The 115343-nt window shown below is 65.9% G+C and carries 92 protein-coding genes and 10 pseudogenes (1 of these 102 cut by a window edge); 67 read left to right on the top strand and 35 right to left on the bottom strand.

Translation table 11 applies throughout. From position 1 onward, the window contains the following. The 4 genes from G6N41_RS27200 to hglS form a co-directional block, all read right to left on the bottom strand. On the bottom strand, positions 1-449 hold the 5' portion of the coding sequence (locus G6N41_RS27200; protein ID WP_231608737.1) for an ATP-dependent helicase. It extends 4171 nt beyond the left edge of the window; only the first 449 of its 4620 coding nucleotides appear in the window; it begins with the start codon at positions 447-449; the stop codon falls past the left edge of the window. A gap of 32 nt (positions 450-481) precedes the next feature. Further along, positions 482-1156, bottom strand: coding sequence for a TetR/AcrR family transcriptional regulator (locus G6N41_RS27195; RefSeq protein ID WP_198966204.1), 675 nt, complete (start codon positions 1154-1156; stop codon positions 482-484). A 48-nt stretch (positions 1157-1204) separates the two neighbouring features. Beyond that, complete coding sequence (gene amaB, locus G6N41_RS27190; protein ID WP_198966203.1) at positions 1205-2719, bottom strand: L-piperidine-6-carboxylate dehydrogenase; 1515 nt, start codon at positions 2717-2719, stop codon at positions 1205-1207. A gap of 77 nt (positions 2720-2796) precedes the next feature. After that, positions 2797-4068, bottom strand: coding sequence for a 2-oxoadipate dioxygenase/decarboxylase (gene hglS / locus G6N41_RS27185; protein ID WP_198966202.1), 1272 nt, complete (start codon positions 4066-4068; stop codon positions 2797-2799). A 33-nt stretch (positions 4069-4101) separates the two neighbouring features. On the opposite strand from hglS, the gene G6N41_RS27180 reads away from it, so the two are divergent. The 4 genes from G6N41_RS27180 (at position 4102) to usfY (ending at position 6838) form a co-directional block, all read left to right on the top strand. After that, a complete protein-coding gene (locus tag G6N41_RS27180) occupies positions 4102-4554 on the top strand; it encodes an Lrp/AsnC family transcriptional regulator (protein ID WP_198966201.1) in 453 nt (150 codons plus the stop codon). 54 nt (positions 4555-4608) lie between these two features. Next, positions 4609-5949, top strand: coding sequence for an L-lysine 6-transaminase (lat, locus tag G6N41_RS27175; RefSeq protein ID WP_407663709.1), 1341 nt, complete (start codon positions 4609-4611; stop codon positions 5947-5949). A 79-nt stretch (positions 5950-6028) separates the two neighbouring features. Then, the gene (locus G6N41_RS27170) at positions 6029-6415 is read left to right on the top strand and encodes a hypothetical protein (protein WP_198966199.1); all 387 of its coding nucleotides are present in this window, start codon (positions 6029-6031) and stop codon (positions 6413-6415) included. A gap of 111 nt (positions 6416-6526) precedes the next feature. Next, positions 6527-6838, top strand: a complete 312-nt coding sequence (gene usfY / locus G6N41_RS27165) for a protein UsfY (RefSeq protein WP_012393121.1) — start codon at positions 6527-6529, stop codon at positions 6836-6838. Here the strand turns inward: usfY and G6N41_RS27160 are convergent. Beyond that, entirely contained in the window at positions 6835-6981 is a 147-nt protein-coding gene (locus G6N41_RS27160; RefSeq protein ID WP_198966198.1) for a hypothetical protein, read from the bottom strand. The two genes, usfY and G6N41_RS27160, sit on opposite strands and share 4 nt — an antisense overlap. Before the next feature lie 350 nt (positions 6982-7331). On the opposite strand from G6N41_RS27160, the gene G6N41_RS27155 reads away from it, so the two are divergent. Together G6N41_RS27155 and G6N41_RS27150 are read left to right on the top strand one after the other, a co-directional pair. After that, positions 7332-7769, top strand: a complete 438-nt coding sequence (locus G6N41_RS27155; protein ID WP_015354822.1) for an anti-sigma factor RsbW — start codon at positions 7332-7334, stop codon at positions 7767-7769. Then, positions 7766-8554 (top strand): annotated as a pseudogene (locus G6N41_RS27150) (RNA polymerase sigma factor SigF). The gene G6N41_RS27155 and the pseudogene G6N41_RS27150 overlap by 4 nt, the downstream one beginning before the upstream one ends. 61 nt (positions 8555-8615) lie before the next feature. Here G6N41_RS27150 and G6N41_RS27145 read toward each other — a convergent pair. After that, positions 8616-9185: a TetR/AcrR family transcriptional regulator gene (locus tag G6N41_RS27145; RefSeq protein ID WP_198966197.1), complete on the bottom strand. Its 570-nt coding sequence runs from the start codon at positions 9183-9185 to the stop codon at positions 8616-8618. A gap of 624 nt (positions 9186-9809) precedes the next feature. On the opposite strand from G6N41_RS27145, the pseudogene G6N41_RS27140 reads away from it, so the two are divergent. After that, positions 9810-19285: pseudogene (locus tag G6N41_RS27140) on the top strand (amino acid adenylation domain-containing protein). 21 nt (positions 19286-19306) lie between these two features. Here the strand turns inward: G6N41_RS27140 and G6N41_RS27135 are convergent. The 6 genes from G6N41_RS27135 to G6N41_RS27110 all read right to left on the bottom strand — a co-directional run bounded on the left by G6N41_RS27135 (position 19307) and on the right by G6N41_RS27110 (position 25158). Further along, positions 19307-21100: an acetyl/propionyl/methylcrotonyl-CoA carboxylase subunit alpha gene (locus G6N41_RS27135; RefSeq protein WP_198966196.1), complete on the bottom strand. Its 1794-nt coding sequence runs from the start codon at positions 21098-21100 to the stop codon at positions 19307-19309. A gap of 110 nt (positions 21101-21210) precedes the next feature. After that, a complete protein-coding gene (locus tag G6N41_RS27130; RefSeq protein WP_198966195.1) occupies positions 21211-21630 on the bottom strand; it encodes a SufE family protein in 420 nt (139 codons plus the stop codon). Further along, positions 21627-22532 carry a sulfurtransferase gene (locus G6N41_RS27125; protein WP_020732108.1) on the bottom strand — a complete coding sequence of 302 codons (906 nt, stop codon included), beginning with the start codon at positions 22530-22532 and terminating at the stop codon, positions 21627-21629. Before G6N41_RS27125 ends, G6N41_RS27130 begins: the two co-directional genes overlap by 4 nt. Positions 22533-22571: 39 nt before the next feature. After that, positions 22572-23222: a Maf family protein gene (locus tag G6N41_RS27120; protein WP_198966194.1), complete on the bottom strand. Its 651-nt coding sequence runs from the start codon at positions 23220-23222 to the stop codon at positions 22572-22574. Beyond that, positions 23219-23521, bottom strand: coding sequence for an acyl-CoA carboxylase subunit epsilon (locus G6N41_RS27115; protein WP_117407158.1), 303 nt, complete (start codon positions 23519-23521; stop codon positions 23219-23221). The genes G6N41_RS27120 and G6N41_RS27115 overlap by 4 nt, the downstream gene beginning before the upstream one ends. Then, a complete protein-coding gene (locus tag G6N41_RS27110; RefSeq protein WP_198966193.1) occupies positions 23518-25158 on the bottom strand; it encodes an acyl-CoA carboxylase subunit beta in 1641 nt (546 codons plus the stop codon). Before G6N41_RS27110 ends, G6N41_RS27115 begins: the two co-directional genes overlap by 4 nt. A 150-nt stretch (positions 25159-25308) precedes the next feature. Between G6N41_RS27110 and G6N41_RS27105 the strand changes: the two genes are divergently transcribed. Both G6N41_RS27105 and G6N41_RS27100 read left to right on the top strand, forming a co-directional pair. Next, positions 25309-26139, top strand: a complete 831-nt coding sequence (locus tag G6N41_RS27105) for a biotin--[acetyl-CoA-carboxylase] ligase (RefSeq protein WP_198966192.1) — start codon at positions 25309-25311, stop codon at positions 26137-26139. 62 nt (positions 26140-26201) lie between these two features. Next, the gene (locus G6N41_RS27100; protein WP_012393132.1) at positions 26202-26720 is read left to right on the top strand and encodes a PH domain-containing protein; all 519 of its coding nucleotides are present in this window, start codon (positions 26202-26204) and stop codon (positions 26718-26720) included. Here the strand turns inward: G6N41_RS27100 and G6N41_RS27095 are convergent. After that, entirely contained in the window at positions 26675-27358 is a 684-nt protein-coding gene (locus G6N41_RS27095; protein WP_020732112.1) for a GtrA family protein, read from the bottom strand. The two genes, G6N41_RS27100 and G6N41_RS27095, sit on opposite strands and share 46 nt — an antisense overlap. Before the next feature lie 99 nt (positions 27359-27457). Between G6N41_RS27095 and G6N41_RS27090 the strand changes: the two genes are divergently transcribed. The 5 genes and pseudogenes from G6N41_RS27090 (at position 27458) to G6N41_RS27070 (ending at position 30999) form a co-directional block, all read left to right on the top strand. Then, positions 27458-28672 (top strand): 5-(carboxyamino)imidazole ribonucleotide synthase, encoded by a 1215-nt coding sequence (locus tag G6N41_RS27090; RefSeq protein ID WP_198968045.1) that lies wholly within the window; start codon positions 27458-27460, stop codon positions 28670-28672. Continuing rightward, positions 28665-29180 carry a 5-(carboxyamino)imidazole ribonucleotide mutase gene (purE, locus tag G6N41_RS27085; RefSeq protein WP_198966191.1) on the top strand — a complete coding sequence of 172 codons (516 nt, stop codon included), beginning with the start codon at positions 28665-28667 and terminating at the stop codon, positions 29178-29180. The genes G6N41_RS27090 and purE overlap by 8 nt, the downstream gene beginning before the upstream one ends. Positions 29181-29204: 24 nt before the next feature. After that, entirely contained in the window at positions 29205-30374 is a 1170-nt protein-coding gene (locus G6N41_RS27080) for an acyl-CoA dehydrogenase (RefSeq protein WP_198966190.1), read from the top strand. Positions 30375-30458: 84 nt separating this feature from the next. Continuing rightward, positions 30459-30611: pseudogene (locus G6N41_RS27075) on the top strand (histidine kinase dimerization/phospho-acceptor domain-containing protein); the annotation flags it as partial. 5 nt (positions 30612-30616) lie between these two features. Next, a pseudogene (locus G6N41_RS27070) lies at positions 30617-30999 on the top strand (response regulator). Positions 31000-31012: 13 nt separating this feature from the next. Here the strand turns inward: G6N41_RS27070 and G6N41_RS27065 are convergent. From G6N41_RS27065 to G6N41_RS27055, 3 genes and pseudogenes are all read right to left on the bottom strand, one after another. Continuing rightward, positions 31013-33259, bottom strand: a complete 2247-nt coding sequence (locus tag G6N41_RS27065) for a SulP family inorganic anion transporter (protein ID WP_198966189.1) — start codon at positions 33257-33259, stop codon at positions 31013-31015. Between the two features lie 276 nt (positions 33260-33535). Further along, positions 33536-34723 (bottom strand): annotated as a pseudogene (locus G6N41_RS27060) (CoA transferase). Positions 34724-34899: 176 nt separating this feature from the next. After that, positions 34900-35544 (bottom strand): TetR/AcrR family transcriptional regulator, encoded by a 645-nt coding sequence (locus G6N41_RS27055; protein ID WP_020732120.1) that lies wholly within the window; start codon positions 35542-35544, stop codon positions 34900-34902. Between the two features lie 84 nt (positions 35545-35628). Between G6N41_RS27055 and G6N41_RS27050 the strand changes: the two are divergent. After that, positions 35629-37335, top strand: a pseudogene (locus tag G6N41_RS27050) (CocE/NonD family hydrolase). A 78-nt stretch (positions 37336-37413) separates the two neighbouring features. After that, positions 37414-38115: a cation diffusion facilitator family transporter gene (locus G6N41_RS27045; RefSeq protein WP_198966188.1), complete on the top strand. Its 702-nt coding sequence runs from the start codon at positions 37414-37416 to the stop codon at positions 38113-38115. 43 nt (positions 38116-38158) lie between these two features. On the opposite strand, the gene ctpC is transcribed toward G6N41_RS27045, so the two are convergent. The 4 genes from ctpC to G6N41_RS27025 form a co-directional block, all read right to left on the bottom strand. Next, positions 38159-40357 (bottom strand): manganese-exporting P-type ATPase CtpC, encoded by a 2199-nt coding sequence (gene ctpC, locus G6N41_RS27040; protein WP_407663708.1) that lies wholly within the window; start codon positions 40355-40357, stop codon positions 38159-38161. Between the two features lie 9 nt (positions 40358-40366). After that, positions 40367-40645: a DUF1490 family protein gene (locus tag G6N41_RS27035; RefSeq protein ID WP_011740561.1), complete on the bottom strand. Its 279-nt coding sequence runs from the start codon at positions 40643-40645 to the stop codon at positions 40367-40369. Positions 40646-40760: 115 nt separating this feature from the next. After that, positions 40761-41483, bottom strand: coding sequence for a TIGR03089 family protein (locus tag G6N41_RS27030; protein WP_198966187.1), 723 nt, complete (start codon positions 41481-41483; stop codon positions 40761-40763). Then, the gene (locus G6N41_RS27025) at positions 41471-42928 is read right to left on the bottom strand and encodes an LCP family protein (protein WP_198966186.1); all 1458 of its coding nucleotides are present in this window, start codon (positions 42926-42928) and stop codon (positions 41471-41473) included. Before G6N41_RS27025 ends, G6N41_RS27030 begins: the two co-directional genes overlap by 13 nt. Before the next feature lie 67 nt (positions 42929-42995). Between G6N41_RS27025 and rfbD the strand changes: the two genes are divergently transcribed. Genes rfbD through manB form a run of 3 tightly spaced genes read left to right on the top strand, consistent with a single transcriptional unit; the run spans position 42996 to position 45877 of the window. Beyond that, complete coding sequence (gene rfbD / locus G6N41_RS27020) at positions 42996-43922, top strand: dTDP-4-dehydrorhamnose reductase (RefSeq protein WP_198966185.1); 927 nt, start codon at positions 42996-42998, stop codon at positions 43920-43922. Continuing rightward, entirely contained in the window at positions 43915-44799 is an 885-nt protein-coding gene (locus tag G6N41_RS27015; protein WP_198966184.1) for a glycosyltransferase family 2 protein, read from the top strand. The genes rfbD and G6N41_RS27015 overlap by 8 nt, the downstream gene beginning before the upstream one ends. A 1-nt stretch (position 44800) precedes the next feature. Beyond that, positions 44801-45877, top strand: coding sequence for a mannose-1-phosphate guanylyltransferase (gene manB, locus G6N41_RS27010; RefSeq protein ID WP_198966183.1), 1077 nt, complete (start codon positions 44801-44803; stop codon positions 45875-45877). Between the two features lie 28 nt (positions 45878-45905). Here the strand turns inward: manB and G6N41_RS27005 are convergent, their stop codons facing one another. The 4 genes from G6N41_RS27005 to cofD are packed head-to-tail and all read right to left on the bottom strand — an operon-like array spanning position 45906 to position 50416. After that, positions 45906-46454, bottom strand: coding sequence for an NUDIX hydrolase (locus G6N41_RS27005; protein ID WP_198966182.1), 549 nt, complete (start codon positions 46452-46454; stop codon positions 45906-45908). Then, the gene (locus G6N41_RS27000; RefSeq protein WP_198966181.1) at positions 46451-48037 is read right to left on the bottom strand and encodes an Eco57I restriction-modification methylase domain-containing protein; all 1587 of its coding nucleotides are present in this window, start codon (positions 48035-48037) and stop codon (positions 46451-46453) included. Before G6N41_RS27000 ends, G6N41_RS27005 begins: the two co-directional genes overlap by 4 nt. Before the next feature lie 28 nt (positions 48038-48065). Next, a complete protein-coding gene (locus G6N41_RS26995; protein WP_198966180.1) occupies positions 48066-49430 on the bottom strand; it encodes a coenzyme F420-0:L-glutamate ligase in 1365 nt (454 codons plus the stop codon). Continuing rightward, entirely contained in the window at positions 49427-50416 is a 990-nt protein-coding gene (gene cofD / locus G6N41_RS26990; RefSeq protein ID WP_198966179.1) for a 2-phospho-L-lactate transferase, read from the bottom strand. Before cofD ends, G6N41_RS26995 begins: the two co-directional genes overlap by 4 nt. A gap of 408 nt (positions 50417-50824) precedes the next feature. On the opposite strand from cofD, the gene G6N41_RS26985 reads away from it, so the two are divergent. Further along, positions 50825-51181 carry a WhiB family transcriptional regulator gene (locus G6N41_RS26985; protein ID WP_020788379.1) on the top strand — a complete coding sequence of 119 codons (357 nt, stop codon included), beginning with the start codon at positions 50825-50827 and terminating at the stop codon, positions 51179-51181. Positions 51182-51246: 65 nt separating this feature from the next. On the opposite strand, the gene G6N41_RS26980 is transcribed toward G6N41_RS26985, so the two are convergent. After that, on the bottom strand, positions 51247-51669 hold the full coding sequence (locus tag G6N41_RS26980) for a metallopeptidase family protein (protein WP_020727278.1): 423 nt from the start codon (positions 51667-51669) through the stop codon (positions 51247-51249). A 173-nt stretch (positions 51670-51842) separates the two neighbouring features. On the opposite strand from G6N41_RS26980, the gene G6N41_RS26975 reads away from it, so the two are divergent. From G6N41_RS26975 to manA, 4 genes are all read left to right on the top strand, one after another. After that, positions 51843-52289 (top strand): DUF3499 domain-containing protein, encoded by a 447-nt coding sequence (locus G6N41_RS26975; RefSeq protein ID WP_181005660.1) that lies wholly within the window; start codon positions 51843-51845, stop codon positions 52287-52289. 146 nt (positions 52290-52435) lie between these two features. Continuing rightward, the gene (locus tag G6N41_RS26970) at positions 52436-53836 is read left to right on the top strand and encodes a phosphomannomutase/phosphoglucomutase (protein WP_198966178.1); all 1401 of its coding nucleotides are present in this window, start codon (positions 52436-52438) and stop codon (positions 53834-53836) included. Next, positions 53833-54942: a TobH protein gene (locus G6N41_RS26965; RefSeq protein WP_198966177.1), complete on the top strand. Its 1110-nt coding sequence runs from the start codon at positions 53833-53835 to the stop codon at positions 54940-54942. Before G6N41_RS26970 ends, G6N41_RS26965 begins: the two co-directional genes overlap by 4 nt. A 7-nt stretch (positions 54943-54949) precedes the next feature. Beyond that, complete coding sequence (gene manA / locus G6N41_RS26960; protein WP_012393157.1) at positions 54950-56176, top strand: mannose-6-phosphate isomerase, class I; 1227 nt, start codon at positions 54950-54952, stop codon at positions 56174-56176. Here manA and G6N41_RS26955 read toward each other — a convergent pair. Both G6N41_RS26955 and G6N41_RS26950 read right to left on the bottom strand, forming a co-directional pair. Beyond that, positions 56154-57539: pseudogene (locus tag G6N41_RS26955) on the bottom strand (FAD-dependent oxidoreductase). The gene manA and the pseudogene G6N41_RS26955 sit on opposite strands and share 23 nt — an antisense overlap. 67 nt (positions 57540-57606) lie before the next feature. Continuing rightward, a pseudogene (locus G6N41_RS26950) lies at positions 57607-59000 on the bottom strand (FAD-dependent oxidoreductase). A 56-nt stretch (positions 59001-59056) separates the two neighbouring features. Here G6N41_RS26950 and G6N41_RS26945 point away from each other — a divergent pair. From G6N41_RS26945 to G6N41_RS26850, 20 genes and pseudogenes are all read left to right on the top strand, one after another. Continuing rightward, positions 59057-60541: an APC family permease gene (locus G6N41_RS26945; protein WP_198966176.1), complete on the top strand. Its 1485-nt coding sequence runs from the start codon at positions 59057-59059 to the stop codon at positions 60539-60541. 110 nt (positions 60542-60651) lie between these two features. Then, positions 60652-61902 (top strand): alkane 1-monooxygenase, encoded by a 1251-nt coding sequence (locus tag G6N41_RS26940; RefSeq protein ID WP_198966175.1) that lies wholly within the window; start codon positions 60652-60654, stop codon positions 61900-61902. Further along, entirely contained in the window at positions 61902-62072 is a 171-nt protein-coding gene (locus tag G6N41_RS26935) for a rubredoxin (protein WP_198966174.1), read from the top strand. Before G6N41_RS26940 ends, G6N41_RS26935 begins: the two co-directional genes overlap by 1 nt. Then, positions 62073-62255: a rubredoxin gene (locus tag G6N41_RS26930; RefSeq protein ID WP_011740541.1), complete on the top strand. Its 183-nt coding sequence runs from the start codon at positions 62073-62075 to the stop codon at positions 62253-62255. It begins immediately after the preceding gene. Positions 62256-62297: 42 nt separating this feature from the next. After that, positions 62298-62903, top strand: coding sequence for a TetR family transcriptional regulator AlkX (gene alkX, locus G6N41_RS26925; protein ID WP_020732140.1), 606 nt, complete (start codon positions 62298-62300; stop codon positions 62901-62903). Positions 62904-63007: 104 nt separating this feature from the next. Continuing rightward, positions 63008-64486 (top strand): adenosylhomocysteinase, encoded by a 1479-nt coding sequence (gene ahcY / locus G6N41_RS26920; protein ID WP_012393163.1) that lies wholly within the window; start codon positions 63008-63010, stop codon positions 64484-64486. 554 nt (positions 64487-65040) lie between these two features. Further along, positions 65041-66717 (top strand): annotated as a pseudogene (locus G6N41_RS26915) (PecA family PE domain-processing aspartic protease). A 400-nt stretch (positions 66718-67117) separates the two neighbouring features. Beyond that, a complete protein-coding gene (locus G6N41_RS26910; protein WP_198966173.1) occupies positions 67118-69202 on the top strand; it encodes a PPE family protein in 2085 nt (694 codons plus the stop codon). 63 nt (positions 69203-69265) lie between these two features. Then, entirely contained in the window at positions 69266-69934 is a 669-nt protein-coding gene (locus G6N41_RS26905) for a dTMP kinase (RefSeq protein WP_198966172.1), read from the top strand. A 54-nt stretch (positions 69935-69988) separates the two neighbouring features. Further along, positions 69989-70675, top strand: coding sequence for a two-component system response regulator MtrA (gene mtrA / locus G6N41_RS26900; RefSeq protein WP_015354856.1), 687 nt, complete (start codon positions 69989-69991; stop codon positions 70673-70675). A gap of 49 nt (positions 70676-70724) precedes the next feature. After that, positions 70725-72404: an MtrAB system histidine kinase MtrB gene (gene mtrB, locus G6N41_RS26895; RefSeq protein ID WP_198968043.1), complete on the top strand. Its 1680-nt coding sequence runs from the start codon at positions 70725-70727 to the stop codon at positions 72402-72404. Between the two features lie 17 nt (positions 72405-72421). After that, positions 72422-74182 carry an MtrAB system accessory lipoprotein LpqB gene (lpqB, locus tag G6N41_RS26890; RefSeq protein WP_198966171.1) on the top strand — a complete coding sequence of 587 codons (1761 nt, stop codon included), beginning with the start codon at positions 72422-72424 and terminating at the stop codon, positions 74180-74182. A gap of 60 nt (positions 74183-74242) precedes the next feature. Beyond that, entirely contained in the window at positions 74243-75073 is an 831-nt protein-coding gene (locus tag G6N41_RS26885; protein WP_198966170.1) for a hypothetical protein, read from the top strand. A 42-nt stretch (positions 75074-75115) separates the two neighbouring features. Then, on the top strand, positions 75116-75751 hold the full coding sequence (locus tag G6N41_RS26880) for a ComF family protein (protein WP_198966169.1): 636 nt from the start codon (positions 75116-75118) through the stop codon (positions 75749-75751). A gap of 341 nt (positions 75752-76092) precedes the next feature. Then, the gene (gene hpf / locus G6N41_RS26875; protein WP_231608736.1) at positions 76093-76782 is read left to right on the top strand and encodes a ribosome hibernation-promoting factor, HPF/YfiA family; all 690 of its coding nucleotides are present in this window, start codon (positions 76093-76095) and stop codon (positions 76780-76782) included. A gap of 96 nt (positions 76783-76878) precedes the next feature. Then, positions 76879-79731 carry a preprotein translocase subunit SecA gene (gene secA, locus G6N41_RS26870; protein ID WP_198966168.1) on the top strand — a complete coding sequence of 951 codons (2853 nt, stop codon included), beginning with the start codon at positions 76879-76881 and terminating at the stop codon, positions 79729-79731. 84 nt (positions 79732-79815) lie between these two features. Next, the gene (locus G6N41_RS26865) at positions 79816-82923 is read left to right on the top strand and encodes an MFS transporter (protein WP_231608735.1); all 3108 of its coding nucleotides are present in this window, start codon (positions 79816-79818) and stop codon (positions 82921-82923) included. 56 nt (positions 82924-82979) lie between these two features. Next, entirely contained in the window at positions 82980-83534 is a 555-nt protein-coding gene (locus G6N41_RS26860; RefSeq protein WP_198966167.1) for a methyltransferase family protein, read from the top strand. Positions 83535-83643: 109 nt separating this feature from the next. After that, positions 83644-84126, top strand: a complete 483-nt coding sequence (locus G6N41_RS26855) for a cation:proton antiporter regulatory subunit (protein ID WP_198966166.1) — start codon at positions 83644-83646, stop codon at positions 84124-84126. Between the two features lie 4 nt (positions 84127-84130). Continuing rightward, a complete protein-coding gene (locus G6N41_RS26850; protein ID WP_198966165.1) occupies positions 84131-85276 on the top strand; it encodes a cation:proton antiporter in 1146 nt (381 codons plus the stop codon). Positions 85277-85293: 17 nt separating this feature from the next. Here G6N41_RS26850 and G6N41_RS26845 read toward each other — a convergent pair whose 3' ends face one another. Next, positions 85294-85833, bottom strand: coding sequence for an Rv3235 family protein (locus G6N41_RS26845; protein ID WP_198966164.1), 540 nt, complete (start codon positions 85831-85833; stop codon positions 85294-85296). A gap of 206 nt (positions 85834-86039) precedes the next feature. Here G6N41_RS26845 and G6N41_RS26840 point away from each other — a divergent pair, with 206 nt between their 5' ends. The 6 genes from G6N41_RS26840 to G6N41_RS26815 all read left to right on the top strand — a co-directional run bounded on the left by G6N41_RS26840 (position 86040) and on the right by G6N41_RS26815 (position 93126). Next, a complete protein-coding gene (locus G6N41_RS26840; protein WP_012393178.1) occupies positions 86040-87458 on the top strand; it encodes a WS/DGAT/MGAT family O-acyltransferase in 1419 nt (472 codons plus the stop codon). A gap of 42 nt (positions 87459-87500) precedes the next feature. Continuing rightward, positions 87501-88373, top strand: a complete 873-nt coding sequence (ppk2, locus tag G6N41_RS26835; RefSeq protein ID WP_198966163.1) for a polyphosphate kinase 2 — start codon at positions 87501-87503, stop codon at positions 88371-88373. Between the two features lie 65 nt (positions 88374-88438). Continuing rightward, positions 88439-88939, top strand: coding sequence for a DUF6912 family protein (locus tag G6N41_RS26830; RefSeq protein WP_012393180.1), 501 nt, complete (start codon positions 88439-88441; stop codon positions 88937-88939). A gap of 141 nt (positions 88940-89080) precedes the next feature. Further along, on the top strand, positions 89081-90235 hold the full coding sequence (locus G6N41_RS26825; protein ID WP_117425270.1) for a ferredoxin reductase: 1155 nt from the start codon (positions 89081-89083) through the stop codon (positions 90233-90235). Positions 90236-90323: 88 nt separating this feature from the next. Next, positions 90324-91610 carry a fatty acid desaturase family protein gene (locus G6N41_RS26820; RefSeq protein WP_198966162.1) on the top strand — a complete coding sequence of 429 codons (1287 nt, stop codon included), beginning with the start codon at positions 90324-90326 and terminating at the stop codon, positions 91608-91610. A 229-nt stretch (positions 91611-91839) separates the two neighbouring features. Next, a complete protein-coding gene (locus G6N41_RS26815; RefSeq protein ID WP_020732154.1) occupies positions 91840-93126 on the top strand; it encodes a fatty acid desaturase family protein in 1287 nt (428 codons plus the stop codon). Positions 93127-93163: 37 nt separating this feature from the next. On the opposite strand, the gene G6N41_RS26810 is transcribed toward G6N41_RS26815, so the two are convergent. Beyond that, positions 93164-94345, bottom strand: a complete 1182-nt coding sequence (locus G6N41_RS26810; protein ID WP_198966161.1) for a thiolase family protein — start codon at positions 94343-94345, stop codon at positions 93164-93166. Between the two features lie 87 nt (positions 94346-94432). Here G6N41_RS26810 and G6N41_RS26805 point away from each other — a divergent pair, with 87 nt between their 5' ends. Next, complete coding sequence (locus tag G6N41_RS26805; RefSeq protein WP_198968040.1) at positions 94433-94906, top strand: winged helix-turn-helix transcriptional regulator; 474 nt, start codon at positions 94433-94435, stop codon at positions 94904-94906. Here G6N41_RS26805 and rsgA read toward each other — a convergent pair. Continuing rightward, the gene (gene rsgA / locus G6N41_RS26800) at positions 94893-95885 is read right to left on the bottom strand and encodes a ribosome small subunit-dependent GTPase A (protein ID WP_198966160.1); all 993 of its coding nucleotides are present in this window, start codon (positions 95883-95885) and stop codon (positions 94893-94895) included. The genes G6N41_RS26805 and rsgA overlap by 14 nt on opposite strands. Then, on the bottom strand, positions 95882-97168 hold the full coding sequence (aroA, locus tag G6N41_RS26795) for a 3-phosphoshikimate 1-carboxyvinyltransferase (protein WP_198968039.1): 1287 nt from the start codon (positions 97166-97168) through the stop codon (positions 95882-95884). The genes rsgA and aroA overlap by 4 nt, the downstream gene beginning before the upstream one ends. 63 nt (positions 97169-97231) lie before the next feature. Between aroA and G6N41_RS26790 the strand changes: the two genes are divergently transcribed. From G6N41_RS26790 to G6N41_RS26780, 3 genes are all read left to right on the top strand, one after another. After that, entirely contained in the window at positions 97232-98005 is a 774-nt protein-coding gene (locus G6N41_RS26790; protein WP_198966159.1) for an SOS response-associated peptidase, read from the top strand. 145 nt (positions 98006-98150) lie between these two features. Then, the gene (locus tag G6N41_RS26785) at positions 98151-98987 is read left to right on the top strand and encodes a 3-hydroxyacyl-CoA dehydrogenase family protein (RefSeq protein WP_198966158.1); all 837 of its coding nucleotides are present in this window, start codon (positions 98151-98153) and stop codon (positions 98985-98987) included. Between the two features lie 64 nt (positions 98988-99051). Continuing rightward, positions 99052-100332, top strand: coding sequence for a PucR family transcriptional regulator (locus tag G6N41_RS26780; protein ID WP_198968038.1), 1281 nt, complete (start codon positions 99052-99054; stop codon positions 100330-100332). Between the two features lie 20 nt (positions 100333-100352). Here the strand turns inward: G6N41_RS26780 and G6N41_RS26775 are convergent, their stop codons facing one another. Further along, positions 100353-100529: a hypothetical protein gene (locus G6N41_RS26775; RefSeq protein ID WP_015354875.1), complete on the bottom strand. Its 177-nt coding sequence runs from the start codon at positions 100527-100529 to the stop codon at positions 100353-100355. 614 nt (positions 100530-101143) lie between these two features. Between G6N41_RS26775 and G6N41_RS26770 the strand changes: the two genes are divergently transcribed. The 10 genes and pseudogenes from G6N41_RS26770 to G6N41_RS30230 all read left to right on the top strand — a co-directional run. Beyond that, complete coding sequence (locus G6N41_RS26770) at positions 101144-103873, top strand: helix-turn-helix transcriptional regulator (protein WP_198966157.1); 2730 nt, start codon at positions 101144-101146, stop codon at positions 103871-103873. Between the two features lie 826 nt (positions 103874-104699). Further along, the gene (locus G6N41_RS26765; protein WP_231608734.1) at positions 104700-105959 is read left to right on the top strand and encodes an EspA/EspE family type VII secretion system effector; all 1260 of its coding nucleotides are present in this window, start codon (positions 104700-104702) and stop codon (positions 105957-105959) included. A 75-nt stretch (positions 105960-106034) separates the two neighbouring features. Next, positions 106035-106349 (top strand): ESX-1 secretion-associated protein, encoded by a 315-nt coding sequence (locus G6N41_RS26760; RefSeq protein ID WP_012393193.1) that lies wholly within the window; start codon positions 106035-106037, stop codon positions 106347-106349. A 24-nt stretch (positions 106350-106373) separates the two neighbouring features. Next, positions 106374-107045 carry a hypothetical protein gene (locus tag G6N41_RS26755; RefSeq protein WP_198966155.1) on the top strand — a complete coding sequence of 224 codons (672 nt, stop codon included), beginning with the start codon at positions 106374-106376 and terminating at the stop codon, positions 107043-107045. A gap of 222 nt (positions 107046-107267) precedes the next feature. After that, on the top strand, positions 107268-107864 hold the full coding sequence (locus tag G6N41_RS26750) for a hypothetical protein (protein WP_198966154.1): 597 nt from the start codon (positions 107268-107270) through the stop codon (positions 107862-107864). Positions 107865-107942: 78 nt separating this feature from the next. Further along, positions 107943-109130: a PPE domain-containing protein gene (locus G6N41_RS26745; protein ID WP_231608733.1), complete on the top strand. Its 1188-nt coding sequence runs from the start codon at positions 107943-107945 to the stop codon at positions 109128-109130. After that, on the top strand, positions 109115-109462 hold the full coding sequence (locus tag G6N41_RS29680; protein ID WP_243709906.1) for a hypothetical protein: 348 nt from the start codon (positions 109115-109117) through the stop codon (positions 109460-109462). The genes G6N41_RS26745 and G6N41_RS29680 overlap by 16 nt, the downstream gene beginning before the upstream one ends. Beyond that, positions 109459-109806, top strand: a complete 348-nt coding sequence (locus G6N41_RS26740) for a YbaB/EbfC family nucleoid-associated protein (protein ID WP_011740506.1) — start codon at positions 109459-109461, stop codon at positions 109804-109806. Before G6N41_RS29680 ends, G6N41_RS26740 begins: the two co-directional genes overlap by 4 nt. Before the next feature lie 213 nt (positions 109807-110019). Continuing rightward, positions 110020-110490, top strand: a complete 471-nt coding sequence (locus G6N41_RS30235) for a hypothetical protein (protein WP_407663707.1) — start codon at positions 110020-110022, stop codon at positions 110488-110490. Between the two features lie 562 nt (positions 110491-111052). Next, a pseudogene (locus G6N41_RS30230) lies at positions 111053-112111 on the top strand (hypothetical protein); the annotation flags it as partial. Positions 112112-112136: 25 nt separating this feature from the next. Here the strand turns inward: G6N41_RS30230 and G6N41_RS26730 are convergent. Beyond that, positions 112137-112592: a YbaK/EbsC family protein gene (locus tag G6N41_RS26730; protein WP_407663706.1), complete on the bottom strand. Its 456-nt coding sequence runs from the start codon at positions 112590-112592 to the stop codon at positions 112137-112139. An 11-nt stretch (positions 112593-112603) separates the two neighbouring features. Next, positions 112604-113452, bottom strand: a complete 849-nt coding sequence (locus G6N41_RS26725) for an SDR family oxidoreductase (RefSeq protein WP_020732169.1) — start codon at positions 113450-113452, stop codon at positions 112604-112606. 315 nt (positions 113453-113767) lie between these two features. On the opposite strand from G6N41_RS26725, the gene G6N41_RS26720 reads away from it, so the two are divergent. Next, a complete protein-coding gene (locus tag G6N41_RS26720) occupies positions 113768-114418 on the top strand; it encodes a sigma-70 family RNA polymerase sigma factor (protein ID WP_198968037.1) in 651 nt (216 codons plus the stop codon). After that, positions 114415-114720 (top strand): mycothiol system anti-sigma-R factor, encoded by a 306-nt coding sequence (gene rsrA / locus G6N41_RS26715; protein ID WP_198966152.1) that lies wholly within the window; start codon positions 114415-114417, stop codon positions 114718-114720. Before G6N41_RS26720 ends, rsrA begins: the two co-directional genes overlap by 4 nt. Before the next feature lie 96 nt (positions 114721-114816). On the opposite strand, the gene G6N41_RS30225 is transcribed toward rsrA, so the two are convergent. After that, positions 114817-114891, bottom strand: coding sequence for a 50S ribosomal protein bL37 (locus G6N41_RS30225; protein ID WP_011728008.1), 75 nt, complete (start codon positions 114889-114891; stop codon positions 114817-114819). A 190-nt stretch (positions 114892-115081) separates the two neighbouring features. On the opposite strand from G6N41_RS30225, the gene G6N41_RS26710 reads away from it, so the two are divergent. Further along, positions 115082-115297, top strand: coding sequence for a biotin/lipoyl-binding carrier protein (locus tag G6N41_RS26710; RefSeq protein ID WP_012393203.1), 216 nt, complete (start codon positions 115082-115084; stop codon positions 115295-115297). Positions 115298-115343: the final 46 nt, after the last annotated feature.

Below are 115343 nucleotides of genomic sequence, written 5' to 3'. Positions count from 1 at the left end.
GGGGTGGTGATCAGCACGTCGGGCGGTCGCGTGATGAGTTGCCGGCGCACCGCCGACGGTGTGTCACCCGAGCGGACCCCGACGCTGATCTGCGGTGGGGGCAGACCCCGGCGTTCGGCAAGCCGGGTGAGCCCGGCCAGCGGCGTGCGCAGGTTGCGCTCCACATCGACCGCCAGGGCCTTCAGCGGCGACACGTAGAGCACCCGGGTGCCGGCCGTGCGGTCGGGGCAACAGGCCAGGCTGTCCAGGGCCCACAGGAACGCGGCGAGCGTCTTACCCGAGCCGGTCGGGGCGATCACCAACGTGTTGTCGCCGGCCGCGATGGCGGCCCAGGCGCTGGCCTGTGCCGGGGTGGGCGCGGCGAAGGTGTTGGTGAACCATTCGCGAGTGATCGCGCTGAACCGCCCCAAGGCTTCGGGGCCCAGGGGTTCGGGGCGCGCGGTGCTCACCTAGCCATGGTGCCAACGGGCACCGACAAAAACTATTGCGGCGTGTGTCGGGCGGTCGCCATCGCCTCGGTGAGCTCGCCGGGAATCTCGGGCACCCGCGCGATCGAGTCCAGCAGCGTGTGCGCACAGGCATCGGCGAGGCGGTCGGCGTCGGTGCTGGGGTCCATGATCCGCTGACGGCAGATTTCGAAGGTGAACGCCAACCAGCCGTAGATGATCACCCGCAGGTCACGCTCGACATGCTGGGCCAGCGCGGTGCTGCCCGGAATGCCGCTCACGACTTGGCCGATTCGGGTCATGATGTGTTCCATCTGGCGGTTCTTGGCCTCGTCATCGATGCCCAGCAGAACCGGATCGGAGCGTCCCAGGCCCACGTAGGCGGCCCAGGCGGCCTCCGGGTTCTGTTGGTGGTAGGCCATGTAGGCCAGCACGCCGAGGCGGATCTCCTCGAACATCGTCATTCCGACGGGGGACTCGATGCTGGTGGCCTCGTAGAGCCGATCCGCCTCGTCCTTGACGACCGCCGCGAAGAACGTCCGCTTGTCCGGGAAGTAGTGATACATCAGCGCACGCGAAACCCCGGCGCGCTCCGCAATCTCATCGATGCGGACCTCGTCGTAAGGTCGCTTCCCGAAAACTTCCGCCCCCAGGGCGAGCAGTTCAGCGCGTCGATCCTCGGGGGATAACCGCCTTCTGGCTGTCGCCATGGGGAAGATACTACTCACGCGGCCAACGTCCTCCGCTAGCGCGCAGGCTCACCCAAACTGCACGCCCTGGGCCAGCGGCAGCTCGGTGGAGTAGTTGATGGTGTTGGTGGCGCGGCGCATATACGCCTTCCAAGCATCCGAACCGGACTCGCGACCGCCGCCGGTCTGCTTCTCGCCGCCGAACGCGCCGCCGATCTCCGCGCCCGATGTCCCGATGTTGACGTTGGCGATCCCGCAGTCGGATGCGGCCAGGAAGCGCTCGGCCTCACGCAGGTCGTTGGTGAAGATCGCCGACGAGAGTCCTTGCGGTACAGCATTGTTGAGCGCGATCGCGTCATCTAGATCGTCGCAGGTGAGGACGTAGAGGATGGGGGCGAAGGTTTCGGTCGCCACAATGGCGGTCTGTGCCGGCATCCGGACCACCGCCGGTGCGACGTAATAGCCGCCCGCGGGGCCGTCCCGGCGCGGGTTGGGGTCGATCACCTCGCCGCCCTCGGCGCGCGCCTGGTCCAGCGCGCCCAGCATGTCGCGGTAGGCGGTCTCATGGATCAGCGGGCCGATCAGGGTCGCCGGATCGCACGGATCGCCGACCGGCAGCGTGCGGCAGGCGGCGACGACGCGCGCCACCACATCGTCGGCCACGGAGCTGTGCACGATCAGGCGGCGCAGGCTGGTGCAGCGCTGCCCGGCGGTACCGGCGGCGGCGAACACGATGCCCCGCACCGCCAGGTCCAGGTCGGCCGATGGCGTCACAATGACCGCGTTGTTGCCGCCCAGTTCCAGCAGTACCCGGCCGAATCGCCGGGCGACCCGGGGCCCCACCTGCTGGCCCATGCGCACCGAACCCGTCGCGGACAGCAACGCGATGCGCGGGTCATCGACGAGTTGTTCACCCAGCTCGGCCCCACCCAGCACCACAGCGCCGACCGACGGCGGCGCGCCGACGTCGGCAGCGGCCCGGGTCAGCAGTGTCTGGCAGGCCAGCGCCGTCAATGGCGCCAGCTCCGAGGGCTTCCACAGCACGGTGTCGCCGCACACCAGCGCCACCGCGGTGTTCCATGCCCAAACCGCAACCGGGAAGTTGAACGCGGTGATCACGCCGACCACACCGAGTGGATGCCAGGTCTCCATGAGCCGGTGCCCGGGGCGCTCGGAGGCGATGGTGAGGCCGTAGAGCTGGCGGGACAGGCCGACCGCGAACTCGCAGATATCGATCATTTCCTGCACTTCGCCCAGCGCCTCGGAGCCGGTCTTGCCGACTTCGATCGTCACCAGCTCGGCCAGGTCGTGCTTGTGTGCGCTGATCAACTCACCGAGGCGGGCCACCAATGCGCCGCGCATCGGCGCCGGCGTGCTTCGCCATTGGGTGAACGCGGCGTGCGCGTCGGCGATGCTGCGCTCGGTCTGTTCGGCAGTGGTGGCCGTCAGGGTGAACAGCGTCTCGCAGGTGATAGGCGTGCTCGACGGCATCCCGTGTCCGCCCGGCTCATCGAGGCTGGCGGTCACGCCGACCGCCTCGAGCGCCTTGCGTACCCGGTCACGTAGCTCATCTGAGTGGGTCATTGGCCCCGCTCGCTCCTTTTCGCTGTTTGTCGCTGTCTGTGGCTGCTTGTCGCCGATTGTCGCTGCTCCGTGCACCGTCATCGCGCCCGCTCGGTGGCGAGTGCATCGTAGAGCGAGTACGGGTCGTAGATGTCGCGGTCGATGGCCCCCGCCAACCACCCCACGTGGTAATCGGGGTCGCTGTCAGCGGCGCCGGTCGCCTGCCCGGTGCGGGTATCGCCGTCCAGGTTGGAGCGGAAGATGCCGGCCGCCGAGGCGGGCAGGAAGTCCTCATAGACGATAGGCGCCGACGGATCACCGGCGCGGTAATAGGCCAGACCCTGCGCCGCCATCTCGGCATCGGTCGCCGGAAAGTGGTCGCTCCAGATCGTGGCTGGGTCGCCGGTTCCGGCGAGCCGTGCCATCGCGGCGTCGTAGCGCTCCCGTCCGCGTGGCGTCAGCGCGACGCCGCGCGCCTCGACCTCGCCGAACCGCACCCGCAGGCTGCCCTCGGTGACGGTGCCATCGGCACCGCGGAACAGTCGTGGCTCGGCCAATGCGCGAAACGACGTCTGGCGCAACAGCACCGCGGGTCCGTCGGTGCGCGGCGGACCCTGGATCGCCTCGATCATGGTGATGCCGCGCCCGGTCATCCTCGCGTAGAGGTCGTCGATGTCGAGCACGCGTGGCGTGAGGTGGTTGATGTGGGTCGAGCCGACGCCCGCGATGTCGGCCGCCACCGCCGACACCCGCGAGAGCTCGTCGTACCACGCCTTGTCGATCGGCTCGCGCGAGAGCGCGAACGCCGCCACGGCTTTGGCGACGAAGTCCGGTGCCTGTGCGGCGTCGCAGCCGCCTTCGGCGGCGACCACGCGGGCCTGGGCCAGCAGCGCGGGGTCGAACAGTTGCCGGCGGCCCAGAAATGTCAGCACCCGCGCGCGCAGCCCGGAATCGAAGAACCGGCTGTCGCCGGTGGCCAGCATCGAGGTGAACACCCGAAAGGGGTTGTTCGCCAATTCCTCGGCGTCGATTGGGCGGAATGCGGTGGATACCACGGGAATCGGCGACCGGGCCGAGCGCAGGTCGTAGAAGCCCACCGCGAACATGCCGAACGCGGCGAACAGGTCGGCGACGGCGGCAAGTTCGGCGGGGCTGCCCACCCGGATGGCGCCGTGGCGCTCGGCGGTGACCCGCTGCAGTGATCCCAGCCGTTCGGCGCCGGGGTGCGCTGCCACATAGTCACGGTTCACCTCTGCGGTGACGTCCACCAGCGTGCTGTAGGCGGGGACTTCGCCGGCATACATGGCTGACAGTCCCGCGGCGAAGCGGGCCCGCAGCTCCCAGGTAACCAGGTTGTTCGTCGAACTCATGGTGCGCCCTGGCTGCTGCGATAGTCTGCGCCCATGGGTGAGACGCTCGACGACATCGACCGGATCCTGGTGCGCCAGCTGGTCTCCGACGGGCGTGCGACCCTTGCGGAGCTGGCGGCCAGTGCCGGTCTTTCGGTCTCGGCGGTCCAATCGCGGGTGCGCAGACTGGAGGCACGCGGTGTGGTGACCGGGTACTCGGCGCGCGTCGACCCCGAGGCGGTGGGGCACTTTCTATCGGCGTTCGTGGCGATTACTCCTCTTGATCCTTCCCAACCCGATGATGTGCCCGCCCGTCTGGAACACATCCATGAGGTTGAGTCGTGTCATTCGGTGGCCGGCGAAGAGAGCTATGTCCTGCTGGTGCGGGTTGTCTCCGCGCGGGTGCTGGAGGACCTGCTGCAGCGGATCCGGGCAACCGCTAACGTGCGCACGCGAAGCACCATCATTTTGAATACTTTTTACAGTGATCGGCAGTTCATACCATAATCTTTCCGGCCTAAGGGTATTTTTTTTCGTAAATAGCACGCTAGCATGGTCGGTATGACTGCCGCCGTGAGATCCACCGTGCCTGCATGCCAGCAAATAGAAGCAGATGACGTCCAGGAGGTGCTGGGGCGCAGCATGCTGGTCGATGGTTTCGACCTGGTGCTCGATCTGTCCCAATCCGCCGGCTCGTATCTGGTCGACGCCCGAACCGGTCGGCGCTACCTGGACATGTTCACTTTCTTCGCCTCGTCGGCATTGGGGATGAACCACCCGGGATTGGCCGAGGACGAGCAGTTCCGCGCCGAACTACTTGAGGCGGCGCTGAACAAGCCCAGCAACGCCGACGTCTACTCGGTGCCGATGGCGCGCTTCGTCCAGACTTTCGTGCGGGTGCTGGGCGACCCGGCGCTGCCGCACCTGTTCTTCGTCGACGGTGGCGCGTTGGCGGTCGAAAACGCGCTTAAGGTGGCTTTTGACTGGAAGAGCCGGCACAACCAGGCACTCGGCATCGATGCGGGGCTGGGCACCAAGGTGCTGCACCTACGTGGGGCGTTTCACGGCCGCAGCGGCTACACGTTGTCGCTGACCAACACCAAGCCGGTCAATGTCGCTCGCTTCCCGACGTTCGACTGGCCGCGCATCGATGCTCCATACATTCGGCCGGATGCCGACATGGATACCGTGGAGGCGGAGTCCTTGGCTCAGGCCCGCGCCGCGTTCGAGGCGCACCCCCACGACATCGCCTGCTTTATCGCCGAACCCATTCAAGGTGAAGGTGGTGACCGGCATTTCCGGCCCGAGTTCTTCGCGGCGATGCGACGGCTCTGCGACGAACACGATGCGCTGCTGATCTTCGACGAGGTCCAGACGGGTTGCGCAATGACCGGAACTCCCTGGGCTTACCAGCAGTTCGGGGTGAAACCCGATGTCGTGGCGTTCGGCAAGAAGACCCAGGTGTGCGGGGTGATGGCCGGCGGCCGGGTCGACGAGATCGTCGACAACGTGTTTGCCGTCTCGTCGCGGCTCAACTCGACCTGGGGCGGCAATCTCACCGACATGGTGCGCGCTCGCCGCATTCTGGAAGTGATCGAGGCCGAAGGATTGGTCGATAACGCGGCCGAGCAGGGCCGCTACCTGCGTGCCCAATTCGATGAGCTGACCAAGGACTTGCCGGCGGTGGTTCTGCATCCCCGTGGGCGTGGCCTGATGTGCGCTTTCGACCTGCCGACCACCGCCGATCGCGACGAATTGATTCAGCGCCTGTGGCAGCGGGTGGTCATTGCGTTGCCGGCCGGTAAGGTCAGTGTGCGATTTCGTCCCGCGCTGACCGTCGGTCGCGACGAAATCGATCTGGCCATAGCGGCCGTGCGTAGCGCATTATCGGCGATGACCTGAGCCGCGCGCCGTTTATCCCAGCTCCCGGCGGGGTATTCGGTTTGCTGTGTATCCACAGAACGCAGGATTGGGGTTCAGGATGCAAAGGGTGCATGAGCGATCAGATGGTGATCGCCTCGGGCAGGATGACGAAGAGGTCCGAGCTGCTATCCGCTTTGCGGCCCTGGCGGCCAGCGCCGCCGTCGGCTTCCTCATCATGGCGGCGTTATGGGTCAGTACGTGCGGCGGACGCGCGGGAGTCGACACCGCGGCGTGTGGCCTGCCCGAGCGCACCTTGCTCGCGCTCGGGGAGCCGGCGATCCTGTTCGCCAGCGCGATATGGGCCTTCGTGCGCACCTATCGCGTGTGGCGTGACGGGGGCACCTGGTGGGGGTGGCACGGCGCCGGCTGGTTTTTGCTGACGCTGATGGTGGTGGCTCTTTCCCTGGGCGTTCCGTCAATTGCGGGTCCAGTACTGGCGCTTTGACAAAGAATTTGCCGAATTTGCCCTGATCACTCCACATCCTGTGCCCGGAGTTCTACCGTTGAAGGTAATGCCTGGTAATGGCATTAATCGCGGGATAGCAGAGGAGGAGCCATGGGGGACACCTATCGTGACCCCGTCGACCACTTGCGGACGACGCGGCCACTCGCAGGCGAGTCGCTGATCGACGTGCTGCACTGGCCTGGGTACCTCTTGGTCGTGGCGGGCGTAATCGGCGGCGTCGGGTCGCTGGCGGCCTTCGGTACCGGGCATCACTCCGAGGGCATGGCTTCCGGCGTGGTCGCGCTCACTGTCGCCGTGGTCGGTTTGATCTGGCTGGCGTTCGAGCATAGACGGGTTCGCAGGATTGCCGATCGCTGGTACAGCGAACACCCCGAAGTCCGCCGACAGCGGCTGGCCAGCTAGACGCCATTGGTGAGCACCCCGCCGTCGCTTGGCGGCTGCGACGAGTCCGCCCCCGCCGCATCGGTGCTTGTTGGTGCGTGTTGGTGTTTGTCGCGGCTGCGGGGTGGGGCCATCTCGGCGGTACCCGGTACGCGAAGAATCACGCAATCGAAAATCGATTCGCGGTTTTACCGGCGGTAGCGACTGGGTATCAGGTCTAAACCATGATGAGTACCGGCATTGTTGCGTCCGCGTTGTCACCCCATCATGGGGGACAAAATCGCCAAAGCACCGACCTAGATTTCCACTGCGACCACGATCACGACGACCGACGTCATCCCGGCAAACATCGCGATTTGCTCGAGCCGGCGCGTCCGGACTGTGTCGGTCCCGCCCGCCTCGCCGGTAGCTGGTTGAATACCCGGTGGCGATCATGACCAACCGGCTGCAACGCTGGGCCCAAAGCGGGACTCAAAGCGAGAGTACTGTCGGTGCAAAATTGCCGGGAGGCCAGATGACCGATGCGGATCCGCGCATCAACAAGCGCGAACGCGGCCACCGTGCCGTCGAACTCAACGTTGCTGCGCGCTTGGAGAACCTGTCGATGCTGCGCACCCTGGTTGGTGCCATCGGCACGTTTGAAGACTTGGATTTCGACGCTGTGGCAGACCTGCGGCTGGCGGTCGACGAGGTGTGTACTCGGCTGATCCGTTCGGCCACACCGGACGCCACGCTGACCCTGGTGGTGGACCCGCGCGACGACGAACTTGTGGTCCAGGCCTCTGCCGCGTGCGGTACGCACGACGTGGTGGCGCCGGGAAGTTTCAGCTGGCATGTGCTGACATCGCTGGCCGACGATGTTCAGACATTTCACGATGGTCGCCCACCTGAGGCAGCCGGCAGCGTGTTCGGCATCATGTTGACGGCTCGAAGGGTGGCCTCCGGCAGGTGACCTCCCGAACTGCCGGCGGTTCCTCTTCACGACCCAACGAATACGCCGATGTCCCGGAGATGTTTCGTGAGTTGGCCACCTTCGATGCCGACTCACCGAATTTCCAGCGCCACCGCGACACGATCGTCGAGCGCTGCTTGCCGTTGGCCGATCACATCGCCCGGCGGTTCGAGGGACGTGGCGAACCACGCGGTGACCTGGTTCAGGTCGCGAGGGTCGGGCTGGTCAACGCGGTGGTCCGCTTCGATGTCGAGACGGGTTCGGATTTCGTCTCGTTCGCGGTGCCCACCATCATGGGCGAGGTCCGGCGGCATTTCCGCGACAACAGTTGGTCGGTCAAGGTTCCGCGGCGGCTGAAGGAACTGCATCTGCGGTTGGGCGCGGCCACCGCCGACCTGTCGCAGCGGCTGGGCAGGGCGCCCACCGCGACCGAACTCGCCGCCGAGCTCGAGATGGACCGAGCCGAGGTAGTCGAGGGCTTGGTAGCGGGCAGCTCCTACAACACCTTGTCCATTGACAGCGGTAGCGGTAGCTAGGACGACGACGCCCGCGCCATCGCGGACACGTTGGGTGACATGGACGCCGGTTTGGATCGGATCGAAGATCGCGAGTCGCTTCGTCCCTTGCTCGAGGCGCTGCCCGAGCGGGAGCGAACGGTGCTGGTGCTGAGGTTTCTCGACTCGATGACACAAACGCAGATCGCCGAACGGGTGGGCATCTCACAGATGCACGTCTCGCGGCTGCTGGCCAAATCCCTGGCGCGGCTGCGCGATCAGCTCGAGTAAGCGCGACCGCGCGTCCCGTTCGCGGCCGGTTTTCGCGTGCCCTAGTGTCCGTTGACCGATGTCACGTCTCGAACAGCATGAGCGCGACCCGCTCCGCAGTTGCGATCGGATCCGTGCATTCGCCCGGATCCGACGGCAGCACGCCGTTGAGCCACAGCATCGAGAAGCCATGGATGAGCGACCACGCCGCGAGCTCGGCGCCGTGGCGATCCGCCACGGCCTTTGGATCTTGGAGCAGTGAGGCGCCCCGGGCGAGCTCCATCGAGGCGGCCGCATGCGCGGCGGCCAGATCGCTATCGGTGCGGTCGATCAGGGACCAGTCGAACATCACCGCGTAGTGGCCCGGATGCTCGATCGCAAAGCGGACGTAGGCGCGGGCGCCGTCGAGGAAGTTTCCGCGGGCCTCACGCAGTGCCTCCGCAAGCAACGTGAAGCCTTGCGCCGCTAGTGCGGTGAACAATCCGCGCCGGTCGGTGAAGTGGTGGCCATAGGCATTGTGCGACACGCCAGCGCGGCGGGCCAGCTCACGCACCGACACGGCGCCAACTCCGCGCTCGGCGACCAGGGTGGCCGCTTCGGTCAGGATCGCGTCGCGCAGACCGCCATGGTGATACTGCGAGCGTTCACTCATTCGAGCATCGTACGAGTTGGCCTTGAGCCGCCACGCGTTAGCTCATGGTAAGCCAACGGGGCGGGTCCGGCCCTTCGATCGACGGGTAGGCCAACCCGTGGCGGGAGATTCGGCCCAGCTTATCGACGTTGGCGTGCCGCAGTTCCGCAGCGTCGGGACGCCGTTCGGCTACTGATACCGGTGGCTCATCAAAGTTTGCTGGCTAACGCCTGATTGTCGCGGTCTCGCGTGCTGATCGTGACTCTTGCCGGAAGATTCGCTGTGTTACGGACGTCACAGGCTAACTAAGTTTTCCGATCGGCGACGTTGCGTCGAATCCTCTATTGAATGCCGGCGCCGCGAGCAAAAAGTTATGAACTGCTAGTGATTGGTCGTCCCGGCTCTGTGTCGCGGCAGCCCGCCGTCTGCCGCCTCGTCAATCGGAACATTCAGCTAACTTCACACTGAGGCGCGTGGTCAATGACAAGTTGCCAATGTCAATATTTCATGTTGACAATGACAACATAGCCGTGTACCTAAAGGGCGTGGCCGCATCGCGCGGTCTGTAGTCCCCCGGGCAGGGAATGCGCGCCGCCCTTGTGTCGCGCGGCAGGTAGCCGTTGCGAATGAGCTGAGGAGTTTCATATGACGGCTGGTACCCCGACGGTCTCGCAATGCCCTGGTGAGGACGACGGGGACCAGGCAGCCCAGTGGGTAGCGGCTTCGGCATCGTTGACCCTTGATCGGTCGTTGCATGAACTCGCCGACGCGGGACACTTCGGACACATCAGTGCCGGAGCCGGCGGATCCGCGGTCGACCTCGCCGAGCTCAGTGCGATCGTGGAGCGCGTCGGTGGCATCGATGTCGGCCATGCGGCCCTGCTCGCGGTACATCACGGTGCGATGCAGACTGTCTTGCTGCATGGCAGCAGCCAAGCCCGTCAGCGATTCATCGATCCGATGCGCACCGCCCGGCTGCTGGGTTCCCTGGCGATCACCGAGCCCAGCGTGTCCGGTTCCAACCTGCGTGAACTGGTCAGCACAGCGATCCCCGACGGCTCCGACTGGGTGATCAGCGCCGCGAAATCCTGCATTACCGGTGCGGGATGCACCGGCGTGTTCGTGACTCTGGTGCCGTTCGCCGTCGACGGTGGCACCGCGTTGACCGCGGTGGCGATCCCGGCTGACAGTCCGGGGGTCAGCATGCTGCCCCCTGAGAGAACCTTCGGATTGCGGTCCGTTCCGGTGTCGGGCATCCGCTTCGATGGGGTGCGGGTAGCGCCCTGGCAGATCCTCGGCGGGATTGGCGATGGGCTCGAGGTGATCGACGAGGGCCTGCGGATCGGCCGCGCTAGCGCCGGCGCGATTGGCCTGGGCGTGATGAAGCGATGCGCGCAGTTGATCTACCGCTTCGCGTCACAACGGGAGGTGAGCACCGGCCTGGCTCATCACCGACCCGGTCGTCCAGCGCCGCACGGCGCGCATCGCCGCAGAGATCGAATCGATCGGGGCCCTGCTCGGCGTCGTCGCGACCGAGCCCGATACCCCGCAAGAGATCTTCCTGACGCTCAAGGTCGCCGCCTCCGAGTTCGCCTATCACGCCACCGACAACGCGATGCAGACGCTGGGATGGCGCGGCTACGTGGAGCGCAACCGGGTCGCCGCATTGATGCGAGACGTCCGGTTCCTGCGGATCGGGGAGGGGCCTTCGGAAGCCCTGCTGACCGAACTGGGCGCTCGCTTGGCCGCGCGATCGGACACCGTCTATGACTGGATGGCCAGCCGCGGCTCAGGCCGCGATGCGGCAAACCGGCTGCGGGAAATCGTGGACGAACTCGCTGCCCATACCTCGGTCAACAATTTTCACGACCTGGGCCGGCTTGGGGGCTGGGCGATCCTTGCGGCGGTGGCACCGCAAGGGTCGGCGGCGCAGGCGCTCATCGAGCGGGGTTGGCGTTTCGAACGGACCAAGGTGGGCGGGCGAAACGAGCACGCCAGCGGCTACGAACAGGCGCTACCTGCCTACGCCGATGCGGTCGGCACGCTTGATGAATTTCTCGCCGGCGACGCCGAGGTTGACCCGACCCTGCATCCGCTTCGCCGGCGGGAGGCTGAACCGATCGTCGGTCCCCGGCGGCCGGGCGGGGATCACAGCATTCACGAACTCGTTGCCGCCCAGATCGAGCGCACCCCCCAGGCCATCGCCATTGAAGACGCGGGCGGGGCCACGGTCACCTATGCCGAGCTAGGCGAGCGGGTCGACGCGTTCGCCGAACACCTAGCCGCGGCGGGGGTCCGACCCGGTGATGCCATCGGCGTCTTCCTCGGGCGCAGCGTTCACCTGGCCGTAGCGGCGCTGGCGATCGCGCGATCCGGGGCGGTGGTGGTGGTGCTGAACCCAACCCATCCGAGCGCGCGGGTCGCGGACATGATCACCGATGCCGGTGTCAGTCGCGTTGTCGTCGATGATCAGACCCGGCCATTGGTTCCGGTCAACGCACCCGAGCTGATCGCGGCCGACCGCGCCGGCGCAGCGGTCGCGTCGATGCCGCCGCCCCAGCTCGATCCTGCTGAGCCGGCCTACCTCAACTTCACATCGGGTTCTACCGGCCGCCCCAAAGCGGTGACCAGTTCACACCGTGCATTCTGCAATCAGCTGCTGTGGCGGCGCGACGAATTCGGTCTTGGCGGCGATGATGCGTTGCTGCAGACGGCCGCACCCACATTCGACATCTTCATGTGGGAGATCTTCGGCCCGTTGGTGGCCGGTGCCCGGCTGGTGTTCAACCCGGGGGAGTGGGATCCGCACTCGATCGTCCAACGCGTCAGGCAGTCGAGCATCACGATGCTGCAGATCGTTCCCTCACAGCTGGATGTGCTGCTCGAGGAGCCCGATCTTGGCCAGTGCATGACCTTGCGCTACGTGTTCTGCGGTGGTGAACCGTTGTCGCTGGCGCTGTGCCGGCGGTTTGCCGCCGTGTTGCCCCACGCCGAGCTGGTGAATCTGTACGGACCGACCGAGACGACCATCGATGCGACCTTCTGGCGTGTCGAAGTCGCCGACGAGGCATCCTGGGCGTCTATCGGACGTCCGATCGCCAACGTGTGCCTCTACGTTGTCGATCCGGAGGGCGCGCTGGCCGCCCCGGGGGGGCGAAGGCGAGCTGTGGATCGGCGGTGCCGGCGTCACGATGGGCTACCTCGGCTCCCCGGCCATCACCGCGCAGCGTTTCCGCCGCGACGTCCGCTGCGCGCATCCCGGTGCCCGGGTCTATCGCACCGGTGATCGGGTACGCCAAAGACCCGACGGGACGCTGGAGTTCCTCGGTCGGATGGACCGGCAGCTCAAGGTGCATGGCGTGCGGATAGAACCGGCAGAGATCGAGCGAACCCTGTGTGAGCACCCGGGTGTGCAGCATGCGGTGGTCACCGTCAAAGAGCGCGCGCCCGGCGACAAGGCCCTGGCCGCCTACCTCATTTCCGACGCCCCGAATATCGAGCTGGATCTGGAGGCCGTGCTCAAGACCTGCCGCACCAAGTTGCCCGCCACGATGGTTCCGGCCGCGGTGATGGTGCTGGACTCGCTTCCCCGCACCTCGACCGGCAAGGTGGATATGGCCGCGCTACCAGACGTTTCCTTTGCCGGTGCTGCCGGTGCTGCCGATGCTGACGCCGATGTGCGCGATGTGCCGCAGCGACTGATCGGACTGGCCAGAATCTGGGAGGAGATCCTCGGCCGGCCCGTCCTCGATCCCGATGCGGACTTCTTCCGCATCGGTGGGCATTCCCTTGCTGCGTTGCGGGTGATCATGCGGGTGCGTGAACGGATGGGCGTGGTCCTGCAGATGCGCGACTTCGTTTCGGCCGGGACCCTGACCGGCCTGCAAGACCTCATCGAGCACAAACTGCGACAGGTCGCCACCGCCGCCGAGGTCGAGATGCTTGAACCGGCGCCCGTGGACCGGCAGGCGCCCCTGCCGCTGGCACCCATGCAGGCCAATCTGTGGTACCTGCAGCAGCTGGCACCGACGATGTCGGCCTACAACATCGTCGAGGCCGTGCACATTCGTGGCCGGGTGGACACTCGACGCTTGGAAGCCGCGTTCGCCGCGGTGATCGAGCGGCACGAGGCGCTGCGGACGATCTTCCCCTATCAGCAGGGGCAGCCGGTCCAGATTGTGCTGGCACCCGGGGGCGCCGCGCCGATAGAACATGCCGATCTTTGCGGCGGCGGCCAAGACGACGGTGATGCCCGCGCCCACGAGCTCATCGCCGAACTGGGGGCGCGCCCATTCGACCTGCAAAAGGATCTACCCATCCGAGTGCTGCTCATCGCGCTCGGCGCCGATGACCACTACCTGGCCTGGAGCGTGCACCACATCGCCGCCGACGGGTGGTCGGCCGCCGGACTGCTCAACGCCGAGCTGAGCAAGGCCTACGCGGCGCTGGGTAGGGCAGCGCGGCTGCCCCAGCTAAGCCTGCAACCAATCGACTACCACCACTGGGTGGCCGGGCAAATCACCTCCGGCGACCGCGCGGCGCTCGAGGGCTATTGGAGTGAGCATCTGCGCGATGCGCCGCCGGCGATCGATCTGCCCAGGGATTTCCCGCGTCCGCTGCGGGGTAGCTTCCGCGGGGCGCGAGTGCCGATCGTGATTGACGACGACGACCGGGCGGCGGTGCGAGCACTGGCTCGCGAGCATGGCGCGACCCCGTACAGCGTGCTGGTCGCGGCCTTCATGGCGTAGATCGCCAGCCGTGGCCGCCAGCGCGACATCGTGATCGGCGGCGTGACCGCCGGGCGTGAGCATTCCGGCATCGAGAACGTGATCGGCAACTTCGCCAGCACCCTGCCGTTGCGCTGCCGGCTGCGCGACAACCCCACGTTCGCCGACCTGGTCGTCCGCGCCCGCGATGAGGTCCAAGCCATGGTCGACCACAGTGCTTTGGCATTCCCCGACATCGTCAATGTGGTCCGCGCGGAGCGCGCGGGTACCCGCAACCCGATCTTCCAGGCCGTGGTCACGTTGTTCGACGGCGATATCGCCCCGGTGCGCATCGAGGGTGCCGAGGTCAGTCACGTGGCGGTCGACCCGGGGTCGGCAAAATTCGACTTGGTGGCGTCGTTTGCCGACGACGGGAAAACGCTGGGCGGTTTCCTGGAATACGACCGCGAGCTGTTCAAAGCGGCCACTGCCGAACGGCTGGCGGCCGAGTTGGTCGCGACCATCGGTTCGCTCACCCGAACACCCGAATGCCGCATCGAGGACTACGCCGTGGGCGGTGGGGCCTTCGTTGCGGTCACCCCAGCCCCGCTGACCCATGCCCAGCTGCGGATCTGGCTGCTCGACCGGAGGAACGCGGGCGGCCCGGAACTGTGTGCGCAGCGGTATTTCGACCTGCGCGGCAACGTTGACGTCGAGCGGTTGCACGACGCCCTGGAGCTCCTTGCACAGCGCCACCCCATGCTGCGGACCAGATTCCCCGAACGCGCGACCGGGCCGGTCCAGGTAATCGGGGATGCCGAGCCGGTGCAAGTCCGCGATCTGCGCGGCCATGACCCAAGCGATCGGGAATCGCTACTGCGAGAGCTGGTCTGTGCGGATGCCGCCAGACCGATCGACATCACCACCGACTCTCCGCTGCGTGCGCTCATTCTTCGGCTGGCCGACGACCGGGTGGTGCTCGGACTCAACTACCACCAAATCGTTGCCGATGATTGGGCCGGGGCGACGATCTTGGCCGAACTGTCCCGGCTCTATGGCGCCCTGGGCGACGGGCCGCTCGATGATGAACCCCCCGCCGCGCCGACCATGGGGCAGCTGGCCCTGGCCGAGTCCGCCCAACCCCGCCATCGGCTGGCGGAAACCGACCTGCCGTTCTGGGACGAGATGCTCTCCGGCCTCCCGGGTCGCCTGGAGCTTCCCACTGATTTGCCGGCGCCGTCGGTGGCGTCGTTTTCCGGGGCCAGGTTCGAATCGCCGCTGCCCGATGATGTGCTCGAGCGGCTGGACCGGTTCGCGGCGCAGATCCAGGTGCAGCGGTCCACGGTGGTGCTGGCGATGTGGCAGTACCTGCTGCACCGCTACACCCAGCAAGACGCGCTGCTGGTTGGGCTGCCGTTCCCGGCCCGCCCCGCCGGGGTACCCGAGGCCGCGATCGGATATTTCGCAAACCTCCTGCCGGTGCGCGCGGATTTCTCGCCGGCGCTCACCTTGCGGTCGCTGACGACCGCCACGGCCGAGCGGCTGGCCGCGACGACGGCCCACGCCGACGTGCCCTTCGAAGAGCTGCGGGAGCGGTTCGCGGCGCGGGACAAGGCGTCGTCGTTGATCGAGGCGGCGTTCGTTCCGGAGGTCCCCGGCTCCTATCGGCCGACGCTGGACGGGCTCGACGTCACCCCGGTGCCACACGACCCCGGCCGTTCGCTGTTCTGGCTTTCGCTGTCCTTGCAGTCCGACGGGACCGCATTGCAGCTGGTGTTCGAATACCGCGATGCGCTGTGGGACGCACCGAGCATCGCGCGGATGGCCGCTCATCTGGTGACGCTGCTGGCCGCGGGTCTCACCCAACCCGATGCCACGTTGGCCGAGTTCTCCATGCTCACCCAGGGCGAGACCGACCAGTTGCGGGCTCTGGATGTACGCCGCGAGATTCGGCCCGCACACTCTGCGCTGCACCGATGGTTCGAGGACCGGGCACGAGTTGATCCGGACGCCGAAGCCGTCCGGTTCCTGGGGCGTGGGCTGACCTATGCCCAGCTAGACGCCGAGTCGAACCGGCTGGCCAGGTTCCTGATCGCCGGTGGCGTGCGTCCCGGCGACAAGGTCGCGATGCTGCTCGAACGCACCCCGCTGATACCCATTGCGGTACTGGCCATCATCAAGACCGGCGCCGCCTATGTGCCGCTGGACCCCAGCTGGCCACCGCAACGAGCCGAACTCGTGCTGTGCGACTGCGCCCCGTCGGCAATCCTCACCGAGACCGCGCTTCAACACGTGGTGGCCGACCATGACGCGCCGATTCTGCAGCTGGATGCGCTGGACTTCTCCGACCAGCCCGGGACCGGGGTCGACATCGAGGTGAACGGCGACGACGTCGCCTATGTCATCTACACTTCGGGCTCGACCGGCCGCCCCAAGGGTGTCGAGGTTACCCACGCCAATGTGATGCGGCTGTTCAGCGCGACCGAGGGCCTCTTCGAGTTCACCAGCGCGGACCGTTGGACGATGTTCCACTCCATCGCCTTCGACTTCTCGGTTTGGGAGCTGTGGGGACCGCTTCTGTACGGCGGATGCGTGGTGATGGTGCCCTATCTGGAGACCCGGACCCCGCGCGCGTTTCGCGAATTGCTGTCACGCGAGCGGATCACCGTACTCAACCAGACCCCGTCCGCGTTTCGACTGCTGCGCGACGCTGACGCCGAGGCCGACACACCGCTTTATCTGCGCTATGTGATCTTTGGCGGCGAAAGGCTGACGTCCTCGGACCTGATCCCCTGGATCGAGGCACACGGCGATTCCCATCCCGACCTGATCAACATGTACGGCATCACCGAGACGACGGTGCATGTGACGTTTCGTCGATTGCGCCGCGAGGATGTGCTGGGCGGGCGGGGTTCGCGGATCGGACGCCCGATACCCGACCTCGAGTGCCTGCTCACCGACGCTGCCGGCAACCTGGTCCCGCTCGGTGTGCGCGGCGAGATCTGCGTGGCCGGTCCCGGGCTGGCAAAGGGCTACCTGGGGCAGCCGGAACTGACCGGTCAACGCTTTGTCCCACACCCGTTTCGCCCTCGGGAGCGGCTGTACCGCAGCGGCGACTTCGGACGGCGACTGCCGTCGGGGGAGATCGAGTACTTCGGCCGCCTCGATCACCAAGTCCAATTGCACGGTTTTCGGATCGAGCTCGGAGAGGTCGAAAACGCCGTCTCGGGGCTGGAAGAGGTGGTGGCCTGTCATGCGATGGTGCGCCACGACGACGCCAAACCCCGGTTGGTGGCCTACGTGGTGACCTCGACCGGCGAGCAACTGCCGATCAGTTCCAGCCGGCAGAAGTTGGCCGCCCGCCTTCCCGGCTACATGCTCCCGTCAGCGATCGTCACCGTCGAATCCCTGCCGCTGACCGCGAACGGCAAGATCGATCAGCGGGCGTTGCCGGCACCGATGGCGGCGGCCGGGGCGCCCGGCGCAACGCCGAGTGAGACCACCGACTCCACCCGGAATCTCGCCGCCTCGACGGTTGACCAGATCCGGCAGGTGTTCGCCGAGGTCCTGGGACTTCCCTCGGTCGGTGCTGACGACAACTTCTTCGATATCGGCGGCGACTCGATGCACGCGGTGCAGCTCTCGGCGAAGGCCAGAGCGTTGGGGCTGGCGGTGGAGGTTCAAGATCTCTTCCAGTGCCAGACGCCCGAGCAACTCGCGGCCGGCCTGATCCGCACCGGTTCGGCCGGTGCCGCCGGTGCGGCGCTGCAATCGCAGCCGCGAACGCCGATGGTCGAGGGGCCGCAACCCAGCGATCTGCCGCCCGGTGTGGCGGATGCCTACCCCCTGGCCGCCCTACAGGCCGGGATGCTGCTGCACAGCCGAGTCGATGGGCCGTGCATCTATCACGACGTGTTCAGCTATCTGGTAGACGCCCCGTGGGACGAGATCGCGTTCCGCGCCGCCGTCGACGTGGTCACCGCCCGGCACCCGATCCTGCGGACGACCTTTGATCTGTCCGGCTATTCGCGACCGCTACAGGTGGTGCATGAAGAGGTTTGCACCCCACTGACGGTCGTCGACCTGTCAGGGCGCAGGGCCGCCGAACAGGAGGCCACCGTGGCGGCCTGGATGGAAGCCGAATCGAGTGCGGCCATGCAGTGGCAAACCCAGACTCCGTTCGGGGTGGTGATCCACGTGCGCGATGGCGAACGCTTCGAACTGGGGCTGACGGTCCACCATGCGCTTCTCGATGGGTGGAGCGTGGCCGAACTTCAGCGTGACCTGCTCGTCAGCTACGACGCATTGCGGACCACCGGCGCGCCCTCGGCCCGACCGCGGCTGCAGAACCATTTTCGGGAATTTGTCATGCTCGAGAGCGAAGCCGAGGCCAGCCCGTCGAGGGCCTTTTGGCTCGATCGGCTACAAGGCTTCCAGACGCTGCGCTTTGCGGGCGACCGCCTGCAGCACGTCCGCCCCAAGTTCCGGTGGATCGAGCTGCCCGAGCGCATAGAGGCGGGCCTGGTGCGGATGGCTCGCAGTCGACACGTACCGCTGAAAAGCACGCTGCTGGCCGCCCACCTGGCGGTCAACGGCCGTCTCGGCGCCACCGACGACGTCCTCAGCGGGGTTGTCGTCAACGGCAGGCCCGAAACCGACGACTCGGCCAGCGCCCTGGGGATGTTCTTGAACACGGTCCCGTTGCGGATCAAGATGACGGCACCGGACTACGCCGGGCTGGTCGACCAGGCGTTCGCCGCCGAGCGCGACCTGCTGCCACATCGTCGGGTGCCGTTGCGGGCAATTCAGCGTGACATCGGCATCGGCGGATTGTTCGAGACGGCGTTTAACTTCGTCAGCTTCGACAAGGCCGGTGCCAGTGAGCGCACACCGGTTTCCGCGGGTGCCAGGGATTCGAGAACCTTGCGGCGCAAGATGATCGCCCACACCAATCTGCCGTTGGTCACCATATTCGCCCGCGAGCACGGTGCCCTCGGCATCGGCATCGAATACGATCCGCGGCTGGTTTCCGACGAACAGTTCGACGCGGTTGTCGCCGCCTATCTGGATGCCATCGAAGCCATCGCCGATGGTGGATCAGCTCGACTTCCGGTGTTTCGGCACGAGACGGAGTTGAACTTCCTTCGCCCGACGGGTCTGGTGGCGCCACACGTGGCGGCCAACCCCCAGGAAGTCACCCGCAGGCAGCTGGAGCGGATCTGGGAGCGGGTTCTGGGCCGCCCCGTGGTCGGTACGGATTCGGTGCGCGATTGCGGCGGCGACTCCATCGACGCTTTGGTCATCGGTGAGCACATCGCCACCGAATTCAAGTGCGATCCGCCCCTTGCCGAACTCCTCGACGGTGCCACCTTGCAGTCGCTGGCGTCGACGCTGACGCCGGCGGGCACCGGGTGAAATCTGTGGCCGGGGGCGGCCCTACTTGATCTCGGCGAGCACCGTTCCCTGGGTGATGGCCGCGCCGGCCTCGACCGCAAGCCCGGTGATGACACCGTCTTTGTGAGCGGTGACCGGGTTCTCCATCTTCATCGCCTCGAGGACCACGACGAGCTCGCCGACGACGACCTCCTGCCCTTCTTCGACCGCCACCTTCACCACGGTGCCCTGCATCGGCGCGGTCACGGCGTCGCCGGAGGCGGCGGCACCGGTGTGGGCACCGCGCTTGCGCGGCTTGGGCTTGCGCCGGATGACACCCGCATCGGCGCCGGACCCGTTGGACATCGCCAGATCGGCGGACAGCGAGACCTCGACCCGGCGACCATCGATTTCGACGACCACGGTTTGGCGTGGGCGGAAGTCTTCGTCGTCGAGCGGTTCACCGGCGGTGAACGGTTCGATCGTGTTGTTCCATTCCGTCTCGATCCAGCGCGTGTGCACCGAGAAACCGTGCTCGTCGCCGATGAATGCCGGGTCGGAGACCACCGCACGGTGGAACGGGATGATGGTGGCCAGGCCCTCGACCTGGAACTCGGCCATAGCGCGTCGAGCTCGCTCCAGCGCCTCGGTGCGGTTGGCGCCGTACACGATCAGCTTGGCCAGCATCGAGTCGAATTGGCCGCCGATCACCGAGCCGGTCTCCACACCGGAGTCCATCCGCACGCCAGGACCGGCCGGCGGGTGGAACTTGGTGACCGGACCGGGAGCCGGCAGGAAGCCGCGGCCGGCGTCCTCGCCGTTGATCCGGAACTCGATTGCGTGTCCCCGCGGGGTGGGGTCTTCGGTCAGGTCCAGCTTCTCGCCGTTAGCGATGCGGAACTGCTCGCGGACCAGGTCGATCCCAGCGGTCTCCTCGGTGACCGGGTGTTCGACCTGAAGACGGGTGTTGACCTCCAGGAAGGAGATCAGGCCGTCCTGGCCGACCAGGTACTCGACCGTGCCGGCGCCGTAGTAGTGGGCCTCTTTGCAGATCCGCTTGGCCGACTCGTGGATCTCCTTGCGCTGGGCGTCGGAGAGGAACGGCGCCGGAGCCTCTTCGACCAGCTTCTGGTAGCGGCGCTGCAGCGAGCAGTCGCGGGTACCCGCGACCACGACGTTGCCATGCTGGTCGGCGATCACCTGCGCCTCAACGTGGCGCGGCTTGTCCAGGTAGCGCTCGACAAAGCACTCGCCGCGGCCGAATGCCGCGGTGGCCTCGCGCACCGCCGACTCGTAGAGCTCGGGAATCTCTTCCATGGTGCGGGCGACCTTCATGCCGCGCCCGCCGCCACCGAAGGCCGCCTTGATGGCGATCGGCAGCCCATACTCCTGGGCGAAGGCGACCACTTCTTCGGCGTTCTTGACCGGGTCGGGAGTGCCGGGTACCAGGGGCGCCTTGGCGCGGGCGGCGATGTGGCGGGCGGTGACTTTGTCGCCGAGGTCGCGGATGGACTGCGGGCTGGGACCGATCCAGATCAGGCCGGCGTCGATCACGGCCTGGGCGAAGTCGGCGTTCTCCGACAGGAAGCCGTAGCCGGGGTGGATCGCGTTGGCGCCGGACTTCGCGGCCGCGTCGAGGAGCTTCTCAAAGTCCAGGTAGGACTCGGCGGAAGTCTGGCCGCCCAGGGCGAACGCCTCGTCAGCCAGGCTGACGTGCGGGGCCTCGGCGTCGGGTTCGGCGTAGACCGCCACGCTGGCCAGGCCCGCGTCCCGGGCCGCCCGGATCACTCGGACTGCGATCTCGCCGCGATTGGCCACGAGAACCTTGGAGATCCTGGAGCTGGCGTGACTGGCCACTGCGCCTCCTGTAGGGCTGGAAGTCTCTTCGTCTTTAAGAGAATTTCTTACAAGTCTTGTCCGGGGAAGTTTAAGCGGCGCGCCGGAAGCTCGGTCACGCGGTTCCCCTTTCACACGGTCTCGCGCAGCCGCCGCTTGATTCGGGCGAGCATCGCCGACATCCCGCGCAGCCGTAACGGGCTGATCAGATCCGCCAGGCCCAGTTCGCTGTAGAAGTCCTCAGGCACGGCCAAGATCTCGGATGCGGGTTGCTGGTCGAGGCCGGCGGCCAGGATCGCGGCAAAGCCACGGGTGGTCGGCGCCTGCTCCGGGGCACTGAAGTACAGCCGCACCCGGTCTGGGTCTTGCGCGTCGACATGCAGGAACAGCGGGGACTGGCACTCGGGCACGGGCTCCATGGCGGCCTCGGCGAGATCGGACGGCAGCGGCGGTAGCTCGTTGGCGAATTCCAACAGCAAGGCGAGCTTGTCCTGGCCCTGGACTTCGCCAAAGTCGGACACCACCTCCGCCAGCGGAGCGGGCATGCTCATCGCCGCGACGCAAGTCCATCGGCGGATCCGGGGCTCTCGCCCCCGACGATCGGCACCCGCACGGTATTGCCCCACTCGGTCCAGGATCCGTCGTAGTTACGCACCCCGGGCTTGCCCAACAGATGGGTGAGCACGAACCAGGTGTGGCTGGAGCGCTCGCCGATGCGGCAGTACACGATGGTCTTGTCATCGGGGTCCAGGAAGCCGTAAAGCTCGTCGAGCTCGGTGCGGCTGCGGAACCGCCCACTCTCGTCGACCGCCTTGGCCCACGGGATGGACTGCGCCGTGGGGATGTGGCCGCCCCGCAACACGCCTTCCTCCGGGTAGTCGGGCATATGCGTGCGCTTGCCGGTGTACTCGTCGGGGGAGCGCACGTCGATCAGCGGCTGAGTGCCCAATGTGGTCAGCACGTCGTCCTTGTAGGCCCGGATGGGGGCGTCGTTTCGCTCCACGATCGGATAACCCGCGGAGGTCTTGGCGGGCACGCTCAGCGAGGTGTCCCGGCCCTCTGCGATCCACAGGTCGCGGCCCCCGTTGAGCAAGCGCACGTCGGGGTGGCCGAACAGGGTGAACACCCACAGGGCGTAGGCCGCCCACCAGTTGCTCTTGTCGCCGTAGATCACCACGGTGTCATCGCGGCTGATGCCCTTGCGGTCCATCAACTCGGCAAATTGCGCACCGTTGATGTAGTCGCGCACGCGCGGATCGTTGAGGTCGGTATGCCAGTCGATCTTGACGGCGCCCGGGATGTGGCCGATGTCGTAGAGCAGGACATCTTCGTCGGATTCCACGATTGCCAGGCCGGGAACGCCCATGTGGGCGGACAGCCAGTCGGCGGTCACCAGGCGTTCGGGGTGGGCGTAGGCCGACAGGGTGGGATTTGGGTCTGGGGGCAACGGCACGGTGTCAGCCTACCCATCGCACTATCAGGTCAAGCAGCATCAGGGGAGCGGATTCGATGCCCAAAGTGCGGCTATGGATATACCGGCGCGGCTGATCAGGTCCCGCGTCAGCGGCAGCCCAATTCCCACCACGGCGGACGGATCGCCCTCGACGCCGGTGATGAACCAGCCGCCCAAGCCGTCCAGGGTGAACCCGCCGGCCACCTTCAACGACTCCCCGGTGGCCAGATAGGCCTCCAGGTCGTCGTCCGAGGGGGCCGCGAAGTGGACCGTGGTGGTCGAGGTCTCGTCGTCGCGGTGCGTGACGCGTTGCTCGGTCAACCGGACGACGCTGTGCCCGGTGTACAGGTGCCCGCAGCGACCGGCCATCGAGCGCCACAATTGCCGGGCGTCATCGACGGTCTCGGGCTTTCCGCACAGCCGGCCGTCGATGTAGAGCATCGAGTCGCAGCCGATGACAAGGCAGTCCGCGGCGACGGAAGCCTGCTGGCCGATCAGGGTGGTCGCTACCTGTTCGGCCTTTGCGCGCGCCAGCACACGCACCACATCCGCCGGTGTTGCGGCCGGACCCAGCCCGGCCATGATGGCGTCCTCGTCGACTCCGGAGACCACCACCAGCGGATCAACGCCAGCCTGCTGAAGCACCTTGAGCCGACCCGATGAGGCCGAGCCCAGTACCAGTCGGGTCATCGCCGCATGTGCGTCATTTCCTGCAACGTGATGCGCTGCCAACTGAAGACGGGGTAGCGCAATCTGTCTACCGGCAACCCCCACCGGGATGGCTCGGGCGCTGCGGCCGGGGCTGCGCTGCGCAGGCTGCCCAGCACCGCGACCAGCGCCGCGAGCTCCTGTTCGGTCGGCGCTCCCTTGAGCACGTGGATGTGCGGTTCCAGCGGGTCATGCGCCGGCGCGGTCACCGTACCCTCGCCGCCCTCGCTGGCCTCGGGCTTCTGCTCGATCGGCTGGTTGCCGTTGTTCACGTCGCTCACAGGGGGATGTTCCCATGCTTCTTGGGGGGCTGCTGGGCGATCTTGCGTTCCAGCAGACGCAACGCGGTTCCGATGTACCCGCGGGTGTACGACGGCGGGATCACCGCGTCGACGTACCCGCGTTCGGCGGCGATGTAGGGATTGACCAGGGTGTCTTCGTACTCCTGCTGCAGCTGCAGCCGCAGCGCATCGACATCCTTGCCGGCCTCGGCCGCTTCCTTGAGCTGCTGGCGATACACGAAGCCGACCGCCCCGGACGCGCCCATCACCGCGATCTGCGCTGTCGGCCAGGCCAGGTTGACGTCGCAGCCCATGTCTTTGGAACCCATCACGCAGTACGCGCCGCCGTAGGCCTTGCGGGTGATGACGGTGACCTTCGGGACGGTGGCCTCGCCGTAGGCGTAGAGCAGCTTGGCGCCGCGGCGGATGATGCCGTTGTACTCCTGGCCGGTTCCGGGCAGGAAGCCCGGAACGTCCACCAGCATCACGATCGGGATGTTGAAGCAGTCGCAGGTCCGCACGAAGCGGGCCGCTTTCTCGGAGGCATCGATGTCCAGGCAGCCGGCGAAGTGGGTCGGCTGGTTGGCGACGATGCCCACCGGCCGGCCCTCGATGCGCCCGAACCCGACCACGATGTTCTGCGCATAGCCGGCCTGGATCTCGAGGAACTCGTCCTCATCTAGGATCCGGGTGATGACCTCATGCATGTCGTAGGGCTGGTTGGGCGAGTCCGGGATCAGCGTGTCCAGCTCCAGGTCCTCGTCGGTGAGGTTCTCCTCGATGGGCCCCTCGGGGGCGGGAGCGGGGTAGCGCGGTGCGTCGGTGGCGTTGTTGGGCGGCAGATAGCTCAGCAGCTCGCGCACATATTCGAAGGCGTCCTGCTCGCCGGACGCGACATAGTGGGCGGTACCCGACTTGACCATGTGGGTGTGGGCACCGCCGAGCTCCTCCATGGTGACGTCCTCGCCGGTGACGGTCTTGATGACGTCGGGTCCGGTGATGAACATCTGACTGGTCTGGTCGACCATGACCACGAAGTCGGTCAGTGCCGGGGAGTAGACGTGCCCGCCCGCGGCGGCTCCCATGATCAGCGAGATCTGCGGGATGACGCCCGAGGCCAGGATGTTGTTGCGGAAGATCCGGCTGTACAGGCCCAGGGAGACGACACCTTCCTGGATGCGCGCGCCGGCGCCGTCATTGATGCCGATCAACGGTCGTCCGGTCTTGACCGCCAATTCCTGAACCTTGACGATCTTCTCGCCGTACACCTCACCCAGGCTGCCGCCGAACACGGTGGCGTCCTGGCTGAAGATGCACACGTCGCGGCCGTCGATGGTGCCGTAGCCGGTGACCACACCGTCGCCGACCGGGCGGTTGCTCTCCAGGCCGAAGTTGGTGCTGCGGTGTTTTGCCAGCGCGTCCAGCTCCACGAACGAGTCCTCGTCGAGCAGCGCATAGATCCGTTCGCGTGCGGTCAGCTTGCCTTTGGCGTGCACCTTCTCGATGGCGCCCTCGCCGACCGGATGCAGCGACTCGGCGCGGCGCTTGTGTAGCTCTGCGAGCTTGCCCGAGGTGGTGTGGATATCGATGGTGTGCTCGGCAGCGGGCTCAGCAGTGTGGTCGGTAACGCTGGTCATGGGAGTTGATGGTATCGGCCGCACCCGCATCGGTTGGTCCGGGCGTACCTGAGCACCCGACGGTCGCGCGGGGATTGCCGATGTGCGCCGCGGCGAACCGTCCGACAGTTGATCTCCCACGGCCGGCCCGGCGTTCTCTAGGCTTGTGCCGTGACGGACCGCGATCAGCTCAGGTTGCCGTTGGACGCCAGCAAGCTGCGTAGTGAGGCGATCGACTCGGGATGGCGCCAGCTCGACGTCGTCGATGAGACCGGCTCCACCAACGCCGATCTGCTGGCCCGGGCCGCTGCCGGGGCCGATATCGAAGGGGCGGTGCTGATCGCCGAACACCAGACGGCCGGACGGGGGCGGCTGGGGCGCGGCTGGTCGGCCACGGCGCGAGCGCAGATCACCATGTCGGTCGGGGTGCGGGTGGACGGCGTCCCCACCGCCACCTGGGGCTGGCTGTCGCTGGCCACCGGGTTGGCCGTGGTGGACACGGTGACCCCGTTGCTTGACGGCACCGCGGCGCAAGCGGGTTTGAAGTGGCCCAACGATGTGCTGGCCGGTCCGCCCGGATCGTTGGGCAAACTGGCGGGCATTCTCGCCGAGGTGGCGATGCCCTACGCGGTGATCGGCATCGGGCTCAATGTCACCCAGGCGCCCGACGAAATTGCCGGGCCCACAGCGACCTCGCTGCTGGACCTCGGGGTGCCGGCACCGGATCGCAACGAACTGGCTGCCCGGCTGTTGCGCGAGCTTGCGGTGCGGATCGATGAGTTCAGACGCGCCCACTCGCGGCTATCGGCCGACTACCGGGCCCGCAGTCTGACCATCGGCTCGCGCGTGCGTGCGCAACTTCCCGGCGGGCGCGAGATCGTCGGGATCGCCCGCGACATTGATGAGCAGGGGCGATTGCGCCTGCAGACTACGCCCGACGAGGCGGGCAAGTCCGGTGAGACGGTCGTGGTGGCCGCGGGTGACGTGGTGCATCTGCGCTAGTGCGGCGCGGCTATCCGTCCAACTTCAGCAAACAGCAGCCAACGGGGGATAAGGTCGCCACCATGGGCTATCCGGACAATGCCATGGCCGCAGGCGAGCAGGTCGTCCTGCATCGTCACCCGCACTGGACCCGGCTGGTCTGGCCGGTCGTGGTGTTGATCCTGATCACCGGGCTGGCCGCGCTGGGCTCGGGGTTCGTCAACTCGACGCAATGGCAGCAGCTTGCCAAGAACATCATCCATGGCGTCATCTGGGGGATCTGGTTGGTGATTGTCGGCTGGCTCACACTATGGCCGTTCCTGAGCTGGCTGACCACACATTTCGTGGTCACCAACCGCCGGGTGATGTATCGCCAGGGCGTGCTGACCCGCAGCGGGATCGACATCCCGTTGGCCCGGATCAACAGCGTGGAATTCCGGGACCGGATATTCGAGCGAATGCTTCGCACCGGGACGCTGATTATCGAATCGGCGTCACAGGATCCGTTGGAGTTCTACAACATTCCGCGCCTGCGAGAAGTGCACGCGCTGCTCTATCACGAGGTTTTCGACACCCTGGGCTCCGAGGAAGCCCCCAGCTGAGCGGCCGATCGCGCATCTGAGCGGTTGGCCCTGGCGGACTTGTTGCGCCAGGAACGCAACAGGGTGACGTTGCCGCCCTCGATCTCGTCTTCGAAGACTTCGGCGATGCCGCCCGCGGTCAGCGCCGACTCCAGCGCCTTGTCCGGGTTGCGTGCGAACGCGTCGGGGAACACCCAGCGGCGGAACGCCCAGAAGCGGAACGCCATCTGCAGCAGATTTCCGATGATGTAGGCCGAGACAAAGTCGGCCAGGTTCTCCACGGTCAGCGACACCATCGGCACCCGCAACTGCAAGACGTAGCTGGAGAACCACAGCGGGGCCATGCTCAGCAGCACACCCACGCCGCTGAACGCGAAGAACAGCAGCGCCTCGTGGTGGCGCTCCCGGCCGCCACGGTCGCGGAAGCTCCATTCCCGGTTGAGCACATAGGACGCGATGACCGCGACGATTCCGGCGATCACCTTGGCCGTCACCGGCTTGGGCTCCAGAATCGTCAACTTCAGCGTGTAGAAAATTGCCGAGTCGATGATAAAAGTAGTGCCGCCGACGATGGCAAATTTGATCAGTTCATGATGACGCTGCGCAAAGGGCTGAACCACCCTGGGAAGGCGCGCGATTGTGGCATCGGCAAAGGACACAACAAGTCAGTGTACGGATTGACACGAAATAGACGTAAAATGATACATAACGATTTGGTGTTGCAGCCGCCAAACACGCCGGTCATGGGCCATGACACCATGATGGCCGTGCCAAGTTCTCGCACCCCCCAGGTTGCCATGGTCGGTGGTGGCCAGCTCGCCCGGATGACCCATCAGGCCGCCATCGCCCTGGGTCAGGACCTGCGTGTGCTGGTTAACTCCGCCGATGACCCGGCGGCGCAGGTGACACCCAATGTGGTGATCGGATCGCACACCGATTTGGACGACCTGCGCCGCATCGCGGCCGGCGCCGACGTGGTGACCTTCGACCACGAGCACGTTCCCGCCGAGCTGCTGGACAAGCTGGTGGCCGAGGGAGTCGTGCTGGCGCCGCCGCCACAGGCTTTGGTGCACGCGCAGGACAAGCTGGTGATGCGCCGGCGGCTGCAGGCACTCGACGTCCCGGTGCCGCGCTACCTGGGCATCCACCAGCTCGACGAGCTCGGTGAGCTGGACGCGTTTGCCCGCGAGCTGGACGCGCCGCTGGTGGTCAAGGCGGTCCGGGGCGGCTACGACGGCCGCGGTGTACAGATGGCGCGCGATCTGGCCGATGCCCGCGACATCGCCAGCGGCTACCTGGCCGGGGGTGTTCCGGTGCTGGTGGAGGAGCGGGTCCAGTTGCGTCGAGAGCTCTCGGCGCTGGTGGCGCGCTCGCCGTTCGGCCAGGGGGCGGCGTGGCCGGTGGTCGAGACGGTGCAGCAGGACGGCATCTGCGTCGCGGTGATCGCGCCAGCGCCGGCGCTGTCCGCGCAAGCTGGCGCCGATGCGCAACAGCTGGCGCTGCGGTTGGCCGCCGAACTGGGTGTGGTCGGGGTGCTCGCCGTGGAGCTCTTCGAGACCACCGACGGCGCTTTGGTGGTCAACGAGCTTGCGATGCGGCCGCACAACTCCGGGCACTGGACCATGGACGGATCGCGCACCAGCCAGTTCGAGCAGCACTTACGCGCGGTGTTGGACTACCCGCTCGGCGATACCGAGGCGATCGCGCCGGTGACCGTGATGACCAACGTGTTGGGGGCGGCCGCGCAACCGGCGATGAGCCTGGACGAGCGGCTGCACAACCTGTTCGCCCGGATGCCCGATGCCCGGGTGCACCTCTACGGTAAGGACGAGCGTCCCGGCCGCAAGGTGGGACATATCAATTTCCTCGGTTTCGACCCGGCGGCCGTTGCCGGGCTGCGAGAGCAGGCCGAGCTGGCGGCACACTGGTTGTCACACGGACAGTGGACGGACGGATGGGATCCCCATGGCTGAACAGCCCCGGGTCGCGGTGATCATGGGCAGCGACAGTGACTGGTCGGTAATGGCTGACGCCGCCAAGGCGCTGGCCGAATTCGACATCGCGATGGAGGTGCGCGTGGTCTCGGCGCATCGCACCCCGCAGGTGATGTTCGACTACGCGCGCGAGGCGGCCTGTCGTGGCATCGAGGTGATCATCGCCGGCGCCGGCGGAGCCGCGCACCTACCCGGAATGGTGGCCTCGGCCACCCCGCTGCCGGTGATCGGGGTGCCGGTGCCGCTGGCCCGCCTCGACGGACTGGACTCGCTGTTGTCGATCGTTCAGATGCCGGCCGGGGTGCCGGTGGCTACCGTGTCCATCGGAGGCGCCCGCAATGCCGGCCTGCTGGCTGTGCGGATGCTGGGATCATCCGATCCGGCGCTGCGCGCGCGGATCGCCGCTTTCCAAGACCAGCTGGCGCAGACCGTGCAGGCCAAGGATGCGGAACTTCAGAAACTTGCGGGTAAGTTAACCCGCGACTAGAAGCCGACTAGGAGGGCTCGCAAGATGGCTGGTTGGGCCGGAAACCCGTCTTTTGATTTGTTCCAGCTTCCGGAGGAACACCAGGAGTTGCGGGCGGCGATACGCGCGCTGGCGGAAAAGGAGATCGCGCCGCACGCCGCGGACGTGGATGAGAATTCCCGGTTTCCGGAGGAGGCCCTTGATGCGCTCAACGCTTCCGGGTTCAATGCGGTGCACGTCCCCGAGGAGTACGGCGGCCAGGGGGCCGACTCGGTGGCAGCCTGCATCGTCATCGAGGAGGTCGCTCGCGTCGACGCCTCAGCCTCGTTGATCCCGGCGGTCAACAAGTTGGGCACCATGGGCCTGATCCTGCGCGGTTCCGACGATCTGAAAAAGCAGGTGTTGCCGTCGCTCGCCGACGGCGCCGCGATGGCCTCCTACGCGCTCAGTGAGCGCGAGGCCGGTTCGGACGCCGGAGCGATGCGCACCCGGGCCAAGGCCGACGGTGACGACTGGATTCTCAACGGCACCAAGTGCTGGATCACCAACGGCGGCAAGTCCTCCTGGTACACGGTGATGGCCGTGACCGACCCCGAAAAAGGTGCCAACGGCATATCGGCGTTCATGGTGCACAAGGACGACGAAGGCTTCGTCGTGGGACCCAAGGAGCGCAAGCTGGGGATCAAGGGCTCACCGACCACGGAGTTGTACTTCGAGAACTGTCGGGTTCCCGGTGACCGGATGATCGGGGACCCCGGCACCGGCTTCAAGACCGCCCTGGCGACGCTGGACCACACCCGCCCGACCATCGGTGCCCAAGCGGTGGGCATCGCTCAGGGCGCCCTTGATGCCGCAATCGCCTACACCAAGGACCGCAAGCAGTTTGGGAAGTCGATCAGCGATTTTCAGGCGGTGCAGTTCATGCTCGCCGATATGGCGATGAAGGTGGAGTCCGCGCGGTTGATGGTTTACTCCGCCGCCGCGCGCGCCGAGCGTGGCGAATCCAACCTCGGATTCATCTCCGCGGCGTCGAAGTGCCTGGCCTCCGACGTGGCCATGGAGGTCACCACCGACGCGGTGCAGCTGTTCGGTGGTGCCGGATACACGGTTGATTTCCCGGTCGAGCGGATGATGCGCGACGCCAAGATCACCCAGATCTACGAGGGCACCAACCAGATTCAGCGCGTCGTGATGTCGCGGGCATTGCTGCGCTGAGGTACCGAACCGCAGATTCGCTTCATCGCATCCGATCCGCCAGTACAGTCAAAGTCACGGCACCGCCAAACAATCGGGTGGGCACCGCTGCGCAAAGTCGCCGCGTTCTGCCAGTTGCTGGAGCGGCGTCATGCGGATCAGCTCGACGAACGCGGCATCGAATACATCGGCTTCGCGGTCGACGGGGCCAAACGCATGCAGTTCCTGATCAACGACCTGCTCAGTTTCTCCCGGGTCGACCCATAGACATCCTGCTCGTCGAAGACGATCCCGGGGACGAACTCATCACCCGGGAGGCGTTCGAGCACAACGAGGAGGGGCTGGATTACCTCTATCAGCGGGGCAATTACCAGCGGCGCGCCGGCCTGATCTGATCCTGCTCGACTTGAACCTACCGAAGTATGACGGTCGGCAGTTGCTGGAGAAGATCATGTCCGAATCCGAGCTTTGTCGTATCCAGGTGGTGGTGCTGACCACGTCCTCGGCCGAGGAGGACATTCTGCGCAGCTACAATCTTCATGCGAACGCCTATGTCACCAAGCCGGTCGATCTTGACTAATTCATGACCGCCGTCCGGCAGATCGATGAGTTCTTTCTTCAGGTGGTTAGGCTTCCGCAAAGCTGAGTAGCGGCGCGGCTCAACGTTTTCTTGCGGGCTGGTTGGACGCCACGATCCCGTGTTGATCGACCTCGCGTACGTGGACGGTCGAGAAATCGAAGAACATGCCTACGATCTGTATCGTACCGGAGGCTATCGCGGGAGCCAAGACCTGGTTGTGCGCAAGCCTTTCCAGCTGAATCGCCACATTGACCACAGCTAGCTGGTCGAGTTCGCCGAAGCCGATGGACGCCGCGCTCGCCCGTGCCGGATGACAGTCTCGGAACGCGGCCAAACTATCGTGTGCGTGTTCAAGCCAGTGGTTCATCGGGCGGTCGACGTCACTTGCGCCGTTGTCCAACAACGACTGCATTGCCCGGCATGCCGAGTGTCCGCATACGACAACCGAACTCACACCAAATTGGTTGACCGCGAAGTCCAGGGCGGCATCCACCGAGCGTTCGGTTGGATCGATCGGTACCAGGTTGCCGACGTTGCGGACGATATACAGGTCGCCCGGTTTGCTGGCCGTGATGACGTCGGGCAGGATCCGGGAATCGGCACAGGTGAGAAAGACCGTGTCGGGGTTGGCCGGATCCATCAGCTCCCGCACATGGTGGTGCAGCGATCCCACACCGTTGCGGTGGTACTCGTCAACGCCATCGAGGATTGAGGCGTCGGTATCCTGCTGATTGTCGCGGCGGGAAGTCCATGGTTCTCGTAGCGCCCTAGACATGAAGTGGCGTTTCGGCGGACTGCTGTGTGCGCTGATCATGTTCGCGGGTGAGGTCTCGATAATGGTTACCGTCCCGCCCGCCGCTTCGTGGGAAATCTTCCAGTCGGAGATGGTTTCGGACACCGAGTGATCGATGTAGTCCGCGTTCAGGGTCAACGTCACATCCGATCCATCCGGCAGGGTGGAGAGCACCTTGGTCAGGCGCGGTAGCAGCAAGAAGCTCAGCGTGCCGTCGATATCCACCCGCCAATGCTTAGCTTGTCCACCTACCGGCCTGGCTTCGATAGGTGCGCGCATGACCCGGATCAACAAGAAGGCGATCGCAACACCGAGTCCAATGACCACGCCCTCGAGCAGGTTGAGGAATATGACGCCCAGGATGGTGATGACATAGATCATAAAGTTGCCGGTCCGCCACGCAATCTGGATGTGTGCCAGCTGGATGAGCTGGGTGCCGACCACAATCAGGAGCCCGGCGAGCGCCGCCTTGGGGATCAGTTCCACCAGGCCGGTGAACAGCGAGGCGAACAGCAAGATCCACACCCCGTGCAGCACCGCTGAGGTGCGGGTGCGGGCTCCGGCCGCCACATTGGCCGAACTGCGCACGATGACGCCGGTGACGGGAAGCCCGCCGAGCAGTCCGGAGAGCACGTTGGCGCTGCCCTGGCCGAGCATTTCCCTGTTGAAGTTGGTCCGCGGGCCTTGGTGCAACTTGTCCACACCGACCGCACACAGCAGCGATTCGACGCTGGCGATCAGGGCGATGGTCAGGATGCCGACGGCGATGCTGCTGATGTCGTTGCTCCAGGGCTGGCCATCGGGGGTCAGCGCGGGCAGCCGGGGCAGCGAGATGGCCTCGAAGAAGTTGCCCGAAAGGTCGATGCGCTCCACATCTAGATTCACCATCAGCGACAGTGCGGTGGCTCCGGCGATGGCCACCAGGGGGCCCGGAACCATCCGCACCATGGCGGGCAGCCGTGACCACATCAACAATATTGCGATCATGGTTCCGCCGACGATCACTTTGTGTAGCTCGTGATGGAGGATGCCGTTGGGCAACGCCGTGATGTTGCGCCACGCCGAGCTGTGCGATGAGCCGCCCATCAGGACATGGATCTGTTGCAGCACGATGGTCACGCCGATGCCGGCCAGCATGGCGTGCACCACCACCGGTGCAATGGCCAGCGCGGCGCGTGCCATCCGGCTCAGCCCGAAAATGATCTGCAGGACGCCCGCGCCGAGGGTCATCAGGCACAACATCTGCCAACCGACCTGTTCGATCAATCCGGCGACCACCACGGTGAGGCCGGCGGCCGGGCCGCTCACCTGAACCGACGACCCGCCGAGCAGTCCGGCGACAATGCCACCCACCACCGCGGCGATCAAACCGGCCATCAACGGAGCCCCGGAGGCAATGGCGATCCCCAGTGACAGGGGCAGCGCTACCAGGAAGACGACGATCGAAGCGGGGAAGTCATGGCGCAAGTTGGCCAGGATCCACTGGGATCGAGATTCGGGTGCCCCGGCGGAGTTCTTGACTGCGGTGCTCATTTGTTGACTCCTCAAAGCCGGTCAAAGAGGCCATCCCGGGCTGGCCGGCAATCGAGACCTGACACCCCTTCGACACCGGCTTGAATGTGATCTGTCAAATCAAGTGTCCGCCGAGCGTCGTAGGTGCGTGTGAGGCAGTTCATATTTGTGCGCAGCAAATCTATGAGTCTGCAGGTTTATATCCAAAATCCTCCACGCTTCACCGGCCCATGCGGCAAACCCCGGCACTGATTCATTGACAACTCACAAGAAAGTTTCCGGTGCTGACCGCGAAACTTAGGATTCGCCCAGAAGTGTTTTGTTGTGCTCGCCGGTGGCCGGCGGGGGATCGGCGAGCACCGCGCTGAAGCTCGAGTAGCGCGCGGGCGTCCGGATCACCGTGACGGCGTCATCGCCACTGCCGACCTCCAATGCCAGCTCGTTCTCGGCGAACAACGGCGTCGTGACGACCTGTTTCCAGGTGTAGGCCAGGCAGGCCATCAAACCGCCTTCGTGTAGCAGTTCGACCCACTGCGCGGCGGTCTTGGCGGGCAGGGCCGATTCCAGTTCTTCGGTCAATTCCGCGCAGTTGATCGCCCGCGCGCGTTGGTCGATGAAGCGCTCGTCGTCGAGGAGATCGGGCCGGCCGATGATCTCGCACAGCCGCTGTCAGTGCTTGGGCACGTAGGCGCTGATGAGCAGGTAGCCGTCGGCGGCGCGGAAGGCATCCGATGGCTGGGTCGCAAAGGCAACCCGCTTGCGGCGCGCGCCTGTGGGTGTCTGCTCGGGCTTGGTGGGCGCGTCCGAACTGGGGCGATTGAGGTGCATGGTGAGCTGGTTGGCCTGCAGCCCGACCGCGACGTCGTACATCGCCACCCGGACGGTGTCGGCCACCCCGTGCCGCTCGCGGTTGAGCAGCGCGGCCAGGACCGCCTGGGCTAGCACGTGCCCGCTGGCATTATCGACCAACTGAAACGGGATGATCTGTGGCTTGCCGTCGGGGGTGGGCATTCCGGTGGTCATTCCCGCCTCGGCGGCGACCATCAGATCGACGCCCGGTCGAGTGCCGTGCGGGCCGTTGCCACCGAATGCCGACAACCGGGCATAGATCAGTTTGGGGTTGCGGGCGCGCAGGGCCTCAGGGCCAAGGCCCATTCGCTCCATGACGCCGGGCCGAAACCCCTCCAGCACCACGTCGGCGGTGTCGGCGAGCCGCAGGATCTGCCGGCGAGCCGTGTCGGTGGACAGATCCACCGACACCGACTTCTTGCCCCTGTTGTTCGGCAGGAAATAGGTCGCTAGCGGCGGGCGGTGCGGCAGCACGGCGGTGATGTGCCGCGCCGCCTCACCGCCGGGGGCCTCAACCTTGATCACCTCGGCGCCCAGGTCGGCCAGGACCTGTCCGGCCAGTGGCCCGGCAACGTTCTGCGTGAAATCGAGCACCCGAAACCCATCGAGTGGTTTGGCGGGGTTGCCCTCGGGCATCGGCAAATCCTTCCCTGCTGCGCGTGTCACCAGGCGACCGGCTCGGCGCGCTCGGTGGGACGAGTCGCGACATCGTGACGTTCGCCCCGAAAACTCGAGCTGTCAAGTGGGATATCAAGATCGGCCACTGCTCAGCCCGGTTGACGAGCCGCCGGGGCGGCGCAGCGCACCGTGGCTCAATCGCTGCTGTCCGGATTGCGCAGGACGGCGTTTTGCAGGGTGGTGGTGAGCCAGGCTTCAAAGCGCTGCAAGCTGAACCCGCCGTGGGTAACCATGATCTCGTGGCTAGCTGGACTGGTGAGGGCCCAGGCGGTATCCACCGCGTCTTGGCGCGGCAATCGCAGGGCATCGTCGGGGATGGCCACCAGCAGTGCCCGCATCGTTTCCCGGCGCAGCATCTGGATCTGATGCCACTCCGCTGCGATGGCGCTGTCGACGCCGGATCCGTCGCGGTAGGCGCGCCACGCTATTGCCGAGCGCCGTGCCGCATCGCAGACCAATGCGGAAACCTGGGCCAGGGTCCCGGCGGGGCTATCGGGTTGAAGTTGGGCGGCAAAGTGCTGTCCCGACGGCGCGGCGTCGGGGGCGAGGGTGCTCTCGAGATAGCCGCGGAGCAGCGCGCGTTTGCTGCCCCAGGCGAGGTAGAGCGTTTGCACGGTCACCCCGGCTCCCTCGGCGATCCGGCTGACCGTCGAGGCGACGTATCCGACACGAGCGAATTCTTCGGCGGCGGCCGCGAGCAACAGGTGACGGGTCTGCGCGCGCGACGCGGCCCCCGCTTCGCGCACCCGGGTCGTGTTTCGCTGCCGCTTTCTTTCCATCGAAGTTAGCATACTTCAGCGTGCTAGATTGTAACTCAATCAGGATTGAGTGCCACTCAAGTATGAATTTGAACAGGAGTTATCGTGCCGACGCGAAATCCAATCTACGACCGTCCATGGCGGCGGGCCGGGGTTGTCCGCTACGCGGCGACTCGGGTACGGGCAATCCTGCGGCCGCCGGTGAGGGTGTCGGCGGCGCCGCCGGACCTGGTGGTGGACCGCGACGTTTCCGTTCGGATGCGCGATGGTGTGGTGCTCCGGGTCAACGTCTACCGTCCCCCCGGTTCGGGCCCGTTTCCCGTCATCCTGGCGGCTCATCCGTACGGCAAGGACCGGCTGCCCAAGCGCAGATGGTGGGGCTGGGGCATCAATCCGCAGTTCAGGATCCTGCGCCAGCCCGGCCAGGTGGAGATCTCGAGCGAGACCAGCTGGGAGGCGCCCGATCCGGTCTGGTGGCTGGCCCATGGCTATGCCGTCGTCAACGCCGACATCCGCGGCGCCGGGACATCCGATGGCGCCGGGGCCTTGATGTCCGACCAAGAAGCCGAGGACGTCTACGACCTGATCGAGTGTGCCGGCGCCGCGCCCTGGTCCAGTGGCAGCGTCGGCATGGCGGGCGTGTCCTACCTGGCGATGGCACAGTTCAAGGCCGCCGCGTTAGGACCGCCGAGCCTCAAGGCGATTTGCCCCTGGGAGGGGTTCACCGATGCGTACCGGGACATGTTCAACCCCGGGGGAGTGGCGGAAAAGGGCTTCTCGCGAGTCTGGCAGACCGGCACCAAGCATGTGATGCGGGTGACCGAGGACATCGGCGCGCAGCGCCGGGTGCACCCGCTGCGTGATCAGTGGTGGCAGTCCCTGGTGCCCGACCTCGGCCGGATCGAGGTCCCGATGCTGGTCTGCGCCAGCTTTTCGGATAACAACCTGCATGGGCGCGGTTCTTTCCGGGCATTCGAAAAGGTCGGTGCCGAAGACAAGTTCGCCTACACCCACCGGGGCGGCAAGTGGACGACCTTCTACAGCCCCTAGGCCCGCCAGGCCCAGCTCGCCTTCTTCGACCTCTATCTCAACCACCTTGATGTGCCCAAACCGCCCCGGGTTCGGCTCGAGGTGCGCGAGCGGGGCGACGTCATCGCGGAGACTCGCGCCGAGCGGCAATGGCCACTGGAAAACACTGACTGGCGCGACCTCTACCTGGCCGACGACGGTGTGTTGGACCATGAGCTCCCGGCGGCCGAGGGATCGGTCAGCTTCCACACTCGCAGGCGCGCAGCGGCATTCACCCTTCCGGTGGTGGCAGATCTCGAGCTCACCGGTCCGATGAGTTTGGCGCTGTGGGTGTCAGTCGAGGGTGCCGACGATGTCGCGTTGTTTGCCGGCGTTGAGAAATGGGTTGGCAACAAATGGGTTTCGTTTGAAGGGTCCTACGGTTCCGGTCGGGACCGGATCACCACCGGGTGGCAACGCGTATCGCTGCGAGAACTCGATGTCGAGTAGTCGACGCCATACGAGCCGGTGCACACTTTCGCACACTCCCAGCCGCTGTCGCCGGGTGAGGTTGTTCCCGTCGAACTCGCATTGGGCCCATCAGCAACCGCCTTTCGCCACGGCGATCGCATCCGGCTGGTCATCGCCGGTCGCCAGCTTGCCCCGCGCAATCCGCTCTACGGAAGTTTTCCCGCCCTGTACGCGCCCAGCCCGCCGGCGCGCTGCACCCTGCACTGGGGAGCGGACCGGCCGGCACGGTTACGGGTCCCGGTGATCGGCTCCGGCGACAACGCCCCAGCCTGAGAATTACTACCGCCCAGCTCAACCGCGCCGCGCGCCAACCTGTCCGAGGGTCACAGAAACTTGACCTACCATCGCCTGATGAACACTTCCGGTTCGGTCGGCAAGGTAGGTGACTTGGCCGGCGACGCCTGCTGCGATGTGTCCACGGCACCGGCGCATACCGGGCACTCCGGCGATGCGGCCTGGCGGCAGGGCGTTCGATGGGCGCGCCGGCTGGCCTGGATCAGCTTGGCCGTATTGGTCACCGAGGGTGCTGTCGGGGTGTGGGAGGGCGTTGCCGTCGGGTCCGTCGCATTGACCGGATGGGCCCTCGGTGGCGCATCCGAAGGGCTGGCCAGCGCAATGGTGTTGTGGCGGTTCACCGGTTCACGCACGTTGTCGGAGACCGCCGAGCGCCGCGCCCAACGTGGTGTCGCCGTGTCTTTCTGGTTGGTTGCCCCGCTGGTTGCCGCGGAATCCATTCGCCACCTCACCGACAAGCACGAGTTTGGCACCTCGGTGATCGGAATCGGGTTGACGGCCTTCGCTTTGGTCGTCATGCCCATCCTCGGCCGGGCCAATCACAAGCTGGGTGTGCTCTTGCAGTCCGGGGCCACCGAAGGTGAAGGCACCCAGAACCATCTGTGCGCGGGCCAAGCCGCCGGGGTGTTGCTTGGGCTTGCGATCACCGCGGCCTGGCCCGGCGGCTGGTGGATCGACCCGGGGATCGGGCTCGTCATCGCCGGCATAGCCGTCTGGCAGGGTGTCAGAGCCTGGCGCGGCCAGGACTGCGGCTGCTGAGTAAGGCCTCGCCGATCCGAGGCCTTACCCGAGCATCGAGGCCTCACTCCAGGCGGTACCGGATCAGCCGGGAGCTGTTGGCTACCACCGCCACTGAGGACGCGTTGTGCAGGATCGCGGCCAGCACCGGTGAGAGCGCTCCGCCCGCACCGATCAGCAGTCCGGCGGCATTGACGGCGATCGACATACCGTAGTTCTGCCGGATCACGTCGACTGCCCGCCAACCGAGATCGCGGACGTCGAGCAGCCGATGCAGATCGTCGTTGGCCAGCGCCACATCGGCGGTCTCCACGGCGACGTCGGTTCCGGCCAGGCCCATCGCGATTCCGATATCGGCGGCGGCCAGTGCCGGGGCATCGTTGATGCCGTCACCGACCATGCCGACCACGTAGCCCTCGTCCTGTAGGTCCCGCACCACTTCGAGCTTGTCCTCGGGCATCACCTCGGCGCGCCATTCGTCGATCCGCAGCTCTTCGGCGACGACTTTGGCGATGTCGGGGTGATCCCCGGTGAGCATGACGATCCGGCGAACTCCATTGTCCCGCAACTTGGTCAGCACCTCGGGGGCCTCGGGCCGCACTTCGTCGCGCAGGCTGATCAGCCCGACCAGCGTGCCGTCCACGGCGAGCAGCAGCGGTGTTTCGGCCTGTTGCCGCAGCTTGCCGACCCATTCCGATGCCTTCTTGGATACCTTGACCTGCTCCGACTCGAGCAGCGATGGGCTGCCGAGCAGCAGGGTCCGGCCGTCGGCCCAGGTTCGCATGCCCAGCCCCACCAGGACCTCGCACTCCTCGTGCGGCGGGATGCTGATGCGGCGTTCCTCGGTCGAACGGATCACCGCCGCGGCCAGTGGGTGACGGGAGTGGATTTCCGAGCTGGCGGCGTAGGCCAGAACCTGCTCGGGCTCCCAATCCTTGTGCATCGCAATAATGTTGGTGACCACCGGACGTCCCACGGTGAGGGTTCCGGTCTTGTCGAACACGATTGCGTCGACCCGGCCGGCCTGTTCGAGGTGCGATCCGCCCTTGATCAGGATGCCGCGCCGGGCGCCGTTGCCGATGGCGGCGCTGATCGCGGTCGGGGTGGACAGGCCTACCGCGCATGGGCACGCGATCAACAGCATCGTCATCGCGCGCCGGACATCCCCGGTGACCAACAAGGTGATGGCCGAGACGATGAACGAGGTGGGCACGAAGCGGCGAGAGAAGTTCTCGCCCACCGTTTGAATCGGTGCCCGGTCGTTCTGGGCTTCTTCGACCCTGGTGATGATCCGCCCGATCGTGGTCTGGTTGCCGACCGCCTGCGCACGCACCACCAGGCGCCCGCGTACCACGACGGATCCGGCGTGCACGGTCGCGCCGGCCACGACGCTGACCGGCAGGTTTTCCCCGGTGATCGCCGACTGGTTGACGATGGCCTCACCGTCGACCACTTCACCGTCGACCGGGATGGCAACGTGATCGTGCACGACGACCTCGTCGCCGATCTGCACACTGTCGATCGGTACCTGGACCTCGGTTCCTGCCTCGGGGCCGTCGGTCAGCCGGATCCAGGCGGTGTCCTGGTTGCCGCGCAGTAGCTCCGAGATGGCGCGCCGGGTCCGGCGCAGGGTTAGATCCTGCAGGTACTCACCGATATTGAGCAGCCACAGCACGGTGAGCGCGACGACGTTTTCCCGCAGGATGAGGCTGGCGATCGTGGCCGCCGAGACCAGCGCGTCGGTGCCGGCCTTGCCGGAGCGCAAGGAGCGCAGGGCGCCGCGCAGGAAGGGATAGCCGGTGAAGATGGTGACGCCGGTGGCCACCATCCTCCCGCTCGGCCCCAGCAGTGGTGGGCGCGCGAACACATACCGGCGAACGCCCAGCAGCGCCAGTGCCGCTCCACCGATCACCATGCGCAGCACATCGGTGTTGCGGATCTCGGTCGAGTGGGGTGCGCGCGCCGGGATCAGTTCGGCGGCAACGTGCTTGGCGCCGCCGATCGCTTCCAGTACCGCGGCGCGGTCACAACGTCGCGGTGAGTACCACACCACGACCGACCCGGTGCGCGGGTAGGCGTGGACGACCCGTACCCCGTCCTGCTTGGCGACGGCCTCTTCGACGGCTACCGCGCGCCGGGAATTGCCGCGTACCCAGTCCGCCCGGACGCGCATGCGTCCGGCCGCGTCGGAAAGTACGACCAGGCCGGTGGTGTCGTCACCGTCCGCACCTGCTGGGACCTCTTTAACGACCGCTAGGGTCATGTCGCCGGATCAGTGGTCGTGGTCGTGCGCGCCGACGGCGGGGGTGGGCGCCTCTTCACCAATGCGTTCGCGGGCCTCGGACATCACGTCGGAAATCTTGAGCCGGGCCGACTCCGCGGCCTCTTCGGCCTTGCGGGTTCCGCGCAAGCTCAGCTCCGCTGCCGACACCGCGGTCTGGCGCAGTGGTGCCTTCTTCGCGGCCTTGCGGACCACGTCATAGGCCGCCGCCCCGACCACACCGTGGACCACGAGTGTGCCTAGCTTCGCGAACAATCCGTACGCCACCATTACCTGAACCTACCTTCCGTCGTGTTCTCGCCTTGGACCCTCGACGCTAACATCTAAATATCGCGATATCAACATGTATTGGGCGTGCCGGGTGCGGCGCTGATCACGCGCCGGATCACAAGACGCGCGACACCTTTTCCATCTCGATCCGGCGCTGCATGGCCTCCGGATCGGGGTTGGCTACCTGCACCAACGACGCGCCCACGGACAGAATTGCCAACAGGTGATCCACCAACTCACCGGGGCTGGTCCAGGTACCGGTGGACAGCACCCGGTCGGCCGCCGTCAGGTGCCGCGCCGTCGCCGACTCGGCGCACTCGCGCAGCACTTGCTCGACCGATCGGCCGGCCAGCGCCGGTCCGGGCAGCCGTTCGGGACTGATCTGGTCGCCGTGCACCCGCACCGAGGTCGCGTAGTCGGTGACGCCCACCGGTAGGTCGGGAGCGGGGCGGCCGAACGGGTCCAGTGACAGCACCGCCACCTCGCCGGCTGCGTCCTGCACGGCACTGTCGGCTTCATCGAGGCGCCCCGCGGTGCACAGCGCGACGTCGGCCGCACTGTCGAGCACCACTTCGGCCCCGATCCACCACACCCCGAACAGCACCGCAGCGGTCTGCCAATGGGCCGGCAGCAGAATCGCGACCCGGCTTTGCGGTCCGGCGGCCAGTTCGTCGCGCAGCAGGTTGGCGGTCTTGGCGGCCCAGTTGGCCAGTGTCACCGCCGACAGTTCGATGCGCTCGCCGGTGGCATCGTCGTAATAGGTGATTCGGGGGCCGACGGGATCGGCCCGCAGCATCGGGTCGAGGATCGCCGCGCTGAGCGTGCTCAGTTGATGCACTCCGGCTGATCTGATCCGGCGGTCAGGATCGGCGACGGCGGGGGAGCGGTGTCGGAGTACCCGGGGTTGGAGGCATGCGCGGGAGCCATCGCGCCGCCCAGTCCGGAGCCCGGGCCGCTGTAGTCGTTGGACAGCACCACCCGAACGGATCCGCTCGTTATCGACGTGTCGGCGACCACCGGTAGGCCGCCCAATTCCTTGGCGACCTCCTGTGCTCCCAGATCGTCGGTGGTGGCGGCGCGAACCTGGCTGAGCTTGACATGGCCGGCCTCGTTGTTGCCGACCGAACCGGTGGTAAACCCTTTTGCGCTCAACACATCTGACACCGCCGCCGCCAGTCCGTTGATGTCGGTGTCGTTGACCACGTCGGCGGTGGTCTTGGCGGGCGCGTACGCGAGTTCCGCGGTCTTGCCTTCGTTCTGCTCGTTGAGCAGGCTGCCGACCCAGTCGGCAACCTGGTGCGGGTCGACGCGGACCACGCTTTGCATGCCGTCGTCGCTCCAGCCGGACCCGTCGAGCACCGGGATGGTGGCGAAGGCGACGTTGCCGCCGGTCAGCTGTTGTAGCTGTTGGACGAAGTCAATGATGTTCCAGCCGGAAGACAGCACCACCGAGCGCTGCACGGCTTGCTCCAGGCGCCGCACCGTCGTCGGGCTGGACAGTGTCTTGCCGGAGATGACCCGGTGGGCCAGTGAGGCCATCACCGCTTGCTGACGCACCACCCGGTCCAGGTCGCCTCGGGGCAGCTCGTGGCGCTGACGCACGAAGGCCAGTGCCTGCGGGCCGGTGAGTTTCTGTCGCCCGGCCGGAAAATCCGCTCCCGAAAGCGGTTCGTAGACGGGCCCGTTGAGGCAGACATCGACGCCACCGAGCGCATCGGTGATCAACGCGAAACCCAGCAGGCCGATCTCGGCGTAGTGATCGACGGTGACACCGGTGAGGTCGGCAACGGTCTTGATCAGCGCCTCGCGACCGGCCTCGGTACCGGCGGCCTCGGCTTCCGCCGCCGAGGCGCCGGCCTGGACCAGGCCGGCCCGCTTGGTCTCCCTGGTCTGGCCGTAGATGCCGTTGATCTTGGTCTTGCCCAGGCCGGGGGCCTGGACATAGGAATCGCGCGGGATCGATATCGCGGTGGCCGACCTCCCGTTGTTGGGGATCCGGACCAGGATGATCGTGTCGGTGTTGGTGGCCTCCTCGTCGCCGGCCCGCAGGGTCGCCAATTCCTCGGGCGTCAGCGGATTGCCGTGGGCATCGGTACGGCTGTCGAGGCCGACCAACAGAATGTCGATCGCTCCGTCGTCGGCGCCGTGTCCCAGCGAGGGTGCGGACATGTGGAAGATGCCGCCTTCGAAGGACCGGACGTTGGTCCACGCCAAACCGGTGCCCAGGACGACCACGACGGCCAATGCGGTAGCGGCCGCACGAACCACACGTTGCACAGGCATCACTGTAGGTTACTTGTGTAACAGCCGCTTTCCTGTTAGCCCGCTCCGGCGTGCCAGACTCGAACGCATGGTTGGCAGGTCAGAGAGGCTGGTTATCACCGGCGCAGCGGGGCAGCTCGGCGGTGTTTTGGCTGCCCAGGCGGTGCGTGCGGGCCGTGATGTGTTGGCAAAAACGTCATCGGAATGGGACATCACCGACGCCGCGGCCACCGGGGAGATCATCGGAACCGGTGATGTCGTGATCAACTGCGCTGCCTACACCGACGTCGACAGCGCGGAAAGTGATGAGGCTCGCGCCTACGCCGTCAACGCCACCGGCCCGGAAAATCTCGCCAAGGCCTGTGCGCGCGCCGGTGCGGCGTTGGTTCACGTCTCCACCGACTACGTATTCGATGGTGATCACGCTGATCTGCCCGACGGGGCGCAGCCGCAACCCTACGAGCCCGGCGACAAAACGGCGCCACAGGGCGTGTACGCGCGCAGCAAGTTCGCCGGTGAGCAGGCGGTGCTGGCGGCCCTGCCCGATGCCGTCGTGGTGCGGTCGGCCTGGGTCTATACCGGCGGGACGGGCAGTGATTTCGTCGCCATCATGCGCCGACTGGCCGCTGGAGAGGGTCCGGTGGATGTGGTGGACGACCAAACCGGGTCACCGACCTATGTGGCCGACTTGGCGGCCGCGCTGCTGGAAGTGGCCGATGCCGGCGTGCGCGGGCGCCTGCTGCACGCCGCCAACGGGGGCGCGGTCTCGCGGTTCGGGTTGGCCCGCGCGGTGTTCGAGGAATGCGGCACCGATCCGCAGCGGGTGCGCCCGGTCAGCACCGCACAGTTCCCCCGGCCGGCGGTGCGGCCGGGCTACTCCGCGCTGGGCGGGCGGCAGTGGGCCGCAGCAGGCCTGACTCCGCTGCGTCCGTGGCGCAGTGCCCTGGTCGCCGCGTTGGCCGCGGCTTCGGACCGGGCTTTGGCCGGTCGACCGGTACCCTCGACGAGTGACTGACGTCCTGCCGGTCGTGGCGGTGACCTACTCGCCGGGCCCCCACTTGGAGCGCTTCTTGGCGTCTTTGTCGCTGGCCACCGACCGTCCGGTAAGTGTGCTGCTGGCCGACAACGGCTCCACCGACGGAACACCTCAGGCGGCCGTCGAGCGCTACCCCAACGTGCGGATCTTCCACACCGGGGCCAACCTCGGGTACGGCACCGCGGTGAACCGGGCCGTCGCCCAACTCACCGAACAACCGGAGCCAGACGACTGGCTGATCGTGGCCAACCCGGACGTGCAGTGGGGGCCGGGCAGCATCGACGCGCTGCTCGAGGCCGTCGAGCGCTGGCCCCAGGCCGGGGCGTTGGGCCCGCTGATCCGCGATCCCGATGGATCGGTGTACCCGTCGGCGCGCCATCTGCCCAGCCTGGTCCGCGGCGGTATGCACGCGGTGCTCGGGTCGGTATGGCCCCGCAATCCCTGGACCAAGGCCTATCGCCAGGAACACCTCGAGCCCAGCGAACGGCCGGTGGGCTGGCTATCGGGTTCGTGCCTATTGGTGCGCCGCTCCGCGTTCCGCCAGATCGGCGGTTTCGACGAGCGCTACTTCATGTATATGGAAGACGTGGACCTCGGCGACCGGCTGGGCCAGGCTGGCTGGCTCAGCGTCTATGTGCCGTCGGCGGAAGTGCTGCACCACAAAGGCCACTCCACCGGACGCGATCCGGCGAATCACCTGGCGGCACACCACCGAAGCACCTACATTTTCCTGGCGGATCGCCATGCCGGCTGGTGGCGGGCCCCATTGCGCTGGACTTTGCGAGGATCGCTGGCGGTACGCTCCCGTCTGATGGTGCGCAGTTCGCGCCGAAAGCTGGTAGAAGGGCGGCACTGACTTGGCAACCAACGGCGTCGACGCGGTGGTCCTGGTTGGTGGTAAGGGCACGAGGCTGCGCCCGCTCACCCTGTCCGCACCCAAGCCCATGCTGCCCACGGCTGGGCTGCCGTTTCTCACCCACCTGCTCTCGCGCATCGCCGCGGCGGGGATCGAACACGTGGTGTTGAGCACGTCGTATCAGGCCGGGGTGTTCGAGGCCGAGTTCGGCGACGGATCCAAGCTGGGCCTGCAGATCGACTACGTCACCGAAGACAAGCCGTTGGGGACCGGTGGCGGCATCGTCAACGTCGCCGGCAAGCTGCACCACGACACCGTGATGGTGTTCAACGGCGATGTGCTCTCCGGTGCGGATTTGGACCAGCTGCTCGACTATCACCACCAGAATCAGGCCGACGTCACCCTGCACCTGGTGCGGGTGGGCGACCCCCGGGCATTCGGCTGCGTGCCCACCGAGGACGGCCGGGTCACGGCGTTCTTGGAAAAGACGCAGGATCCGCCCACCGACCAGATCAACGCCGGCTGCTATGTCTTCAAGCGCGAGATCATCGACCGGATTCCCCGGGGCCGTGAGGTATCGGTGGAACGCGAGGTTTTCCCCTCGTTGCTGGCCGACCCCGACATCAAGATCTACGGCTACGTCGATGCCACCTACTGGCGGGACATGGGCACGCCGGAGGACTTCGTGCGCGGCTCGGCGGATCTGGTGCGCGGGATCGCGCCTTCCCCGGCGCTACAGGGCCAGCGTGGCGAACAACTGGTACACGACAGCGCGGCGATTGCTCCCGGCGCGGTGCTGATCGGCGGCACCGTGGTGGGCCGAGGCGCCGAGATCGGACCCGGTGTCCGGCTGGACGGCGCCGTCATCTTCGATGGCGTCAAAGTCGAGGCGGGCAGTGTGATCGAACGATCGATCATCGGCTTCGGCGCGCGCATCGGCCCGCGTGCACTGGTCCGCGACGGCGTGATCGGCGATGGCGCCGACATCGGCGCGCGCTGCGAGTTGCTGCGCGGCGCCCGCGTCTGGCCGGGCGTCTCCATTCCCGACGGCGGCATCCGCTACTCGTCGGACGTGTGATCGCCGGCCGCCCAGGCTGCGGTCGGTGTCAGGCCCTCTCCGCCGCGCGGTCGACCAGGTACCGCACCGCGTGATCGGTGCCTGGCGGCAACGCATCCGGCGGCCACCACTGCAGATCGTCGGATTCCTCGCTTACCGTTATTTTCGCCCCGGCCGGCGCACGCGCCACGAACTGCAGGTCGAGATGACGTGTCGGCACTCCCAGTGAGCAGGTCACCGGGTGGACATGCACGGCCACCAATTCGGGGTCGATGAGCAGGTCGTCGATGCCGGATTCTTCGGTCGCTTCCCGCAATGCCGCGGCGACGATGTCATCGTCGTCCTCGCAGTGCCCGCCCAGCTGCACCCAACGGCCCAGCCGCGGATGCAAGGTGAGCAGCACGTGGCCACGCTCGTCGAGCACCAGCGTCGACGCGCTGATATGACCGGCTTCGCACTCGCGCAGACACGCATCGGCGCGGGCGTGCAGGAAGGCCAGCACGGCATGACGTAGCGAGTCCTGGGCCGGGTCCGGGGCCCGCCACTGCGACAGCATCGCGATCGCGGACTCTCGAACACCGACGGGGGCAACCTTCATCGTGATCCCCGTTTGATCCGGCGATCACGCAGCGTCATCCAGGCCGAGCGGCATCGCGCCAAGGCGTCTGGACCCATGTCCAGTTCGCCGATCAGCACATGTCGGTCCACCAGGTCCAGCGCCTTGTCGATCTCATCGGCCTTGAGCAGCAGGTCCAGATCGGTGGCCAGCTCGGCACCGGCATGGGTAGGCGGGGGAATCGGAAGTAGGTCGGCCTCACGGGGTTCCAGTTCCAAGATGCCTCCTCCGTAGCTGCGGCCCATGATCTCGGCGAAGGCGAATGTCACGCTGTTGTGGAACGCCACGGCCAGGGCCGTCGGGTCGACTCGGGGCCCTGCCGTCTTGATCCGGACTCGATGCACCGTGTCGGTGCTGGTTGCCGCCGCGGAATTGACGCTCAGACGCGGCGTCCGATGGATTTGGCGCAGCATGAACAAATCTGGGACCCACAGCGACGGTGTGCTCCACCACGGCTTGCGGATCGAGCACTTGTAGCCCAGGTGGACACCAGCCGCCTCGCCGGCGTCGATGTGCGCGATCAGCGCTGGGTCGGCCGGATCGGCGGGAGCGTCGAGCAACCAGGTCCGATGATCGGCGGCGATATCGCTTGCCCGGCAGTTCGGGTCGTAGACCAGACCACGCAACTGCGCGCTACGGGAAACCAGCGGCACGCAATGTGCCGCCAGCCCCAATTGGTGCGCCACGGTGTCGGTGAAAGTGAAGAAGCTGTTGCGGCCCGTCACGATGCCCACATTCACATCGGCCACCGCGCCCAGCCGGATCAGCGCATCGCATTGTTTGAGCGCGCGCATTGTCTGAATTTGACGGGGGTCAAGAAAGTATTTTGTCCACTTCTCATTTTCGTGCAGCAGCGCGGCCGCGGGCTCGACGTCAAGATCAGCGGTCGCAAGCGCGTCGGCGTCGCCGAGGTTGACCGTGCGGATCTGCGCGGCGTCACTGCCTACGACACCACAGAACAAAACAACTTCCTGCAAGACTCCATCGAATATCAACCGGTCGAAGGTCACCAAGGTGATTTCCCGGAACCGGTCCAGCAAGAATTCGCGTAATTGACCGGCGTAGCCGACCTGAAGCAGTTCGGCGGGTAGCACCAGACCCACTCGTCCGCCGTCGCGCACCAGGATGGTGCTCGCCACAACGAACGGTACCCATGCGTTGGTCAATCTGGTGGGGTTCAGTCCGACCTGTCGCATGAGTTCCAAAGCCGGGTCTCGTTGGTCGGCCGGCCAGTTTCCGAACCTGATGTAGGGCGGGTTGCCGGCCACCCCGTCCCAGCGGCCGGTCGCTGACTCGTCCAGCCAGGTGAACAGGTTCGTATTGTCGACGGGCGCGAACCGTCGAGCCTTGGCCGCTTCGTCCGCGATGAGCTCCACACCCCGGGCGCTGCCACTGGCCGCGGCCAGCTCGGCCAGGATCCGGCCGTCGCCGCACGATGGCTCCAGGATCTTCGCCCCGGCCCGGCCGACCCAGCGCGCCAGAAATCGGGCTACCGGCGCCGGGGTGTAGTAGCCGCCGCGGACCTTTTCAGCAGACGCGGCGGTCTTGCCCGCGAACGTCTTCATTGCGCCAAGTATCGTCGCAGTCGTCGGCTCACTTGCGGATCACCAGGTCCCGGGGGTGCACCGGGTCGCGTAACTCGGCCGGCTGCTGCGCGTAGCCGATCGCGATGGCGCCCAATGGCTCCCAGTCGGCGGGCAGCTGCAACTGTGCGCGCACCAGGTCGGCGGCAAAGATCGTGGAGCCGATCCAGCAACTGCCCAGCCCGCGCACCGCCAAAGCCACCAGCAGGGCCTGCACGGCCGCTCCCACCGCGACGGTGAACATGGTGTGCTCGGCTTGGGTGCGGGCCCCGTCGGGGTAGGTGTGCGCGCCGTCGGGGACCAGCATCGGAATCACGACCTCGGGCGCATCGTAGAGAATCTGACCGCGCGCGACTCGGCGTTCGATCGAATCAGCCGACCTGCCGTCGCCGGCGAGGTCGTGGCGCCACTTGTCTTTCATGGCGTCGAGCAACGCAATTCGGGTGGCATGGGATTGCAGCCAGACGAACCGCACCGGGCGGGTGTGGTGTGGCGCCGGAGCGGTGAGCGCTTCTGCGACGGCGGCCTCCAGCAGCTGCGGGGGGACCGGCTCGTCAGCGAACTGCCGGATCGACCGGCGCATCAGTTGGGCTTGTTGGTGGCCCAGCTCGATGGCTTCGGCGGTGCCCAGCCAGAACAAGTCTTCCTCGCCCGGACGTACCAGATTCCGGGCGGTTGAGCCGTCGTCGCGCACCGGCAGCCCGCGCACCACGGCCACTGGCATCGCGGTCAGTTTGCCCTTGACCAGATCCGCCGCGGCGGCGATTTCGTCGGCGACCGCGATCTCGGTGACGATCAACTCGTTGCCATGCCGGTCGGTGGCGCCGGAATAGTTGTGCAGTACCGAGACGCCGGCGGCGCCGACCGCGGCGTCGATCTGGCCGTTGCGCCAGGCGCGGCCCATGGTGTCGGTAATGACCACGGCGACGGTGACACCGAGCCGCTCCCGCAGGCCGGTACGCAGAGCCGCCGCACTGGCGTCGGGATCGACTGGCAGCAATGCCAATTCAGATCGATCCACGTTGGAGCCGTCCACGCCGGCGGCAGCCTGGACCAGTCCGAGCCGGCTCTCGGTGATCAGGGTGCGGCCCTTGCGCGCGAGTACCCGCACCGCTTCGTCGTCGACCAACTTGCGGCGCAGCTGATCTCGGGCTTCTTCATCGGCAGGTGCGGTCACCAACCGGCCCTCGCACTTGGACACCACTTTGCTGGTGACCACGACTACGTCGCCGTCGCGCAACCACGGTGCGGCCGTGGCGATGGCCGTGCTGAGCTCATCACCGGGGCGGAATTCGGGCAGGCCCTCGACCGGCAAGATCTCGATAGCCGATGCCGTGCCGTGTTCGCCCGTCGGCGGTAGCGCAGGACCGCTCACACCGTCACGCCTGCAAGCTCGAGACCGGCCCGCACCATCTGTGCCGTCGCTTCCGGGTCACTCATCAGCAGCGGTATCGATCGCACCGTGACTGAGTCGATTTCGGCCTGATCGCCCTCGGCGACCAGCCAGTAGTCGAGTACACCGGTGACGGCGCGGGCGCCGTAGTGCCGGCCGACCGCCTCCGCGGTGGTGTCCACACCGATCACCGAAAGGCAGGCATCGGCCATGCCGCGCACCGGCTTTCCGGCGATGATGGGGGAGTAGCCGATGATCGGGGCGCGGGTGGCCCGCAGCGCGGCGCGGATGCCGGGAACCGCAAGGATGGCCCCGATGCTGACCACCGGGTTCGACGGCGCCAGCATGACGACATCTGCATCGGCAACCGCTGCCGTGACTTCTGTTGTGGTGCTAGCTGTTTCGGTGCCGATGAAGGCAAAGCTGTGCGTTGGCAGTTCAGCGCGATAGCGCACCCACCATTCCTGGAAATGGATCGCGCGCTGCGCCTGGTCGGCCGGATCGGTGACCACAACGTGTGTCTCGCAACGATCGTTGCTCACCGGTAGCAACGTCGCGCCCGGTTGCCAGCGATCGCACAGTGCCGTGGTGATCTGTGCCAGCGGGTAGCCGGCCCGCAGCATCTGGGTGCGCACCAAATGGGTTGCCAGGTCTCGATCACCCAGCTGGAACCAGTCGGGCTGGACGCCGTAACGTGCGAGTTCCTCTTTGGCATGCCAGGTTTCGTCTCGATGGCCCCAGCCGCGCTGGGGGTCCACGCCGCCGCCGAGGGTGTACATGCAGGTGTCCAGGTCTGGGCAGATGCGCAGCCCGTGGATCCAGGCGTCATCGCCGATGTTGACCACTGCGGTCAGTTCGTGGCGCGCGTTGTCGTCGGGTGTGGCAAACTGGCCCAGGCGGAGCAGACGCTGCGCCCCGAGTAGGAAGCGGGCGCCGCCCACTCCGCCGACGAGAACGGTGAGCTTCACAACGCAGGACAGTACCTGTTGGCTAAGGCAGGGTCGGGCGGGGTCAGGCACGCGGGGTTAGTCGGGAGGGTAGTCTGTCGCCGCACATCGTGACCGAGCCAGGAAGGACTTTCGGCAAGTACTGTGACGAGTTCCATTCGACACGCCGGGACCGCAACTGAAACAGAAACGCCGAATTTTCATCACGAGATGGTATGGAAATGCGCCGTAGTGCTTGACCAGGCTGCCCAACCCGTGTCTAATCACATCAGTGTCATTTCCCGGTTGGCCGGCCGGTTTCGGTGTCGCAGACCGAGATTCGATCACTAGTTCGAATTGGGTTGTCTGTACATCAAAACAGTGGGAAACCATTCATTATCTATTAGGTGAGGAGGCGGAGGCATGCCCTATGAGCACCTTCGGGGCGTAATGGGAGGCACACCGCACACCACGGCCGGTTCGGTGACGGTGTCGCCGATGGAAATTGCCCGGCCGCATTTGAGTTTGGTTCCCGATGCGTCTGCCGCATTCGAGCCTGAACCGCTGCCGGAGCCGGTAGACCCGCCCGCCGACCAGTGGCAGGACCGCGCCCTTTGCGCGCAAACCGATCCCGAGGCTTTCTTCCCGGAGAAGGGTGGCTCCACCCGGGAGGCCAAGAAGATTTGTCTGGGCTGCGAGGTGCGGCACGAGTGCCTGGAGTACGCACTGGCCCACGACGAACGCTTCGGCATCTGGGGCGGCCTGTCCGAGCGCGAACGCCGCCGCCTCAAGCGCGGCATCATCTGATCAGAGCTGAGTCGGATGGGGTCCAGACCTGATCCACTGCGGATGCGACTGGGCCAACCGTCGATCTAGTCGTCACCGATGGTCGGATCGATGACCGAGGGTTCAACGTCCAAATGAATGGCCACCTGGGCCACCAAGATCTCATGCAGTAGTTCGCCGAGCTCGATGGTGTCTTTAGCCCGTCGCTCTATTGGCTTGCGGAACAAGACAATTCGCGCCCGCGTGGAGTTGCCGCGGACGTCCACTCCTGCCGGAATCAGCCGGGCAAGCGCAATGGGGCCGTCGGCGATCACTTCGGGCGGCCACTGCACACTGTGCGGATCCTTGGCCGCGATGCGGGGGATCTCGTCGACCGCGATGTCCAGTTCGGACAACCGATCTTGCCAACGACGCTCGATGGGTTCGTATGCCTCCAGCACCGCCATGTCGAAGCGCTCGGCGCGGCTGCGCCAGCCGGGCACCGTGGGCGGCAGCAGCGGGCCGCGCAAATCGCGACCCCGGCGTCTGGCTCGGCGCGACGCGGGCCTGCCGCTGGGCCGACCGCTTCGCTCGAAGCCGCGGTAATCGCTCACGCGCCGATGGTAACGGTTGGACATCGTGGCTAGAGCGGATGCGCGTGTCCGCCCCTTCGGCGGCGTTTCCGCACGATAGCCTTTGCCTCGTGAACGTACCCCGTCGCTGCTGCCGGCCCGGGTGTCCGCACTATGCAGTGGCCACGTTGACGTTCGTCTACTCGGACTCGACTGCGGTAATAGGTCCGCTCGCTACCGCGCGGGAACCACACTCCTGGGACTTGTGTGTTGGTCACGCTGGCCGAATTACCGCCCCGCGCGGGTGGGAGCTCGTGCGCCATGCGGGCCCACTGCCTACCCACCCGGATGAGGATGACCTGGTCGCGCTCGCCGACGCCGTGCGCGAACAGGGCCCAACCGCGGATGCATCCTGCGCGGGTGCAACAGGTGCGGCACACAACGGATTCTCTGACCAGGTGATGCGTCATGCCGGAGCGCATGCCACCGCGCCGAGCGGTGGCGTGCTGGCTTCACCCGAACATCGCTCCGGCCGGCGCCGTGGACACCTGAGGGTGTTGCCCGACCCCTCCGATTAGTTCTGGGCCCGACTTCGGCCCAGCCCCGGTCGGTCGCTGTCGGCGGCCCCGGCAACTCGACACCGTTCGGGTCCCCGGCTGATTCGGCGGGCCGATAGGCTGGCGGCCAAGAGTCCAACCAATCTAGGTCGTCAGGAGCCCCCGCCATGTCTTGGCCCGCCGCGGTTATCAATCGTGTCATCAAGGCTTATGACGTCCGAGGGCTGGTAGGCGAAGAGATCACCGAAGCCCTGTGCGCCGATATCGGCGCCGCGTTCGCGCGGTTGATGCGCGGCGAGGGGGCGCGGCAGGTGGTGATTGGCTACGACATGCGCGACAGCTCGCCGGCGCTGGCCGCGGCCTTCGCCAGTGGGGTGGTCGCGCAAGGCCTCGACGTGGTGAGCATCGGTCTGGCATCCACCGACCAGCTGTATTTCGCCGCCGGGCAGCTCGATTGTCCGGGCGCGATGTTCACTGCCAGCCACAACCCGGCGGCCTACAACGGCATCAAGCTGTGCCGGGCCGGCGCCAAGCCGGTCGGTGCGGACACCGGGCTCAACGCCATTCGCGAGGACCTGGTCAATCCGGTGGCGATCGCCGTGGCCGAGACCGCCGGAACAATCGCCGACAAGGATGTGATCGGGGACTACGGGGTGTTTCTGCGCTCGCTGGTCAACACCGCGGATCTGCGACCGCTGCGGGTGGCCGTGGACGCCGGTAACGGGATGGCCGGGCACACCGCGCCGGCCGTACTCGGTGCGATCGATTCGGTCACGCTGTTGCCGTTGTATTTTGAGCTCGACGGCACCTTCCCCAACCATGAAGCCAACCCGCTGGACCCGGCGAATCTGCTGGACCTGCAGAAGTTCGTGGTGGCAACCGGTGCCGACATCGGGCTGGCCTTCGACGGGGATGCCGACCGCTGCTTCGTGGTGGACGAGCGTGGGGAGCCGGTCTCGCCGTCGACGGTGACCAGCCTGGTGGCGGCGCGCGAGCTCAGTCGGGAGATCGGCGCCACCGTGATCCACAACGTGATCACCTCGCGCGCGGTGCCCGAGCTGGTCGTCGAGCGCGGCGGCACGCCGCTGCGTTCGCGGGTCGGCCACTCCTATATCAAGGCCCTTATGGCCGACACCGGCGCGATATTCGGCGGGGAGCATTCGGCGCACTACTACTTCCGCGACTTCTGGGGCGCCGACTCGGGAATGCTGGCCGCGCTGTACGTGCTGGCGGCCCTCGGTGAGCAGAGCCGACCATTGTCGGAGTTGACCGCCGACTATCAGCGCTATGCATCCTCGGGCGAGATCAATTTCACCGTGGCTGACGCGCCGGCGTGTGTCGAGGGCGTCTTGAAGTCATTTGGTAGCAGGATTGTATCCATCGACCACCTGGATGGGGTGACGGTGGATTTGGGTGACGACAGCTGGTTCAACCTGCGCAGCTCTAACACCGAGCCGCTGCTGCGGCTCAATGTGGAAGCCCGCAGCGCCGAGGATGTCGACGCGGTGGTCCAACAGGTCAGCGCGGAAATCGTTGCCCAGTCACCCCGGGGAGAGGCGGGACCGTGAAGGCCACCCAGGCGATCGATCTGGAAGATGCCGATGGCCTGATTGCTGCTGATCGAGACGGCCTGTTGCGGGCCGCATCGACGGCCGGCGCGCAGGTGCGCGCCATCGCTGCCGCGTCCGACGAAGGCGAACTGGACTCACTGAACATCGATGACCGACCACGTACGGTTATCTGGGTGGCCGGCCGGGGCACCGCCCAGGCCGCCGGGGACGTGCTCGCCGCAACGCTGGGGGCGACGGTTGGTGCGCCGATCACGATCGCCACTAAGGCGCCGCCGTGGGTGGGCCCGCTCGACGTGATGGTCGTCGCCGGCGACGACCCCGGAGATCCCGCGCTGGTGGGGGCGGCCGCGATGGGAGTGCGTCGAGGTGCGCGGGTTGTGGTCGCGGCCCCCAACGAGGGGCCACTGCGCGATTGCGCGGCGGGTCGGGCCGCGGTGCTGGCACCGCGGTTGTCGGTCCCCGACGAATTCGGGCTGTGCCGCTACCTGGCCGCGGGGCTGGCCGTGCTGCGCACCGTGGATCCCAAGCTGCGCATCGACCTGGCGGCGCTGGCCGACGACCTGGACGCCGAGACGTTGTGCAACAGCGCCGGTCGCGAGGTATTCACCAACCCGGCCAAGGCACTTGCCGCGCGCATCTCCGGTCGCCGGATTGTGCTGGCCGCCGATGGTGCCGCGACATTGGCCCTGGCCCGCCACGGCAGTTCCGTGCTGCTGAGGATCGCGCACCAGGTCACCGCTGCCACCTGGCTGGCCGACGCGGTTGTCGCGCTGCGTGCCGGGGCGGCTTCCGGGTACGACGCCGGTGTGGACGCGTTGTTCCACGACGAGGAGATAGACGGCCCGCGGTCGGAGCAGATGCGAGTGCTGGCACTGACGCTGGCCGCCGAGCGCACAGTGGTCGGCGCGCGGGTCGCCGGGATCGACAACATCGACCTGATTGCGGCCGAGGATGCGGCGCAGATTCCAGGGGGACCCGGCGGGCCCGCCGGCTCGGACCGTGCGCCGGCTCCGACCGCCGCACCCCGCGCCGAACAACAACTGGCAGTATTGGCCGTTCGCCTGGAGATGGCTGCGGTGTATTTGCGACTCGTGCGGGGATAGGTAGAAGGTGGAACTACTACGCGGAGCGTTACGGACATACGCGTGGGGATCGCGCACCGCCATCGCCGAGTTCACCGGTCGGCCGGTACCCGCCGCTCATCCTGAGGCCGAACTCTGGTTCGGCGCGCACCCCGGCGACCCGGCCTGGCTGGAGACCGATGGCGGCGAGAGCTCGCTGCTCGAGACGCTGTCCGCAGATCCGGAGGGACAGCTTGGGCCCGGCGCACGAGCCCGGTTCGGTGACGTGCTCCCGTTTCTGGTCAAGGTGCTGGCCGCCGACGAACCGCTGTCGCTGCAGGCCCACCCGAGTGCCGAGCAAGCTGTCGAGGGATATCTGCGTGAGGAACGAATGGGCATCCCGGTGTCCTCACCCGTGCGCAACTACCGCGACACCAGCCACAAGCCGGAACTGCTGGTGGCGTTGCAGCCCTTTGAGGCGTTGGCCGGATTCCGTCAGGCGGCCCGTACCCGCGAACTCCTGCAGGCGCTGGCGGTGTCGGATCTCGACCCGTTTATCGACTTGCTCTTTGACCAGTCCGACGCCGATGGCCTGCGTGCCCTGTTCACCACTTGGATCACCGCTCCCCAGCCCGACATCGACGTGCTGGTGCCGGCCGTGCTCGACGGCGCCATCCACTACGTCAGCTCCGGTGCGACAGAATTCGTTGCCGAAGCCAAGACGGTGCTCGAACTCGGTGAGCGTTATCCCGGTGACGCCGGAGTGCTGGCGGCGTTGCTGCTCAACCGCATCAGCCTGGCCCCCGGGGAGGCCATCTTCTTGCCGGCCGGCAATCTGCATGCGTACCTTCGCGGTTTTGCGCTTGAGGTAATGGCCAACTCCGACAACGTATTACGCGGCGGACTGACTCCGAAGCACGTGGATGTCCCCGAACTGCTGCGGGTGCTCGACTTCGCTCCGACTGCCGCTTCCGACCTGCGGCCGCCGGTTCGCCGGGAAGGCCCGGAACTGGTGTATGAAACCCCGACCGACGAGTTCGCGGTCGCGCTGCTGGTGCTCGACGGCGACTATCTCGGCCATGAGATCGACGCATCCTCGAGCCACGAGGGACCGCAGATCTTGTTGTGCACCGAGGGTTCCACGGTGGTGCATGGGAAGTCTCAGTCGCTGACGCTCGAACACGGTAATGCCGCTTGGGTGGCGGCTGACGACGGCCCGATCCGGTTGCTTGCCCAGGAGCCCACCAAGCTGTTCAGGGCGACCGTGGGGCTGTGAGGGTTCGGCCTCGGCTGCTGGCCGATTGCCGCCGTTCGCGCAACCACAGTCCTACATTGTGGGCGATGGTGCGACCGATCAGCCGCGGTGGCGGGACGATGTAGAGGCTGTCCAGCAGTGAGAACCTGCGCAGAAACCATTCGGCGAGAACGAGATCGGTTTCGGCGGCCCCGAGGAACTGATCGAACAGGGCCCCGGCCGGTCGCCACCAGGCCGGTGGCGACTGCGTGAGGCCATGGTGGAAGCTGATGTCGCCGATAGCGTTCATCGTCCACACCGGGTAGGTCGTTTTGGCGGTGGCCCGATTCAGTTGGGTGGCCAGGTCACCGTGCGGGGATTGCAGCGCACGGCGCAGATGACCGGCTTGTAGCGATGTCATCGTCATGCCCTGCCCGAAGGTGGGATTGAAACTGGCCACCGCGTCACCGAACGGCACTATCCCGGCTGGGAAGCGGCCCAGTTTGTCGTAGCGGCGCCACTTGCTGGCGGGGAAGGCGTGAAACATCGGAGCCCCGATGGGTTCGGACTGTGCCAGCGCGGCGTTGAATCGGGCCGGGAGCAGCCGCTCGGCGAGCGCGCGCATCTCTCCGAAGGTCGGCGGTGGCTTGGCGCCGGTGACTCCGAAGGTGGTCATGACCCAGGTGCCGTCCTCGTAGCACAGCATCCCAAGCCCAAGCGAGCGGTCATGTGCGACACCGGCTACCAACACTTTTTCCTGGATCAGGCCGTCGGGGATGCGTAGCTGTTGACTCGCGTAGTTGATGCCGATGTCCATGCTTTGTTCGGCGGGGCGCTGATACCCCCACTTGCTCAACCAAACCGGTAGGCGGGTACCCCGGCCTGCCGCGTCGACCACGAGGTCGGCGGCCAGAAACTGTGGCTCAGCACCATCGTCGTCGGGGGGGTGCGACCAGCACCCCGCTCACTGTCTGGGTCGTCGGTTCGAAACGGGGCTCGATGACAAGCCCCCGCACGATTTCGACGTTGTCGAGTTCGAGCACTCGCCGGCGCAGCTGCCACTCCAGATGTGGCCGACTGGGTACGTAGGCGGTGAATTCTTTGCGTAGGGTGTGACCCGTGCCCAGGGCGTGGCCCGCGGCGGCGAAGTAGATGCAGTCCGGCCGGTTCTCCAACATGGGCACGCCCGCGGCCACCATGTCGGTCAGCAGGCCGGGGAACAGGTTCTCGAATTCGTTTGCCCCACGGGCCATCAACATGTGCAGGTGGCGGTCCTGCGGAACGGTCGCACGACCGTGTGGCGCGCTGGGCAACTCGTCGCGCTCGATGAGAGTCACTCGGTGGAAAAAAAATCCGAGAGCACCCGTGCCGCGCAGAGCCCCGCGATGCTTGCCCCGATGACCAGCGCATGGTTATTCGAAGTGCTCAAGGTCCCCCCTCATCTGCGCAGGGTACCCATTGCCATGCCGTAACTACCGTGATGTGGCCGATGGTTTCGGCCGGCGCTGCCGAAGCCACATCGCGCGTTGTGTGCGACGGCGCGGCCGATGATCAGTGGCGACGGCACCATGTAGAGACTGTCGAGCAGCGAGATCCGGCGCAAGAACCATTCGGCGAGAACGGGATCGGTTTCGGCGGCACCGAGGAATTGGTCGTAGAGCCCCCCGACCGGCCGGTACCACCGCGGCAGCCGCCCCTCGGCGTGTTGGAAGCAAAGGTCGGTGAGTGCGTTCATCGTCCACACCGGTCGGATGGTCTTGGCGGTCGTCCGGTTGAATTCGTTCGCCGGTTCGGCGGGGTGGGATTGCAGGGCCCGGCGCAGATGACCGGCTTGCAGCGACGCCATGGTCATGCCCTGTCCGAAGGTGGGGTTGAAGCTGGCCACCGCATCCCCCAACGCCACGATTCCGGCCGGGAAGCGGCTCAGCTTGTCGTAGCGGCGCCATCTGCTGGCCGGAAATGCGTGAAACACCGGTTCGCCGATGGGTCCGGCCGCCGCCAGCGCGGCAGCGAATCTGCTGGGGAGCAGCCGGTAGGCGAGTTCGCGCATCTCGCCGAACGTCGAGGGCGGCTTGGCCTTGGCCACCCCGAAGGTCGTCAAGATCCAGCTGCCGTCCTCGTTGCACAACATGCCCAACCCCAGTGATTGTCCTGGGCCGACACCGGTGACCAAGATCTTTTCCCGCATCAGGCCGTCCGGGATACGGAGCCGCTGGCTGGCGTAGTTGATGCCGATGTCCACGGTTTCCTCCGGTGGGCGCTGATATCCCCATTGGGTCAACCACACCGGCAACCGGGTGCCGCGTCCGGCCGCGTCGACTACCAGGCCGCTGGCGATCAGTTCTGGACCGCCGTCGTGGTCATCGAGCAGCAGTCCGGTAACCCGCTGGCGTACCGGATCGAAGTGCGGCTCGCGAACCTTGCGCTGCCGGATTTCGACGTTGCCGAGCGCAAGCACCCGTCGTCGCAGCTGCCATTCCAGGTGCGGCCGGCTCGGCAGATAGGCGGTGTATTGCTTGCGCAGCTTTGCTCCGGTGCCCAGGACATGGCCCGCGGCACCGAGATAGATGCAATCCGGACGGTTGTCGAGCATGGGCACCCCCGCGGCCACCAGGCGGGTCAGCAGGCCCGGAAACAGGGTGTCCAACTCCGCCGCGCCGCGGGCCATCATCAGGTGTAGGTGCTGGTCCTGAGGAACCGTGCCGCGCCCGGATGGCGTGCTCGGTAAGTCGTCGCGTTCGCAGACAATGACCTTGGAATAGAAATCGGACAGCACCCGCGCGGCGCACAAACCACCGATACTGGCGCCGATTACGGTCGCGTGTTCGGCGGGATTTACGGCGCGCTTCTCTACGCTCGCGCCCATCCCGGAAGCGTACCCAGTACAGTGCGTTCACATCCGTTGATGAGAGGGACAAATTGATGGCCGGTCGTTTGCGCACGAAGTCGGTAGAACAGTCAATCGCCGACACCGACGAGCCGGAGACACGGCTGCGCAAGGACCTCACCTGGCGTGATTTGGTGGTCTTTGGTGTCTCGGTGGCGATCGGGGCGGGTATTTTCACGGTTACGGCGTCGACCGCGGGTGACATCACCGGCCCGGCCATCTGGATATCGTTTCTGATCGCCGCGTGCACCTGCGCGCTGGCGGCCCTGTGCTATGCCGAATTCGCCTCGACGCTGCCGGTGGCGGGGAGCGCTTATACGTTCTCCTACGCCACTTTCGGTGAGTTTTTGGCGTGGGTGATCGGCTGGAACCTGGTGCTGGAATTGGCCATCGGTGCGGCGGTGGTCGCCAAGGGCTGGTCCAGCTACCTCGGCACTGTATTCGGATTCTCCGGTGGCACCGCCGATTTCGGATCGATACGCCTCGACTGGGGTGCGTTGCTGATCGTTTCCATCGTGTCGCTGCTGGTTGCCTACGGCACCAAATTGTCCTCGAGGTTTTCCGCCGTGGTCACCACCATCAAGGTGGCGGTCGTGATCTTGGTCGTGGTGTTCGGGGCGTTCTACGTCAAGGCCGCCAACTATTCGCCGTTCATTCCTGAACCCGAAGCCGGGCCACAGGGCAGAGGCGCCGATCAGTCTTTGCTGTCACTGCTGACCGGTGCTCCGGGCAGTCATTACGGCTGGTATGGCGTGTTGGCCGGGGCCTCGATCGTCTTCTTCGCGTTCATCGGTTTCGACATCGTGGCCACCATGGCAGAGGAGACCAAACATCCCCAACGCGATGTCCCGCGCGGAATTCTGGTGTCGCTCGGTGTTGTCACCCTGCTGTACGTGGCCGTTTCGATCGTATTGTCCGGAATGGTCTCCTATACGCAGCTACGCACGGTCTCCGGCGGCGGACACGCGAACTTGGCCACGGCATTCAAGGCCAACGGTGTGTATTGGGCCAGCGGCATCATCTCGGTGGGTGCGCTGGCCGGATTGACCACCGTGGTGATGGTGCTGATGTTGGGGCAGTGCCGGGTGTTGTTCGCGATGGCGCGCGACGGACTGTTGCCGCGCCAGTTGGCCAAGACCGGGGCACGCGGCACCCCGGTTCGGATCACCGTGCTGGTGGCGGTGGTGGTGGGTGCGACGGCATCGGTGTTCCCGATCACCAAGCTTGAAGAGATGGTCAACGTCGGCACATTGTTTGCGTTCGTCCTCGTTTCGGCCGGCGTGATCGTATTGCGCAAGAAACGGCCTGACCTGGAGCGTGGGTTCCGCGCGCCCTGGGTGCCAGTGCTGCCCATCGCCTCGCTCTGCGCGTGCCTTTGGTTGATGCTGAACCTGACGGCGCTGACATGGATCCGATTCGGCGTCTGGTTGTTGGTGGGCACCGCGATCTACGTCGGGTACGGGCGCAAGCACTCGATGGTGGGTCGTCGGCAGCTGGCCGAAGCCTCGATGGACAAATAATGATCATTTGATAATTAACTGGACAAATTAGGCAGCTGTGTCTAGACAGCTGACGAATAGGTGCGTATTGTCCAAGCCTACGTGGTGTGACTCACGAGGAGGTTTGGCATATGACCACACAGTTCAGGTCCGACGTACCTGATGCGCCGGAAACCGAATGGCGAGACAAGAAGCGCTATCTCTGGCTCATGGGGCTCATCGCCCCCACCGCGCTGTTCGTGGTCTTGCCGATCGTCTGGGGGCTGAATCACTTTGGCTGGCACCTCGCCGCTCAGGTGCCCCTGTGGGTGGGCCCCATGCTCGTCTACATCCTGCTGCCGCTGCTCGACCTGGGGTTCGGGCCCGACGGGCAGAACCCGCCGGACGAGGTGATGGAGCGGCTGGAAAACGACAAGTACTACCGCTACTGCACCTACATCTACATCCCGTTCCAGTACCTCAGCGTGGTGCTGGGGGCCTACCTGTTCACCGCCTCGGACCTCGGCTGGCTTGGTTTTGACGGCGGCTTGAACTGGTTGGGGAAGATCGGTGTGGCGTTGTCGGTCGGGGTTCTCGGCGGCGTCGGCATCAACACCGCCCACGAGATGGGGCACAAGAAGGATTCGCTGGAACGCTGGCTGTCCAAGATCACCCTGGCGCAGACCGGCTACGGCCACTTCTACATCGAGCACAACCGGGGCCACCACGTGCGCGTCTCCACACCGGAAGACCCGGCATCGGCGCGCTTCGGGGAGACCTTCTGGGAATTTCTGCCCCGCACCGTTTTCGGCAGCCTCCGTTCGGCGATCGGGCTGGAGGCACAACGGCTGCGCCGGCAGGGGCGCAGCCCCTGGAACCCCAAGACCTATCCGTCCAACGACGTGCTCAACGCCTGGGCGATGTCAGTGCTGCTGTGGGGCGTGCTGATCGCGGTCTTCGGGCTGGGGCTGATTCCCTTCGTGATCATCCAGGCGGTGTTCGGCTTCTGCCTGCTGGAAGCGGTCAACTACCTCGAGCACTACGGGCTGTTGCGGCAGCCGACCTCCAACGGCCGTTATGAGCGTTGCGCGCCGGTGCACAGCTGGAACTCCGACCACATCGTCACCAACCTGTTTCTCTACCACCTGCAGCGACACAGCGACCACCACGCCAACCCCACCCGTCGGTACCAAACGCTGCGCAGCATGGACGGCGCTCCCAACCTGCCCAGCGGGTACGCGTCGATGATCTCGCTCACCTACTTCCCGCCGCTGTGGCGCAAAGTGATGGACCACCGTGTGCTCGAGCACTACGGCGGTGACATCACCAAGGTCAACCTGCACCCCCGGGTGCGGGACAAGATGCTGGCCCGCTACGGGGCTTCGGACCAAGGCATCGGGTGATGACCGCCTACCGGTGTCCCGTCTGCGATTACACCTATGACGAGGGCAAAGGCGATCCGCGGGAAGGTTTTCCGGCCGGCACCCGGTGGGAGCAGATTCCCGACGACTGGTGCTGTCCGGACTGCTCAGTGCGCGAGAAAGTTGATATCGAAAGGATGGGAGGCAAGTAAGTGAGTGACTACAAGTTGTATCAGTGCGTCCAATGCGGCTTCGAGTACGACGAAGCGTTGGGCTGGCCGGAAGACGGTATCGCGCCCGGCACCAGATGGGACGACATCCCGGAGGACTGGAGTTGCCCCGACTGCGGCGCAGCAAAGGCGGACTTCGTGATGGTGGAGGTGGCTCGACCGTGATCGACACCAACTCCTTCGCCCAAAAGAGATATCGTCGGCCCTGTGAAGCGCGTTCCCTACGCCGAAGCCTCCCGCGTCTTGCTGCGTGATTCGGTCCTGGATGCCATGCGTGATCTGCTGTTGACCCGCGACTGGTCGGCGATCACCTTGTCCGACGTTGCCCGGTCCGCGGGCATCAGCCGCCAGACCATCTACAACGAGTTCGGCTCGCGGCAAGGCCTTGCCCAGGGCTACGCATTGCGTCTGGCCGACCGGCTGGTCGACAAGGTGCATGCCGCCCTGGATGCCAACGTCGGCAACATCTACGAGGCGTTCCTGCAGGGCTTTCGGTCATTCTTCGGGGAGTCGGCGGCCGACCCGCTGGTGATCTCGCTGCTGACCGGGGTGGCCAAGCCCGACCTGCTGCAGCTCATCACCACCGACAGCGCGCCGATCATCACGCGTGCCTCGGCTCGACTGGCGACGGCCTTCACCCAGACCTGGGTGGCGACCAGCGACGACGACGCCAATGTGCTGGCGCGGGCGATCGTACGTCTGTCGTTGAGCTATGTGTCGATGCCGCCGGAGGCCGACCACAATGTGGCGGCGGATCTGGCTAGGCTGATGACCCCGTTCGCCGAGCGTCATGGTGTGATTAACGTCCCCTGACCTGCGCGGCTTGGGGGCCGAGGGATACAGTGGCGCGAGAGCATTTATAGCCAAAGTAGTCTGCTCGGTTTTTCATAGGTCCCCTAAGTAAGGATGTAACCCGTATGACGACTACCGAAACTTCGCTATCTGCCGACACGAAGAACGGCATCGATTTCAAGATTGCCGATTTGTCGCTAGCGGATTTCGGGCGCAAAGAACTGCGGATCGCTGAGCACGAGATGCCCGGCCTGATGTCGCTGCGCCGCGAGTACGCCGAGGTGCAACCTCTCAAAGGTGCCCGTATCTCGGGTTCGCTGCACATGACCGTCCAGACCGCGGTGTTGATTGAAACCCTCACCGCGCTAGGCGCCGAAGTTCGTTGGGCGTCATGCAACATCTTCTCGACCCAAGACCATGCTGCGGCCGCCGTTGTCGTCGGCCCGCATGGCACCCCCGAGGAGCCCAAGGGCGTCCCGGTGTTCGCCTGGAAGGGCGAATCGCTTGAAGAGTACTGGTGGTGCGCCGAGCAGATGCTGACGTGGCCCGACTCGGACAAGCCGGCGAACATGATCCTCGACGACGGTGGCGATGCCACCATGCTGGTGCTGCGCGGGATGCAGTACGAGAAGGCCGGTGTCGTTCCTCCGGCCGAGGAAGACGACTCGGCCGAGTGGAAGGTCTTCCTGGGCCTGCTGCGCAGCCGCTTCGAGACCGACAAGGGCAAGTGGACCAAGATCGCCGAGTCGGTCAAGGGCGTCACCGAGGAGACCACCACCGGTGTGCTGCGGCTTTACCAATTCGCCGCGGCCGGGGATCTGGCCTTCCCGGCGATCAACGTCAACGACTCGGTCACCAAGTCCAAGTTCGACAACAAGTACGGCACCCGGCACTCGTTGATCGACGGCATCAACCGCGGCACCGATGCGCTGATCGGTGGCAAGAAGGTGTTGATCTGTGGTTACGGTGACGTCGGCAAGGGTTGTGCGGAGGCGATGAAGGGCCAGGGTGCCCGCGTCTCGGTCACCGAGATCGACCCGATCAACGCGTTGCAGGCCATGATGGAGGGCTTCGACGTGGTTACCGTCGAGGACGCCATCGGCGACGCCGATATCGTCGTCACATCGACCGGTAACAAAGACATCATCATGCTCGAGCACATCAAGGCGATGAAGGATCATTCGATCCTGGGCAACATCGGCCACTTCGACAACGAGATCGACATGGCCGGCCTGGAGCGTTCCGGAGCCACGCGTACCAACATCAAGCCGCAGGTCGATCTGTGGACCTTCGGCGACACCGGTCGCTCGATCATCGTGTTGTCCGAGGGCCGTCTGCTGAACCTGGGCAACGCCACCGGGCACCCCTCCTTCGTGATGAGCAACAGCTTCGCCAACCAGACGATCGCCCAGATCGAGCTGTGGACCAAGAACGACGAATATGACAACGAGGTCTACCGGCTGCCCAAGCACCTCGACGAGAAGGTGGCGCGCATCCACGTCGAAGCCCTTGGTGGTCGCCTGACCAAGCTCACCAAGGACCAGGCCGAATACCTCGGCGTGGACGTCGAAGGCCCCTACAAGCCCGACCACTACCGCTACTGACGCTCAACGGAAGCCACGCTGGTAGCTGCACCGCTGCCCGCGTGGCTTCCGCTTTTGGCGGGTACGGCAGGTGCCCGCTGCAATCGCGCTGTTGTGGCTTCGACCGTTAGGCGGTCGTGAGCGGACGCACGACCCAAGTGTCGGTAGCGGCGATCGCCATGACGGCCACAGCGGGACTGCCCGTTCCCCCAAAGCCCCCATAGACGGCCGTTGATTTGGCCGAGTGGCGACATCATCGAAGACCGCAACCCCAGGACACCCGAGTGCATGAGTTGGGGTGTGGTGGGTGTTTCCTGGGTGCGGGTGATGGTTGGGGTGTTTGTGGATTTGTCTCGGTGTTGAGACGGGTTTGGTGGTTGCCGGTGGTTGTTTGTGCAGTTCGGGTTGGGGTGGCTAAGACGCTGGTGGGCGGCGTGCGGGAGCGGTGCTACTCAACTTTTGACGATCTGATTTTTCTACGGATGCATCGCTGAACTGCGGATATAGCGTGTTTGGACCGGTTGGGTCCGGGTCGGGTCTTTTGTTGGCCTTTGGGTGGATGGGCGGTGGGTGTTGTGTCGTTTGTGAGTGTGGTTCCGGAGTGGGTGGCGGCCGCGGCAACCGATGCGGCCCGGATTGGGTCGGTGGTGGGTGCGGCTAATGCGGCGGCGGCGGGGCCGACGACGTCGGTGACGGCGGCTGCCGGTGATGAGGTGTCGGTGGCGATTGCGGCGGTGTTTGGGGGGTTTGGTCGCGAGTATCAGGCGGTGTGTGGGCAGTGGGCGGAGTTTGAGCAACGGTTCGCGCGGGCGTTAGGGGCCGGGGCGGGGGCGTATGCGTAGGCTGAGGCGGCCGCGGTCGGCTATGTCCGGGACTATCAGGCGATCAGCGCGCAGGTGGATGCCGCGCCGCTGCAGACCGTCGAGCAAGACCTGTTGGGCGTGATCAATGCGCCGACTCGAGCCCTCTTGGGGCGCCCGCTGATCGGCAATGGAACAAATGGGACGGCCGCCGATCCCAACGGTGGGGCGGGCGGGCTGCTGATCGGCGACGGTGGAACTGGTTATTCGCAGACGACGGCAGGGGCCGGCGGCGCGGCGGGACTGATCGGCAACGGGGGCGACGGTGGTGCCGGCGGTGCTGGCGCAAATGGCGGGGCCGGCGGTCGCGGCGGCTGGCTGATCGGTGACGGCGGGCACGGTGGGCAGGCGGGAGCCGCAGGAAGCGGGCCCGCTACCGTCGGCGGGCCGGGAGGCAGGGCGGTCCTGATCGGCAATGGCGGCGACGGGGGTGCCGGCGGCACCAACGCGGCCGGTGGGGCAGGAGGCCTCGGCGGCTGGTTGTTTGGGCAGAACGGGGCCGCTGGTGTTGGTTCACCGGTGAACGTCACCGTCCCGTTGGACGTCGCCGAAGGTTACGGTCTGACTTCGCCGAACGTCAACGTCTCGGTGAACGGGGGACCGAGCGTGCCCGTGCTGGTTGACACCGGATCCAGGGGCCTTGTCATCCCGTTCTGGGCGGTCGGGTTCCAGAACCTGGGCTGGCCCACCGGCATTGGCATCGCTAGCTACGCCTCGGGTCTGGACTTCGTCACCATCAGGTTCAACACGACGGTGGATTTCGGCAACGGCGCCGTTAGCGCGCCGACGCCGGTTGAGGTCGCCGTCCTACCCTTCCCGACGACTCTGAACAGCCTACTGATCATTGCCCTGAGCCCAGTCCTACAACCCGTTTTCGGCGTGGGCATGTTCGGTTTGGCACATGGCACGCTGGGCGTTGGGCCCAACGCTGGGGGCCCGGGGATCAGCAGTCCTACTACGGCGTTGCCGGGCCAACTCGACGAGGGCGTGCTCGTCAACGCGCCCCAGGGTGAGCTGCAGTTCGGCCCCAATTCACTACCCTCGGGCATCTCGGTTCCGGGTGCGCCGATTACCCCGCTGCTGGTGCAGGTCAATGGCGGTCCGCTGCAACCCATTACCGCGGTCATCGACTCCGGTGGTGTGGACGGGACTATTCCGTCATCGGTGCTCGGAACCGGTCAGGTCTCTGGAACCGTGCCAGCCGGGACAACCATTTCGGTGTATACCAGTGACGGCTCCACACCGCTGTACTCGTACACGACGACGGCGACCAACGGCTCAACGGTGACCTCGGGAACCTCGATGAATACCGGATATCTCCCCTTCGGGCAGCAGGCGATATACATCTCGAACAGCCCCAGCGGCGTCGGGACCACCATCTTTCATGACTGACACGCAGGTTGCCGAGCGCCCACCCGATTTCCGCTGATGTCGACCGGGCGGACTGTCGCGATCGTGTCGTGTGCATGTCCAGCTCGAAGTGACCACCGGCGTCGCCGGTGCGCCGCCTTGGCAATCGGTAGCGTCCGCACCTTGTGCATATTTCAACGCACCGTGAATTATCAAGAACTCCGGTTAATTTCACCAAATAGAGTGTTGGCGACATTTCATCGCGTTATGAAATAATCGAAGCGACAATCTATTTCGCTTCTAGCAGGTCGTTGAATATCTCATCCAACTATGAATTATCAAGTCGCTCAAAGTTATTCCCGATAATCGACATCTATGTAGACTCCGTCGCAATAACTGGGCGGGCGGTCGCCGATGGTTGCGACCGGAAGGGGATGTTGTGATGAATTTTTCGGTCATGCCACCTGAGATCAATTCGGTGTTGATGTTCGCCGGTGCGGGCTCCGAGCCGATGCTGCTGGCGGCTCGAGGGTGGAGCGAGTTGTCCGCGGAACTGCAGTCGGCGGCGGCCGGCTTTGCTTCGCTGACCTCGGGGCTCACGGGTCAGTTCTGGCAGGGCGCGGCGGCGCAGGCGATGACGGGTGTGGCGCAGGCGTACGCGGCGCATCTATCCGCGACGGCCGCACAAGCTGGGCAGGTGTCGGCGCAAGCCAATGGTGTTGCCGCGGTGTTCGATGCGGCGCGGGCTGCGATCGTGCATCCGCTGCAGGTGGCGGCCAACCGCACCCAGCTGGTGTCGTTGGTGGTATCGAATCTGTTCGGTCAGAACGCACCGGCGATTGCCGCGGTCGAGGCCAACTACGAGGAGATGTTGGCCCAGGACGTGTCCGCGATGTCTGGCTACTACACCGGCGCCTCGGCGGCGGTCGCGCAGTTGACCCCCTGGGAGCTGACGTCGGAGGGCATCGTCATACCGTTGCCCGACCATATTGGCGTCCTCAACTTCACCCCGGGCAACATCGGCTCCCTCAACCTGGGTATCGGTAACGTCGGCGACCTCAACCTGGGCAGCGGCAACACGGGCGCGGGCAATCTGGGTCTGGGCAACTTCGGCGAGCTCAACCTGGGCAGCGGGAACGGCAACTCGGGTAACGGAGACTCGACGACCCCGCTTTCGGCCAGCTTCAACCTGGGCAGCGGAAACCTCGGTGACGCCAACCTGGGTAGCGGCAATCTGGGCATGCTCAACCTGGGCAGTGGGAACAAGGGCGACACAAACTTCGGCTTCGGCAACATCGGCGACCTGAACCTGGGCAGCGGGAACATCGGCAGCCACAACTTCGGCTCCGGGAACAGCGGCAGCGCCAACCTCGGCAGCGGGAACACGGGATCGGCAAACTTCGGCAGCGGCAACCTCGGTGACGCCAACGTCGGCTGGGGGAACCTGGGTAGCCATAACCTCGGCTTCGGAAACAACGGCAGCAACAACATTGGTATAGGGCTGACCGGCGACAACCAGATCGGCATCAACTTCGGTGCGCTCAACAGTGGCCACGGAAATATCGGCCTGTTCAACTCCGGCAACGACAATGTCGGTTTCTTCAACTCCGGCGACAAGAACATCGGCATCGCGAACTCGGGCTTGGGAGTTGGGCCGCTGAGCACGGAATTTTTCATCTCGGGGGAGTTCAATTCGGGTGTCGGGAGCTCGGGGACACTCAACACCGGCTGGGGAAACTCGGGTTCCACCAACACCGGCTGCTTCAACGCGGGTCACACCAACACGGGCCTGTTCAACTCCGGTGACACCAGCACCGGCTTGTTCAACTCCGGTGACACCAACACGGGCCTGTTCAACTCCGGTGACACCAGCACCGGCTTGTTCAACTCCGGTGACACCAACACGGGCCTGTTCAACTCCGGTGACACCAACACCGGCTTCTTCAACGCCGGCATCGCCAACTTCGGTAGCTTCAACGGCGGCAGCACCAACACCGGCGACTGGAACTCGGGCAGCATCAATACGGGCTACGCAAACTCCGGCGGCACGAATATCGGCATCCTCAATGCGGGCAACCTCAATACCGGCGCGTTCAGTCCCTTTGATCAGCCGGTGGTGAACTCGGGCTTCTCCAATGATTTCGATGGCCCATTCGGTAAAGGGGGCGTCAACCAATCGGGCGCCTTTAACCAGGGTGTCGGCAACTCGGGCTTCGATTCCGGCGACAACATAAAGGGCGGCACCGTGAGCTCTTCGGGCTTCGAGAACCACGGAAACTTCGGATCCGGTTTCTTGAATGCCGGCTCGTTTAGTTCGGGCTTTCGCAACACCGGCCCCGAGGGCATCAACCCCGGCTTCATGTCGGGCTTCGTCAACAGTTCCGGAACGTTCATCTCCGGCTTCTTCAATGCGGGCACCTTAACCCCGGGGTTGTTGGAGACCTTCAATTCGGGGTTCGGGAACCTGGGTAACCAGGTATCGGGCTTGTTCAACGCCCAGAACGTCAAGTCCGGGCCGATTCACTGACCTCGGCGATGGGCGCCGACATGCTCCGCAGAAGTACCGCACGGCGCGCAATAGGCTGATGCCGTGCTGATCGCGATCGAAGGCGTTGACGGCGCGGGCAAGCGAACTTTGTCCGAGGGTCTGCGCAAGGAGTTCGAAGCCGCCGGAAGATCGGTGGCCACGCTGGCTTTCCCGTGCTACGGAAACTCGGTCACGGCCGATATCGCGGCCGAGGCGCTACACGGCGAGCACGGCGATCTCGCGTCCTCGGTGTTCGCGATGGCGACGCTGTTCGCGCTGGACCGCGCCGCCGCGGTCGACGAGATCCACGGCTTGTGTCTGGCCTACGAGGTGGTGATTCTGGACCGCTACGTGGCGTCCAACGCCGCCTACAGTGCGGCGCGCCTGCATCAGGACTCGGCGGGGGAAGCTGTGGCCTGGGTGGGACGGATGGAGTATGAGCGGTTCGGGCTGCCCGAACCGGACTGGCAGGTACTGCTCGCGGTGCCCGTCGAGCTGGCCGGCGAGAGGTCGCGTGGGCGGGCCCGCAGCGACCCGGGCCGGCCCCGCGACAGCTACGAACGCGACGATGGGCTGCAGCAGCGCACCGGCTCTGTGTACGCCGAGCTAGCCGCCGCGGGCTGGGGTGGTCGGTGGCTGGTTGTCGACGCGGACGTCGATCCGGGGGCTCTGGCGGCGACATTGATGTCGCCGACGGCCCCAGAGGGGGAAATTGAGGGGTATTTGCCCTAATCAAGCGCGAAACGCCCGTGTGGTGCGCCAGTTTTGTCCCAATCTGGTGCCACCATGGACACCATGAGGCAAAGGATTCTGGTTGTCGACGACGACGCTTCGTTGGCGGAGATGCTCACCATTGTGTTGCGTGGGGAGGGTTTCGATACCGCGGTCATCGGCGACGGTACTCAGGCCCTGACTGCGGTGCGCGAGTTGCGCCCGGACTTGGTGCTGTTGGATTTGATGTTGCCCGGGATGAACGGGATCGACGTGTGCCGGGTGCTGCGCGCCGATTCCGGGGTGCCGATCGTGATGCTGACCGCCAAGACCGACACCGTCGATGTGGTTCTCGGCCTGGAGTCTGGCGCTGACGACTACATCATGAAGCCGTTCAAGCCCAAGGAGCTGGTGGCCCGGGTGCGGGCGCGGCTGCGCCGCAACGACGACGAGCCCGCCGAGATGCTGTCCATCGCCGACGTCGACATCGACGTGCCGGCGCACAAGGTCACCCGCAACGGCGAGCAGATCTCGCTCACGCCGCTGGAGTTCGACCTGCTCGTTGCGTTGGCACGCAAACCGCGCCAGGTGTTTACTCGTGATGTGCTGCTCGAACAGGTGTGGGGGTACCGGCACCCGGCGGATACCCGCCTGGTGAACGTGCATGTCCAGCGTCTGCGGGCCAAGGTTGAGAAAGACCCTGAGAACCCGACCGTGGTATTGACCGTTCGAGGAGTGGGTTACAAGGCCGGACCTCCGTGATCTGCACCGGCGACGATGCAGAGCGCGGCGATGCTGAGGATCGGTGCCAGTGATCTGGGGCTCGCGACGGCGCATGCGGGGTCGCTGGGGGCGTTCCGGTCCGATGACGCGCGGGTTGAGCGCGTTGAGCCGAGCCGTTGGCGTTGCGTGGCGTCGGTCGCTGCAACTGCGCGTGGTGGCGCTGACGCTGGGGCTTTCGCTGGCTGTCGTCATGGCGCTGGGCTTCGTGCTGACCAGTCAGGTCACCAACCGCGTGCTCGATATCAAGGTCAAAGCCGCCATCGACCAGATCGAGCGGGCCCGCAACACCGTTAGCGGAATAGTCAACGGCGAGGAGACCCGCTCGCTGGACAGCAGTCTTCAGCTTGCCCGCAACACTTTGACCTCGAAGACCGATCCGGCCTCGGGTGCCGGTCAGGCCGGTGCGTTTGATGCGGTGCTGATGGTGCCGGGTGACGGTCCGCGCGCTGCCTCCGCGGCCGGCCCTGTCGACCAGGTGCCCAGCGCATTGCGCGGCTTCGTCAAGGCGGGGCAGGCCGCATATCAGTACGCCACCGTGCATACCGATGGCTTCTCCGGGCCGGCGCTCATCGTCGGCACCCCGACGTCGTCGCGGGTGGCCAATCTCGAGCTGTACCTGATCTTTCCGCTGGCCAATGAGCAGGCCACGATCACGCTGGTGCGCGGCACGATGGCCACCGGCAGCCTGGTACTGCTGGTCCTGCTGGCCGGTATCGCGTTGCTGGTCTCGCGCCAAGTCGTGGTCCCGGTCCGGTCCGCATCGCGGATCGCCGAGCGCTTCGCCGAGGGGCACCTGTCCGAACGGATGCCGGTGCGTGGTGAGGATGACATGGCGCGGTTGGCGCTGTCGTTCAATGACATGGCCGAAAGCCTGTCTCGTCAGATCACCCAGCTCGAGGAGTTCGGCAACCTGCAGCGTCGGTTCACCTCCGATGTCAGTCATGAGCTGCGCACCCCGCTGACCACGGTCCGGATGGCCGCCGACCTGATCTATGACCACAGCGCCGACCTGGATCCGACGCTGCGGCGCTCCACCGAGTTGATGGTCAACGAACTGGACCGGTTCGAGTCCTTGCTCAACGACCTCCTCGAGATCTCGCGCCACGACGCCGGTGTGGCCGAGCTGTCGGTTGAGGCGGTCGACTTGCGCACCACCGTCAACAGCGCGCTCGGCAACGTGGGTCACCTGGCCGAGGAGGCCGGCATCGAGTTGTTGGTGGAGATGCCGGACAGCGAGGTGATCGCCGAGGTCGATGCGCGCCGGGTGGAACGGATGCTGCGCAATCTGATTGCCAACGCCATCGATCACGCCGAGCACAAGCCGGTGCGGATCCGGATGGGCGCCGACGAAGATACCGTCGCGGTCACCGTCCGCGACTACGGCGTGGGACTGCGGCCCGGCGAGGAGAAGTTGGTGTTCAGCCGCTTCTGGCGGGCGGATCCGTCCCGGGTGCGCCGGTCCGGCGGCACCGGGCTGGGTCTGGCCATCAGCGTCGAGGACGCGCGGCTGCACCAGGGCAGGCTGGAAGCCTGGGGCGAACCCGGCCAGGGTGCCTGCTTCCGGCTGACCTTGCCGCTGGTTCGGGGCCACAAGGTCACGACCAGCCCGCTGCCCATGAAGCCGATCCCGCAACCGGCGGCGCAACCGAATGCGCTGGAGCACACCGACCGCCTGCGCCCCCGTGAGCACGCGGAGTGGAGCGGCTGATGCGGGAGTTTCCGACGATGGTTCGGTCGGTATTTGCCCTGGTGTTCGCGGCTGTGCTGCTCGGTGGCTGCGCGAGCGTGCCGAGTTCATCAGCTCCACAAGCCATCGGCACCGTCGAGCGTCCGGCGCCGTCGAATCTGCCCAAGCCGATCCCGGGCATGGATCCCGACGTGCTGCTGCGGGAATTCCTCAAAGCCACGGCCGATCCGGCCAACCGGCATCTGGCGGCGCGGCAGTTCCTCACCCAGTCGGCCTCCAACGCGTGGGACGATGCCGGTAGCGCCCTGCTGATCGACCACGTGGTCTTTCTGGAAACCCGCGGCGCCGAACGGGTTTCGGCGACCATGCGGGCAGAAATCCTGGGCTCACTATCCGATATGGGAGTCTTCGAGACCGCCGAAGGCGAGTTGCCCGACCCGGGGCCGATCGAGCTGGTCAAGACCTCCGGCGGCTGGCGCATCGATCGGCTGCCCAACGGAGTCTTCCTGGACTGGCAGCAATTCCAATCGACCTACAAGCGCAACACGCTGTATTTCGCGGACCCGACCGGCAAGACGGTGGTTCCCGACCCGCGCTATGTTGCCGTGTCCGACCATGACCAGCTGGCCACCGAGCTGGTGTCCAAGCTGCTGGCCGGCCCACGTCCGGAGATGGCGCATTCGGTGCGCAACCTGCTGGCGCCGCCGTTGCGGCTGCGCGGTCCGGTGACGCGGGCCGATGGCGGCAAGAGTGGCATCGGCAAGGGATACGGTGGCGCGCGCATCGACCTGGAGAAACTGTCCACCACCGATCCGCACAGCCCGCAATTGCTGGCCGCGCAGATCATTTGGACGTTGGCCCGAGCGGACATCCGAGGGCCCTATGTGATCAACGCCGACGGTGCCCCGCTGGATGACCGGTTCGCCGAAGGGTGGACCACCTCCGATGTCGCCGCCACCGACCCGGGGGTAGCCGACGGTGCCGGGGCGGGACTGCACGCCCTGGTGGGGGGGTCACTCGTGGCGCTGGATGGACAGCGGATCACCACCGTCGGGGGAGCCTTCGGTCGGATGGGGGACCAGACCGGTGCGGCGTTGTCACGCACCGGTCGCCGGGCGGCCTCGGTGGTGACGCTGCGGCGCGGCGCCCCCGACGTGGCCGCCTCACTGTGGATCGGTGAGCTCGGCGCCGAGGCGGTGCAAGCCGCCGACGGCCACAATCTGTCGCGGCCCAGCTGGTCGCTCGACGACGCGGTCTGGGTGGTGGTCGACACCAACAATGTGCTGCGCGCGATCCAAGAACCCGCGTCCGGACAGCCGGCCCGGATTCCCGTCGACTCCACCGCGGTGTCCAGTCGCTTCCCCGGGGCGATCACCGATCTGCAGCTCTCCCGGGACGGCACCCGCGCGGCGATGGTGATTGACGGGCGGGTGATTCTGTCCAGCGTCGAGCAGACCCAGGCCGGCCAGTTCGCCCTGACCTACCCGCGGCGGCTGGGTTTTGGGCTTGGTACCTCGGTGGTCTCGTTGTCCTGGCGAACCGGCGATGACATCGTGGTGACCCGTAACGACGTCGGTCATCCGGTGTCGTATGTGAACCTGGACGGAGTGAATTCCGACGCGCCGGCGCGCGGTCTGCAGATTCCGCTGTTCGCCATCGCGGCCAACCCCTCGACGGTGTACGTCGCCGGACCACAAGGGGTGATGATGTACTCGGCCTCATCCGCCGAAGGCCAACAGAGCTGGGCGGAAGTGCCCGGCCTGATGGTGGCCGGGGCGGCGCCGGTGTTGCCGGGATAACCGCTGGGCTGCGCCGGGCCGGGCGGGCCAACTACCCTCGCAGTGAGGAGTCGCTTTCCGATGTCGCCCAAAGTTCCTTTCCTGCGTTGGGATGATCCGTTCCGCGCGCTGGAAATGCTGGGCTCGCTATGGTCATCAACCGGTTTGCAGTCGGTGAGCGCGGGATCCGCCCAGGCCGTCGCCATGCCATACCGGACGCTGTTCATGACGCTGCAGCAACTGCTTGTCGGCAAGGAAGTCACCGTGCGCATGGGCGACCAGGACGTGGTGCTCACCGTCACCGAGTTGGACTCCGCGCTGGACCCGCAGGGCCTTGCCGTCGGGCAGCTTGGCGAGGTCCGGGTGGCCGCCCGGGATGTCAGCTGGGATGAGCAGCGGCTGCAGAGCGCGGTCGCGGTCCTGTGCAACGTGCACATCCGCCCGGGGGTACCACCGATGGTGGTGGCGGCACCGGTCGAGTTGTCCTCGGTGCTGCCGGCGGCGATCTTCGACGAGGTGCTGCAGCAGGTGGCTCCGCGGCTGCGCAGCGAGCTGTCCGAGGATGGGACCGCCCGACTGCGCTGGTCGCGCCGGCCCGAGTGGGGCGGACTGGAGGTGGACGCCGACGTGGTGGGGACGACGCTGTGGCTGCGACCCCGCGCCGTGATGACCGGACGCCGACGCTGGTCTTTGCCGGCCCGGATGTCCGCCTACCAGGTACCGCTGCCGCCACTGCCGCACGGATTGCTGATCACCCACGTCAACCTCGGACTGGATGCACTGCAGCTGTCTGCGCTGCTGCCCGAGTGGCGCATGGAGTTGCCGCTGCGGCACCTAGAGGACCTGATCACCCGGCTGAGCCAGGGAGCGCTCAGCTTCAGTTGGCCCTCCCTGTTGCGCGGCTCGGACTGAACGCCGGCCTCGGATGTCACCCCGAGCGGCGACACTTCTTTCGTGCTCGACCTCGTCTTGCCGCTGGAATGCGGCGGCTGCGGAGCCCCGTCGACGCGGTGGTGCGCTGCCTGCACCACCGAGCTCGCGGTGGCCGCCACCCACCCGCATGTGGTCAGCCCCCGGGCCGACCCGCAGGTGCCGGTGTTCGCGTTGGGGCGCTACGCGGGTGCGCGGCGCCACGCGATCCTGGCTCTGAAGGAACGCGGTCGCGGCGACCTCGTGGCGCCGTTGGCCCAGGCGCTGGCCGTCGGTGTCCATCGGCTGCTGTGCTGGGGCATCGTCGGCGCCCCGCTGACGCTGGTGCCCGCACCGACCAGGCGTGCCGCGGCGCGGCGCCGGGGCGGGGACCCCATCACCCGGATCGCGGACGCGGCGGTGGCGGCTCACCCCGACATCGCCGTAGTCCAGGCCCTGCGGATGAGACCGCTGGCTCGCGACTCGGTGGGCCTGGGTAGCTCGGCCCGGGAACGCAACGCCGCGGGCCGCGTGCTGATGCTGAAGGGACGGCGACTGGGCACCGAAGTCGTCGTCGTCGACGACGTCGTGACCACCGGGGCGACGGTGCGGGAGTCGGTTCGGGTGCTGCGGGCCGCCGGGGTTCGGGTGGCCGCCGTGCTGACCATCGCGGCGGCGTGATGGGGCGAATCGAAAGCCGTGAATGTCAACGCATCCGCGCAACCCGATGAATCTGCCAAGAGACGGTGAAGAACACACAACACGTGTGCCAATTAGGTGGCACGGTAGGGCAAACACCAGCTAACGTCGAGAGCAGATTTCAGACTCAATGAGAAGACTCACGGTCGATTCTCCTAGGTTCCAGCAATACCCGCGGTAGGAGGTGAGCTACTCGACATCTTGCTCCGGCGGGCAGCCTGCGGCGGTGCTTGCTCCAAACCGCTCCAACCCCCGTCGGTGCGTATCAGAAAGCCGGGCACGCAGGGCGCGTGCGACGTGAAAAGAGAAACGAGTTGTCACGAATGACAAGGCTAACTGTGGATTCCGACCAGGTTCTGGATCAGGCGCCGGCACAATCCGGTCAACCGGAGGAATCGCAAGCGACCGCCGAGATCGTCTTCAAAGGCCGTAACGTCGAGATTCCCGACCACTTCCGTACCTACGTTTCGCAGAAACTCTCTCGCTTGGAGCGGTTCGACCGAACCATCTACCTGTTCGACGTCGAACTCGACCACGAACGCAACCGTCGCCAGCGCAAGTCTTGTCAGCGGGTGGAGATCACCGCGCGCGGCCGGGGGCCGGTTGTGCGCGGCGAGGCCTGCGCCGACAGCTTCTACGCCGCCCTGGAATCTGCGGTGGTCAAGGTTGAGAGCCGGCTGCGGCGCACCAAGGACCGGCGCAAGGTTCACTACGGCGACAAGACCCCGGTTTCGGTAGCCGAGGCGACCGCGACGGTGACAGCGCCCGAAATGGCTTTCGCCGCGGAGCCGGCCGAGCCGCACGAACACGACGGGGCGGTGTTGGACCACCAGCCCGGGCGGGTCGTGCGCACCAAGGAACACCCGGCCAAGCCGATGTCGGTCGATGATGCGCTCTACGAGATGGAACTCGTCGGACACGACTTCTTCTTGTTCTTCGACCAGGAGACCGAGCGGCCAACCGTGGTGTACCGCCGGCACGGCTATGACTACGGGTTGATCCGATTGTCGTGACCGGGCTCGACTGACGATCACCGGCCATTACCGCGTCGTCACCTACGATGGGAGCCGCCTAACCGAAGAAGACTCCTACCCACAAGGGACATTGCTGTGCTGTCGAAGTTGCTGCGCGTTGGTGAAGGTCGCATGGTCAAGCGCCTCAAAAAGGTCGCTGACTATGTCGAATCATTGTCCGGAGACGTCGAGAAGCTCACCGACGCCGAACTGAGGGCCAAGACCGACGAATTCAAGAAGCGGCACGCCGAAGGCGAGAGCCTCGACGAGTTGCTGCCTGAAGCCTTCGCGGTGGCTCGCGAAGCCGCATGGCGAGTGCTCGACCAGCGCCCGTTCGAGGTCCAGGTGATGGGTGCGGCCGCGTTGCACCTGGGCAACGTCGCCGAGATGAAGACCGGTGAAGGCAAGACCCTGACCTCGGTGTTGCCGGCCTACCTCAACGGCATCGGCGGCAAGGGCGTGCACATCGTCACCGTCAACGACTATCTGGCCAAACGTGACAGCGAGTGGATGGGCCGGGTGCACCGCTTCCTGGGGCTGGACGTGGGCGTGATTCTGGCCCAGATGACGCCGGAGGAGCGTCGTGTCGCCTACAACGCCGGCATCACCTATGGGACCAACAACGAGTTCGGCTTCGACTATCTGCGCGACAACATGGCCCACACGCTCGACGACTGCGTCCAGCGCGGGCACAACTTCGCCATTGTCGACGAGGTCGACTCCATCCTGATCGACGAGGCCCGCACCCCGCTGATCATCTCCGGTCCCGCCGACGGCAGCTCGAACTGGTACACCGAGTTCGCCCGGCTCGCACCGCTGATGGAAAAAGACACCCATTACGAGGTCGACCTGCGCAAACGCACCGTCGGGGTGCATGAGCTCGGGGTGGAGTTCGTCGAAGACCAGCTCGGCATCGACAACCTCTACGAGGCCGCCAACTCGCCGTTGGTCAGCTACCTCAACAACGCCCTGAAGGCCAAGGAGCTGTTCAACCGCGACAAGGACTACATCGTCCGCAACGGTGAAGTGCTCATCGTCGACGAGTTCACCGGCCGGGTGCTGATCGGCCGGCGCTACAACGAAGGCATGCACCAGGCGATCGAGGCCAAGGAGCACGTCGAGATCAAGGCCGAGAACCAGACGCTGGCGACCATCACGCTGCAGAACTACTTCCGCCTCTACAACAAGCTTGCCGGCATGACCGGTACCGCCCAGACCGAAGCGGCCGAGCTGCACGAGATCTACAAGCTGGGTGTGGTCCCCATCCCGACCAACAGGCCGATGGTCCGCGAAGACCAGTCGGACCTCATCTACAAGACCGAGGAAGCCAAGTACATCGCGGTGGTCGACGATGTCGCCGAGCGCTACGAAAAGGGCCAACCGGTGCTGATCGGCACCACCAGCGTGGAGCGCTCGGAGTACCTGTCCCGGCAGTTCACCAAACGGCGCATCCCGCACAACGTGCTCAACGCCAAGTACCACGAGCAGGAGGCCGGCATCATCGCCGAGGCGGGCCGGCGCGGAGCGATCACCGTCGCCACCAACATGGCCGGCCGCGGTACCGACATCGTGCTGGGCGGAAACGTCGACTTTCTGACCGACAAGCGGCTGCGCGACAACGGTCTGGATCCGGTGGAGACCCCCGACGAGTACGAGCAGGCCTGGCACCAAGAACTGCCCAAGGTCAAGGAGGAGGCCGGCGACGAGGCCACCGAGGTGATCGAGGCCGGCGGCCTGTACGTGCTGGGCACCGAACGTCACGAGTCGCGGCGCATCGACAACCAGCTGCGCGGTCGTTCCGGCCGCCAGGGTGACCCCGGCGAGTCGCGCTTCTACTTGTCGTTGGGCGACGAGCTCATGCGCCGGTTCAACGGCGCCGCGCTGGAGTCGCTGCTGACCCGGCTGAACCTGCCCGACGATGTCCCGATCGAAGCTAAGATGGTCACCCGGGCCATCAAGAGCGCCCAGACCCAGGTCGAGCAGCAGAACTTCGAGGTGCGCAAGAACGTCCTCAAGTACGACGAGGTGATGAACCAGCAGCGTAAGGTCATCTACGCCGAGCGCCGCCGCATTCTCGAGGGCGAGAATTTGCAGCAGCAGGCCAAGGACATGCTCACCGACGTCATCACCGCCTACGTTGACGGTGCGACCGTCGAAGGCTACGCCGAGGACTGGGACCTCGACGCGCTGTGGACGGCGCTGAAGACGCTGTACCCGGTGGGCATCAAGACCGACACGTTGATGCGGCGCGACCAAGACTCGGATCGCGACGACCTGACTCGTGATGAATTGCTCGAAGCCCTGCTTCAAGACGCGGACCAGGCCTATGCGACACGAGAAGCCGAGCTCGAGGAGCTGGCCGGCGAGGGCGCGATGCGCCAGCTGGAACGCAACGTGTTGCTCAATGTCATCGACCGCAAGTGGCGTGAGCACCTCTACGAGATGGACTACCTCAAGGAGGGCATCGGCCTGCGCGCGATGGCGCAGCGCGATCCGCTGGTCGAGTACCAGCGCGAAGGCTACGACATGTTCATGGCCATGCTCGACGGCATGAAAGAGGAATCGGTCGGATTCCTGTTCAACGTCAGCGTCGAGGCGGTCCCGGCCCCGCAGGTTGAGGTCGCTCCCGTCGCCGAGCCCGAAGACCTGGCCGAATTTGCCACCGCGGCCGCGGCCGCGGCCCAGGAGGGGGGCGCTGGCCCCAAGACTGCGGCGGCGCGCGAAGAAGCGCCGAGTAGGTTGCGCGCCAAGGGGATTGAGGACGAGTCGCCCGCTCTGACATATTCCGGTCCGTCCGAGGACGGCTCGGCGCAGGTGCAGCGCAATGGTGGTGGCGCGGCCAAGACCCCGGCGGGAGTACCCGCGGGTGGCAGCCGGCGTGAGCGACGTGAGGCCGCGCGCCGGCAGGGCCGCGGCGCCAAGCCGCCGAAGTCGGTCAAAAAGCGCTGATGTGCTAGCTACCCGCGGCATTGGTGATCGGCTACAGTAGGCACCCTCACCAGCTGCGCAGTGTCGCCAACAGGAGCTTGCACGATGAGCGGTGTGTCGATTTCTTCGTTCGAGAAGGTCACCTCCCGTCACAGCAAACGCCCCGGTGCGACGCCCGCGCGAACCCATCTGGCCGGTCATGCGCGCAAGGGGTTCGCCAATCTCACCCACCGCCGGCAGCCGTCGTCGGCGGCGGTTCTGCTGGTGGCCGCATTTGGCGCCTTCCTAGCCTTCCTGGACTCGACGATCGTGAACATCGAGTTCCCCGATATCCAGAAATCGTTCCCCTCCTATGACCTCGGCGGCCTGTCCTGGATCCTCAACGCCTACAACATCGTCTTCGCCGCTTTCCTGGTCGCTGCGGGCCGGATGGCCGATTTGCTGGGCCGCAGAAGAACATTCACGTTCGGAGTGGTGATATTCACCATCGCCTCCGGGCTGTGCGCGGTGGCCGGCAGTGTCGAGTGGTTGGTGGCCTTCCGGGTGCTGCAGGGCATCGGGGCGGCGGTGCTGGTCCCGGCATCCCTGGCCCTGGTCGTCGAGGGTTTCGAGCCGGCGCGCCGAGCACACGCGGTGGGTCTGTGGGGCGCGGCCGCGGCCATCGCGTCCGGTTTGGGCCCGCCCATCGGCGGCATGCTGGTCGACTGGGCAAGCTGGCGATGGGTGTTCCTGGTCAACATTCCCCTGGGCGTCGTCGCGGTGCTGGCAACCAGTCGGGCGCTGGTCGAAAGCCGCGCCGCGGGGCGCCGGCGCAAACCCGACCTGCGTGGTGCGACGCTGCTGGCCGGGGCGCTGGGGCTGCTTACCCTGGAACTGGTCAAGGGCCCGGATTGGGGCTGGGTGAGCGTGCCCACCCTGGCCGTGTTCGCGGCCAGCGCGATCACCCTGGTCGGCTTCGTGCTGAGTTCGATGGCCGCGCCGGTGCCGCTGGTCGAGCCGGCGTATCTGCGCAGCCGGCCGTTCGTGGTGGGCAACCTGCTCACGCTGGTCGCCGCGCTGCTCGGCCGGGTCGCCGACCGCCACGGGCACCGGGTCATCGTCACCCTCGGTGCTCTCGTCTGGGCCGGGAGCCTGTTCTGGTACCTGCAGCGGGTCGGTGCCGAACCGGATTTTCTGCGCAGGTGGTTGCCGGGCCAACTGCTGCAAGGTATCGGTGTCGGTGCGACGTTGCCGGTGCTCAGCAGCGCCGCCCTCACCGGGGTGGCCAAGGGCGGCAGCTATGCCACCACATCGGCGGTGGTCAGCACGACGCGTCAGCTCGGCGCGGTGATCGGCGTGGCGGCCCTGGTGATCCTGATCGGCAAGCCCGAGCATGGCGCCGCCGCAGACGCGCTGCGGCGGGGATGGGCGATGGCCGCGATCTGCTTTGTCGTAGTGGCGATCGCCGCGGTGTTGTTGGGCCGTACCAAGAGCAAGCCCGGTCAGGAGCTCGAACCCGAGCCGGCGGCCGCGCCGCGCGCGGCGCCCACCACGACGGAGCCGGTGGCGGCACTGATCGCAAACCGGGCCACCGATGAGGTGGACCTGCTGGGAAATCTGCCGCTGTTCGCCGGGCTGGATGCGGCCGCCCTCGCCGAACTCGCCGATCGAGTCGAAGAAGTTGAACTGCAGGCGGGTTCGTATCTGTTTCTTGCCGGCGACGCTTCCGACTCGCTCTACGTGATCCGCAGGGGCCGCGTGCAGGTGCTACACGGTAACATTGTGATCAAGGAGCTGGGCCGCGGCGAGGTCCTCGGGGAGCTTGGGCTGCTGATCGACGCGCCCCGCTCCGCATCGGTGCGGGCGTTGCGTGACTCCAGGCTGGTTCGGCTCACCAAGGCCCAGTTCGATCAGATCGCCGACCGTGGCGTGCTGGCGGCGCTGGTCAGGGTGCTGGCCACCCGGCTGCGTGAGGCGCCACCGCCCGCCGTTCACACCACCTCGCCCGGGGTGGTGGTGTCGGTCGTCGGGGTAGGGGCCGACGCCCCCGTGCAGTCGGTCGCGGCTGGACTGCTGACGGCCTTGTCGAAGCAGCTGCGGGTGGTGGATCCCGGCCGGGTCGACATCGACGGTCTGGACCGCGCCGAGCGTGGTGCCGACAAGGTGCTCCTGCACGCTGGCGCCCAGGATGCGGACTGGCGCGACTTCTGCCTGCGGGTCGCGGATCGGATCGTGCTGGTGACCGGGGATCCGGACCCAGGCGCGGCCGCACTGCCGGCACGAGCCCAGGGTGCGGACCTCGTCCTGGCCGGGCCGACCGCCAGCCGCGAACAACGGCGCAGCTGGGAGCAGCTGATCACGCCGCGATCGGTGCACGCGGTGCACTACCGGCGCGTGGTTCAGGACCTGCGGCCACTTGCCGCGCGCCTGGCCGGGCGATCGATCGGGCTGGTCCTCGGCGGCGGCGGTGCGCGGGGCTTTGCCCACCTCGGAATACTCGAAGAGCTGGAGCAGGCCGGGGTCGCGATCGACCGCTTCGCTGGTACCAGCATGGGAGCGGTCATCGCGTCGCTGGGAGCCAGCGGCTTGGACGCCGCCACCGCGGACGCGTACGCCTACGAGTATTTCATTCGGAACAATCCGCTGCGCGACTACGCGGTACCGATCAAGGGGCTGGTTCGTGGCCGGCGGACCCTGACGCTGCTCGAAGCTGCGCTCGGAGATCGGCTGGTGGAAGAGCTTCCGAAGGAATTCCGTTGTGTCAGCGTGGATCTGATTGCTCGGCAACCCGTCGTGCACCGCCGGGGCAGGCTCGTTGATGTCGTTGGATGTTCGCTGCGGTTGCCTGGAATCTATCCGCCGCAGGTCTACCAGGGTCGGTTGCATGTGGATGGTGGCGTGTTGGACAACCTGCCCGTTTCCACCCTGGCAACGTCGGACGGCCCGTTGATCGCGGTGAGTCTGGCCTCAGGCGAGGTGCCTGGCGCCCCGCTGCAGCCCGACGGCCCGCCCCGGGTGCCCGGAATCGGCGACACCTTGATCCGCACCATGACGATCGGCAGCCAGCGCGGGGCCGATGTCGCGTTGGGCCTCGCGCAGGTCGTGATCCGTCCCGACACTTCCGCCGTTGGGCTGCTGGAATTCCACCAGATCGACGCCGCTCGCGAAGCGGGACGCGCTGCCGCCCGAGAGTCGATGCCGCAGATCATGGCGCTGCTGAATCAGCAGCGTTAGGCGGCGACACCGGAAATTGTGGGTGCAATTGCTGCTGCGGGGAGCACAATCGAGTAATGAAGCGTTATCTGATCATCGGGTATGGAGCGGCGGGCTACCTGTTGTTCTTGATTGCCACTTTGTACGCTATCGGCTTCGTCGGTGCAATTGTGGTGCCGCGCAACATCGATCACGGAATCGACGGGCCCATATGGTTGGCGGTGCTGGTCAACGTGGCGCTGCTGGGCCTGTTCGGGCTGGGGTGGGTGGTCGTGTTTGCCTCGTCGTTCATGGTCAGCCATTTCGACCTGCTCGGTCTGCGTCAGGTGTATCTGGCCTGGCGTGAAAAGCCCTATACCGAAATAAAGTTTCGCGTCAATTTCTTCTATCGGGTGGTGCGCCATCCGCTCATGCTGGGCTTTATCATCGCGTTCTGGGCAACGCCCACAATGACGGCGGGACATTTGCTGTTTGCCATTGTTACGACGGCCTACGTATTGGTCGCCGTGCCCCTGGAAGAGCGCGACTTGGTGGCCGCGCTGGGGGATCAGTACCGCGATTACCAGCGCTCGGTACCGATGTTGCTGCCGGTACCGCACCGCGGCTCGGGTAAAACGGTTGGTCAGCACTGATTTTCGGCCACCCGGCCGGTGCCGCGCGGGCGGCCCGAAGCCCGGCCGCCGGCTATGAGTTTGGTCGTTGCCACTATGATCTTGACGGCATTTCGTTAAGTATTGGGGTATGGATGTCAAGGAGGTGCTGCTGCCTGGCGTCGGTCTCCGCTACGAGTTCACTAGCCAGAAAGGCGAGCGGATCGGCATTATTGTCCGGCGCACCGGTGATTTCGAGGTCGTCGTATACGCCGCCAACGACCCGGATGCGGCGCGGCCGGTCTTCTGCCTGACCGATGAAGAGGCTGATGCGTTGGCTCAGATCCTGGGTGCACCACGGATCGCCGAGCGGTTCACCGAGCTGACCCGTGAGGTGCCCGGGCTCGAGGCGGGCCACATCATCATCGCGCCACAGAGCCCGTTCGTTGACCGGCCGCTCGGGGAGACCCATGCCCGCACCCGCACCGGCGCGTCGATCGTGGCAATCGTGCGTGGCCAAGAGGTGGTCGCATCGCCGAACCCGGCGGAGCTGTTGCGCGAGCGCGACGTTCTTATCGTGATCGGTACCGAAGAGGGCATTGCCGGATTCGAGCAGATCGTCGACAAGGGCTGAATCGGTGGAGGTTTCGAGGGCGCTGCTTTTTGAGGTCGGCGCACTCCTGACAACGCTTGCCCTGCTTGGTGCCATCGCGCGCAGATTCGCGTTGTCCCCGATCCCGGTTTATCTGCTGGCCGGCCTCTCGTTGGGCAAGGGCGGCGTCCTGCCGGTGGCCGCCGCCGACGATTTCGTCGCCACCGGCGCGCCCATCGGCATTGTGCTGCTGCTGCTGACGTTGGGTCTCGAGTTCTCCGCGACCGAATTTGCCAGCAGTCTGCGCCACCACATGCCCTCGGCCATGGTCGATATCGTCCTCAATGCCACGCCAGGGGCGGTGGCCGGCTGGCTGCTGGGGTTGGACGGTGTCGCGATCCTCGCGCTGGCCGGGGTCACCTACATCTCGTCGTCGGGCGTGGTGGCGCGGCTGCTGGAAGACCTGCGCCGGCTCGGTAACCGCGAAACACCGGCGGTGTTGTCGGTGCTGGTGTTCGAAGACTTCGCCATGGCCGGCTATCTGCCCTTGTTCACGGTGCTGGCCCTGCACGGCGATTGGCTCCATGCGCTCGGTGGAACGCTGGCCGCGATCGCAGCCCTGCTCGGGGCCTTCGCGGCGTCCTTCTACTGGGGCCATCACTTCGGCCGGCTGTTCGCGCACCCCGATTCGGAGCAGTTGTTGCTGCGGGTATTGGGCATCACCCTGATGGTTGCGGCGCTGGCCGAGACGTTGCATGCCTCGGCGGCGGTGGGCGCATTCCTGGTGGGCCTGACCCTCACCGGCGAGACCGCTGAGCGGGCCCGCAGGGTGCTGGGGCCGCTGCGCGATCTGTTCGCGGCGATCTTCTTCCTGGGCATCGGCCTGTCGGTCGCCCCCAAAGAGTTGATTCCGGCGCTCCCGGTGGCCATGGTGCTGGCCGTCGTCACCGCGGCAACCAAGGTGCTCACCGGAATGTTCGCCGCTCGACGCGACGGAGTGGCCCGCCGCGGACATTTGCGTGCGGGTACCGCGCTGATCGCCAGAGGCGAGTTCTCACTGATCATCATCGGACTGGTCGGCGCGTCGATCCCTGCCGTAGCGGCGTTGGCGACCGCGTATGTCTTCATCATGGCGGTCGCCGGACCGGTGCTGGCCCGCTATACCGGCGGGCCGGTGGCAACCACCGCCTGACCGGTCTCGGGTGGCACTCAACCGATATGCAGGGCGACGACCACCCAGCGCGGTGTGCCCAACGCGGCGACCCGCTCCACCCGGCAGGCGATCGCGTGAATCCGGTCTGCGCGGCTGTAGGTTCCAAAAACCTCGGCCGCGGTGTCACGGCCATCGCACCCGACGGGCTGAAGTCCGAGCCGGCGCAGCGCGGCGGCGCCGTTGCGCCCGGCCATCGATTGACTGGCCGACAGCACCGAATCGACCAGGCCGGGCGTCAGCAGCGACCGAAGCTGCCCCGCCGGACGGCGGCGGTCGATGACCTCCAGAACGCGGCGCAGCGCCGCGTCGGTGAACGCGGCCGCCTGGCGCATCGGCGCGGACATGGCATCGGTCGCTGTGGCGGCGGGCTGTTCGCCGCGGGCGGGACCGCCGGTGCGGGCCAGGCGTGGCCGCGCCGGTGCGTGCGACGAGGGCCGGCGCCGCCCGACGGTGCGGCTCGCAGGTTCGTATTCGACTACCGGGATGACGGCGAAGGCCGCCCGACGGGGCGCGGCGGCATCAGGACCAATACTCAAGTGGCACTCTCCAACTCGTAATGGCGCAAACCAACAACCGACCCAAAGATTGGGTGCGAGTGCCCGCTGGAGAGTGGCAGACAAACTGCGGGCCATCATCGCACAAATGACGGCGGCGCGTACCCGCGCCCGTAGGTGGCCACACCAGCGGTTACGGTGACCCACATCGGTTGAGGCAACCAGTCGACAAGGAGGACAGGGCCGTAATGGTGACCCGGCTGTCCAACACCGATGCGTCTTTCTATCGGTTGGAGAACACCGCTACCCCGATGTACGTCGGGTCGCTGATGATCCTGCGCCGTCCGCGTGCCGGGTTGAGCTATGAGGCGCTGCTGGCCACGGTCGAGCAGCGGTTGGCTCAGATCCCGCGCTACCGGCAGAAGGTCCGTGAGGTGCGGATCGGCATGGCCCGGCCGGTGTGGATCGACGATCCGGACTTCGACATCACCTATCACGTCAGGCGGTCGGCACTGCCGTCGCCGGGCAGTGACGAGCAACTGCACGAGTTGATTGCGCGGCTGGCCGCGCGGCCCTTGGACAAGTCGCGCCCGCTGTGGGAGATGTATCTCATCGAGGGGCTGGAAAAAGGTCGCGTCGCCCTCTACACCAAGACGCACCAGGCCTTGATAAATGGGGTGACAGCGCTGTCACTCGGACACGTCATCGCTGACCGGACCCAGCGCCCACCGCCGTTCCCGGAAGACATCTGGATTCCTGAGCGCGACCCGGGCAACACCAGGTTGGTGATGGGGGCCATCGGCGATTGGGTGGTGGGACCCGGCGCGCAGTTGCAGGCGGTCGGATCGGCGATCGCCGGGTTGGCGACCAATCAGAGTCAGCTCGTCAACGCCGGCCGCCGGATCCTCGATGTCGCGCGTAACGTCGCGCGCGGCACCGCCCCCAGCAGTCCGCTAAATGCGCCCGTTTCGCGGAATCGAAGGTTGACGGTTGCCAGCGGACGCCTGGAGGACTACCGGACGGTGCGGGCCCGCTACGACTGCGACGTCCACGACGTGGTGCTGGCCGTGATAGCCGGCGCCCTGGGCAACTGGCTGATGTCGCGCGGTGAGACGGTTTCCCAAACGGCAACGGTGCGTGCGATGGCGCCGCTGTCGGTCTATGTGGAGGACCAACTCGACTCGTCCGGGCCCGGTCAGCAGATCAGCCAGGTGACGCCGTTCCTGATCGACCTGCCGGTGGGGGAGCGCAATGCCGTGGTGCGGCTGTCGCAAGTCGCTCACGCCACCGAATCGAACCCGACGGCGGCCAGCCTGGTCGATGCCCGCACCATCGTCACGCTGTCCGGCTTTGCGCCGCCCACCCTGCACGCGATGGGTATCCGGGTCGCCACCAGTTTTCCCAGCTTTTCCAAGCGGACGTTCAACTTGTTGATCACCAATGCCCCCGGAGCCCAGTCGCAGATGTATGTGGCCGGCGCCAAGTTGTTGGAGGCCTACGCGGTGCCGCCGCTACTGCACAATCAGGCCCTGGCCATCAGCGTGACCTCCTACAACGGCATGCTCTACTTCGGCATCAACGCCGACCGCGACGCGATGAGCGACGTCGAGCTGCTGCCGGCGCTGCTGGCTCAATCACTCGAGGAGCTGCTGGAAGCTTCTCGGTAGTCGCCGGGGCAAAGGTGCTGCTTAGAGATAGCATTCGTTGATGTGAGCACCGCGACGAATGACGGCGCGCCGGCGAAGGCGAAGAAAAAGAAGAAGAAGTCAGCCGGGGCCGGCAGACACAAGATTTCCAAAGGCGTCTACGAAGCCGAATTATTCCGGCTACAAACCGAATTCGTGAGGCTGCAGGAGTGGGTCCGGCACGCGGGCGCGCGTGTGGTGGTCATCTTCGAAGGTCGAGATGCCGCCGGCAAGGGTGGCGCGATCAAACGGATCACCGAGTACCTCAGCCCACGACACGCCTACGTTGCCGCGTTGCCGGTGCCCAACGATCGGGAACGCGGGCAGTGGTACTACCAGCGCTATATCGCCCATCTGCCCGCGAAAGGGGAAATCGTTTTCTTCGATCGGTCCTGGTACAACCGCGCCGGTATCGAGAAGGTGATGGGATTCTGTACGCCCCAAGAACATGCGCTGTTCCTGCGGCAGACGCCGATCTTCGAACAGATGCTCATCGATGATGGGATCTTGCTGCGCAAGTACTGGTTCTCGGTCTCCGATGAGGAACAGTTGCACCGGTTCAAGGCGCGCCAGACCGACCCGGTCCGGCAGTGGAAACTCAGCCCCATGGACCTGGAATCGGTCTATCGGTGGGAGGACTATTCGCGTGCCAAGGACGAGATGATGGTCCACACCGATACCCCGGTGAGCCCGTGGTACGTCGTCGAATCCGATATCAAGAAGCATGCGCGGCTGAACATGATGGCGCATCTGTTGTCGACGATCGACTACCGCCCGGTGGAGATGCCCAAGGTCAATCTGCCCGACCAGCCGATCGTCACCGGTAACTACAAGCGCCCACCACGCGAATTGTCCGAGTATGTCGAGGACTACGCGTCGACGTTGATCGGGCGCTGAATGACGATCCCAAATGCGGTGGGCCGGTGCTGGTGCAGACAGCCGTGCCAACAGGTGGTCGGCCGATGATCCAGGTTTATGTGCCCGCGACGCTGGCCATGTTGCAGCAACTGGTGGCTGACGGCTCGTTGTGGCCGGTCAATGGCACGGTGTTCGCGGTGACTCCGACGTTGCGTGAGGCCTACGCGCAAGGCGACGACGATGAGCTGGCCGAAGTGGCACTTCAAGAGGCCGCGCTGGCGTCGCTGCGGCTGCTGGCAAACGATGAGGACGAGAAGCTGCCGCCGCGGCGGGCGGTGCTTACCGCGGAGGTGGACGACGCCATCTACCGACCGGATCTCGACGATGCCGTCGTCCGGCTGAGTGCTCCGATTGCCATGGATCAGGTGGTCGCCGCCTACGTCGACAACGTTGCCGCCGAACCGGCCGTCAGCGCGGCCATCGCCGTCATAGATGCCGCCGACCTCGGTGACGAGGACGCCGACTTAGTCGTCGGCGACGCGCAGGATCACGACCTGGCGTGGTACGCGAACCAGGAATTGCCGTTCCTGCTCGACCTGCTGTAAATCCGGCGGATGTGACGTAATCAGCACAGCCGGGGTCTAGCTACACAACCGTAACCTACGTTACCGTAGCTTCATCGTAAGGGCGTGCTGCCGCCCAAACCCGGGCGGCTACCGACTCCACGCCGCGAGCAGGAGCTTTTTATGGTCAAGAAAAACGCGGCACTAAGCGCCCAGATCATCGATACCAAGCGGCCGACCATCGTCGGTGCGGACAGGCACCCGGGCTGGCACGCGCTGCGCAAGATCGCCTCACGTATCACCACACCGCTGTTGCCCGATGACTATCTTCAGCTGGCCAACCCATTGTGGTCGGCACGCGAATTGCGCGGCCGCATTCTCGAGGTTCGCCGGGAGACCGAGGATTCCGCCACGCTGGTCATCAAACCCGGCTGGGGCTTTAGCTTCGACTATCAGCCGGGCCAGTACATCGGGATCGGGCTGCTGGTGGATGGGCGTTGGCGGTGGCGATCGTATTCACTGACGTCGAGCCCGGTTGGCGGGAAGTCCGGGCCGGGGTCGGCGCGAACGGTGACGATCACTGTCAAGGCGATGCCCGAAGGCTTCCTGTCCACGCATTTGGTGGCCGGTGTCGCGCCGGGGACCATCGTGCGACTGGTCGCACCCCAGGGCAATTTCGTTTTGCCCGACCCCGCCCCGCCGTCGATTCTGTTTCTCACCGCCGGGTCGGGGATCACGCCGGTGATGTCGATGCTGCGAACGCTGCTGCGCCGCAACCAGATCACTGACATCACCCACCTGCATTCGGTGCCTACCGACGCGGACGTGATGTTTGGTGATGAGCTTGCCGGGGTGGCCGCCCAGCACCGGGGCTACCGGCTTTCGGTGCGCGCGACGCGCTCCCAGGGCCGTCTCGATCTTTCCCGGATCGGCGAGCAGGTGCCGGATTGGCGTGAGCGACAGACCTGGGCGTGTGGGCCCGAGAGCATGCTCAACCAGGCGGAAAAGGTGTGGTCCGCGGCCGGGATCGGCGACCGACTGCACTTGGAGCGGTTCGCGGTGTCCAAGGCGGCCCCCGCGGGCGCCGGTGGGACGGTCACGTTCGCCCGCAGTGGGCGCAGTGTCGACGTCGACGCGGCGACCTCGGTGATGGATGCCGGCGAGCGCGCCGGTGTGCAAATGCCGTTCGGTTGCCGGATGGGTATCTGCCAGTCGTGTGTGGTCGATCTGGTGCAGGGGCACGTCCGCGACCTGCGCACGGGCCAGGAGCACGATCCCGGGAGCCGGGTGCAGACCTGTGTCACGGCAGCGTCCGGCGACTGTGTGATCGACGTCTGAAGCTACCGACTAGTAACTTACGCATTCGTAGGTTACGATTGCGTAGGTTCGTAGCCGATTTGGGACCGTACGACGCAGGGAGAAGATGATGGCGATTACCGACGTCGACGTATTCGCGCATTTGACGGACGCCGATATCGAGAATCTGGCGATTGAACTCGATGCCATACGACAAGACATTGAAGACTCTCGCGGTGAGCGCGACGCCCGCTACATTCGCCGCACCATCGCGGCGCAGCGCGCGTTGGAGGTCAGTGGCCGGCTGATGCTGGCCGCCAGCTCGCGCCGTTCGGCGTGGTGGGCGGGGGTATTGACCCTCGGGGTGGCCAAGATCGTCGAGAACATGGAGATTGGCCACAATGTCATGCACGGCCAATGGGACTGGATGAACGATCCGGAGATTCACTCCTCGTCGTGGGAGTGGGACATCAACGGCGCGTCCAAGCATTGGCGCTACACCCACAACTTCGTGCACCACAAGTTCACCAACATCTTGGGCATGGACGACGATGTCGGCTACGGCATGCTTCGCGTCACCCGCGATCAGCGCTGGAAGCGCTACAACATTTTCAACCTGGTGTGGAACACCCTGCTGGCGCTCGGCTTCGAATGGGGAGTCGCGTTGCAGCACTTGGAGATCTGCAAGATCCTCAGGGGGCGGCTGGACCGCGACACCGCCAAGACCCGGGTGCGCGAGTTTTCCCGCAAGGCCGCTCGCCAGGTGTTCAAGGACTACGTGGCGTTCCCGGCGTTGACGTCGGTGTCGCCCGGCGCGACATACCGGTCCACCCTGACCGCCAACGTCACGGCCAACGTGATCCGCAACGTGTGGACCAACGCGGTCATCTTCTGTGGGCACTTCCCGGATGGCGCAGAGAAATTCACCAAGACTGACATGGTGGGCGAGACCAAGGGGCAGTGGTACCTGCGGCAGATGCTGGGTAGCGCCAACTTCGAAGCCGGGCCCGCGCTGCGGTTCATGAGTGGCAACCTGTGTCATCAAATCGAGCACCACCTCTATCCAGATTTGCCGAGCAACCGGCTGGCCGAGGTTTCGGTGCGGGTGCGCGAGATCTGCGACAAGTACGACTTGCCCTACACCACAGGCTCGTTCCTGGTGCAGTACGGCAAGACTTGGCGGACCCTGGCCAAGCTGTCGCTGCCGAACAAGTACCTGCGTGACAACGCCGACAATGCTCCGGAGACCCGCAGTGAGCGGATGTTCGCGGACCTGGAGCCGGGCTTCGCGGGAGCCGATCCGCGGACCGGCCGGCGCCGTGGCCTCAAGAGTGCGATTGCCGCCGTGCGGGGCCGTCGGCGCGGCAAGCGTGTCCCGGAGGTAAGGGACAGTGGCACAAACGATCTGGCGGCCTAGCTGATAGCACCCCGCTGCGGGGGGCAGCCAGTTCGTTGCTGACGCGAGAGTGGTGTCGCGGCGGGGATGGCCACCGCGGCCATGCCGCAAAGCGGTCGGTAACCGGGCCCCGCGCCCGGATCGCATCAGGTGCTCGCGGGCGAGACATGATTCAGTTACCCGTAGGTAACCTACGGGGTCGAAGATTAGCATTGTCGTGGCTGATGGCTACGGGGCAGGAAGGTGAGAGGTGGCGATAACCGACGTCGACGTGTTCGCGCATCTGACGGACGGCGATATCGAAAACCTGAGCACTGAACTCGATGACATCCGCCGCGACATTGAAGAATCGCGCGGTGAACGCGATGCCCGCTACATCTACCGAACCATCGCCGCACAGCGGGCGCTGGAGGTCGGTGGCCGGTTGGTGCTGGCGGCCAGCTCGCGTCGCTCGGCGTGGTGGGTAGGTGCGGTGACGCTCAGCGTGGCCAAGATCATCGAGAACATGGAGATCGGTCACAACGTCATGCATGGCCAATGGGATTGGATGAATGATCCCGAGGTGCACTCCTCGACGTGGGAGTGGGACATGGCCTCGACGTCGAAGCACTGGCGGTATACCCACAACGTGGTGCACCACAAGTACACCAACATTCTCGACATGGATCACGATGTCGGCTACGGCATGCTGCGGGTTACCCGGGACCAAGGGTGGCGGCGGCGAGACGCCTTCAACCTGGCCATCAATACCCTGCTTGCGATCGGGTTCGAATGGGGAATCGCGTTGCGGCACTTGGAGGCTCGCGACCTCTTCAAAGATGGACCAGAGCGCGAAGCTGCCAAATTCAGGCTACGGGAGTTCTCAGGTAAGGCCGGTCGTCAGGCGGTCAAAGACTATGTGGCCTTCCCGGCGTTGACGTCGGTGTCGCCTGCCGCAACGTACCGGTCTACCTTGACCGCCAACGCGTTTGCCAATGTGATCCGCAACGTCTGGTCCAACGCCGTTATTTTCTGTGGGCATTTCCCGGATGGCGCAGAGAAATTCACCAAGACTGATTTGGTAGACGAGACCCAGGGCCAGTGGTACCTGCGGCAGATGTTGGGAAGCGCCAATTTCAATGCTGGACCGGCGATGCGCTTCATGAGCGGCAGCCTCAGTCATCAAATCGAGCACCACCTCTATCCGGACTTGCCGAGCAATCGGCTGGCCGAGGTTTCGGTGCGGGTGCGCGAGATCTGCGATAAGTACGACTTGCCTTACACCACAGGCTCATTCCCGCTGCAGTACGCCAAGACATGGCGCACGCTCGCCAAGCTCTCGCTGCCGAACAAGTACCTGCGCGACAACGCCGACGACGCTCCGGAGACCCGCAGCGAGCGCATGTTCGCCGGTCTGGAGCCGGGCTTCGCGGGAACCGATCCGATGACCGGCCGTCGTCGGGGCCTCAAGGCTGCGATAACCGCCGTACGTGGCTGGCGGCGCGCCAAGCCCGGCAAGGCCAAGAAGGCCGGCGGCACCGACGGTCTGGCGGCCTAGCCTCGGCGGTGGCGGCAGCCGTCGGCGCGCGCTGCGGCTACCCCAGTCGCGCGATGATGGTCGCGTTGGCCATGCCGCCGCCCTCGCACATGGTCTGCAGGCCGTAGCGGCCACCGTGCTGCTCCAAAGTGTTGACCAGCGTGGTCATGATGCGCGCACCGCTGGCGCCCAACGGGTGGCCGATGGCGATTGCGCCGCCGTTGACATTGGTCTTGGCCAGATCCGCCCCGGTGTCCTTCGCCCAGGCCAGCACGACCGGGGCGAAGGCCTCGTTGACCTCGAACAGGTCGATGTCGCGCAGGGCCAACCCGGCGCGGCGTAGCGCCCTTTCGGTGGCCGCGATGACCCCGGTCAGCATGTAGAGCGGATCCGAACCCACCACCGTGGTGGTGTGAATGCGCGCCAACGGGCGCAGGCCCAGCTTTCGGGCGACGTCGCTGCTGGTGATCATGACCGCGGCGCTGCCGTCGGACAACGGTGACGAGTTACCCGGGGTGATCGACCAGTTGATCTGCGGGAAGCGCTCTTTGATCGCAGCGCTGTGGAACGCCGGCCGCAGCGCGGCGAGCGTATCGACGGTGGTGCCGGGGCGGATGATCTCGTCGTGGGTGAGCCCGGCGATCGGGATCAGCTCGTTGTCGAAGAGTCCGTCCTTGGTGGCGCGGGCGGCCTTGTCATGGCTGGCCGCGGAGAACTCGTCGAGTTGGGTGCGCGACAAGCCCCACCGTGCTGCAATCAGCTCGGCGCTGATGCCCTGGGGCACCAGCCCGTCGGGGTAGCGGTTGTTCATGTCCGCGCCGAACGGGTTGCTTCCGGGCAGCACCGAGGTGCCCATCGGGACGCGGCTCATCGATTCAACGCCACCGGCGATCACCAGATCGTAAGCGCCGGCCAGCACGCCCTGGGCGGCAAAGCTGATGGCCTGCTGGCTGCTGCCGCATTGCCGGTCGATGGTGACCCCGGGAACCGATTCCGGGAATCCGGCACCCAGCAGCGCACTGCGCGCGATGTTGACCGCCTGATCGCCGACCTGGGTCACCGCGCCGGCAATCACATCGTCGACCTGTACCGGGTCGACGCCGGTTCGTGCCGCCAGTTGGCGCAGGCTGTGCGCCAGCAGGTCGGCGGGTAGGACCTGGTGCAGTGCGCCGTTGGCCTTGCCCTTGCCGATGGGGGTGCGGACGGCGCCGACGATGACGGCGTCGCGACTCTGGGACATGGCCCTCCTTGAGCTAAGTATTGATAACTATACTCAGCTATAACAGCTAATTATACTCAGCGCAACCTGGAGTGGAGGGTGATCTTCGTGACAATGCTTGAGGGCCCACTGGCCGACCGTGATGGCTGGTCGGCGGTGGGCGAGTGTCCGATTGAGAAGACCATGGCCGTCGTCGGTACCAAATCCGCGATGTTGATCATGCGGGAGGCCTACTATGGCACTACCCGTTTTGATGGCTTCGCCCGCCGGGTGGGTATCACCAAGGCCGCGACCTCGGCGCGGCTGGCCGAATTGGTCAGCCTCAAACTGCTGGCGCGGCGGCCGTATCGCGAGCCGGGGCAGCGCAGCCGCGATGAGTATGTGCTCACCGAGGCCGGGCTTGATTTCATGCCGGTGGTCTTTTCCCTGTTTCAGTGGGGCAAGCGCCACCTGCCCGTCGGCGATCGCCTGCAACTGACCCACCTGGGCTGTGGGGCGCCGGCGCAGGTTGAAATTCGATGTGCCAAAGGGCACTTGGTGCCCGCCGACGAACTCGGTATGCGGTTGGTCAGGTCTCCCTGAGGGCGGTCAGCAGCCGGCGGGCCGCTGCCACGCGGCGCACCGCGGTTCCGGACAAACTGTCCAGTACGCATTCGGGATCGGCCGGCGGCCCCATGTGCCCGCAGCCGCGCGGGCAATCGCTGATCGCCTCGGCCAGGTCGGTAAAGGCCAGCAGCACGTCGTCTGGCTGGATGTGGGCTAAGCCGAACGAGCGGATTCCGGGAGTGTCGATCACCCACCCGCCGCCCTGCCCGTCCGTCTCGAGAGGCAGCGCGACCGACTGCGTCGACGTGTGCCGGCCCCTGCCGATCTCGGTGACCTCGCCGACGGCCCGATCGGCCTCGGGGACCAGGCGATTCACCAGAGTCGACTTGCCGACGCCGGAATGCCCGAGCAGTACGGTCGTCTTGCCGTCGAGCAGGTCGGCCACCGCGAGGAGCGGATCGTCGCGGCCCGCCGCAACCACCTGAAGGTCCAGTTCGAGGAACTGCTCGGCGAAAGGTTCGGGCGGGGCCAGGTCGGTCTTGGTCAGGCAGAGTATGGGGGTCAGCCCGCCCGTGTAGGCGGCGATCAAGGCCCGGTCCACCAATCCGCTGCGCGGTAGCGGGTCGGCCAGCGCCACCACCATCAACAACTGATCCGCGTTGGCGACCACGACCCGTTCGGTGGGGTCGGTGTCATCGGCGGTGCGACGCAGCACCGTTCGGCGTGGCCCCCTGCGCACGATGCGGGCCAGGGTGTCGGGGCGTCCGGACAGATCCCCGACCAGGTCGACGTCGTCGCCGACCACGATCGGGGTGCGTCCGAGCTCGCGGGCCCGCATCGCGGTGACCCGACGCAGCGGGTCCCCGCCGAGCACGCATCCCCAGCGGCCGCGGTCAACGGCGACCACCATGGCGGCTTCGGCGTCAGCGTGTTCCGGACGGGTCTTGGTTCGCGGACGTGAGCCGCGACCCGAACGGATCTTGACGTCGGATTCGTCGTAGTCGCCTGGCCTCAACCGCTGGACCCCTCGACCATCTCGGTCCACAGCTGTGGGAACTTCGGCAACGTCTTGCTGGTGGCCCCAATGTCGTCCACCTCGACCCCGGCCACCCGGAGCCCGACGATCGCGCCGGCCATCGCCATCCGATGATCGGCATAGGCGCGCCAGCTGCCCGGACGCAGCGGCGTAGCGGTGATCACCAGACCGTCGGAGGTTTGTTCGCAGTTGCCGCCGAGGCGGTTAATCTCGGTGCTCAAGGCGGCCAGCCGATCGGTCTCGTGGCCGCGCAGATGAGCGATGCCGGCCAGCCGGGACACCGATCCGGGGCTGGCCAGCGCCGCCAGCGCCGCCACCGATGGGGTGAGTTCGCCGACATCGCGCAGGTCGACGTCGAATCCGCGGTAGGTCTGCGGACCCTGCACCTGAAGGCATGAATCAATATGTCGGACAGTGGAATTCAGTGTCTGCAGAATGTCGAGAATGTTCTTGGCGGGTTGCACGCTGTCCGCCGGCCAGCCGGTGATGGTCACCGCCCCGCCGGTGACCACGGCCGCCGCCAGAAATGCGACCGCATTGGTCAGATCCGGCTCGACGTCCCAATGCCGAGGCCTGAGGGCGCCGGGCCTGACCAGCCAGCGGTTGGGTATCGAGTCGTCGACATCGATGCCGGCTTGGCGCAGCATCTGCACCGTCATCGCGATGTGCGGTGCGGACGGCAGCTCCGAACCGGTGTGTTGCACCGTTAGGCCGTCGGTGAACGACGCCCCGGACAGCAGTAGGCCGGAGACGAACTGGGACGACGCGGACGCATCGATGGCCACCGTGCCGCCCGCGACCGACCCGGTGCCTTGAACCCGGAACGGAAGGCCGGCACCATCGACGGGCACACCCAGGCCGCGCAGCGCATCCAGCAGCGGTGCGATGGGGCGGGCCCGGGCCTGCTCATCCCCGTCGAAGGTGATCGGGGCGGCGCTCAGCGCCGCCAGCGGGGGAACGAACCGCAACACCGTGCCGGCCAGGCCGCAGTCGACCCGGGCCTCGGGGCCGGGCCGGATGCGGCCACTGACCGTCAGCTCGGAACCAGTCCCGTCGACCCGCAAGCCCAACGTCTGCAACGCCTCGATCATCAGATCGGTATCGCGGCTGCGCAGCGCGCCGGTGATGGTCGAGGAGCCTTGGCCCTGTGCCGCCGCCAGCGCCGCAAGCACCAGCGTCCGGTTGGTCTGCGACTTCGAGCCCGGGACGGTCACGGTCGCGTTCACGGGTGTCGGTGCGAATGGGGCTGGCCATGGCTCGATGCTGCTCACCGCTTCATCCTGCCGTGTCGGCGGGTGTCGTGGATACCAGGCACCATGGGAGTCATGTGTGGACGGTTTGCGGTCACCACCGATCCGGCGTTGCTGGCCGAGAAGATCAACGCCATCGACGAAGCCAGCGGCGCGGCCTCCGATGGCTTCGCCCCCAACTACAACGTGGCCGCAACCGACATGATCGCCACCGTCGTGACCCGCCACAGCGAGCCCGATGACGAGCCGACTCGCCGCGTCCGGATGATGCGCTGGGGATTTGTGCCGTCGTGGGCCAAACCGGGGCCTCAGGGCGCACCGGAGGGCAAGGGGCCGCTGCTGATCAACGCCCGCGCGGAGACGGTCGCCACGTCGCCGGCGTTTCGTGGCGCTGCGCAGCACAAGCGTTGTCTGGTGCCGATGGACGGCTGGTACGAATGGCGGGCCAACCCCGACGTTCTCATCGGCGCAGGGAGCAAGAAGGTTGCCAAGACGCCCTTCTTCATCCATCGCGCTGACGGCGACATGGTGTGCATGGCCGGGCTGTGGTCGGTGTGGAAGCCGAACAACGCGGCCGCCCCGTTGTTGAGCGCCACGATCATCACCACCGATGCCGCGGGCGAACTGGCCGGGATCCACGACCGGATGCCGCTGATGCTGTCCGAAGGCGACTGGGACGCCTGGCTCAACCCGGATGCACCGCTGGACCCGGCGCTGTTGTCCCATCCGCCCGATGTGCGCGACATGGCGTTTCGTGAGGTGTCCACGCTGGTCAACAGCGTGCGCAATAACGGGCCGGAACTGCTGGAGCCGGCCGAGCCGCAGCCCGAACAGATCACGCTGCTCTAGCGTGCTGGCACGGGCTGTCTCGGCAAGACAACAAGCTGTCGATCTTTGTGCTTTCGCGACACTGCCCGAGCACCCCGCGCGGACCTAGCATGCGGGTGCGACTGGCGCATACACGTACACCTTTGCAGACATCCGTAACCGCCCGGTGGCGGTGATCGGCGCGGGCACTCTGGGGCGCCGTATCGCGTTGATGTTCGCCAGCCGTGGCGGGACCGTGCGAATCTATGCGCGCCGCGCCGAACAGCGGGCCCAGGCAGCGCAGTATGTCGCAGATAATCTGCCGAAGCTGCTGCAGGACAGAGGTTTCGGTGAAGTCGGTAGTGTCACGGCCACGGATTGCCTGGCGACCGCACTAGAGGGTGCATGGCTGGCGGTCGAGTCCGTTCCCGAGAAGCTGGAGATCAAGACTGCGCTGTGGGGCCAGATCGATCAGGCGGCTCCGCCGGACACCATCTTCGCGACCAACTCGTCGTCCTTCCCGTCCCGGCTGATGGCCGACAACGTGCGCGACAAGACCCGGTTGTGCAACACGCATTTCTACATGCCGCCTCAGTTCAATGCGCTGGACCTGATGTCCGACGGCGAGACCGATCGCGGTCTCCTGGACACCTTGTTGGCCGTTCTGCCCGAATTCGGCGTGCATCCTTTCGAGGCGCGTCGGGAGTGCACCGGCTTCATCTTCAATCGGGTCTGGGCCGCCATCAAACGTGAGTCGCTGGCCGTGGTCGCCGAGGGAGTGGCCCGCCCAGAGGACGTCGACGGGATGTTCAAGGTCAATTGGCGGGTACCGGCCGGGCCGTTCCAGCTGATGGACCAGGTCGGTCTGGACGTCGTGCTCGACATCGAAAACCACTATGCCGACGAGTTTCCGTACCTGCCGACAAACGTGCGGGCTTTGCTGCGGTCCTACGTGGACGCGGGCAAGCTCGGTGTCAAGACCGGCGAAGGCTTCTACACCTACCCGAATTCCTCGGATAGGTAGCTGCGCGAATCCGGGACCGTCTTGCTGGCACCGAAACGTGACGGCAAGGGCTAACGTCGAGCACGTGGAGAATCCGCACCTCGATGGTGAGGTCGGGGTGAGCCGTTACGTCGCCGCTGTCGCCGTGCGACTGCACGACCGGTTGGGCGAGGTGGCTTCCCACATTCGGCGCTCGTTGGAGCGCACCATTCCCGAACTCGGCGGCGACCTTCGCATCGAGGAATTGCTGGGCACCAGCATCGAGGCCAACGTGGACACGATGCTGCATGCGCTGCGCTACGACATCGCCGTCGAGCGAGTCGAGGCGCCCACCACGGTATTGGAGTACGCGCGCCGACTGGCGCAGCATGGCGTGCCGGTCAACGCGTTGGTGCGGGCGTATCGGCTGGGCCAGCGCCTGATGAACGAGCTGATCTTCGACGAGTTGCGGGCCACCGACATCCCGGAGTCGATGCGGGTGCCGGTTATCGAAGCGATCAGTGTCGCGATGTTCGAGTACATCGATTGGATGTCGCAGCAGGTGGTCGTCGTTTACGAGGACGAGCGCGAACGCTGGCTGGAAAACCAGAACAGTCTTCGTGGCGTGCGGGTGCGCGAGATCCTGGCCGCAGACAAGGAGATCGACGCCGACGCGGCGATCACTTCGGTGCGCCATCCGCTGCGATGGCACCATCTCGCCCTTGTCATGTGGTATCCCGACCAAGGCTGGGAAGTCGACGAACTGCCCAGGCTGCAACGCTTCCTGCGGGAACTGGGCGAAGCCGCCGGAGTCGACGCCAGCCCGTTGTTCGTGGCCGCCGACCCGAGCTGCGGATGGGGGTGGCTGCCGTACCGGGCGGCGCCGGAGCGCGCCGTGGCGGCGGTCGCTGACTTCGTACGGTCTCACCCGGATTCACCGAACGTGGCGATCGGAACACCGGCCAGCGGGGTGGACGGCTTTCGCCGATCGCACCGGGAGGCGGCCGAAGCTCGCAGCGTTGGGATCCTGTGCGATCGCCGCCCACCGCTGATGATCAGCGCCGGTGAACCCGGGTTGTCGGTGGTGGCGCGTTTTGGTGGCGACCTGGCCGGCACCCGAGAGTGGGTGGCCCAAGTCCTGGGCGAGCTGGCGCGCGACGGAGATAGCGACGCGCGGCTGCGCGATACCCTGCGCGTCTACCTGGCGTGCGGGTCGAGCTACAAGCTCGCCGCGCAGCGGCTCAACATGCATTTCAACACGGTGAAGTATCGCGTCGGCCGCGCCGTCGCCCGGCGTGGCCGGGCGATCGGTAGCGACCGCCTTGATGTCGAACTCGCGCTGCTGGTGTGTCACTGGTACGGCGGCTCGGTCTTGCAGTCGAAATAGGCCAGGACGGCCGGGCCGCGCTATCCGGCCTCGGGAACGGCCAGCCCCTGAGACCGGGTGCGACGCAGGTACCGGGCTGCCCGCGAGCCCGGGTCGGTGACGGTGTGCACCAGCGTGATCAAAGCCGGCACGATCAGCGGGAACAAGACAAGAGCAAGCATTCCGGCGATGGTCAGGTACGGCAGGATGACGGTCATGATCTACTCACATTTCTCCGCACCACCGATCTAGGATGCAGTGGGGCGGAATTAGTTTGTGGCTGTGGCTTATTCGAATGCGCACCGTTGCGCTCGGTACGTAAGTTAATTGCAGTCCGAGCGCGCTGCGATGTCGTCAAGCGACCAACTTTGGGTCCAGACTTGTTGTCTGGAGACGAACCCAAACCCATCGGCGGCACCACCATGGTCAGCGCGCCCGGCCAATCCTGAAAAGGGCCCGTGCCCGCCCTGAGCGCCAACCTCGTCGCATCAATAGATCGCCATCCGGAGCGTATTACCTTGCGCTGTAATGACTTACAATCGATCTTTGCCGAATTCGGTGCCGGTCCGGGTGATCGGGTAGCGGCCCTACCCGGTGATCGAACGCGACGCAGAGTTTGCGGACCTGCCTGTGAACTCTCCGGCGGCCGCTTTCGGCCATCCGCCCCGGCCGCAGTCCTGTCCAGGACCGACGGAAGCTGCCAGTCCTGGGCAGTCACGCGGGACGCTCCACCTGGCCCGATGCGCGCGCTTGCTGGCAGGTAACTGTCAGTTCACTGGCAAGTCGCTGCCGTACTCGCGGATCATCGGTCTTTGGTTGCTGAAATGAATTTGTGGACTTGGGTGGTTGTCGTCTTATCGAAAGGGTCGATGAACTAGCCGCGCTGGAGTCGTTTGTTAACGGTGGGACCGCTGACGGTTGCCTGGCGTTGCGAGGCGACTCCGGTGTCGGCAAGTCCATGCTGGTCCAAGCATTGTCGGAGCGGGCTGCGGTACCGGGCAGGCGGGTGCTGCGGTGCAGCGGGGTAGAAGCCGAGGCGACCTTCGTGCTGGCCGGGCTGAGCCAGCTCGTTTACCCGCTGCGGGAGTTCATCGCCCAACTGGGCGCCGATGATCAGCGCACCTTGGCGGCGGTGCTGGGTGCGGTACCCGACCGGGTGCCGACAGTTACCGCGCTGACCTTTGCCTTGCTCAACCTGTTGGCGTTGGCGAGTGAGGTGACGCCGCTGCTGGTGGTTATCGATGACGCACATTGGTTCGACGACGTCAGCGCACGGGTGATCGCGATGGCCGGACGGCGGCTCGACGGTGCGGCGGTGCGGTTTCTGGCTGCGTGCCGTGATGAGGTCCCTAATGCGTTGGCGGACGGGGGATGGCCGCAGATGGTGCTGGCTCCGCTCGGCCCGGAGCAGGCCGAGCGGTTTCTGGATCAACTCGCCGTCGACCTGCCGCACTACGCGCGCGTTGGGGTGCTCGAGCAGGCCGCCGGAAATCCGTTGGCGCTGGCCGAGCTGTCGCGGTGCGCGTTGGAGAACACCTGGGCGCCTGACGCGCGGTTGCCGCTGACTCAGCGACTGGTGGCCATCTTCGGTGATCGGCTGAAAAAACTCGACGAGTCGGTCAAGGCGCAACTGCTGCGCGGCGCACTGGATGGGGCCGCGACGGGTGGCGTGGCATCGGCGCCGCCGCGAACGCGGTATGTGATGCAGGGAGTCGACGCCGCCATCGAACACGGCGTGCTGGTGGTCGACCGCGGTGAGCTGGTCTTCCGGCATCCATTGGTCCGTGCGGCGGTGATCCAGACCTCAACCGCCGGGCAGCGGCGCCATGCCTACGCCCAGTTGGCCGACCTGTATCCCGATGACGTGGTGCGCCGGGCCGCCTATCTCGCTCATGCCACCGTCGATCCCGATCCGGCGGTTGTCAATACCCTCGCCGCGGCGGCCGAGCTGACGATCCGGCGCGGCGATGCCTGTCAGGCGATCGAGTTGCTGCGGCGCGCGGGTGAATTGAGCGACCGACCACGGCGTCGCGAACAGTTGCTGGCCAGCGCGGCCTTTGTTGCGTTGCAGGCGGCGAAACTCGACGAGGCCGAGCGACTTCTGGCCGATGCGGGTTTGGGTGGCGGCGCGTCGGCAAGTGCGCTATTGATCTCGTCTTTCATTTCGCTATACCGCTATGGAGATGTCACCGCGACACATCGTCGCCTGGTTGAGCGGCTGCAATCGGCCGATGACCTCGACGGCGAAACCCTGACCCGGATGGTCAACCTGTTGCTCGCGGTCAGCATGTTTGCCGCGGACCCCGCGCTGTGGCAGATCACCGATGGCCTGGTCGGCTCGCTAGCCGACCGGCTGGGCGAGCTGAGCGTCATCTACCGCGACGCCTGGGCCGATGCGGCCCGCCGCGGCCGCACCGTGACGCAGCGGCTGAAGGAGCAACTGGATCGGTTGGCGGAGCTGGAGCCATGGGATGTGATGCGCGTTGCCCTGGCCGGCTATTACGTGGACCTGATCGACGACTTTCGTTCGGTACTGGTTCCGCTGGCTGATCGCGAAATCGAGGGCGGCGCGGCCACCATTGCGCTTGCGACGCTCGCGTTGGTCACGGCCTATCAGCTGGCCAGTGGTCAGTGGGCCGAGGCGGTCGATACCAGTCAGCGCGGCGTGGCGTTGTGTAGTCAGCACCACTACGAGCTGTTTGGCTATCAGCTCAGAGGTTATTTGGGTGTCATATCGGCCTGCCGCGGCGATGTGGTGCGGGCCCGTGAGCTCGCCGCCCAAGTGCGGGTATGGGCCGAGCCGCGGCGGGTCGGCTTCCTCACCGGGGCCGTCGCGCAGATCGCGATCCTGTGCAGCTTTGCCGAAGGCGACTACGAATCGGCCTACCTGCAGGCCACCGCGATCACGGCGCCGGGGGAGTTCCCGCCGTTCGCGTTGCACGCCACCCGCACCCTGTTCGATCTCGTCGAGGCCGCGGTTCATACGGATCGACTCAACGAGGCGCGCCGGCACGTTCGGGCGGCGAAGCGCCTGCAATTCGCCGACGCCCCGCCGCGACTGGCCATCGCAACCGGCGCTGCGGAGGCCTTGTGTGCTTCGGACGAGCGGGCTCCAGCGTTGTTCGAGAAGGTACTTGGCCATCCGGCGGTCGCTTCATTTCCATTCGAGCACGCCCGTATTCGGCTGGCGTACGGAATGCGCCTCCGCCGGCTGCGCCGCTATCGCAACGCCCGCGTTGTGCTTCGTGCAGCCGCGGAGATCTTTGCCGGTCTGGGCGCCGAACCGTGGACCCAGCGGGCGCGCAATGAACTGCGTGCCGCGGGTACCGCGGTACGCCACTCGGCCGCGGTGGGTCCCGCTCCGCTCACCGCGCAGGAACGTCTGGTGGCCGAATTGGCCGCCAAAGGCCTGTCGAACAAGGAGATAGCCGCACGGCTATGCCTGTCGCCGCGCACCGTCGGTGCACATCTGTATCGGTTGTTCCCCAAATTGGGGGTCACAAACCGGGCCGGATTGCATGACGCCCTCGACGCCATCCATGCGGCACCCGATCAAATCTGATTGATTCCATCCGCTGGCCAGCGCAACCACCGACGTCTCCAAGCGGCCCGAACGCGGTGCGGTTGCCGACCATGACGGGCCGCACTTGTGGCAAAACGCCTGACAAACGAGTAGATCGGTGCAAAGCTGCGTCTATCGCAACGCACCGTTGGTGCGCAGCCGTATCGGCTGATTCCGATTACCTCACGCAATTGAGTCATCTGACCGATGCTGCCCGGTTCGCCAGGTGCAACCCTTGGCATGTCACCGCCATGAAGCGGGACTAGGGCAAGGAGCAGCGAATGCCGTGTACGTGGACACCGGTGGTGTTCATCCATGGGCTTTGGCCAGCCGTGTCCGCGTCCCGGCGAGGTTGCCCCGATGATGCCTGGCGCCCTCGTGTTGTTGCCGGACCGCGCGGTGCTCGGACACTGGAATATCAATCCCAGCAGTGATGTCCGCGCCGAATCCCAACCGGTCGCCCGGTATTCACCCATGCCGCAGCCAGCTGCGCCCAGTGGCATGCGGTCGGGGGAGCCTGCCGACGTCTGGTGCGACAACGTACGTTGCCCGGACACCTCGCACTGGATTTGCCGTCTCGAGCCACGTTCGGTTCGTGTGTGAACCGTTCCTGGCGAGGGCAATTGGATCACCAGCCGCGTCGGCCGGCGGGCCGCGCGTATGGCGGCGCGTGCGAAGCCAATTCAGTTCGCCGCGTTGCCTCACGACGATCTGATGGAAGTGGGTCGCCCCGCGGGGGCACCCGTACGGCGCCGAATCGCCAAGAACGAACAGTAAGGACGTCTCTATGCCTGCAGGACTAATCGCCGCTGCGGTTAGGACCATCGTGAACCTCGGCAGTTTTGGTCAACAATTCGTCGGAGTTAATGATCCAAAGTTCACTAACCCTGAATATCTCGCGGCGAGTGCCACCGGCATGGCCTCGGACGGGCTGACCGCTGTTTTCGGACAAACTTGGGTGCCGCAGGCGCTGGCGAAGCGCGTAGGTCACTCTCAGTTGACCAGTCTTGCCAGTTCAAAAGCGGCGCAAGGGGCCAGTGCCATCCTCTGGACGATCAACATCGTCGAAGTGCTGGAGACGTTGATGGGGTTCGGGCCGCCAGCCGACGGAGATGAACTCCTGGTCGGCTCGACGCAGTTCGCCAAGGCTCAGGCACAGTTGGGGTCGGCCCTTCCGGATAACAGTTGGCAGGGCTCGGCATCCTATGCCTATGCCAGCCAGAACACGGCACTGCAGAATCGCGGACAAGCGCTCGCCGAGCTCGACGTCAAGTTCGCAGCCCTGGTACAAGATCAGGCCGAATGGGTGACCCATGGGCGCCTGGGGATTGCGATCCTCAAGAACCTACTTCTGGCGGCTTTCGCGGTCGAGATGGCCTTGATGTTTGCGGTACCGGCCGGCCCAGCCATGGCCCGGTCTTTCGGATTCACGGTGAGTGGGCTTGGCATCGCCATCGCCATGGGCCTGCTTTCCACCGTGCTCGCCTATTCGGTTGAGAACTCCAAGAAGGCGGACGTTTTGACCGCCAATTACCAAGATTTGGCTCCGGATCCGTACCAAGGAGCGGACCCGGGTATGCCGGTGGCGGCCAATATGCCCGCGTCGGCCGAGTCGACGATCTCGAGCTTTGCGGCGTCGGGCACGGCGTTCACAGCTGAGGCGGCCGGGTCGCTCGGCCGCGCCGGCGGCGCCGCGGACGAATCCGCGTTCTACAGCGCTGCCGCCGATGAGGCTGTGCCGCTCGAGGATGCGCCGTCGGCGACGTCGGCGTTCACCATGCCCACCCTGGCCCAACTGATGGCGATTTCGGGGCAAGGCGCAAAGTTCTCGGGGCATGTCTCTCAGCACGCGAACCTGGCCAACCAGGCGATGGGACAGGTCCAGCAGGTCGCATCGATGGCCCAACAGGGCAAGGGGACTGCTCCCGCCGAGGACACCGCGCAGGCCGAGGCCACCACTGTTGAAGATGTCGAGGGCGCCGGGGCGGACTCGGCCGGCGCAGCTGCCGGGCGTGCACCGATCGAAGCGGCCGCTGCTGACACCCCACCGGCGCAGCAGCCGATCTTTGCGCAGCAGGTCGTGTGACGCTCGCCGTCGAGTCGAAGCCACTGCAGGCCGATGCGATAGCGCACAGAAGCGATATGACGAGGAGATAGATCCATGGCGAACTTGGTTGTCACACCGCAATACCTACAGACACTGGCCGCCACACAGACCCAAGCGGCGGCCACGGCAGCATCTGCGGGTGCCGCGTCCACGAATCTCAAGAATGAGGTCTGGGTGTCTCACGGTGTGATCAGTGGAGCCTCCAACACCTCATTTGCCAATGCCGAGGCTGCCCGCCGCGCGGCGGCCAACAGCATGAACACGACTTCTAGCAAGCTCGCCGCCAAGCTACGCACCGCCAGCAGCGCATACCAGGGAGTCGACGAGCAGGCCGGCGAAAGCCTCGACAAACAGATCATTGAGCGCTGATCGGGTCGGAACCCGCTGGTGGGCATGGCTACCGCGCCGGGGTCGACCATTAGCGCTTCAGATGCAGAAAGAAGGGACACCACGTCGCTCTACCACGACCACGATGATCTCGACGCCCTGGATTTCTTTGTCGCCGAGGAGGTTTCCGAAGACGGCGCGGAGTCGGATGCCCTGGATGGCTTTGCCGCCGATGACCCGACACACCCAGTACCGGACATCGATGCGATGGATCAGTTCATGCCTGGCGAGGTCGAAGACGAAGACACCGAGCCCGACACCGCCCCATTGCAGATCGAAGAGCCCCACGGTGCCGCCGAGACGGCGGGTGCCGAGGAAGGCGTCGACTCGAATGGCGCCCCGCTGTTCACGGTCGTCAACCCCCCTGGGACGGTGTCGGTGTCGGCGCTGATGGACGGCCGGATCCATCGAGTCACTCTGTCGGCAAAGGTGACCAGCATGAGTGAAGCCGAGCTCGCCGAGGAGGTACTGGTCATCGCGGCCCTGGCTCGACAAAACGGGTTGGCGGCCCAGCACAGCTACATGTTGGGAAGCTATTCCGAGTGGGAACCCGTGGCGGAGATGGGCACTGACGAGCGCGAGGTATTGCGTGACTTCATGGAGAACACCATGGGTTTGATGTCCGAAGAACAGGCCACCGCAAAACAAGCAGAGGTTTTCTCCACCCTATACCGATAGCTGAGGGACTGCTGCAGATTTCGACGCCTCGGCCGCGTAGCGGATGCAACCCGAGCCGACGATCGCGAGATTCGTAACTCTGACCGGATCGACGGTGATCCCAGGGCCTCAACGCCTGCGCTAGGTGCGGATTCAGGCGTTTTGTGGCCCACCCCACGAAGACAGGCGCGGCGGCCGCGGGCCGCTTTAGCTCAAATAGCAACACGTGTAAGGGGATTGGACATGACTAAGGAGCTGGTCATCGATTCTTCCCGCCTGAAGATTGCTGGAATCGATTTGGCGGAGCTGACTTTGCCGACGCCCCCGCCGCCGATCGTTGCGACCGGACTGGATTCTGCGTCGGCAGCCATCAACGCAATCTTGCCGATTATCGAGTCGCCGGTGGCCGACTCGTTGCCCGTCGTCAACTCCGCCCTGACGAAGACGGGGTCCAATTTCGTCGCCGCCGCCGCGATCTATGCGGAAGCTGACCAGTCGCTCGGAGAACAATTGGGACAGGTCCAATTCCACTCCGCCGCAACGACGTCCGAGTATGCTGTTCACGGCAACGCCTTGATGGCGGGCAGTGCAGCCCTCGGATATGGCTTGGCAGCTGAACCCGAGATACCGATCGCATCGAGGTTCACCTTGCCCACCATGGCCCAGATGGGTTCTCTGCCGGGGCAGGCCGCGACGCTATCGGGACACGCTTCTCAGTACGCGAACCTGGTCAACCAGACCATGGGGCAGCTGCAGGGGGTTGCGTCGATGGCCCAGCAGGGCCCGGGGACTGCGCCAGAACCCGCCGAAGACGGACCCGTTCTGCAGCTCGAACACTGAATTCATTGTCTATCAGCGTCTATCAGCCACTGACGGTGAATTTCACGATTTTCAATAGCCCCTAGGAGGAGGATTCGCGTGACGCTAGCACAGGTGCTCGCCGTGGAAGGCGAGGAGCTCTTGGCCAGAGCGGCCCGGCTGGAGGCTCCGATACCCGGGCTGCCGACGGAAGATCCCCAGCCCCCGTGCGACTTTGCACCGGCTAACGAAGCTGCCGCAGAGCTTGCGCGCTCCGCCGGTGAAATGCGCAAGTATCTGGGCTATTTCGACACGGAGCGGGCGCGGCTGGCGCAGTCGTTGAGGAACGCGGCCAAGGCCTATGAGGAAGTCGACGAGCACGCTGCGGCCGACCTCGACACGGGCAGCGCCTCGGTGTCGGCGGCGACCCCCGGCCCCGCAGGTGCGGAGCCGGAAACAGAGGCATTCGACGACGCCGGGGTCTCCACAATGGCAGCTGATCACCGCCTTGGCGGCTACGCAGATCTCAAGGTCAGGGCATTGACCATCGAGTGGGCCGACAACGGCAATTCATTCGAAAACTTCGCGAGGACGTGGCTGGACTATCGGCTGAAGTTGCTGGAGGCCACCGACCGCTTCGGACCCTTTCAGCGTTGGGACGGTGAGGCGGCAGCGGCCGTCGAGGACCATTTTGACAGGCAGATCGCGTGGCTGCGGCAGATGGCGGACTTGTGTAGCACCATGGCGAGCCAGGCCCAAACGGTTGCGGCCGCGCAACGACAGCTTCATGCCAGCCATATCCAGTTCCAGGGAAAGACGGTTCGCTTCGCAGATCTGAGAGACCTCGACGACCTGTACTGCAGCGTCCCCAAGGCTGATGTCACGAATATGCGGAACCAGATCCTTGCGATCTATGCGGTGCTGCAGCAAACATCGGATGAGGAGCTGGCGGAATACGAACGGGCGGCGAATTTTCCATTGCCGCCCGTGCATCCAACCAAGCCTCCCAAAGCCAATGAGGTCAAAATCGATCCGCCCACGCAGGCCAAGCCGCCCGAGCAGATCGTGGTGCCGCCCGGGCCCGATCCGGTGCCCGCCCCGGCTGATGACTGGCCAGTGGACGAGGCCCTGCCCAACCCCACCGACATGCCCGTCGTACCGTTCGCCGGCAGCCCCCAGCTGCCGCGCAACACCCTGGCGACTCCTTTGCCGGTCGCGGCGGCGGGACGGGTCTTTCGGCGGGGGCGTCGAAACTCAAACCGGCCTCATTCGGAGGAGCTGGCGCTGCGTCGATGCGGCCTCCCATAGGACCGGACTCCATCTCATCGCAGCTCGGTGGCCGCGATCTGTTGGGGGCTGGCGCCGCGCCGGGGGCCGCGATGGGGTCGGGCGGTGCGGGCATGGCGCCCATGGGAGCCCCCGGCGCCGGACAGGCCCCGGGGCAGACCGGTAAGGGCAAGCGCGCGGAGCCGGGGGACGAGTTGCTCTACACCGAAGAGCGGCCGTGGACCGAGGGCCTCATCGGCAAACGCCCACGTAAATCCGCCGCCGAGGTCGCCGGCCCGGACGCGAGTGCCGCCCCCGATAGCAAAGCCGGGCCCGACAGCGTGGCCGGCTCCAACAGTAAGGACTCCAAATGAGCACCCAGATGCACCCGCAGGTGGCTGAGGCATTGCGCCAGGCGCAGCAGTTCCAGTCCGCGTTTGAAGACCAGATGCACCGGACCAACAGCGGATCCTTCGCCGGAACCGACGAAGCCAAGACCGTCGACGTGACCCTGAACGGACGCCAGTGGCTCACCGACCTGCATATCGAAGAAGGTCTGCTACGGCTGGGTGCTGAAGCCGTCGAGCAGCGAATCAACGAGGCGCTCCAAGATGCGGATGCCGTCGCGTCCGCGGGCATCGAGGCCCGCCAGCAGCAGTTCCTCGAGTCGCTTGCCGGAATTTCCAGTGAGCTCCAGAAGGGGCTGGGCATCACGTAACGAGCAACGTCTGTTCGGGTGTCGGCGTGTGTCATCCGGCAAATCGCTGATTTGCCGCAAGGTCCACCCAAGAGTCGATCACCGGGTCAGGGCTGACGATGCCAGCGACCGCGGCGAAGTTGCCGGCAGGTACGGATTGATATGTCGTGTCGAATATTGCGGCGAATAACGATGAGCATGCTAAGGCCGACGGGTGGGTATTTCGACCAGCTATTGGAGCCGGGCGGATGGCCAGAGGTCGATGAGGACGCCTTTTATGAAAGGGCGCAGGAATTTACGCAGGTTTTGCGGCAAGTCACCGAAGTGCTGGAGAGTTGCCAACAGCGTCGGACTCAAGTTTTCGACGACGGTGTCTGGTCGGGTGGTGCCGCCGATGCCGCCAACGGCGAACTCGGCACCAATATCGGTCATCTGATGACCCTGCAGAACGACCTTGCCACCGCGATTACGTGGCACAAATATGTTGCCGGTTTGGTTGTGCAAGCCAAGTTGGCCATTGATACAAACGCGGAGTTCGCACACCAACAGATCCTCGTTCTGCAGAACGAACCCGGCCTCACCGCCGCCGAGCGAGCCATTGCGATCGAAAGCTTGGTCGTCGCTACGCACGGGGCCAATGTCGCCGTGGTCGCCGACACCACTGAGCAGATTTTCGCGAGCAGGACGTGGACCCCCCCCGCGTAATGCGCTGGAAGACTTGCTCAACCAACGGACGCCGCCATCGGCAGCACCCCCGCAGCGCCGTGACGTTCAGACCGGGCAGCCGATCGAGCAAGAACCCGCGCCGCCGGCGCCTGCACAACCGGTGCCGGTCACCCCGGTGATAGTTCCGGAGGCCGAGCAGTCAACACCCGGTGCGGCCGAGCCGGGGTGGATCCCGCCCGCGCCGGCGGCAATGTCGCCGGTGGGCCAGCCGATGATGCCTTCGTCGCCGGCGCATCCTGTTCCCGGATCCGTTGCCGGGCCCGCGTCGCCGGCACCGGCTGCCGCCGATGGCGGGGCACAGGGCCCGGTGTTGAGGGCCGCGGCGGCCCGGTCCGCGCCAGGTGCCGGCGGGCGTGGCAACCCGATGGCGCCGGCACCGTCGCAGCCTTCGGGGCCCCTGCGTGAGCAGGACAAGGCCACCGAGCACGCTTCGGCGGGGCCGGCCGGTGCCGCCGCGGGTCCGCGAGCCGGAGCGGCCGCACCCGTGGGGCAGAAGCCTTCGAGTGCGCCCATCAGACCGGCGGCGGCGACCACCCGGGCCGCCGCAAAGACCGGTCCGACCATCGGCCTGGATGCCACCGAACGCGCCGCCGCGGTCAATGCCGGGGCGGTGATGGAGCCGCTCATCCCGGTGTCGGCGGCGCGTGCCGAACGCGACGCCATCGCCGAGGCGTCCACCGCTGACGCGGCCCGTCGCAATGGGGCCGATCCGCTGCAACTGGCGCGCCGCATTGCCGCGGCGTTGAATGCACCGGGCGGTGGCGGGCAGGGCGATCTCGGATTTTTCTGGGTGACCGCGGTGACCACCGACACCACGATCGTGGTGGCCAACAGCTACGGGCTGGCCTACATTCCCGATGGGGTGCAGTTGCCCGAGCCGGTGCAGATGGCCAGTGCGGATGAGGCCATTCCCGCCACCGAGCGGGCCTGCTGGGCCACTCGACCAGTGCGGGCCGTGCAGCGCTGGGCGGCATGTCAGGGCAAGACACTGCGAGCGGTAATCGCCACCGAGCAACAGTTCGCCGATTCCGACCCGGGCGTGGCCAGAATTGTCCTGGACCCAGAAGACATCCCGGCCAGCGGAAAGATGACCGGCCGGTTCCGGCTGCAGGTGGTCAATCCCGAAGCCGCGCAATGGCTGGCGGACATCAGCGATGCCGGTTTGACCGATCTGCTGCCGCCGGCGTCGGCGGCTGACCCCGCGCACGCGGATGGACGCGCTACTCGCGCCACCTCGGAGACAATGAATTCCGAGGCGGTGGCCGCTACGGCGGAAAGACTGGCGGCCACCTTCAACCTGCGGTTGTCCGACCTGGGGTCCTCAGTTCAGCTAGCTGCCGCACCGCCGGGTGATCGCCGCCCGATGCTGTGGCTTGAAGTGATGAAGCCGATGGCCAGCAACGCCGTCGACCGCGAGGCGGCGCATCTGCGGGCGTTTCTGACCTTTGCCGAACACGCGCAACGGTTCGCCCTCGACCAGGCGCATTCCCTCGCCGAACCGGCCGATTCGCGGGCCGCCATCGCCGACTGGCTGTACTGGAAACACCTCAGCGGGCTGCTGCACGCCGCCCTGAACCCGAAGCTCGCGGCCTGCGGATGACGGACGGCATCGCGCGGTTCCTGCGCTAGGCCCGGATGTCGGCGGTGAGCGCGTCGGTCAATCTGACCAGATCCGCCGGAGGGACCGCGACGTCCCAATGCCGCTTCCCGGCGCTGCACAGCACCCGGTCCCACGTGAGGGCCGAGCTGTCTACCACCGTGCGAAGTTTCTTACGTTGACCAAACGGCGAGATGCCGCCGACCACGTATCCGGTTGTCCGTTCGGCGTCGGCGGGCTCGGCCATGCTGGCCTTGGCCGCCCCCAACGCCGAGGCAGCGGCCTTCAACGACAAGCGCGACGGCACCGGCACGACCGCGACCGCCAACTCGCCGGGTAGCGCGATGATCAGAGTCTTGAACACCTGCTCGGGCGCGATATCTGCGCGGTCCGAGAGGTCCGTGACAGCTTCGAAGTGCAAGAGTTCGTGTGTCACACCGGCTTTGATTAGCGCGGCGACCCCCGGTGTTGCGCCCATGGCCACGCTGGTGCGCCTCAGGGCTGCGTGTACCCCGGCGGGTTGACCTCTTCCACCCACAGGTCCACGCCCAGCTTGGCCCCGGGCACGCAGTTGTAGATCGAAAGGTCGCTCACTCCCGACTCGAGCAGCACGTCCTCGCACAGCGCCGAGTTGCCAGTGTACTCGCGGGAGTTCTTGTTGAGGATGACGTAGGCCGCATCGGCATAGACATCGGGTTTGCGGGCTCGTCCCATCGCCTCGTCGCCGCCGAGCAGGTTCTGCACCGCGGCGGTTGCCACCAGGGTGCGGGGCCACAGCGTGTTCGAGGCGATGCCCTCGTCGCGCATCTCCTCGGCGATTCCCAACGCGCACAGCGTCATACCGAACTTGGCCATCATGTATGCGGTCGGCTTCAGCCACTTCTTGTCCAGCTGCACCGGCGGAGAAAGCGTCAAGATGTGCGGGTTTTCCCGGCCCTTCATGTGCGGGATGCACGCCTGCGACACCGCATAGGTGCCGCGCACCTGGATGCCGTTCATCAGGTCGAACCGCTTCATCGGCACTTCGGTGATGGACCCGAGGTTGATGGCGGAGGCATTGTTGACGCAGATGTCGATGCCGCCGAACTGTTCCACCGTCTTGGCGACGGCGGCGCTGACGGAGTCCGGGTCGCGGACGTCCCCGACGATCGGCAGTGCCTGACCGCCGGCTTCCTCGAGCTCTTTGGCTGCCGTGTATACGGTGCCCGGAAGCTTCGGGTGGGGTTCGGCGGTCTTGGCGATCAGTGCGATGTTCGCACCGTCTTGTGCGGCCCGCTTGGCGATCGCCAGGCCGATACCGCGGCTGGCGCCGGAGATGAACATGGTCTTGCCGTTAAGGGACATGGCGTCACACTAATGCCCCCTGGATCAGTGAGGATTGCGGGATCGCGGATCGGTCGGGAAATAGCGGGCGAGAAAATGCCGTTGATTGATTGCGGTCTCATCAACCGTGGGCGTTGGTGGGATGAGGGAGCCGAAGGAAAGGGCGGACTGACGCGGACATTGTCAGTCGTGGCCTTTAGATTGGGAGGAGGGAGCTTGGTGTCGACCTCGACGAGCCTGCTGGGCGAGGAGCGGTTGGGGCGCTTCCTTGCGAGTCCGGCGTCGGTAGCGACGCTGTCCGGTGGCACCTCGACCGAAGGGACCGTGTTTATCAAGATGGCCGACATCGATGGTGTGACCCCGGCTGAGGCGCCCGACCCGGAGCCGCCTGAGGAGACTGACGAGCAGCTGACTGCGCGCTTCGAGCGCGACGCGATTCCCCTGTTGGACCAGCTGTACGGCGGCGCGCTGCGGATGACGCGCAATCCGGCCGATGCCGAGGATCTGCTGCAGGAGACCATGGTCAAGGCCTACGCGGGTTTTCGTTCTTTCCGGGAGGGCACCAATCTCAAGGCGTGGCAGTACCGGATTCTGACCAATACCTACATCAACAGCTATCGCAAGAAGCAGCGACAGCCCGCGGAATATCCCACCGACGAGATCACCGATTGGCAGCTGGCATCCAACGCCGAGCATTCCTCGACCGGGCTGCGTTCGGCCGAGGTCGAGGCCCTCGAGGCGTTGCCGGACACTGAGATAAAAGAGGCGCTGCAGGCATTGCCGGAAGAATTCCGGATGGCGGTCTACTACGCCGACGTGGAGGGTTTTCCCTACAAGGAGATCGCCGAGATCATGGACACGCCGATCGGGACTGTGATGTCGCGGCTACACCGGGGCAGACGGCAGCTGCGCACCCTGTTGGCGGATGTGGCCAAGGAACGTGGCTTCGTCCGCGGTGAGCAGGCCCACCAGGAGGTGTCTTCATGAGCGATGTTCCCGGCTCACCCGACTCGTTGCCGGACAATGAGGATTCGCACGGCTACTTTGGCTGTGCGGAGGTGATCGCCGAGGTGTGGACCTTGCTTGATGGCGAGTGCACCCCGGAAACGCGCCAGAAGCTGCGGGAGCACCTCGAGGCATGCCCCGGATGCCTGAAGCATTACGGGCTCGAGGAGCGGATCAAGCTACTGATTGCCATCAAGTGTCAGGGCGAGAAGGCCCCGGAGGGGCTGCGGGAGCGGGTACGCCTACAGATCAGCCGCACGACCATCATCCGGGGCGGCGAGTAACGAGCTATCGACAAAACCGCCCGCTCAGCGGGCTGGCCGCGGGGCGGGTAGCCTTCGGCTTGCTTGGCTGGGCGGGCGGGCGGTTATGCCGCTGAGCTAGGCGTTTGGCCGCTTGCCGTGGTTGGCCTTGCTGTGCTTGCGGTCGCGCTTCTTACGGCCACGCTTGGCCATGATGAACCTCCGTAGTTGATCGATGCAGAGCGGCCAGGTTCCGCCCGGGTTGTCGCAAGTGTCTCACGCGGGAGTCAGTGCCACCGCACTAGCCCGCGCGCCGCGACCCCGGGTGGCCTTATGGTTCGATATACATGAGCCGATAGACCAGCAGCCGGCATGTGCAATGGCCGAACCGAGTGGGGTGAAGATGTCCGAGGATGTTCGCGCCGAGATCGTGGCCAGCGTGCTCGAAGTCGTTGTCAGTGAAGGTGACCAGATCGGCAAAGGCGACATAGTGGTGCTGCTGGAGTCGATGAAGATGGAGATCCCGGTCCTGGCTGAAATCGGCGGCACCGTGAGCAAAGTGAGTGTGGCCGTGGGTGACGTTATCCAGGCCGGCGACCTCATCGCGGTGATCAGTTAGCCCTTGAACCCAAAAACCCCGCGTCCGGGAGCGACTCTGGAGCCTG

It is taken from the genome of Mycobacterium shottsii, assembly GCF_010728525.1.
Lineage (GTDB): Bacteria > Actinomycetota > Actinomycetes > Mycobacteriales > Mycobacteriaceae > Mycobacterium > Mycobacterium marinum.
Note: the sequence above shows the minus strand (reverse complement) of the source record. Positions and strands in the feature narration are given on the sequence as shown.

Bases quoted from the DNA above. Each gene is read 5' to 3' on its own strand.
- G6N41_RS27195 (WP_198966204.1), bottom strand. From the start codon at position 1,156: ATGGCGACAGCCAGAAGGCGGTTATCCCCCGAGGATCGACGCGCTGAA.
- amaB (WP_198966203.1), bottom strand. From the start codon at position 2,719: ATGACCCACTCAGATGAGCTACGTGACCGGGTACGCAAGGCGCTCGAG.
- hglS (WP_198966202.1), bottom strand. From the start codon at position 4,068: ATGAGTTCGACGAACAACCTGGTTACCTGGGAGCTGCGGGCCCGCTTC.
- G6N41_RS27180 (WP_198966201.1), top strand. From the start codon at position 4,102: ATGGGTGAGACGCTCGACGACATCGACCGGATCCTGGTGCGCCAGCTG.
- lat (WP_407663709.1), top strand. From the start codon at position 4,609: ATGACTGCCGCCGTGAGATCCACCGTGCCTGCATGCCAGCAAATAGAA.
- G6N41_RS27170 (WP_198966199.1), top strand. From the start codon at position 6,029: ATGCAAAGGGTGCATGAGCGATCAGATGGTGATCGCCTCGGGCAGGAT.
- usfY (WP_012393121.1), top strand. From the start codon at position 6,527: ATGGGGGACACCTATCGTGACCCCGTCGACCACTTGCGGACGACGCGG.
- G6N41_RS27155 (WP_015354822.1), top strand. From the start codon at position 7,332: ATGACCGATGCGGATCCGCGCATCAACAAGCGCGAACGCGGCCACCGT.
- G6N41_RS27145 (WP_198966197.1), bottom strand. From the start codon at position 9,185: ATGAGTGAACGCTCGCAGTATCACCATGGCGGTCTGCGCGACGCGATC.
- G6N41_RS27130 (WP_198966195.1), bottom strand. From the start codon at position 21,630: ATGAGCATGCCCGCTCCGCTGGCGGAGGTGGTGTCCGACTTTGGCGAA.
- G6N41_RS27120 (WP_198966194.1), bottom strand. From the start codon at position 23,222: ATGACCCGACTGGTACTGGGCTCGGCCTCATCGGGTCGGCTCAAGGTG.
- G6N41_RS27110 (WP_198966193.1), bottom strand. From the start codon at position 25,158: ATGACCAGCGTTACCGACCACACTGCTGAGCCCGCTGCCGAGCACACC.
- G6N41_RS27100 (WP_012393132.1), top strand. From the start codon at position 26,202: ATGGGCTATCCGGACAATGCCATGGCCGCAGGCGAGCAGGTCGTCCTG.
- G6N41_RS27090 (WP_198968045.1), top strand. From the start codon at position 27,458: ATGATGGCCGTGCCAAGTTCTCGCACCCCCCAGGTTGCCATGGTCGGT.
- purE (WP_198966191.1), top strand. From the start codon at position 28,665: ATGGCTGAACAGCCCCGGGTCGCGGTGATCATGGGCAGCGACAGTGAC.
- G6N41_RS27080 (WP_198966190.1), top strand. From the start codon at position 29,205: ATGGCTGGTTGGGCCGGAAACCCGTCTTTTGATTTGTTCCAGCTTCCG.
- G6N41_RS27065 (WP_198966189.1), bottom strand. From the start codon at position 33,259: ATGAGCACCGCAGTCAAGAACTCCGCCGGGGCACCCGAATCTCGATCC.
- G6N41_RS27055 (WP_020732120.1), bottom strand. From the start codon at position 35,544: ATGGAAAGAAAGCGGCAGCGAAACACGACCCGGGTGCGCGAAGCGGGG.
- G6N41_RS27045 (WP_198966188.1), top strand. From the start codon at position 37,414: ATGAACACTTCCGGTTCGGTCGGCAAGGTAGGTGACTTGGCCGGCGAC.
- ctpC (WP_407663708.1), bottom strand. From the start codon at position 40,357: ATGACCCTAGCGGTCGTTAAAGAGGTCCCAGCAGGTGCGGACGGTGAC.
- G6N41_RS27035 (WP_011740561.1), bottom strand. From the start codon at position 40,645: ATGGTGGCGTACGGATTGTTCGCGAAGCTAGGCACACTCGTGGTCCAC.
- G6N41_RS27025 (WP_198966186.1), bottom strand. From the start codon at position 42,928: ATGCCTGTGCAACGTGTGGTTCGTGCGGCCGCTACCGCATTGGCCGTC.
- rfbD (WP_198966185.1), top strand. From the start codon at position 42,996: ATGGTTGGCAGGTCAGAGAGGCTGGTTATCACCGGCGCAGCGGGGCAG.
- G6N41_RS27005 (WP_198966182.1), bottom strand. From the start codon at position 46,454: ATGAAGGTTGCCCCCGTCGGTGTTCGAGAGTCCGCGATCGCGATGCTG.
- G6N41_RS27000 (WP_198966181.1), bottom strand. From the start codon at position 48,037: ATGAAGACGTTCGCGGGCAAGACCGCCGCGTCTGCTGAAAAGGTCCGC.
- G6N41_RS26985 (WP_020788379.1), top strand. From the start codon at position 50,825: ATGGGAGGCACACCGCACACCACGGCCGGTTCGGTGACGGTGTCGCCG.
- G6N41_RS26970 (WP_198966178.1), top strand. From the start codon at position 52,436: ATGTCTTGGCCCGCCGCGGTTATCAATCGTGTCATCAAGGCTTATGAC.
- G6N41_RS26945 (WP_198966176.1), top strand. From the start codon at position 59,057: ATGGCCGGTCGTTTGCGCACGAAGTCGGTAGAACAGTCAATCGCCGAC.
- G6N41_RS26940 (WP_198966175.1), top strand. From the start codon at position 60,652: ATGACCACACAGTTCAGGTCCGACGTACCTGATGCGCCGGAAACCGAA.
- G6N41_RS26935 (WP_198966174.1), top strand. From the start codon at position 61,902: ATGACCGCCTACCGGTGTCCCGTCTGCGATTACACCTATGACGAGGGC.
- ahcY (WP_012393163.1), top strand. From the start codon at position 63,008: ATGACGACTACCGAAACTTCGCTATCTGCCGACACGAAGAACGGCATC.
- G6N41_RS26910 (WP_198966173.1), top strand. From the start codon at position 67,118: ATGAATTTTTCGGTCATGCCACCTGAGATCAATTCGGTGTTGATGTTC.
- mtrA (WP_015354856.1), top strand. From the start codon at position 69,989: ATGGACACCATGAGGCAAAGGATTCTGGTTGTCGACGACGACGCTTCG.
- lpqB (WP_198966171.1), top strand. From the start codon at position 72,422: ATGGTTCGGTCGGTATTTGCCCTGGTGTTCGCGGCTGTGCTGCTCGGT.
- G6N41_RS26885 (WP_198966170.1), top strand. From the start codon at position 74,243: ATGTCGCCCAAAGTTCCTTTCCTGCGTTGGGATGATCCGTTCCGCGCG.
- hpf (WP_231608736.1), top strand. From the start codon at position 76,093: ATGACAAGGCTAACTGTGGATTCCGACCAGGTTCTGGATCAGGCGCCG.
- G6N41_RS26865 (WP_231608735.1), top strand. From the start codon at position 79,816: ATGAGCGGTGTGTCGATTTCTTCGTTCGAGAAGGTCACCTCCCGTCAC.
- G6N41_RS26860 (WP_198966167.1), top strand. From the start codon at position 82,980: ATGAAGCGTTATCTGATCATCGGGTATGGAGCGGCGGGCTACCTGTTG.
- G6N41_RS26855 (WP_198966166.1), top strand. From the start codon at position 83,644: ATGGATGTCAAGGAGGTGCTGCTGCCTGGCGTCGGTCTCCGCTACGAG.
- G6N41_RS26840 (WP_012393178.1), top strand. From the start codon at position 86,040: ATGGTGACCCGGCTGTCCAACACCGATGCGTCTTTCTATCGGTTGGAG.
- G6N41_RS26830 (WP_012393180.1), top strand. From the start codon at position 88,439: ATGATCCAGGTTTATGTGCCCGCGACGCTGGCCATGTTGCAGCAACTG.
- G6N41_RS26825 (WP_117425270.1), top strand. From the start codon at position 89,081: ATGGTCAAGAAAAACGCGGCACTAAGCGCCCAGATCATCGATACCAAG.
- G6N41_RS26820 (WP_198966162.1), top strand. From the start codon at position 90,324: ATGGCGATTACCGACGTCGACGTATTCGCGCATTTGACGGACGCCGAT.
- G6N41_RS26810 (WP_198966161.1), bottom strand. From the start codon at position 94,345: ATGTCCCAGAGTCGCGACGCCGTCATCGTCGGCGCCGTCCGCACCCCC.
- G6N41_RS26790 (WP_198966159.1), top strand. From the start codon at position 97,232: ATGTGTGGACGGTTTGCGGTCACCACCGATCCGGCGTTGCTGGCCGAG.
- G6N41_RS26775 (WP_015354875.1), bottom strand. From the start codon at position 100,529: ATGACCGTCATCCTGCCGTACCTGACCATCGCCGGAATGCTTGCTCTT.
- G6N41_RS26760 (WP_012393193.1), top strand. From the start codon at position 106,035: ATGGCGAACTTGGTTGTCACACCGCAATACCTACAGACACTGGCCGCC.
- G6N41_RS26755 (WP_198966155.1), top strand. From the start codon at position 106,374: ATGGCTACCGCGCCGGGGTCGACCATTAGCGCTTCAGATGCAGAAAGA.
- G6N41_RS26750 (WP_198966154.1), top strand. From the start codon at position 107,268: ATGACTAAGGAGCTGGTCATCGATTCTTCCCGCCTGAAGATTGCTGGA.
- G6N41_RS29680 (WP_243709906.1), top strand. From the start codon at position 109,115: ATGCGGCCTCCCATAGGACCGGACTCCATCTCATCGCAGCTCGGTGGC.
- G6N41_RS26740 (WP_011740506.1), top strand. From the start codon at position 109,459: ATGAGCACCCAGATGCACCCGCAGGTGGCTGAGGCATTGCGCCAGGCG.
- G6N41_RS26725 (WP_020732169.1), bottom strand. From the start codon at position 113,452: ATGTCCCTTAACGGCAAGACCATGTTCATCTCCGGCGCCAGCCGCGGT.
- G6N41_RS26720 (WP_198968037.1), top strand. From the start codon at position 113,768: ATGGCCGACATCGATGGTGTGACCCCGGCTGAGGCGCCCGACCCGGAG.
- rsrA (WP_198966152.1), top strand. From the start codon at position 114,415: ATGAGCGATGTTCCCGGCTCACCCGACTCGTTGCCGGACAATGAGGAT.
- G6N41_RS26710 (WP_012393203.1), top strand. From the start codon at position 115,082: ATGTCCGAGGATGTTCGCGCCGAGATCGTGGCCAGCGTGCTCGAAGTC.